We start from the raw sequence: 112,384 nt of genomic DNA on the forward strand, positions 1-112,384 counted from the left end.
GGTCCACCCTCGGCGAGGGCAGCAGCACCGGCACCGTCGCCGTGTCCTGGTCGGGCGGCACCGTGCTGGTGTCGGTCCAGGTCTCCGTCGACGAGCCGCCGGTGATCGGCCCGATCCAGGTCGGCGGCCCCGCCGACTGCACCGGCCGCACGCTCACCACGACGGTCACCGACACGACCCTGCAGTCGGTCCGGGTGGCCTGGAACGGCCCGAGCGGCAACGGTCAGCAGGCGATGACCGCCTCCGGGGGCGGCTGGATCGCCACCATCGGGCCGTTCCCGATCGGCGGCACCGTCACCGCGACGGTCACCGCCGTCGACCGGGCCGGACACACCACGACCCGCTCGACCAGCTTCGACGTCGACCCCTGCCCCGGCTGACCCAGGACCAGGACCCGGGGGTCAGCGGCGCTCGAACACGATCCCCGCCCGCTGCAGCCGCGTGAGCAGCGCATCGCCCATCGCGGTGGCGGTGGTGACCTGGCCGGCGATATTGGGGTTGTCGTCGAGCGCCAGGCACAGCGCCGACTCGGCCAGCATCTTCGCGGTCTCGGTGTAGCCCGGGTCGCCGCCGGAGACCCGGGTGCGGACCTGGTGCCCGTCGGTCTCGGCCACGAAGTCGACGGTGAACCACGACCTCTCCCGCCGGCTCGCCGACGGTCCCTCGCCCTGCGGGACCCGCTTGAGCAGGGCGTTGCGCAGCGGCGGCACCTGGGCGGCGAGGGTCAGGCCGGTGGCGCCGGCAGCGCCGCCGGCTGCGTACCGCAGAGTCTTGGTGCCGGCGAAGTGGGAGTAGCTGAACGCCGGCCCGTACGACGCCAGGTGGGCGCCGCTGCGGGCGACGACGAACGGGTCGATGGTGGGCAGCGGCAACAGCCAGTACCCGAGGTCGTGGTCGCGTCGCGGCCGCCCCGCCACCGCCCGCGAGCGGCGCCCCTCGGGACGCGGCTCCAGCCGGCGCCGCGCGGTCGCGGCCTCCTTCATCTGCCGGGGCCGGGAGAACGCGGTCAGCGCGGAGTGGAAGGTGCCGCCGGAGAAGCCGGCGCCGGCCCGCACCACGCCGCGCATGGTGACCGGCTCGGTGATCGCGCCGCCGAGTTCCTCGGCCAGCTGTTTGATCGCGAAGTAGGCGCCGAGGTCGTGCGGGACCGAGTCGAAGCCGCAGGAATGCACCAGCCGCGCGCCGGAGCCCTCGGCGGCGGCATTGTGCTCGACATAGGTCCGGTCGACGAACTCCGGCTCGCCGGTCAGGTCGACGTAGTCGGTGCCGGCGTTCGCGCACGCGGCGACCAGCGGCCCGCCGTACTGGACATAGGGACCGACCGTCGTCGCGACCACCTTGGTCGTGGCGACCACCTCGGCGAGCGCGTCGACGTCCGCGGCGTCGGCGACGAGCAGCGGCAGGTCGGCGAGCGTCGCGTCGATGGTCGTGAGGTGGTCGCGGACCCCCTCCAGCTTGCGCTCGTTGCGGCCGGCCAGCGCCCAGCGCAGCCCGGCGGGGGCGTGCTCGGCGAGGTAGTCGGCGGTGAGTCCCCCGGTGAAGCCGGTGGCTCCGAACAGGACGACGTCGTACGGGCGCGCGCTGTCTGCCATGCCCCCACTCTTCCATCGTCCCCTCCTGTGGTCGAGGAGGTTGCGCGACGATCGTCTCGAGCCCCGATGGAACCTCCCGGCCGCCGGGGCCCGGCGTACCGTGTACCCCATGTGCCGCAACATCCGCCCGCTCAACAACTTCGAGCCCCCGGCCACGCGGGACGAGGTGAGCGCGGCGGCGCTGCAGTTCGTCCGCAAGGTCAGCGGGACGACGAAGCCCAGCCAGGCCAACCAGGCGGCCTTCGACCAGGCGGTCGCGGAGATCGCCCACATCACCCAGCATCTCCTCGACGACCTGGTCACCACGGCGCCGCCGAAGAACCGGGAGGTCGAGGCCGAGAAGGCGCGCGAGCGGGCGCGGCTGCGCTACGGCTGAGCGGCGCCCCCTCGGCCCGCTGCGTACCCTGGACCGGTGACCCTCGTCGGCCAACGCGACCCCGCGCTCGATCGGTGCGCGGCCGGCCCACTGGTGGTCCTGACGGGCGCCGGGCTGTCCACCGACTCGGGCATCCCCGACTACCGCGGTCCCGGCGCGCCGGCACGGCTGCCGATGACCTACCAGGAGTTCGTGTCCGGGCCCGCGGCCCAGCAGCGCTACTGGGCGCGCAGCCACCTCGGCTGGTCCCGGATGCGGCGCGCCGAGCCCAACGCCGGACACCGCGCCGTCGCCGCGCTCGGCGCGGACCTGGTGATCACCCAGAACGTCGACGGCCTGCACGAGGCTGCCGGCACCCCGGCCCTGGTGGCCCTGCACGGCCGGATCGCCGACGTGGTCTGCCTCCGCTGCCGCCGTACGACGCCCCGGGCCGCGCTCCAGCGACGACTCGAGGACGCCAACCCCGGCTGGGCCGCCCGGCATGCCGCCGTGGCGGTCCGCCCCGACGGCGACGTCGACCTCGAGGAGACCACCGGCTTCGTGGTGCCGGCCTGCGCCGACTGCGGCGGCGCGCTGAAGCCGGACGTCGTGTTCTTCGGCGAGAACGTCCCCAAGCCGCGCGTCGAGCGCTGCTACGCCGCGGTCGAGGCGCTTGCCGACCCTGCCGGCACGCTGCTCGTGGCGGGCTCGAGCCTGACCGTGATGAGCGGACTGCGGTTCGTCCGCCGGGCCGCCCAGCGCGGCATCGACGTCGTCATCGTCAACCGCGGCGCCACCCGCGGCGACGCCCTGGCGTCGTACAAGGTCGAGGCGGGGACCAGCACCTGGCTCCCCGAGCTGGTCGCCGCACGGGGCGCGCGGAAGGTGTCATAGCGCCAGCCTGGACGAGAGAACCGGTGTTTCGCGGCTCAGAGCTTCTTGACGAAGATGTGGTCGGCTGCCTCGGGGAAGATCTCGGCCGTCTCACCGCCGGACCCGACGAGCACGCCGTCGGCGGTCGCCTGGATGGTGATCGTCTTGTCCGGCAGCGCGCCGACCCGGCGCATCGCGCTCATCAGCGCGTCGTCCTTCTGCATCTCCTCGGAGATGCGGCGGACCACGGCGCGCGCGGACTCGGGCCCGGCCGCCTTGGACAGCGGCTCGACGTCGGTCATGAAGCTCTCGCCGACGGCGTCCTGGCCGAGCTCGCCCAGGCCCGGGATGGGGTTGCCGTACGGCGACTCGGTGGGCTGGCCGAGCAGCTCGATGAGGCGGCGCTCCACGGTCTCCGACATGACGTGCTCCCAGCGGCACGCCTCCTCGTGGACCAGCTCCCAGTCGAGGCCGATCACGTCGGTGAGCAGGCGCTCGGCGAGGCGGTGCTTGCGCATCACGCGGGTGGCGAGGCGGTGGCCCTCCTCGGTGAGCTCGAGGTGGCGGTCGCCCTCGACGGTCAACAGCCCGTCGCGCTCCATCCGCGCCACCGTCTGCGACACCGTCGGCCCGCTCTGGTGCAGGCGCTCGGCGATGCGCGCCCGCAGGGGCACGATGCCCTCCTCCATCAGCTCGTAGATCGTGCGGAGGTACATCTCGGTGGTGTCGATGAGATCGCTCACCCCCCTATTCTGACCCATTAAGAGAAAGGCCGCACACCAGCGGCCTGCAATGCTGGGCGGGTGAGCATGCTGCCGCCCCTGATCGTCCCCCACCGCTTCAACGGCCCGCCGCGCTCGGGCAACGGCGGCTGGACCTGTGGCGCCCTCGCCGCCACCCTGCCCGCGCAGGGCATCGGCACTGCCGTGACCGTCACGCTGCGGCTGCCTCCGCCGCTCGACATGCCGATGCCGGTGCTCGCGACCGCGGCCGGCGCGACCCTCACCCACGACGGCCGGGCGGTCGCCGAGGCGGTCTACGCCGAGGCCCGGCCGGTCCCCGTCGCGCCGGTGTCGGCGCTGGTCGCCGCCGAGGCGGAGACGCGCTACCCGGGCCACCACGGGCACCCGTTCGCCACCTGCTTCACCTGCGGGACCGAGCGCCGGGTCGGCGACGGGCTGCGGATCTTCGCCGGTCGGGTGGCTCCGGGCGACGCCGACGACGTCCGGGTGGCGGCCACCTGGACGCCGTACGAGAGCGCGGTGCCGATCGCCTGGGCCGCCCTCGACTGCCCGGGCGGCTGGGCCAGCGACCTCCAGGCGCGGCCGTCGGTGCTGGGCCGGATGACCGCCGAGGTGCGCAGCGTGCCACGCACCTCGGAGCGGTACGTCGTCGTCGGCGAGCTGCGCCGCCTCGACGGCCGCAAGACCCTCACCGCCGCGACCGTCTACGGCCCCGACGACGAGGTGGTCGCCACCGCCGAGCACATCTGGCTCACCGTCGACCCGGAGACCTTCCGGTGAGCGGCCCACACCCGTGGTGGCACGACGCCGTCGTCTACCAGGTCTACGTCCGCAGCTTCGCCGACGACCTTCCGGCGGGCGAGGGCGACGGGATCGGCGACCTGCCCGGGATCACCTCGCGGCTGCCCTACCTGCGCGACCTCGGCGTCGACGCCCTGTGGATCACGCCGTTCTACACCTCGCCCCAGAAGGACCACGGCTACGACGTCGCCGACTACACCGACGTCGACCCGCTGTTCGGCACGCTCGCCGACGTCGACCGGCTGCTGGAGACCGCTCACGGCCTGGGCCTGCGGGTGATCGTCGACCTGGTCCCCAACCACACCTCCGACCAGCACGCCTGGTTCCGGGCCGCCCTCGCCGCGGCGCCCGGGTCGCCGGAACGGGCCCGCTACCTGTTCCGCCCCGGCCGCGGGAAGGACGGCGCCGAGCCGCCGAACAACTGGGACTCGATCTTCGGCGGCCCGGCGTGGACCCGGGTGCCCGACGGCGAGTGGTACCTCCACCTGTTCGACACCTCGCAGCCCGACCTCGACTGGCGCAACCCCGAGGTCGGCGACATTTTCGAGGGAGTGCTGCGGTTCTGGCTCGACCGCGGGGTCGACGGGTTCCGGGTCGACGTCGCCCACGGGCTCTACAAGGAGGCCACCCTGCGCGACCAGAAGCGCCCGAGAAGACCGAAGAAGGTGGCCGAGTCGATGGTCGAGCGGGTCCGGGCCGACGAGCCGATGTGGGACCAGCCGGAGGTCCACGAGGTCTACCGCCGCTGGCGCCGGGTGCTCGACTCCTACCCCGGCGACCGGATGGCCGTCGCCGAGGCCTGGACCCAGAGCGCCGCATCCATGGCGATGTTCATCCGCCCCGACGAGCTCCACCAGGCGTTCAACTTCGGCTGGCTCGGCACCCCGTGGTCCGCCGAGGCGTTCGCCGAGGTCGTCACCGACTCCATCGCCGCCGTCGCCACGGCCGCCGCCGCACCCACCTGGGTGCTGTCCAACCACGACGTCGAGCGCCACCCCACGCGGTACGGCGGCGGCCCGACCGGGCTCGCCCGGGGCCGTGCCGCGACGCTGGCCATGCTCGCGCTGCCCGGCTCGGCGTACCTCTACCAGGGCGAGGAGCTCGGCCTCGAGCAGGTCGACGTGCCGCCCGAGGCGCGCCAGGACCCGTCCTGGTTCCGTACCGGCCAGCCCGGTCGCGACGGCTGCCGGGTGCCGCTGCCGTGGTCGGGCGACGCGCCGCCGTACGGCTTCGGCGGTCCCGACGGCGTCCAGCCGTGGATCCCGCAGCCGGCCGGCTGGTCGACGCTGACCGTGGCGGCCCAAGAGGCCGACCCGGACTCGACCCTGGCCTTCTACCGCCGGGCGCTGGCCGCGCGGCGCGAGGTCTTCGCCGGTGCCGACGAGGAGACGGTCGCGAGCGTCGACGACGACGTGCTCGTCGTGTGCCGGGCGGGGGTGCGGGTCGTCCTCAACGCCGGGACCTACCCGGCCCCGCTGCCCGAGGGCGAGGTGCTGATCGCCAGCGGCCCGCTGCCCGGCGGCACCCTGCCTCCCGACACCGCGGCCTGGATCCGCTAGGCCAGGGGTCAGCGGTCCGCCGGGATCCCGAGGGCGTCGTTGTAGCGCCGCAGGGAGACCGCGAACTCCTGGAGCTCGGCGACGTTCCAGTCTCCGAGCCGCTCGGCGAGCTGCTCGCGCCGTTCCTCGGCGACCGCCTCGAGGCGGCGTACGCCCTCCTCGCTGACGCTGAGCAGGGTCGCCCGTCCGTCCTCCGGGTCGGGGGCCCGGTCGACGAGGCCGAGATCGATCAGGTGCTGCACCTGGCGGCTGATCGCGCCCTTGTCGATGTCGAACACCGCGCACATCGCCGAGGCCCGCAGCGGTCCGTTCTCCCGCACGTAGCTCAGCATCAGGTACGACGCCGGCAGCAGCTCCGGATGCACCGCCCGCGCGCGCTCGCCGATCACCCGGCGGACCCGCCGGATGAGTACGCCGACCTCGGCCTCGAGGTCCTTGAGCGCGTCGGCGCGGGTGAGCGTGGCGGTCATCGCCGCTCGCCCTCCCGGACACCGCCCTCGACGTCGTACGCCGGGTAGTCGACCGGCTCGCCGGCCGCCACCAGGGCGGCCTCGACCTCGGCCTCGGCGACCGTCGGGGCGTTGGAGGTGCGCAGCGGGACCTCCTTGATGAACAGGATGCACAAGAAGGCGACCACGGCGAACGGAGCCGCGACCAGGAACAGGTGCCCGACGGCGTCGCCGAACGAGGCCTCGTAGAGCGAGCGGATCGGAGCCGGGAGGTCGGCCAGCTTGGGGATGTCGCCGGTGGAGTGCTGCATCGCGGCGAGCTGCTCCTGGCTGATCTTGCCGGCCTGGACCAGGGCGCCGATGCCGTCCCGGACACCGCCGGTGACCTGGTGGGCGAGGACGGCGCCGAGCGCCGCGACGCCGGCGGAGCCACCGATCGAGCGGAACATCGAGACGACCGAGCTCGCCGCGCCGAGGTCCTCGACGCGGACGTTGTTCTGCACCGACAGCACCAGGTTCTGCATGGTCGCGCCGAGGCCGATGCCGACCAGCGCCATGTAGCCGCCGATCACCCACAGCGAGGTGGTGACGTCGATGGTGCCGAGCAGCCCGATGCCGGCGATGACGAACAGCATGCCGCCGACCAGCCACCGCTTCCACAGGCCCGTCTTCGTGATGATCCGGCCGCTGACGATGCTCGACACGAGCAGGCCGCCGACCATGCACACCGACATCAGGCCGGCTTCCGTGGGGCTCATGCCGCGGGCGAGCTGGAAGTACTGGCTCAGGTAGACGGTCGCGCCGAACATCGCGACGCCGATCATCACCGAGGCGGCGGTGGCCAGCGCGGTGGTGCGGTCGCGGAACAGCCGCAGCGGGATCACGGGCTCGCTGGCGACCTTGGCCTCGACCCACAGGGCGCCGCCGATGAGGGCCAGGCTGCCGACGACGAGCGCGGCCGACGTAGCGGAGATCCACTCGAAGTTGGTGCCGGCGAGGCTGACCCAGACCAGGATCAGGCTGATGCCGGCCATGATCAAGGTGGCGCCGGCGTAGTCGATCTTCACCTCGCGCTTGATGGTCGGCAGGTGCAGCGTCTTCTGCAGCACGACGAAGGCGATCGCGGCGATCGGGATGCCGACGATGAAGCAGCCGCGCCAGCCCATCGGGCTGTCCACGATCAGGCCGCCGAGCAGCGGGCCGCTGACGGTCGCCGTCGCGAAGACGGCGCCGATGTAGCCGCTGTAGCGTCCCCGCTCGCGCGGGGAGACCATCGAGGCGATGACGACCTGGACCAGAGCGGTCAGGCCGCCGACACCGAGGCCCTGGAACGCACGGGCGCCGATCAGCACCCCCATGTTGGGCGCCACCGCGGCGACGACCGAGCCGGCCGAGAAGATCACCAGGCCGAGCTGCACCAGCAGCTTCTTGCTGAACAGGTCGGCGAGCTTGCCCCAGATCGGGGTGGTCGCCGTCATCGTCAGGAGGGTCGCGACCACGACCCACGTGTAGCCGGTCTGGCTGCCGTGGAGGTCGGTCACGATCGCGGGGAGGGCGTTGCTCACCACGGTGCTGGAGAGCATGGCCACGAACATCGCGAGCAGCAGCCCGGTCAGGGCCTCCATGATCTCGCGGTGGGTCATCTGGCCCGGTTCGGCGGTAGCCGACGGAGCGTTGGTCATCGAGTCGTCATCTCTTCTCGTCATCACCCAAATGGTTGTCGTGGATCAACTATATGCCCGGATGGTTGACGCCGGCAACTTTCTGTGACGCGGGAGACACTCCAGCGGCCGAGAACGCAGCGACCCGCAGGTGCGGTCTCGGACCGAGCCGGGGGACGATCCCGGTTTCACCTGCGGGTCGGGTGGCTGCGTTGGTTTCGCGCGCAGCCCGTCGGAACTGCTTGGGCTGCTAGCGGGCAGCCACCTCACGCGTCCTGGAAGAACTCATTCTTCGGACCACCTCCTTTCCCGTGTGCGACAACGGTAGGTCGCCGATCCGGCGCGCACAACGGGATTTTGTGGCGGGGACCGGTGGACTCGCGCACCCGCAGCTGCGTGGGTACGACGACCGCCGTGCCCGACGCGGAGGGCGGGCGGAGCAGCAGCTCGATGGCGCAGGCGCCGGCGTCCTCGGCTACACCTTCGCCTTCGTCGCGATCGTCGACATGACCGCGATCGCGGGTGTCGTGGCGGGCGGCGGCCTGGGCTCCTTCGCCCAGCGCTTCGGCTTCCGCCAGTTCGACGACGTCGTGATGTGGGCCTCGATCCTGGTGCTGGTCGCCTTCGTGATGGTCATCCAGCTCGGCGGGAGCCTGCTGGCCCGCAAGGTGCTGCGCCGCTGAGCGCATGGCGGGCCGGTCGGGCGGGTACACGCCCGGGCATGGCCCGCCCGCTGATCGTCGCCGCCGCCCTGCTGCTCGCCCTCACCGGCTGCTCGTCCGACGACAGCGGCCCCGAGAGCACGCCCACCCGCTCGGCCGGCACCACCGCCACGCCGACACCCACCGCCGCACCGACCACCCCCGTGCCGAGCACCGCCCTCCCCGTCCTGGTCATCCGACCCGCCTCGATCGGCGACGCCCAGGTCGGCATGAACCGCGACGAGTGGTCGGCCACCGGGCTGTTCGCCGACGGCGCCGCGATCTGCGAGGGCGAGCTGATCCACTGGCGCGACGACCCCGACGGCACGGGGCTGCGGGTGCTCACCGACGAGGACGCGACGATCACCCAGCTGTGGGTGACCGCGCCCGGTCCGGTCACCGCGACCGGCGACCTCCAGGTCGGCTCGACGTACGGCGAGCTGAAGGCCGCCTTCCCGACGCTCACCGAGCCCGTCGACGACGGCTTCGACCAGTCGTCGGTGTACCCACCGGGCGAGGAGGACGGGCTCCCCTACTTCGGGTTCCTGCTCGACGCGCCCGCCGACCAGGTCGCCGACGACACCCCGATCGCCGCCATCGCGGTCACCGGCGGGGAGCCCGCCTCCTTCCAGTACGACTGCTGAGGTTCCCGGCGTAACGTCATTCGTTCCGTGGGCGATCGCCCACGGAACGAATGACGTTACGCCGGGAAATGCCTCACACGGCGGCCGCCGCGAACTGTGCCGCGTGCAGCCGCGCGAACGCCCCGTCGCGCTCGAGCAGCTCGGCGTGCGAGCCCTGCTCGACGATCCGGCCGTGCTCCATCACCAAGATCAGGTCGGCGTCGCGGATGGTCGAGAGGCGGTGCGCGATGACGAACGACGTCCGGTCGGTGCGCAGCGCGGCCATCGCCTGCTGCAGCAGCAGCTCCGTGCGGGTGTCGACCGACGAGGTGGCCTCGTCGAGGATGAGCAGCGCCGGCTGGGCCAGGAACGCCCGGGCGATGGTGATCAGCTGCCGCTCGCCGGCCGACAGGTTCGAGCCCTCGTCGTCGACCTTGGTGTCGTAGCCCTCGGGCAGGGAGTGGACGAACCGGTCGACGTACGTCGCCCGCGCGGCCGCGCGGATCTCCTCCTCCGTCGCGTCCGGGCGGCCGTACGCGATGTTGTCGCGGATCGTCCCCTCGAACAGCCAGGTGTCCTGGAGGACCATGCCGATCCGGCTGCGCAGCTCGGCGCGGTCCATCGCGGCGATGTCGCGGCCGTCGAGCAGGATCTGGCCACGCCTGAGCTCGTAGAACCTCATGATCAGGTTGACCAGCGTGGTCTTGCCGGCGCCGGTGGGGCCGACGATCGCGACCATCTGGCCGGGGTGCGCGACCAGGGAGAGGTCCTCGATCAACGGCTCCTCGGGGTCGTACGAGAAGGAGACGTGCTCGAAGCGCACCTCGCCGCGGGTCGTGGTGTCCCGCTCGGGCGACGCCGAGAGCGACGACGGCGCGACCTCCTCGTCGGCGTCGAGCAGCTCGAAGACCCGCTCGGCCGAGGCGACGCCGGACTGCAGCAGGTTGGCCATCGACGCGATCTGGGTGATCGGCTGGGTGAACATCCGGGAGTACTGGATGAACGCCTGCACCTCGCCGAGGCTCAGCGCGCCCGAGGTGACCCGCAGGCCGCCCACGACGGCGATCACGACGTAGTTGAGGTTGCCGACCAGCATCATCAGCGGCATCACCAGGCCGCTGATGAACTGCGCGCGGTACGACGACTGGTAGAGCTCCTCGTTGGCGGCGTCGAACTCGTCCTCGACGGCCTGCCGACGACCGAAGACGGTGACCAGCGCGTGCCCGGAGATGGACTCCTCCACCTGGGCGTTGAGCCGGCCGGTCTGGCGCCACTGGTTGATGAACTGGCTCTGCGAGCGCTTCATGATCCGCCCGGTCACGAACATCGCGATCGGCACCGACACCAGCGCGATGACCGCCAGCAGCGGCGAGACCCAGAACATCGCGCCGAGCACGCCGACGACCATCAGCAGCGAGGTGAGCAGCTGGCTCATCGTCTGCTGGAGGTTCTGCGCGACGTTGTCGATGTCGTTGGTGACCCGGCTGAGCAGCTCGCCGCGCGGCTGCTTGTCGAAGTAGGCCAGCGGCAGCCGGTGGATCTTCTCCTCCACGTCGGTGCGCATCTGCTTGACGGTCGCCTGGACCACGTCGTTGACGAGGTAGCCCTGCAGCCAGCCGAGCACCTGGCCGCCGACGTAGACCAGCAGCGTGATCAGCAGCAGGTGACCGACCTTGTCGAAGTCGACGCCCTGGCCGGGAACGACGTCCTTGAGCCCGCGCAGGAAGTCGGCGAGGCCGCTGTTGCCGCTGGCCTCGGCCTGAGCGACGGCATCGGCCTTCGTGGTGCCCTCGGGCATCCGGGCGCCGATGAAGCCGTTGAACACGGCGTCGGTCGCCTTGCCGAGCAGGTAGGGGCCGACGACGACCGAGGCGACGCTGCCGATGCCGAGCAGCAGGACGGCGACCGCCTTGCCGCGCGCGGGGCGCAGCTGGGCGAGCAGCCGGCGCGCGGAGGTGCCGAAGTCGTCGGCCTTCTGGCCGACCATGCCGCCCATCGGGCCGCGGCCGGGGCCGCCCTGCTGGACGATCCGCTCGGTCTGCTTCATGGTGCCGGTCTTCGCGGCGCCGTTCTTGGGGGTCTCGCTCACGCCATGACCTCCTCTCCCTTGATGCCCTGCGAGGCGGCGATCTCCTGGTACGTCGGGTTGTCGCGCATCAGCTCGTCGTGGGTGCCCTGGCCGACGACCTCGCCGTCCTCGAGCACGAGGATCACGTCGGCGTCGCGGATGGTGGCGATCCGCTGGGCGACGATCAGCACCGTCGCGTCGCGGGTCACCGGCCTCAACGCCGCCCGCAGCCGCGCGTCGGTGGCGACGTCCAGCGCCGAGAAGGCGTCGTCGAAGAGGTAGATCTCGGGTCGCCGGACCAGGGCCCGGGCGATGGCCAGGCGCTGGCGCTGGCCGCCGGAGACCGTCGTGCCGCCTTGCGCGACGGGGGTGTCGAGACCCTCGGGCATGGCCCGCACGAAGTCGGCGCCCTGCGCGATCTCCAGCGCCGCCCACAGCTCCTCGTCGGTGGCGTCCGGCCGGCCGTAGCGCAGGTTGGAGGCGACGGTGCCGGAGAACAGGAACGCCCGTTGGGGCACCAGCCCGATCCGGGACCAGAGCAGCTCGGGGTCGAGCTCGCGGACGTCGACGCCGTCGACCCGGACCACGCCCTCTCCTGCGTCGAGCAGGCGCGGCACCAGGTTGACCAGCGTGGTCTTGCCGGCGCCGGTGGAGCCGATGACCGCGATGGTCTGGCCCGGGCGGGCCGAGAACGTGACGTCGCGCAGCACCGGCGCCTCCGCGCCGGGGTAGGTGAGGCCGACACCCTTGAGGTCGAGGTGGCCGGCGACGGCGACCTCGGTGACCGGGTGGGTCGGCGGGACGACGCTGGTGCCGGTGTCGAGCACCTCGCCGATCCGGTCCGCGCTGACCGAGGCCCGCGGGATCATCATCAGCATGAAGGTGCCCATCATGACCGACATCAGGATCTGCATCAGGTAGGACAGGAACGCCGTCAACGCGCCGACCTCCATCTGGCCGCCGTCGACGCGGTGGCCGCCGAACCAGATCACGCCGACGCTGGCGACGTTCGAGATCCCCATGACCAGCGGGAACATGAGGGCCATCCAGCGGCCCGCGCGCAGCGAGACGACGGTGAGGTCCTGGTTGGACCGCTCGAAGCGGCGCGCCTCCTGCGGCTCGCGGACGAAGGCGCGCACCACGCGGATGCCGGTGATCTGCTCGCGCAGCACCCGGTTGACGTCGTCGAGCCGCTCCTGGACCTGCCGGAACGCCGGCACCATCTGCGAGACCACCAGGCCGATGCAGACGAAGAGCACCGGTACGACGGCGACGACCAGCCAGGACAGGCCGAAGTCCTCGCGCATCGCCATGATGATGCCGCCGATCATCATGATCGGGATGGTCACCGCCATCAGGCAGGTCATCATCGCCAGCATCTGCACCTGCTGGACGTCGTTGGTGGCGCGTGTGATCAGCGACGGCGCGCCGAAGGTGGAGACCTCGCGCGCCGAGAAGCTGCCGATCCGCCCGAACACCGCCTTGCGCAGGTCGCGGCCGAAGGCCATCGCGGCCTGGCCGCCGAACCACGCCGAGCTCATCGAGCAGGCGGCCTGGACGAGCGCAACGACGAGCATGATCGCGCCGAGCTCGACGACCTTGCCGGTGTCGCCGCGGGCCACGCCCTGGTCGATGATGTCGGCGTTGAGGCTGGGCAGGTAGAGCATCGCGGCGGTGCCGGTGAACTGGAGCACGACGATCGCCGAGAGCCAGCCCTTGTAGGGGCGCAGGTGGTCGCGCAGGAGCCGGATCAGCATCAGTGCGAGTCCTTCCTCAGCACACCGTCCAAGACGGTGTCGACGATCTCGACGGGGGTGAGCAGGTCGCCGTCGGCGATCTCCTCGTGGGACGCGGCGAAGGTCAGCAGCCGCCAGACGTGGAGCACCCGGTCCGGACCACGGTCGAAGCGATCGATGTCGGGTGCGATGAGCAGGTAGAGCCGGTCCTGCACCTGCGCGAGACCCTTCTTGATCTCGGGCCGCTCGGTGAGATGGTCCGGTGGGCCGACGAAGCCCATGGACCTCATCAGCCCGAAGATCGCCAGGAACCGCTGCTGCAGGATCGACGTCATCGCCACCATCCTGTCGCGCAGCGGCAACCCGGGGTCGATCTCGTCGAGCCGGCACAGCACGTCGCCCGGCTCGAAGGCGCGGGCGATGGTCGCGTCGATCAGGTCGTCCTTGGAGTCGAAGACCCGGAAGATGGTGCCCTCCGCGACACCGGCGGCCTCGGCGATCAGCCGGGTGGTCACTCGCCGGCCGTGCTCGTAGAGCAGCGGACGGGTGGCCCGGATGAGCATCTCTCGACGGTCGTCGGGCGACAGCGGGGCGGCACGGGGCGGCATGCCGGCCATCCTAGGATGAGTGAGCGCTCACTCACAACCCCTTTTGTGGTTGAGGCCGGGTCAGGGCGAAGCGGGTCCACCACCGTCGGATCACAATGGAGGCATGGCACGCGTCGCACTGGTCCTCGGCTCCGGCGGTGCTCGCGGGTACGCCCACCTCGGCGCGGTCCAGGAGCTGCGTGAGCGCGGGCACGAGATCGTCGCGGTCTCCGGTACGTCGATGGGCGCCGTCGTCGGCGGGCTGGTCGCCGCCGGCAAGGATGCCGAGTTCACCACCTGGGCCTCGACGCTCACCGGACGCCGGGTCGTGCTGCTGGCCGACCCGACCTGGGCCGGCGGCGGCGCGGCGAGCGCCGAGAAGCTGATGACCGCGCTCGACGAGATCGTCGGCGACGTCCTCATCGAGTCGCTGCCGATCCCGTTCACCGCCGTCGCCACCGACCTCGCCGCCCGCCGCGAGGTGTGGTTCCAGCGCGGCCCGCTCATCCCCGCGATGCGCGCGTCCTTCGCGATCCCCGGTCTGTTCACGCCCGCCGTGGTCGACGGCCGGGTGCTCGTGGACGGCGGCCTGCTCAACCCGCTCCCCCTCGAGCCGACCGCCGCCGCGACCGCCGACTTCACCGTCGCCGTCTCGCTGCAGGGCCCGCGCGAGCCGCACGAGCCCACCTCGCCCGCCCGGGGCTTCTCGGTGCGCCGCGCCGAGTGGGCGGCCGACCTGCGCCGCCGGTTCCGGCGCGGCGAGGACGCCGGCGAGGAGCTCGGCGAGGCCCCCGAGGCGCCCGCGGAGGCGCCGCCGGCCGAGGCGGTCGACGTACGCCCGGACATGCGGACCTCTGAGGTCGTCTCGCTGTCCTTCGACGCGATGCAGAGCCTGATCACCCGCTACCGGCTGGCGACGCTGCCGCCCGACGTGCTCGTCACCGTGCCCCTCAGCGCCGCGCGCACCATCGACTTCCACCGCGCCGGCGAGCTGGTCGACCTCGGCCGCACCCTCACCAAGGAGGCGCTCGACCGGGCAGGCCGATGAGTAGGCTCCTGGCCATGCCTGCTCTCGGCCCCCGCGCCCTGCGGATCCTCGGCACGGGCGCTGCGCTGCCCGACGAGGCCCTCACCAGCGCCGCGATGGACGAGCGCCTCGGGCTGGCGCCCGGCACCGTCGAGGAGCGGACCGGCGTCCGGGTGCGGTACGTCGAGCGGGGCTCCGCCGCGCAGCTCGGGGCCCGGGCGGCCCGCAAGGCCCTCGCGGCGGCGGGGCTGACCCTCGACGAGGTCGACGTGGTGATCGGCGCCAGCGCGACGCCCGACCAGCCGCTGCCCTGCAATGCGGCGCTGCTGCACGAGGAGCTCGCGCCCGAGCGGCCGATCGCGGCCTGGGACGTCAACGCGAGCTGCCTGAGCTTCCTGGTCGCCCTCGACCTCGCGGCCACGCTGGTCGACGCGGGCCGCCACCAGCGGATCCTCATCGTGTCCAGCGACCTGGCCTCGGTCGGTCTCGACTGGTCTTACCTCGGCGCCTCGGGGATCTTCGGCGACGGCGCCGCGGCGGCGGTCGTCGGGCCCGCCGGCGAGACCGGTTCGGCCGTCCTGGCCGCCGACTTCGCGACCCACAGCGAGGGCGCGCACACCTGCGAGATCCGCGGGGGCGGCTCGCGGTTCGCGCCGGACCGGGTCGAGGGCGCGTACGCCGACTGGGGCCGGTTCCGGATGGACGGCGGCGCGGTGTTCCGGCTCGCGGTCAAGCATCTGCCTCCGTTCGTCGAGCGGCTGCTGACCGCCGCCGGGACCCGGATGGCGGACCTGCCGGTCGTCGTACCGCACCAGGCCAGCCACCACGCGCTGGCCTGGCTCCAGCACCGCTTCGGGATCGAGGCGGGCCGGCTGGTGGACATCTACGCCGACCACGGCAACCAGGTCGCCGCCTCGCTGCCGTCGGCGCTGCACGCGGCGATCGAGTCCGGCCGGCTGCGGCGCGGCGACCACGCGCTGCTGCTCGGCACCGGCGCCGGGCTCAGCCTGGGCGGGGTCGTGCTGTGCTACTGAGCCCCGACCAGCCCGAGGTCACCTTCCACTGGCTGCGCGTCGGCCACTGCAAGGGGCCTGAGGCGATGGCCCGGCAGGGCGGGCGGCTGCGGATCATCGAGTTCCCGTCGTACGTCGGCGCGCTGCACCACCCGACGCACGGCTGGACGCTGTTCGACACCGGCTACTCCCAGCACTTCATGGACGCCACCAGCCGGCTGCCCGAGCTGCTCTACCGCACCACCCTGCCGGTGACCCTGCGCCCCGACGAGCACCTGTCGCGCCAGCTCGAGGCGCTCGACGTCGACCCGGGCGACGTGCGCCGGATCGTGGTCTCCCACTTCCACGGCGACCACGTCGGCGGCCTTCTCGACCACCCCCGGGCACGGATCATCGCCGGCGCGTCCGGCGCCGAGCACGCCCTGTCACTGCGGGGGATCAACGCGGTCCGGCACGCGATCCTGCCCGCCCTGCTGCCCGACGACCTGCGCGACCGGCTGGACCCGGTCGACGCCTTCCCTGCGGTCCAGGTGGGCGGGCTGCGCGCCTGGGACCTGCTCGGCGACCGCAGCCTGCTCGCCGTCGACCTGCCCGGCCACCTGCCCGGTCACCTCGGACTGCTGTTCACCTCCGGCGGTCGGCAGGTGCTGCTGGTCGGCGACGCGGCGTGGACGACCCGTTCCTTCAAGGAGCTCAAGCCGCCGTCCCGGCTCGCGAAGGGCGTCATGCACGACTGGGACGCGACGGTCCGCACGCTCGGTGTGCTCCACGTCCTCGACGCGACCTACGACGACCTGCTGATCCTCCCGGCGCACTGTCCCGAGGGCCACGCGGCCTGGTCCGCCGGGCGCTGATCTGCCGCCGCACCTGAGTCAGCGAAACAACCGCAGCAGGTACAGCGAATCAACCACATTGGTGCAGCGAAACAACCACGGATCGTCAGCGAAACAACCACGGACGGCTAGGATGAGGCCATGTCCCTGATCGCTCGGCACACCACCACGCGGGCGGAGGAGTGGCTCGACACCTTCCCGATCGTCATCGTCGAGGGCGCCCGGCAGGTGGGCAAGAGCACCTTCGCGGACATGCTGGCCGCCCAGCGGATGTCGCGGACCTACACCCTGGACGACCCCGCCGTACGACGGGCCGCGAACGCCGACCCCGTCGGCTTCGTCGATCAGCTGCCTGAAGGCCTGCTCGTCATCGATGAGATCCAGCGGTCCCCGGAGCTGGTCCTACCGATCAAGGCGTCGGTCGATCGCGACCGGCGACCGGGCCGCTTCCTGCTGACCGGATCCTCCGACCTGCTCCGCCTCGATCGCACACCCGACAGCCTGGCGGGGCGCGCGGTCACGCTGCCGCTGCGTGGGTTCAGCCAGGGCGAGCTGCGCGGCACGCACGACGACTTCGTGGCCCGGCTGCTTCGCGACGAGGTCGACCCGTGGTCGGTCACGAGTGAGGCGACCCGGGCCGACTACATCGACCTGCTCGAGGCCGGCGGCTATCCCGAGGCCCACCGCCTCTCCACACGCGCCCGTCGGACCTGGATCGACGGCTACCTGCGGCGGATCACCCAGCGCGACACCGACGACCTCGCGCAGGCTCTCGATCCGGCCAGGCTGTCGAGCATCCTGCGCCTCGTCGCCGCCAACCAGTCCGGCGAGCTGGTCAAGGCCCGCATCGCTCGCGACGCGAACCTTCCGGCGAGCACCGTGTCGCGCTATGTCGACGCGCTGGAGACCCTGTTCCTGGTGGAGTCCTTGCCGCCCTGGACGCCCAACCTCACCACGCGCGAGGTCGGCCGACGCAAGGCGTCCATCACCGACTCGGCGCTGGCGATGCGGCTGGCCCGGGTCGCCGGCCAGTCGCTGCTCCCCGTGGTCGGCAGCGAGTACCTCGGCCTGCTCCTCGAAGGGCTCGTGGTGTCCGAGCTGTCCAAGCAGGCGACCTGGAGCGAGGCCGACTTCACCATCTACCACTTCCGCGATCGCAACGCCGACGAGATCGACGTCGTCCTGGAGCTGGACGACGGACGGATCGTCGCGATCGAGGTGAAGGCGAGCCGCGATCCACGCGGCAGCCACTTCACCACGCTCACGAAGTTCCGGGACCGCCTGGGCGACAGGCTCGTCGCCGGCATCGTCCTCACCACCGGCGCGCACGGCACGTCCTTCGGGGACCGGCTGTGGAGTCTTCCCATCGCCACCCTGTGGGATGCGGGCGGCGAACGCCGATGACTGACGGTCAGGCCGCGGTGGCCGCCGCGTTCGCCCGCGAGCGCTGGCTGCTCCCCCGCCGGTACGACGTCGCGCGGGCCCGCGCGCTCGACCGGTTCCTGCGCGTGGAGCTGCCGAAGGCCCCGTTCTACGCGCCTTTCGCCGGTCGACCGCTGTCGGAGCTGCCGGTCGTGGACAAGCGGACGGTGCTCGCCGACTTCGCCGCGTTCAACCGGCACGGCATCTCACTGGACCGGGCGCTCGGGGTCGCCGAGGCGGCCGAGCGGTCCCGCTCGTTCGCCGACCGGCTGCCCGGCGGGGTGAGCGTCGGGCTGTCGTCGGGCACGTCCGGGACCCGCGGGGTCTTCCTGGTCTCGGAGGCGGAGAGCCGGCTGTGGGCGGGGATCTTGATGGGGCAGCTCATGTCCACCGCTTCCCTGCGGACGCTCGCGAGGCGGCCCTTGCGGGTCGCCCTCTTCCTGCGCGCCAACAGCAACCTCTACCAGACCCTGGACAGCCGCCGGGTCTCCTTCTCGTGGTACGACCTGACGCTGCCGCTGGCCGACCACCTGCCGTCGCTGGCCGGCACCGACGTGCTCGTGGCGCCGGCCAGCGTGCTCCGGCGGCTCGCCGAGACCAGGCCGGCCGGGCTGCGACCACTCCAGGTCGTCGCGGTCGCGGAGACCCTCGAGCCCGACGACGCGGCCGTCGTCCGCGCGGCCTTCGGGCGGCCCGTCGAGCAGATCTACCAGGCCACCGAGGGCCTGCTCGCGCTCAGCTGTCCCGCCGGCCGGCTGCACCTCAACGAGGCGCACGTCCACATCGAGCCCGAGTGGCTCGACCACCAACGCTTCCACCCGGTCGTCACGGACTTCACCCGCACCACCCAGTACGTCGTCCGACACCGGCTCGACGACGTCCTCCTCGCCGCGCCCGGGCCGTGCCCGTGCGGCCGGCCGGGACGGTCGATCCAGGCGGTGCTCGGCCGGGCCGACGACGTGCTGACGCTCGACGACGTGCCGGTCTACCCCGACGTACTGCGCCACGCGGTCGCGCTCGCCGGAGACCTCGGTGACTACCGGATCGAGCAGCACGGCGCGCAGTGGCGACTGGCGGTCACGACCGGCGGGCCGGACGCCGTCGGGCGGGTCGCCGCCGAGACCGCCCGCCTGGCCGGACGGTTGGGCGCGACTCCCCCCGAGGTGGTGCCGATGGCGTGGCCCGACGAGGCGCCCGACCAGAAGCGGCGACGGATCAGGAAGGTGACATGAGGATTCTCGTGACCGGAGCCTCGGGCTTCGTCGGCGGGCGGCTCGCCGAGCGGGCGCGCGAGGCGGGCCACGACGTGGTCGGCCTGGGCCGACGCTGGCTCGACCGGCCGGACTACCTGAGCGTCGACCTCGGCCGGACGTCGCCCGAGGAGCTGCCCGCGCTCCCCTGGCAGCCGGACGCGGTGATCCACTGCGCGGCCCGGGCGACGCCGTACGCGAAGCGGGCCGACTACGACCGCGACAACGTGATCGCCACCCGGACCGTGCTCGACTGGTGCATGGCGCTGGGAAGTCCGCGGCTCGTGCACGTGTCGTCGTCCTCGGTGCTCTACCGCGACGGCGACCAGCTCGACCTCACCGAGGAGACCCCGCTGCCGGGGAGGTTCGCCAACGACTACGCGCGCACCAAGGCCGACTCGGAGCGGATCGTCCGCACCTACGGCGGTTCCTGGGTGATCGCCCGCCCACGGGCGGTGTTCGGTCCGGGCGACACGGTGCTCTTCCCGCGGATCATCGCGGCAGCGAAGGCGGGCCGGGTGCCGCGTCTGACCGGCCGTGCCACGCCCGCCGTCGGCGACCTGATCTACGTCGACAACCTCGCCGACTACCTGCTCCAGCTGGCCGCGCGCCCCGAGCTCGGCGGCGTCTACCACCTGACCAACGTCGCGCCGGTCGAGATCCAGGCGCTGCTGCTCGACGTGATCGGGCGGCTCGGCTTCGACCCGCCGACCCGCGAGGTCAGCCTGACCACCGCGCTCCGGGCCGCGACGGTGCTGGAACGGACCTGGCGGGTGCTGCGCCTGCCGGGCGAGCCGCCGATCACGCCGTACGGCGTCGGGGTGCTGTCGTGGTCGAAGACCTTCGTGCCCGACAAGATGCTGCGCGACCTGGGCGAGCCGGCGGTGTCGGTGGCGCAGGGCGTCGAGGAGTTCGTGGCCTGGCAGCGGGAGCACCTGTGAGCCGCTGGCTGTGGGCCGGCGCGGCGGGCTATCTCGCCCTGCAGGGCGGCAAGACGGTGGCGGTCCTGCGGGCGGCCGACCGCGCGCCGGCCGCGGTCGAGCCGGACGACGGCGCGATCGCGAAGGTCGTCGTCGCACAGCCGATCCTGTCCGGGGACCCCGGCCTGGAGGACGCGCTGCGCGACAACCTGCTCTCCCTCGCCGGCGCCCGGTTCGTGTGGCTGGTCGACGAGGACGACGCCGAGGCGCAGCGGGTCGTGGCCCGGATCGGCGCCGCTCCCCGGCTGGAGGTACGGCTGTGTCCGCCCGCGCCCGACGGGGTGAACCCCAAGCTCGCCAAGCTCCAGCCCGCGCTGGACGACTGCGCGGACGACGAGGTGCTCCTCGTCCTCGACGACGACACCCGGCTGCCGCGCACCAGCCTCGGCGCACTGCTCGGCGGGCTCGACCGGGCGACGCTGGCGACCGGGCTGCCGGCGTACCTGCCGGGGCGCACGCCGTGGGCGCGCCTGGTCGAGCAGTTCGTCGACAACAACGCGGCGCTGACGTACCTGCCGATGGCCCCGGTGACGATCAACGGGATGTGCTGGGCGATGCGGGTCGCGGACCTGCGGGCGATCGGCGGGTTCACGCCGATCCTGCGCAACCTGACCGACGACCTGGCCGTCGCGGAGGCGGTACGGCGCGGCGGCGGGACGATCTGCCAGACCGCGTCGCCGCAGTGGATCACGACGACCGTCGAGTCCCCGGGCCACTACGTGCGGCTGCTGCACCGCTGGATGCTGTTCGCCAACCTGCTGCTGCGCCGCCAGCCGCTCGGCACCGTCGCCGCGATCAGCGCGCTGCACGGCACGCATCCGAACCTGCTCTGGGCGGTCCTCGTCGGCTCGGTCCGGTCCCGCCGGCCGGGCCCACTGGTCGCGCTGCTCGCAGGGCGTCGGCTGCTGCTGCGGGTCGTGCATCGCCGCGTCTACGGGCGTTCCCTGCACGCGCCGCTGCCCTCGCTGGTCTCCGAGCTGGTCCAGCCGGCGCACCTCGGGCACGGCGCGGTGCAGCGCACCATCCGCTGGCGCACCCGCACCTACCGGGTCCGCTCCGACACCGACTTCGCGCCGGTCCGATGAGGCTGCCATGACGCTGCAGGTGCTCCACCTGACCGGGCAGAGCGACCCGCGCTCGTGCGCGCTGTCCCCGATCCAGCACGCCTTCCTCGACCGGCTGCCGCTGCCGGAGTCCGCGAAGGTCCGGCTCAACTTCCCGTACGACGCCGGGCTGGCGCCTCCCCCTGGACCCGCATGGCGGCCGACGGCGCTGTGGCTCGGCAGCCTGCGCCACCTGGTGCTGTTCGGGCGGATCCGGCTGCTGCGCGGCCGGTGGGCCCGGCGGCACCGCCCGCTGGTCGAGGCACGGCTGCGCGCGACGGACCGGACCCTGGTGCTGGCCGGGTCGATCGGGCTGGACCTGCTGGGTCGCCTGGACCTGCCCGCCGATCTCCTCGACCGGCTGACCGTGGTCGCGTACGGCGCCGTCGCCACCCGGCCGCCCGCCTGCCGCACGATCCGGGTCGGCAGCCGCGGCGACCACCTGGCCCGCTGGTGGCCCCACGACGTCGAGGTCACGGTCGGGCACCTCGACTACCTGGCCGCGCCGGAGCTGGCCGCACTGTGCGCGACGCTGGTGACCGAGCTGAGCGGCGAGGTCGCGTGAAGCGGGTCGACCTTGTCGCGCCGCCCATGGCCGGCCACCTCCACCCGATCCTGGGCATCGCCGCCCGGCTGGCCGCCGAGCCCGGCCTCGACGTCCGGGTGATCAGCACCGCCGCCGCGCTCCCGGCGGTCGCCGCGTCGGGCGTGAGCGGGCTGGCGCTGCTGGCCGGCGCCGACGAGGTGATCGAGGCGGTGGTGAACCCGCCGTACCGGATCGGCAGCAGCCCGCGCCTGCTGTTCCGACAGTTCCGGGCGGCGGTCGCGCTGCAGGCCGACTTCCGGCGCGAGCTGCTGCTGGCGTGGGCCACGCAGCGACCGGACCTGGTGATCGCGGACTTCACCATGGGCGCCGTCGGCACCGCCGCCGACGAGATCGGCGTGCCCTGGTGGACCACGCACCCGTCGCCGTGCGCGATCGAGGGGCGGGCCGGGCCGCCGGCGTACCTCGGCGGATGGCGCCCTGGCCGCACTCCGGTGGGCCGGGCGCGCGACGCGGTCGGCCGGTCCTGGGTGCGCGGCTTCAAGCGGGTCGCGCCGCGGCTGGCCCGGGTCCGGCTGGCCGACGTCGGCGTCACCCGGCAGTACCGGCCGGACGGCTCGGAGACGATCTACTCCGCCGAGCGGGTGTTCGCGCTGACGCCCGAGGCGGTGGAGTACCCGCGGTCGCTGCCGCCCTCGGTGCGGTACGTCGGACCGGTGCTGCACACGCCGCCCTCGCCGGTCGCTGCGCCGGTGCTCGACCCCGCGCGGCGGGCGGTCCTGCTCACCGCCGGCACCCACCTGCCCTGGCACAAGGCCGCTCTCGTGTCCTGGGCTGCCGCGGCGGCTCGCGAGCTGCCGGAGGTCGAGCTGCACGTCAGCCTCGGCGGTGCGGGCACCGTGCCGGCGCCACCGGGCGTGGTCGTGCACGAGTATGTCGACTACGCCCGCGACCTGCCCCGCTTCGCCGCGGTCGTCCACCACGGCGGCGCCGGCGTCCTCGGCCACACCCTCGCCGCCGGCCTCCCGTCGGTCGTGTGGCCGGTCGACTACGACCAGTTCGACCACGCAGTGCGGTTGGTCGACGCCGGCGTCGCGGTCCGGGTCCGTCGCCCGGCCGAGCTGGCCACCGCCCTGCGCCGGGTACACGACGAGCCGTCGTACCGGCGCGCGGCGGAGCGGATCGCCGCCGGGATCGCGGATGAACCGGCCATCGAGACGATCGCCGCCGAGGTGCGTGCCCGCCTCCTGCCCCACTCCTCCCGGAGTAGGCCATGATGTCCCCGTGGCAGCCGACGACCGAGCCCAAGAGCAGGCCGAGTTCCGCTCGCTGCTCATCCCGTCCCCCGAGGTGCCGCGCTTCGACCCGCTGCCCGTGGACGAGGCCGGGGACGTGACCGGGCACCTGACCGGGCACGACGTTCCGCGCTTCGAGCCGCTGGAGGGCGTCGGCGGGGTGCCCGGTCTCGGCACCGAGGTGGTCCGCCGCCGCCGACGCAGCCGGCGGCGCCGCTCCTCGAGCCATCGCCCGCGGCCCGCTGCCGGTTCCGCTTCCGGCCGCACTTCCGGCCGCACCGCCGAGCCCACGACGGAGCCCGAGACGAAGCCCGAGCCAGCTGCCTCTCCTCAGACCGGCACCGGCCGCCGCGAGACGTTCATCGTGGTCGCGGTGCTGGCGGTGCTGATCGCGCTGGCGGCGATCTACGCAGCGGCAGAGAAGGCCGACCAGCCCTCCGACAGCGGCCTGCCTCAGGGCGCCAGCCGGGTCAGCTCCCAGCCGGTGGTCGCGCGGGCGTAGCGCAGCCGGTCGTGCATCCGGCCGGCCCGGCCCTGCCAGAACTCGAAGGACGCCGGCCGGACGAGGTAGCCGCCCCACGCCGGCGGCACCGGCACCTCGGCGTCGGCGAAGCGCTCCTCGGCCGCGGCGTACCTCCGGTCCAGCTCGGCCCGCCCGTCGACGACCTGCGACTGCGGTGAGGCCCAGGCGCCGACCTGGGCGCCGCGCGGGCGGGAGCCGAAGTACGCGGCGACCCGCTCCTCGCTCAGCGGCCGAGCCTCCCCCTCGACCCGGACCTGGCGTTCCAGCGGGTGCCACGGGAACAGCAGTGCGCAGCGCGGCTCGGCCGCCAGTCCGGCGCCCTTGCGGGAGGCGGTGTTGGTGAAGAACGCGAACCCGTCGTCGGGCCCGTGGGTCGCGACGCCCTTGAGCAGCACCATCCGCGCCGACGGTGAGCCGTCGGGGTCGACGGTCGCGAGCACCATCGCGTTCGGCTCGTGGACGCCGGCCGCCACGACGTCGTCGAGCCACTGCTGCCACAGGGTCCACGGGTCGGTCGGTACGTCGGCCTCGATGAGCCCCTGCTCGCCGTACTCCCTGCGCAGCGCGGCGAGGTCGGGTCGGGTGGTCATGGGGCCACCTTAGGGACCGGGCAGGGAGGGGCGTGGGGCAGAATGCCGGGTGGCCCGCGGAACGCCCGGCTCGGAGCGCCCGCACCGTCCCACGAAGGAGCACGCCGATGCCTGAGGTACACCACGGACTGGAGGGCGTCGTCGCCTTCGAGACCCAGATCGCGGAGCCTGACAAGGAGGGCTCGGCGCTGCGCTACCGCGGTGTCGACATCGAGGACCTGGTCGGCCGGGTCCCGTTCGAGAACGTCTGGGGCCTGCTCATCGACGGCTCCTTCACTCCCGGTCTGCCGCCCGCCGAGGCGTTCAGCCTCCCGGTCCACACCGGCGACGTGCGCGTCGACGTCCAGGCGGCGATCGCCATGCTCGCCCCGGCCTTCGGCTTCGGCCAGACCTACGACATCTCCGACGAGCAGGCGCGCGCGGACCTGGCCCGGGTGGCCGTCATGGTGCTGTCGTACGCCGGCCAGTCGGCGCGCGACATCCACCTGCCCGTCGTCCCGCAGAAGACGGTGGACGAGGGCCAGACCCTCGCCGAGAAGTTCCTCATCCGCTGGCGCGGCGAGGCCAACCCCAAGCACGCCCACGCGATCGACGCCTACTGGTCCTCGGCCGCCGAGCACGGCATGAACGCCTCCACCTTCACCGCCCGCGTCATCACCTCCACCGGTGCCGACGTCGCCGCCGCCTTCTCCGGTGCGATCGGCGCGATGAGCGGCCCGCTCCACGGCGGCGCCCCCTCCCGCGTCCTCGGCATGATCGAGGAGGTCGAGAGGTCCGGCGACGCCGAGGGCTACGTCAAGGGCCTGCTCGACTCCGGCGAGCGGCTGATGGGCTTCGGTCACCGCGTCTACCGCGCCGAGGACCCGCGGGCCCGGGTGCTGCGCCGTACCGCCCGCGAGCTCGACGCCCCCCGCTACGAGGTCGCCGAGGCCCTCGAGAAGGCCGCCCTCGCCGAGCTCCGCGCCCGCCGACCCGACCGGGTCCTGGAGACCAACGTCGAGTTCTGGGCCGCGATCGTCCTCGACTTCGCCGAGGTCCCCGCCACCATGTTCACCTCGATGTTCACCTGCGCCCGCACCGGCGGCTGGTCGGCCCACATCCTGGAGCAGAAGACGACCGGTCGCCTGATCCGCCCCTCGGCCATCTACACCGGCCCCTCCACCCGCCCCGCCAGCGACATCGAGGGCTGGAACCCCGCCTGGGCGGAGTGAGCGCGGATCGGGGGCTCCTGTCGTACGCGCCGCCCGGGGATCAGGTCACGACGTGGTCGAGCAGGTCCGCGCTGGCAGCCGCGGCGAGCGCCGGGTCGCCGGCGCGCACCGCGGCGAGCACCGCGTCGTGCTCGGCGGCGAGCAGGTCGGCGGTGCCGGGGTGCTCGAGGCTGGCGCGCAGGGTCTCGACCAGACCGTCGTACAGCTCGACCAGCAGCGGGTTGTGGGCCGCCGCGACGATCGCACAGTGGAAGGCGACGTCGGCGTCGATGAACGCCGCCCCGTCCTGGTCGCGCACCGCCTCGTGACGCCGCGCCACGATGGCGTCCAGCTCCGCGAGGTCGGCGTCGGTACGACGCGCCGCGGCCAGCGCGGCGGCCCGCACCTCGATCGCGTGGCGGACCTCCAGCAGGTGGCCGATGTCGACGCGGTCGAGCTGCTTGCGCATCAGCGCCTGCATCTCGGTCGTGGCCGCCACGTAGGTGCCGTCGCCGCGGCGGACCTGGAGCAGCCCGAGGTGGGCCAGAGCCTTGACGGCCTCGCGGACGGTGTTGCGGCTGACGCCGAGGGCCGCGGCGAGGGCCGGCTCGGGCGGGACCCGGGTACCGACCTCCCACTCGCCGCTCTCGAGCAGCGCACGCATCCCCGCGATGGCCTGGTCGACCAGCGAGGCGGGGGCGGTGGGGGCGAGCGGCATGGAGATCCTTTCGATATTCGTCCAATGATCGGATGTCTGCGTATCCTAGGCGGCATGCCCGCCGTGGTCCATGATGCCGCCGCCCCGCAGCCGATCGCGGGCACCGGCCCCCGCGGCCGCGGGAGCGTCGGCCTGGTGGTCGCCGTGCTCCTGGTGGCGTTCAACCTGAGGCTCGCCATCACCAGCCTCGGCGCGCTGCTCGACCGGCTCGGCGAGGCGGGCGTCTCACCCGCCACCCAGGGCGTCCTGACGTCGCTGCCGGTGCTGTGCTTCGCCGTCGTCGGCGCGACCGCGATGGCCCTCACCCGCCGGGTCGGCGTCGACCGCGGGCTCGAGGGCGCGCTCGGACTGCTCACCGTGGGCCTGCTGCTCCGCGTCATCGACGGTACGCCGGCGCTCATCGCCGGGACCGCCGTCGCCACGGCCGGCATCGCGCTCGCCAACGTGCTCATCCCGGCGATCGTCAAGGAGCACTTCCCCGGGAGGGTCGGCCTGATGACCGGCGCCTACACGGCGATCCTGTCGCTCGGCTCGGCCAGCGGCGCGGCCGCCACCGTCCCGGTCGCCGACGCCGCCGGCTCCTGGCGCGCCGGGCTCGGCGTCTGGGCGCTCTTCGCCGTCGCCGCCGCGGCCGCGTGGGCGCCGTACTGCCGCCGGCACGACCCGGCCCGCTCCGCCGCCCGCGGCGCCCCGATGTGGCGCAACCCCACGGCGTGGGCGGTCACGATCCTGTTCGGCACGCAGTCGCTGTACGCCTACGTGATGATGAGCTGGCTCCCGAGCCTGTACGCCGACGCCGGATTCAGCGGGGCCACGGCCGGTGTGCTGCTGGCGGTCAGCATCGTCATCGGCGTGCCCTTCTTCTTCCTCGCCCCCAGCATCGCCGGCAGACTGCGCCAGCAGGGCCACCTCGTCGGGCTGCTCACCGCGTGTACCGTCGCCGGCTGGGCCGGACTGTGGCTCGCTCCCCACGCCGGCGCCTGGGTCTGGGCGGCACTGCTCGGCGCCGGCGGTGCGGTCTTCCCGGTGACGCTGTCGTTCTTCGCGATGCGGACCACCTCCACCGCCGACACCGCGTCGCTCTCGACGATGGCGCAGAGCGTCGGCTACGCGCTCGCGGCCGGCGGCCCGCTGCTCATCGGCGTCCTGCACCACAGCTCCGGCGGCTGGGCACTCCCGTGCGTGCTGCTCATCGGGCTCGGCGTGGTCCAGGCGAGCGCGGGCTACCTGGCCGGGCGGCCGGTCAGGATCGGCGAGCCGGCGAGCTGAGCGCCGCCACCAGGACGGCGAGCCCCCGGTCGAGCTCCTCGTCGGTCGGCCCGCCGAACCCGACGACCAGGCCGCTGAGCCGGGCCGTGCGGCAGTAGTCGCGCAGCAGGTTGACCCGGAAGCCCGCGTCCTCCGCGGCGGCCCGCACCCGCACGGCACGGGCGTGGGGCAGCAGCCAGGTGGAGTACATGCCGGCGACCGGGCCCGCCAGGGTCGCATACGGCGACAGCGCCGCGACGACCCGCGGCGCCCGCTCGGCGTACACTCGGCGGGCCGAGCGGACCACCGCATCGACGTACCCGTCGCGCAGCAGAGTCACCAGTGCCCGCTGCACCGGCCAGGCCGGGGCGTCGTGGGTCAGCGACCGGTGGGCGTCGTAGGCGTCGAGCAGCCGGTCGGGCAGCACCGACCAGCCCAGCCGCAGCGACGGCAGGATCGCCTTCGAGGCGGTGCCGAGGTAGGCCACCCGGTCGCGGTCGAGCGAGGCGAGGGCAGGCACGGGCGCGACGTCGTAGCGGAACTCGGAGTCGTAGTCGTCCTCGACCACCAGCGCGCCGTCGCGCCGCGCGGTCGCGAGCAGGGTGAGCCGGTCGGCGGCGGGCATGACCCGGCCGAGGGGGTGCTGGTGGGCAGGGGTCACGTAGGCGGCGCCGCAGCCGCGCAGGTCGCCCACCGGCTCCAGCGCGGGCAGGTCGCGCACCTCGCGCCCAGACTCCTGCACCATCGCGACCGCGGCGCGGTAGCCGGGATCCTCGACCGCGACCGCGGCGCGCGGAAGCACGGCAAGCAGATGGCGCAGCCCCGCACCGGTGCCGCCGGTGACCCGGACCCGCTCGGTGTCGACGGCCAGCCCCCGGGTGCGGCCGAGTCGCTCGGCGAGCAGCGCGCGCAGCTCGGGCAGGCCGCGGGGATCGTCGTACCCACGCGGCGGGGTGGCCACCGACACCTCGCGCCAGGCCCGCCGCCACACGGCCTGGTGCCGCGGGTCGATCCACGGCGTGCCGGCATCGAGCATGACCAGCGCTCGCTCCGCCGCAGCGGCACGACGACGCCCCGGCGCTGCGCGACGCCCGGCCACACCTCCCGCGACCCAGGTCCCGGAGCCCTGCCGAGCCTCCAGCCAGCCCTCGGCGAGGAGCTGGTCGAAGGCCTGCTCCACCACGGAGCGCGAGACGCCGAGGTCGGCCGCGAGCCGCCGGGTGGGCGGCATCCGGTCCTCGCGAGCGAGCGCTCCACCGAGCACCAGCTCACGGACCTGGTCGGCGAGCTGGGTGCCGAGGGGGCGGGGGTCGGCGCGGTCGAGGCGTACGGGCAGCATCGGAATTGGCCTGTCATATCGGCAACGAACTGGCCCGTGAAAACAGGCCACTTCCGGGCCACGATAGACCCATGAGCGCTGTCCTGGAGCCCACCGACCGCACCCGGATCCGCCGCGGACGCAACCGTGCCGTCGCCGAGCGCACCGACCTGCTCGCGCTGCTCACCGACGGCCTCGTCGCCCACCTGGGCGTGAGCGTCGGCGACCACCCGGTGGTGCTGCCGACGGCGTACGCGGTCGACGCGGAAGGTCCCGACGAGGGCGGCACGCTCTACGTCCACGGCTCCGTGGCGGCCCGCTGGCTGCGGGAGTCGGCGGACAGCACGGTGTGCGTCACCGTCACCGAGCTCGACGGCCTGGTCGCCGCCCGCTCGGCGTTCCACCACTCGATGAACTACCGCTCCGCCGTCGTGATCGGCCGAGCGCGGGTCGTCGAGGACGACTCCGAGCGGCAGCACGCCCTCGACCTGATCGTCGACCACATGATCCCGGGCCGGTCCGCGACCCTGCGCCCCAGCACCCGCAAGGAGATGGCGGCGACCGCCGTGCTCGCCGTACCGCTGGCCGAGGCATCGATGAAGGCCCGCTCCGGCGATCCCGCCGACGAGCCGGAGGACGTGGCGGCCGGCGTCTGGGGCGGGCACATCCCCGTCCACCGGAGCATCGGTGCGCCGGTCCCGGCACGGGACAACCTGCCCGGGCTCAGTGTCCCCGACGACGTGCAGGCCATCGCGACCCGGCGCGAAGTAGCTCGTGAATCACGCCGACCCGGCGCGAAGTAGCCCGGACACCGGCCACCTTCTGCCGGGTCGGCGGAATCAGGACTGCCGCAGCCCGGACTCGATGGCGAAGACCACCAGCTGGGCCCGGTCGCGTGCCTGCAGCTTCACCATCGCCCGGCTGACGTGGGTCCGCACCGTGTCGGGGCTGACCACGAGCGCCTCCGCGATCTCACCGTTGGAGCGTCCCGTCGCCACCCAGCCCAGGATCTCGCGCTCCCGGTCGGTGAGGTCGCCGATGCGCGGGTGCGGTCGCTCGGCGCTGCGGGCGCCGAAGTGGTCGATGACGGTCCGGGTCACCGACGGCGCGAGCAGTGAGCCGCCGTCGGCGACCACCCGCACCGCGTCGAGGATCGCGGTCGGCTCGGCATCCTTGAGCAGGAAGCCGCTGGCGCCGCCCCGCAGCGCCTCGAAGACGTACTCGTCGAGCTCGAAGGTCGTCAGCATGACCACCTTCACGGCGGCCAGCGCCGGGTCGGCAGCGACCTCGGCGAGCATGCCGAGGCCGTCGAGGACGGGCATCCGGATGTCGCAGAGCACCACGTCGGGTGTCGTACGACGAAGCAGGGCGAGCCCCTCGCGCCCGTCGCCGGCCTCGCCGGCCAGCTCGAGGTCCGGCTCGGCGGCGACCAGGGTCGCCAGGCCCATCCGGACCAGTGGCTGGTCGTCGACGAGCGCGACCCGGATCGCGTCGGTCACCGGGGTCCCCGCGGAGTTGTGCGGCGGAGGAGCGAAGCGGGGGAGGCGCAGAACTTCGTGGGGTGGTTCATGCGGGCAGCACCGCGCTGACCTCGAAGCCGCCCTGCGGCACCGGCCCGGCGCGGAAGCTGCCGCCGAGTGCCTCCACGCGAGAGCGCATGCCGCTGATGCCCATGCCCTCATCCTGCACCGGGCCGCCGTGCCCGTCGTCGGAGACCCGCAGGGCGACGGTGTCGGCGCCCCGCTCCCACACGACGGTGGCGGTGCTCGCGGCGGCGTGCCGCAAGACGTTGGTCAGCGCCTCCTGGAGCACGGCGTACGCCGCCGCGCCGGTCGGCGGCGTCAGCTCACCGGGCTCGCCGATCACCTCGAGCCGCAGCCCTGCGGAGCGGACCCGGTCGACCAGGGCCGGGATCGCCTCGACCCCGGAGGCGGGCCGGCGGGGGGCCGGCTCGCCCGCGATCGTCGCGAGCTCGGTGCGCAGCGCGTCCAGCGCCTCGCGGCTGGTGGTGCGGATCGCCTCCAGGCTGTCGCGGGCGGCGGCCGGGTCACGGTCGAGGACGTGCAGCGCGACACCGGCCTGCATCGCGATCACGGCCAGGCCGTGGCCGACGCCGTCGTGGAGGTCCTGCGCCATCCGCAGCCGCTCCTCGGCGGCGGCGCGCGAGGTCCGGTCCACCCATGCGGAGCGGCCCTGCCGGAGCATGCTGCCGATCGCGGCGGCCGACGACACCAGCGCGCCGATGCCGATCGACTGCCACATCCCGACGGCGAGGTCGTCCCAGCGCAGGCCACGCACCAGCAGGCCGGCCCAGATCAGCACCGCGGCGACCAGCAGCCACGGGAACCAGGTGGAGAAGGGCCGGCGGGTCGCGAGCACGAAGGACGCCACGATCAGCGCGAAGAAGATCGGCCCGTTCTCGCCGCCGACCGCGAAGTAGCCGCCGCTCAGCGCGCCGGTGGCGACCAGCAGCAACGGGAACCGGTCGAGCAGCAGCAGCGAGCCCGCCGCGCCGGCCGCGAGCAGCACCGACAGCACCCGCCCGACGACCCCGGCCTCGATCTGCCCGACGTGCCCGAGGTTCACCGCGAACGAGCCGCCGGTGATGATCACCGCGACCGGGATCAGCCACCAGCGCTTCGCGAGCCACATGTTCGTGTTCATGCCTCGAACCTAGGCGAGCGCCGACCGGGTGTCGTACGACGACGGGACCCTCCGGCGTACGCAGTCCTGCGTACGCCGCGGCCGCCTTCCAGCGGACGCGCCCGCGGCTCCGACCGGCGAGCGTGGAGCCATGGACGCACAGGCAACGACGGTGGCCGCCACCGACAACCTCACCAAGACCTACGGCGACCGGATCGCCGTCGACAAGGTCACGATGACCGTGCGGCGCGGCGAGGTCTACGGCTTCCTCGGGCCCAACGGCGCCGGGAAGACCACGACCCTGCGGATGCTGCTCGGCCTGGTCCGGCCCACCTCGGGATCGTCGTACGCGTCGACCTCGGTGGGCGCGCTGATCGAGGGCCCGGGCTTCTACCCCTATCTCTCCGGGCGCGCCAACCTGCGCGTCCTGGCCCGGCACCGCGGCCTGCCCGACACCGAGGTCGAGCGGGTCCTGGAGCGGGTGGACCTCGCCGGCCGCGCGGATGACCGGTTCAAGGGCTACTCGCTCGGCATGAAGCAGCGCCTCGGCGTCGCGGCCGCGCTGATGGGCGACCCGGAGCTGATCGTCCTCGACGAGCCCACCAACGGCCTCGACCCGGCCGGCATGGCCGACATGCGGGCGCTGGTCGTCGACCTGGCCCGCGGCGGTCAGACCGTGCTGCTGTCGAGCCACCTGCTGGCCGAGGTGCAGGAGATCTGCCACCGGGTCGGGGTGATCAACGACGGCCGGTTGCTGCGCGAGTCCACGGTCGCCGAGCTGCGCGGCGGCGTCGCGCTGCGGGTCCGGGCCACTCCGGAGCCGGAGGCGCTCGCCGTCGCGATGCGCCTGGCCGGCGACGACGGCGTACGACGCGGCGCCGACGGCGACCTGCTGCTCACGCTCCCCGCCGACCGAGCCCCCGACGTCGCCCGCGCGCTGGTCGCAGCCGGCGTCGACGTCCACGAGATCACCGCTGCCGAGCGCAGCCTCGAAGAGGTCTTCTTCGAGATGACGCAGAAGGAGTCCGTCCGATGAGCACCCTGAGCGCCACCACCCGCAGCACCCGCGCCGAGCTGGTCCGGCTGCGCGCCTGGCCGGCCGTGTGGATCACGCTCGGCGCCTGGCTGGTGCTGAGCCTGCTGTTCGGCTACCTGTTCACCTACCTGTCGTACACCAGCGGCGACCCGGGCTTCGCCGACGAGGGCACCACCCAGGCCCAGCAGCTCGCGGAGATGATGCCGGACGCCGTACCCGACGTCTTCTTGCGGGGCATGCCGATGTTCGGCGGCGCGCTGATGATGGTGCTCGGCGCGCTGGTGGCCGGCAACGGCTACGGCTGGGGCACCTGGAAGACCCTGTTCTCGCAACGGGTACGCCGTACCCCCGCGCTGGTCGGCTCGGCCCTCTCCCTCACCGCCGTCGTCGTCGGCACCCTCGTGGTCACCTTCGCCCTCGACCTCGGCGTCTCGCTGCTCATCGCCACCACCGAGTCCCGGGACGTGGTGCTGCCGTCGGCCGGGTCGGTCGCCCAGGCCTTCGGCGCCGGCTTCCTGGTCTTGGAGATGTGGGCGCTGCTCGGCTTCCTGCTCGGCACCCTGGCCCGCGGCCCGGCGCTCTCGGTCGGCCTCGGCCTGGTCTGGGCACTCGTCGTCGAGAACCTGCTGCGCGGCGTCGGCCAGCTGCTCGGCTGGGTCGAGACCCTCACCGAGGTGCTCCCCGGCACCTGCGCCGGGTCGCTGATCGGCTCGATCGTCGGCGTCGGGGTCGGCGGCGGAACACCCGGCGTGGTCGACACCGTCCCCGGTCCCCGGGCGGCGATCACCGTGGCGGCGTACGTCGTGCTCGCGGTCGTGGGCAGCGTCGTGCTGGTCCGGCGGCGGGACGTGTCCTGACCGACCCGGCTCAAACTGACTCCAGCGAGGGCCCCGACCCGGCCGATAGTGACGCCTGAAAAGAGCCGAGAGTGGCTACCGGATTCGCTCGCTGCGGGATCGACGCGATTTCGACGTCACTTTGCGCCGGGTCGGCGGGCCTGCAGGAGTCGCTTCGCGCCGGGTCGACGGCTTGTGCGGGGGGCTGTCACAATAGGGCCATCTCTGACAGCGTCGTCAGCCTGCCCTCCGCTCACCCCGATGAGAAGGTTGACCACGTGACCGACATCCAGATCCCCGCCGAGCTCAAGCCCGCCGACGGCCGCTTCGGCGCCGGCCCCTCGAAGATCCAGCCCAGCCACCTCGACGCGCTGGCCGCGACCGGCGACACGCTGATGGGTACGTCGCACCGGCAGGCCCCCGTACGCAACGTGGTCGGCCGCGTGCTGCAGGGTCTCGGCGAGCTGTTCACGCTGCCCGAGGGCTACGAGGTCGTGGTCGGCAACGGCGGCGCGACCGCGTTCTGGGACATCGCGGCCTTCGGCCTGATCGAGAAGAGGTCGCAGCACCTGACCTTCGGCGAGTTCTCGAGCAAGTTCGCCTCCTCGGTCAAGGCCGCGCCGTGGCTGGACGCGCCGTCGGTGATCGCGGCCGACCCGGGCTCGCGCCCCGAGGCCGCCGCCGAGGCCGGCGTCGACGCCTACGCCTGGGCCCACAACGAGACCTCGACCGCCGTGATGGCGCCGGTCGTGCGACCCACCGGCGCCGACGACGGCGCGCTGGTGCTCATCGACGCCACCTCGGGCGCCGGCGGCCTGCCGGTCGACCTCGCCGAGACCGACGTCTACTACTTCGCCCCGCAGAAGTGCTTCGCCTCGGACGGCGGCCTGTGGTTCGGCATCTTCTCCCCCGCCGCGATCGAGCGCGCCGAGCGGATCGCCGCCACCGACCGCTACATCCCGCCGTTCTTCAACCTCAAGACGGCCATCGACAACAGCCGCCTCAACCAGACCTACAACACGCCGTCGGTCGCCACGCTGTTCTTGATGGCCGAGCAGCTGGACTGGATGAACGGCCAGGGCGGCCTCAAGGGCATGGTCGAGCGGACCACCGCGTCCTCGGACGCGCTCTACGGCTGGGCCGAGCGGACGTCGTACACCACGCCCTATGTCGCCGACCCGAGCCACCGCTCGCTGGTCATCGGCACCATCGACTTCGACGACGCGATCGACGCCGCCCAGATCGCGAAGGTGCTGCGCGCCAACGGCATCGTCGACACCGAGCCGTACCGCAAGCTCGGCCGCAACCAGCTGCGGATCGCGATGTACCCCGCGATCGACCCGGCCGACGTCGAGGCCCTGACGAAGTCGATCGACTACGTCGTCGAGGCGCTCTGACGGCCTAGCCTGCCCCGGGCGCGACGACCCAGCGCCCGGAGCAGGTCCCGGGTCGAGGCGCGGTCGAGCACCGCCTCGGGTCGGCGGGCCTGCTCGAGCCGCGCGATCCGCGCCTCCAGCCGTTGGATCCGCCGCCGCGTGCGCGCGGCGAGCTCGGCGACGGCCAGCCGGGCGACCATGTCGGTGAACCAGCCGGCGGACTGCAAGGTGACCTCGGTGGGGGCGGAGACCTCGGCCGGGTGCTCTCGCGGGTCCACCAGCAGGTTCGCCGGGTCGCCCACGACCGTGGCCGCCGAGGCTGCCAGCGCGGCGATGGAGGCCCGCGCCTGCTCGTTGCACCGCTCGGCCGCCCAACGCGGCACCCGGACCCGCTCCTGACCGACTCCGCTCGGCGGCGCGTCGCCCATCCGGCGGCCGACCTGGCGCATCACCCGGGTCCACAGCTCCGCGTCGTGGCCGCCCTGCTCGTAGGACAGGTTGAAGTGCCGCAGCATCTCGACCTCGGCGTACGGCGGCGACGCGTTGAGCACCGGCTGGAGCTCCAGCACGCCCTCGACCCCGAGCAGGCTCTCGAAGACACGGTGGTTGAACATCCGGTCCGTCTTGTCGCCACACACGAACACCAGCCGGTCCTCCCCGAACCGGCGGCCCCACTCGGCGAGGATGGTCTCCGGCGCATAGCGGCGCATCGACTCGTAGTAGGAGTGGCCGGGCTCCAGCACCCCCTCCAACCAGGTCTCCAGCGGCTCGGCGCCGCCGCGGCGCAGCGCCTGCTGCCAGCTGGACGGCAGGATCTCGGCCGTCGGGCGCAGGGTCACGACGACCGTCGTGTCGGGCCCGAGCTGCTCGGCGATGGCGTCGAGACGGTCCGGCGTGGCGCCGCTGAAGCCCTCGCTCGAGAGCAGCACACACCGCGCGGTGGAGGTCCGGAAGCCCTCGGCGAGCCGGTTCCACCGGCGCGCGACGCCCGGCCGGCGGTGTCCGGGCGTCCCGGCGGCGAACCTGGCGGCGGACAGCGGATTGGCGCCCCGGCTGACGTAGTCGACACCCGCCCGGGCCAGCTCGTCGCGGGCCGCGTGCATCGACGCCTGCAGCGCGGAGGTCCCGGTCTTGGGCAGGCCGATGTGGAGGATCCGGGACCCGGGCGGCAGCGGGCCGGGGAGCTGCTCAGCCACGGCGCACCGCCCGGCGTACCAGTGTGCCGACCACCTCTCGAGCGGGTACGGCGTCCGGGGCTGCCGGGACGTCCTGCACCAGCGCGGCCCTCGTCTCGAGCCCGCGGATCCGTCGCGCCGCGGGCCCGCCGAACTCGGCGACGGCGTGCCGCGCGACGACATGGGCGACCCGCCCGGCCACCGCGACGGAGACATGGGTGGGCACCGCTATCTCGGCGTCGTACCGCCGGGGGTCGGCGAGCAGGTGCTCCAGGTCGCCGACGACCAGCGCGTCGGACGCCGTCAGCGCCGCGATGGCCTGCCGGGTCCGCCCGTTCGACCGCTCCACCGCCCATCGGGGCAGCCGGACCCGCGCACCGCCGCTCACCGCGGGATGGTCCCCGAGCTCGCGTCCCGCCTTGCGCATCACCTTCTGCCAGGGACCGACGTCACTGCCCGGGCCGGCCGAGCCCCGAGAGAGGTTGGCGTGCCGGAGCACCTCGATCTCCGCGAAGGACGGGGAGGCGTTGCGCACCGGCTGGAGACTCAACGCACCGGGGACTCCCAGCAGGGCGCTGGTCGCGTCGAGGGGTGCGGTCCGGTCGCGGGGGTCGCCGCACAGGAAGATCACCCGGTCCTCGCCGACCGCACTCCCCCACACCGACAGCAGGTGGGCCGGGTCGAAGGCATCCATCATCGGGTGCCCGGGTCCGGCGTCGGACAGCACGTCCTCGAGCCAGGCGAGGTAGCCGTCGGTGCTGCCCTCGCGGGTGATCTGCTGCCAGATCGACGGCAGCAGGCCGGTCATCGGTCGCAGCGTGACGAGAACGCGGACGTCCGGGCCCAGCGCCGCCGCGATGTCCGCGGCGGTCTCGGCCGAGGCGGCGCAGAAGCCCTCGCTGGAGAGGACGGCGTGGCGGGCGGCGCTGGACCGGAACGCGCGGGAGACCTGGTCCCAGCGCCGCCGGTGCCTCGGGGGCGCCGACTCGAGCCGGCCCAGCGCGACGCAGCGAGCCAGCGCGAGAGGGTTGGCGCTGCGGCTCACGCAGTGGACGCCCTGGGCCTCGAGGCTCTCCCGCGCGGCGTGAAGGGCGGCCTGGAGAGCGGAGGTGCCCGTCTTGGGAGGACCGATGTGGAGGAGCTTCGCCCCGTCGGGCAGCGGTGTCGGACGGTCAACCCGGCGCACGCGGGCTCCTCACTACTCGACGCTCGGTGCCGGGGCACCCTTCCCCCCTCACAGCGTCGAAGGGTCCGGATCCGTTACAGGACAGGCCTGTCACCGCTCAGAACGTGTGTACGCAGTCACGTTCTCAGGCATAGGTGTCGACCCGGGCCGCACCGAGCGCGACGAGCAGCTCGGTGCGGGCCGGACCGCGTACGGCGCCCGGGGTGGCCAGGACCTCGGCGACGGCGCGCTCGAGCTCCCGGTGCTCCTGGAAGTGCCGCAGCGCGGCCGAGCGCCACTCCTCGATGTCCGGCCCCATGCCCGGCATCGAGGCGACCACCGCACCGCGCGAGCGGGCCAGCCAGCCCGCGCAGAGGAGGGCGAGGACCAGCAGCAGGGCTGCGGTGGTGAGCTCCATCGACATGGTCGTCGCCTCCTCGTCGGGTTCGGTGGACCGATGCCTGACCAACGACCGCCGGTACGACGGGTGACGACCCCGGCCCGAAGACGGGACCGGGTCCCAGGAGGCCGCCCGGACTACACCCGCCCCGCGATGAGCTCGTACGCCGTGCGCCCGAACGCCACCATGCGCGCGAGCGCCACCCCGGTCGGCGTACCGCGCAGCGTCTCGAGCGCCGCGTCGACAGCGTCCTCCTTGGGCCAGCCGTAGGCGCCCGCGCTGATCAGCGGGAAGGCGACGGAGCGAGCACCCACCTCGTCGGCGACCTCGAGCGCGCGGCGGTAGCAGGAGGTCAACAGGGTGCGGTCGGTCTCGCCGGCGTTGCGGTTGGGGCCGACCACGTGGATCACCCAGCGGGCCGGCATCAGGCCGGCGGTGGTCCAGCCCGCGTCGCCGGTGGCCAGGCCCTGGGGGAAGCGGCGACGGCAGTCCGCCAGCACCTCCGGTCCGCCGGCCCGGTGGATCGCGCCGTCCACGCCCGCTCCCCCGCGCATCGCCCGGTTGGCGGCGTTGACGACCGCGTCGACGTCCTGCGCGGTGATGTCGCCCTCGACGACCTCGATGTGCATCAGTCGACCGTACGGAGCCGGATCGTGCCGGGTCCAGCCCTCACCGACCCCCGACAAGGCGCAGCGTCGCCCGCTCGAGCTGCTCGCGGGTCGCGCCGGCGCGCACCCGGATCGTGCGGCCCTCCTGGTAGGCGTCGACCACCCGCGGGTCGACGTACGCCGACCTGGCCAGTGCCGGGGTGTTGCCCAGGAACTCCGCCACCTCCCGCATCGCGCCCGCGACCGCGCGCTTCCGCGCGGTCTTCGACGCCTCCGGCCCGGGCGCGTCCCCGAGCGCGGCGGCGGCCAGCACGGTGCCGTGCCAGGTGCGGAAGTCCTTCGCGGTCACCTCGAGCCCACTCACCTCGCGCAGGTACTCGTTCACGTCGGTCCCGGCGACGTCGAGCAGCCGCGGGTCCTTCCGGCGACGACGGCGCCGCCGGGCGAGCGCCCGCACCGCGACGGGATCGTCGATCTCCACGTGGTGCTCGATCCCGGACTTCCCGGTGAACTCGAAGACCAGCGTGTCGCCCGAGCGTCGTACGTGCTGCCGCTCGAGTGTGGTCAGGCCGAACGAGCCGTGCTCCTCGGCGTACACGTCGTTGCCGATCCGGAAGCAGCCCAGGTCGATCAGCCGCACGGCGAGCGCGCAGGTCGCGTCGCGTCCCAGGTCGTCGTCGGCGAGGTCGGCGTCCACCCGCTCCCGCAGCCGCGGCAGCCGCCGGCCGAGCCGCACCACCCGCTCGTGCTTCTCCGCGGCGCGCTGCTCGACCCAGTCCGGGTGGTAGAGGTACTGCCGCCGGCCCGCGGCGTCGGTGCCGACCGCCTGCAGGTGGCCGTTGGCCCGTGGACAGATCCACACATCGGTCCACGCCGGCGGGATGACCAGCGCCTTGCAGCGCGCTGTGTCCCCGGCCGGCAGCGGGCGCCCGTCGAGGCCGAGGTGGACGAAGCCACGGCCGGACCGTCGCCGGGTCCAGCCCGGCTCGTCGGGAGAGGTACGACGCAGCCGGGCCACGTCGGGGGAGGTAACCGGATTCGGCCGGCTCAGTCCCTCGGCCGCAGCGAGCGCAGCAGCACCGCCACGATCGCGACACCCGCCACGCCGCCGATCGCCCACGGCCACCAGGACCGCGGCTCCTCCACCTGGACCGGCGCCCGCTCGTCGTCCGCCTCCGGCACGGGCGTGGGGGTGGGCGTCGGCTCCGGCGCCGGCAGGTCGACCCGCAGCACCTCGGCCCCCGGCCCCTCCGAGCCGAGCAGGACCTCGCCCGACTCGCTGACCGCGATCCCCTCCCCCTGCGGCTGCCGGGGCAGGTCGACCTGCGCGACGCGCCGCAGCTCGGGCCAGGCGTAGACGGCCGCCTGCCCGTAGTTGCGCAGCACCAGGTGCTGGCCGTCGGGATAGAAGGTGCCGTCGGTGGCGATGCCGAGCACCTCCTCGACGAGGGTCAGCCGGTTGGGCCCGTCGGGATCGAGCCGCTCGGGCGCGGCGTAGAGGCGGCCGATGAACTCCTTGGCCACGACGTAGAGCCGACCGGTCGCCGGGTCGGCGAGCAGGGTCTCGGCGTCGTGGGCGCCGTCGGGATAGACCAGGCGGTACGTCGGCGCATGCACCGTCCGATTCCCCCGTCCGAACGGCACCCGGGCCACCTCGACGTGGTCCCGCGTGCCGGTGTTGTCGCCGATGTCGCCGACCCAGACCTCGCCGTCGCCGGCGGGCGCGAGCGCCTCGATGTCGGTGGCGTCGCCCTGCCAGCGGGTGACGCCGACGGTGTCGCCGCTGGCGGGGTCGACGGTGAAGATCCGGTTGCTGTCGCCGGAGTCGTTGACGGTCACGACCAGGCCGTCGCGGGCGACCAGGCCGCTGGACTCGGTGATCGCCGGGTCGGTCCACGCGAAGGCCGGGTCGGCCGGGGGTGGCTCGAGCGCGGCGCCCGGCGAGAGGAACCCGATCGCGAAGGGCACCAGCAGGACCAGGCCGAGCAGCTTCCTCACCCCTGCAGCCCGCTCACCCGAGCAGGTCCTGGAGGCGCGGGCGGATCCCCCACGCGGCGACCAGCGCGTCGTACTCGCCGTCGTCGGCGCCCGCACCGGTCCGCACCGCCCGCAGCAGGGTGTTGCGCGGGGTGTGCTGGCTGTCGACGAACTCCATCACCTCGACCCGGTAGCCGGCCCGCCGCAGCAGCAGTGCCCGCAGCGTGTCGGTGAGGGTGTCGGCGAACCGCTCGCGCAGGATGCCGTCACGCACGAGGCCGGCGTACGGCGCCGGCGGCTCCGCTCCGCGCAGCTGGGCGGCGATGTCGTGGTGACAGCAGGGCGCGGCGAGCACGAGCGGCGCCTGCCAGCCGACCGCGCGGGCGAGCGCCTCGTCGGTGGCGGTGTCGCAGGCGTGCAGGGCGAGTACGACGTCGGGCGCCTGCGCAAGCTCGGCGGACCCGATGGCACCGGCCAGGAAGGTGGCGTCGATGCCCAACGCCCGCGCCACCGACGCGTTGTGGTCGCGCGACTGCTCCTTGACGTCGACCCCGGTCAGCCGCACCGGCAGGCCGCGGCGCTCGCTGAGGAAGCGCTGCGCGGCGAACGTGAGGTACCCGTTGCCGCAGCCGAGGTCGACCACCCGCAGCGGGTCCTCGGGGGTCGGCCTGCGCAGCCGGCCCTTCGCGATCGCCTCGGTGACCGAGCGGTCCAGGATCCGCAGGAAGTCCTCGACCTGGCGGTACTTCGCCATCCGGCTCGGCTTGATCCGCCCCTGCGCGTCGGCCAGCCCGAGGGCCGCGAACACCGGGTCGTCCTCCGGCAGCAGCCGCTCCTTGGCCCGGTCATGACTCCGGTCGGCCGGCGGCTCGCCCGTGCGTGCCGCCGTATGCACCAGGGCGGCGCCCTTCTTGGTCACCCGCAGGCTCAGCTGCTGCTCGGCGGTCTCGACGGTCCAGTTGCCGAACGGCTCGGCCAGCAGCCCGTCGACGGCCTGCTCGGCCGCCTCCCCGCGCGGGTGGTTGGCCGTGTGGGCCTGGGTGGCGTCGTACCTGACGATCTGCAGGCTGCGCCCCGCCTTGAGGTCCACCCAGCGCAGCTCCACCCGTCGCCACGGAGGTACGGCTGCCCGCCGGCGCCCGGACGCCACCGCCCGGACCAGCCGGTCGTCGGCCAGCAGGCCCGCCCGGACCCGGGCCAGCGCCTCGTCGAGCGACTGGGTGCTCACTTGACCAGGGCCGCCACGAGGACGATCAACAGGAGCGCCACCAGCGCGGCCGGGATGATCAGACGGCGGTGGCGAGGGTTCACCCGTCGATGGTAGTCGCGCGGTGGTTCCGTTCCCGCGTCGCATCTGGCGAACGGGCTGCGAGACCGCCCGAATCACGGCCCATTCGTCAGATGCGACGCGAAGAGCCCGCTCACCAGTGCTCGAGGGAGGCCCCGATGATCCCGGCCAGGTCCTCGGCGACCACGTCCTTGGGCGCGGTGGCGAGCAGCCGCTGCTGCTGCAGCGCACCCTCGACCAGCGCGTCGACGTCGCCGGCGCCGTACCCGACCTCGGCCAGGCCGTTCGGGATCCCGATGTCGCGCATCAGCGACGCGATCACGCCGGGCAGCACCGAGGCGTCGTGGCCGGAGACCCCCGGCGCGAGCAGCTGGGCGGCGCGCAGGTGCCGCTCCGGCGCGGCGTCGAAGGTGAACCGGAAGGCCTCGGGCGCGGTCAGGGCGACGGCCATGCCGTGCGGCACCATCGCCTCGTCCTGCGGGTAGTCGGCGGGACGGAAGTCACGGACCCGGCCGGCGATCGGGTACGCGTTCGCGTGCGGGATGTGGACGCCGGCGTTGCCGAAGCCGAGTCCGGCGAAGGTGGCGGCGAGAGCCATCTGCTCGGCGGCCTCGCTGCCGCCGTCCCCCTCCCGCGCCGAGCGCACGGCGGCCCGGAACGCCCCTGACAGCAGCCCCATCGCGCGCTCCGACCAGAGGTCCGCAATCGGGTTGGCGCCGCAGTACGGCACCCGCTGCTGCGGCTCCTTGGCCGGGAGCTCGCCGTACCAGCGGGCGGTGTAGCTCTCCAGCGCGTGGCACAGGATGTCCATCCCGGCGGCCGCGATCACGCCCGCCGGCTGGGTCGCCGACAGCGCGGGGTCGACGACGGCGAGGCGGGGGCGCAGCGCCGGGTGGCTGATGCCGGTCTTCACCTGGAGCGCCAGCACGTCCATCACGCAGATGGTGGTGGACTCGGCGCCGGTCCCGGTCGTGGTGGGGACCGCGGCCAGCGGCAGCACCGGCTGCTGGGGCGCGCGGGCCTTGCCGATGGGCGCGTTCACGTAGTCCATCAGCTCGCCCGGGTTGGTGACGAGCAGCGCGACCGCCTTCGCGGTGTCGATCGAGGAGCCGCCGCCGACCGCGACCACCGCGTCGAACGCGCCTTCGCCGCGGGCGAAGGCCACCGCCTCCTCGAGCGAGGCATCGGTCGGCTCGACCCGGGCGCCGGCGTAGGTGACCACCTCGACGCCGTGGGCGCGCAGCGACGCCGCCACCGTCTCGGCGTGGCCGGCGGCCAGTACGCCGGGGTCGGTGACGAGCAGAGCCCGGTGGGCGCCCCAGCCGCGGACGTCGTACCCGACCTCGGCGGCGGCGCCCCGCCCGAACTTGAGGGCGGGCGCGGCATAGGTGAAGACGGTCTCTGTCACCCGGCGACAGTATCGCCGGCGACCTCGATCGCGGCGCGGACCGAGCCGTAGACCTTCAGCCGGCGCGCGGCGACGTCGGCCAGCGGCACCCAGGCCACCTCGTCGGTCGTGCCACCCTCCTCGACGACGTGCGGCTCTCCCGGCCCGACCTGCGCCCGGTAGATGATCCCGATCGCGTGGAAGTCCTCCTCGCGGCCGTTGGGGGCGGTGCCGGTGAAGTGGTGGTCCAGGACGGTCAGCAGGTCGCCCGCCTCCCCCTCGAGCCCGCACTCCTCCCACAGCTCGCGCCGGATCGTGTCGCTCGGCGACTCGCCGTGGTCGATCCCGCCGCCCGGCAGGTGCCAGGTCCCGGGGTCGGGCGCGAGGTCGGAGGTGCGGGTCAGCAGGATCGCGCCGTCGCGTACGACGTACGCGTAGGCGGCGGTGCGCTGTCGCCGGCGCACGGCGTACGACGCCAGCGCGTCACTCACCAGGCTGACCGTCGGCACGGTGCCGTCGAGCACGGCCGCGATCGGATGCCAGGCCGCCTCCGCGGTCGAGCCGTCGACCTCGGTGACGTGCGGCTCGGGCGCGTCGGCGGGCACCCAGCCCTCGTAGACGATCCGCACCGAGTGCGCGTCGACCCGGCGTCCGCGCCGCCACGAGTCGGCGACGTGGAGGGAGTGGACGTGGGCGGTCTCGCCGACCTGGGCGTGCAGCCCGGTCTCCTCGTAGACCTCGCGGACCACCGCGTCGCGCGGGTCCTCGCCGTGGTCGACCCCGCCGCCCGGCAGCGACCACAGCTCGCGCTTGGTCACCCGCTCGGCCAGCCGGGAGAGCAGGATCTCCTCGCCGCGGACGATGACGGCGTACGCCGCCAGCCGCTGCACCCGCTGCCCCATCGCCTGACCTCCTCCTCCGTCCACCCTAGGGTGTCGGCTCAGGAGAAGGGCGGGCGGTTGTCGCGGGCCAGGGAGTGGCGTCCGGCCCAGCGCCAGACCCGCGCGGAGCGGTCGCGGTCCTCGTCGGTGACCAGGTTGCCCATCCAGCGCAGCGCGAGGGTCATCAGCAGGTCGGAGCGCATGCCGACCGGGCCCAGTGCCGGCAGCAGCCGCGGCACGGTGACCAGTCCCGCGAGCCGGCGCGCGATGGAGAACGACTCGCCGTAGTGCTCGCGCAGCAGCTGCGGCCACACCGCCCCCAGGTCGGCGTCCGGCGACGCGGCGAGCAGCTCGGCCACGACCCGGCCGGTCTCCAGGCCGTAGTCGATGCCTTCGCCGTTGAGCGGGTTGACGCACGCGGCCGCGTCGCCGATCAGCGCCCAGTTGCGGCCGGCGACGTGCGACACGGCGCCGCCCATCGGCAGCAGCGCGGACGTCGGGGCACGCAGTTCCTCACCCAGTCCGAACTCCTCGCGGAGGCGGTCGGCGTACAGCTTCATGAGGGGCTTGATCGCCACGTCCGTGGGTCGCTTCGCGGTCGCCAGCGTGCCGGCGCCGAGATTGACCTCGCCGCTCTGCCTGCCGAGCGGGAAGATCCAGCCGTAGCCGGACAGGATCTCGTCCTGCTCGCCGCGCAGCTCCAGGTGGGAGCTGATCCACGGGTCGTCGGCACGCTCGGACTTCACGTAGCAGCGCCCCGCCACGCCGTACACCGTGTCGCGGTGCCACTCCCGCCCCAGCACCTTGCCCAGCGGCGAGCGCACCCCGTCGGCCACGATCAGTCGCTTGCAGGCGATCTCGCGGCCGTCCTTGAGCACGACCGCGGCGACCTTGGCTCCGTCCATCCGTACGTCGACCGCCCGGGCCCCGTCGAGCCCGGTCGCGCCCGCCTTGATCGCCGTCGTGCGCAGGTGGTCGTCGAGCTCGGTGCGCGCGATCGCGCTGCCCCAGTCGGGCAGGTTGCCCCCCGGCCACGGCAGGTGCAGCGTCTGCCCGAACCCGTGCGCCCGCAGCCCCTGGTTGACCGTGTGGGAGCGCACCCAGTCACGCAGCCCGAGCCGCTCCAGCTCACCGATCGCACGCGGCGTCAGCCCGTCGCCGCAGGTCTTGTCGCGCGGGAACAGCGCCGCGTCGGCGAGCACCACGTCGAGCCCGGCGCGGGCCGCCCAGGCCGCCGCCGCCGACCCCGCCGGCCCGGCGCCGACGACGAGGACGTCGGTGCTGAAGCTCAGGGAGGGGGCCGTCACACCGTCGATTGTGTCAGTCCGGGCCACCGTGCCGGTCAGTGGGACCGGCCGACGTGGGTGCAGACGCAGACCTTGTTGCCCTGCGCGTCGGCGAGCACGACGAACCGCGGGGCCTGGTCGTCCGCGACCAGGGTGCCGCCCGCGGCCAACCCGGCGGCGATCCGCTCCTGCGCCACCTCGGGCGGCACCCGGATGTCGAGGTGGAACCGCTGCCGCGGCTCTTCGTGGGGCCCGGTCTCCTGGAACCAGATCGTGGGGATGGTCCCGGTCGGGTCGACGATCTCGTCGTCCACGGCACCGTCGGTCATCGCGAGCACGGCCTTCCAGAACGGCTTGATCTCCGCGCGATCGGCGGTGTCGAGGCCGATCTCGACCCGCTGCACGACCGACGGCTCCGCGGCGACCCCGAGCTCGGCGGCGATGTCGCTGATCTCCCGGGCCAGGTCGACGTCCCGCTGGGTCTTGCCACCGGCGTCGTGGCTGGTCAGCACTACGTGCACGGCGGGGTAGGTGAGCGTCACGTCGGGGTGGTGGTCGGCCGCCTCGGCGACCGCGCCGATGCGATCGACGAGGGCGAGGCCCGTCGCGAAGTCGCCGGTGCGGAACCTGGCCTCGAGCGCGCCGTGCATCGAGCGCCAGTCCGGCAGCCCCATCGCGGCGATCTGGTCGCCGCTGAGCAGTGTGTGGGCAGCCATGGCCGTCAGTCGCCGCGCGGGGGCCCGAGCAGGGCCGACGGCACGATCGTGACGGAGAACGGAAGCTCCGCGGTCCACGGCTCGTCGCCCGTGGCGTCCACGACCTCGGTGTACGCCCCGTCGCGCAGCTCCCAGACGATCAGCCGGCCCGCCAGCGGGTCCAGCACCCAGTACGACGTGATACCTGCCCGCTCGTACCTCTTGAACTTCGTGTTGAGATCGTAGAGGGCGGTGCTCGGCGAGAGGATCTCGACCACGAGAACCGGAAGAGTCTCGATCGGATCCGTTCCGACCAGCGCGTCCGGATCCACGACCATCACATCGGGCTGGACCGCCGTGTCGGCCGACAGGACGTCGAACGGCGCGGCCAGTGTCGCCAACTCCGGTGGCTCGGCCGCGAACAACAGCTTCAGCAGCTCGCGCTGGGCCCACTGGTGCTCTGGCGACGGCGAGTTCATGACGGTCAGCACCCCGTCAATCAGCTCGAGGCGCCGATGAGGCTCCCACAGCTCCGCGACGTCGTACGCCGTCAGCACCTGCCCCTGCGGCAGGTCGGTGTCCACCGTCATGGCACCCATTGTGCCTCGCCTCCTCGACCCGAGTCATGGGTCGATCCTGCGTACCCGCCGACCGGCCCGCAAACGGCTCTCCACAGCCTCGGTCCCGGCCGACGTCCTGGGAAGTCGGGTCACCCGTCTCTGGAACCCGGGTCGGTCGGCCGACGAGGGTCGGGCTCATGCGACCACCCCGACCACCCCGACCCCTCCGACTCCTCGTCCTGACCATGCTCGCGCTCGTCGCCGGCGTTCTCGGCCTGCCCGGCGCCGGCACGCCGGCCGCCGTCGCGGCCCCGTCGAACGCCGGCACGATCGTCTACCTCAAGGGCCACGACATCTACGTCGCGCGCCCCGACGGCTCGGGCGAGCGGCGACTGACCACCGACGGATCGGCGGCGAGCCCGTGGCGCACGCCCAGCGGTGCGGACGACGGCACCGTCGTCGCCGCCCGCGGCACGATGATCGTGCGGATGGACCAGTGGGGAACGGTGCTCAACAGCTTCGACCCGCCCGACCTGTGGGACTCCGCGGGCCAGACCATCGGCGGCCAGATCGTGCACACGGTCGTGTCTCCGGACGGCACCAAGGTCGCCTACACCTACCAGCACTACACCTGCCCGCCGACCGGCGGCGCCTGCCGGACCCGGTGGACGACGGCCGTCAGCGCCGCGACGCACCTCACGTCGGCCCAGGAGCTCGGGTTCGCCTTCTACCCCGCCCCGTCGTGGGTCAGCGGCTCCCGCCTGATCCTGGGCGGCAACACCGACGACCTCAACGTGTTCGACCTGGCGACCAGCACCCGGCTGTGGTTCTACGACGCGCAGCCCAACGTGAGCGACCCTCACGACCTGTTCGAGCCGGCCGTCTCCCGCGACGGCACCGTCCTGGCGACCGTGCGAGGGGTGGGCGCCGAGCAGCACCTCATGGCCTGGACCGTCCAGGGCAACATCCGCAACGGTCCGTTGCCCGGCTGGCCGACCTGGACGTGCAAGCTCACCGGAGCCGAGAGCTTCGCCAGTCCGACCTTCGCACCCGACGACACCTCCCTCGCCTGGTCGGAGCCGGACGGGGTGTGGGCCGTGGAGGACCCACTGGCCTGCGCGCAGGATCCCACGCTCGTCATCCCCGGGGCGCACTCCCCGCACTGGACCGGTGCCGCCCTGCAGTCGGTCCGGCCGACCTACCCGAACCTGCCGGGCCAGCCCGGCAGCGGCTTCGCCCTCACCGGCGCCCCGAGCGTGCGGGCGAAGGGCGCGGTGCGGGCCGGGACGAGGCTCCGCGCCACCGCGGGCACCTGGCGGCCGGCACCCACCTCCGTGCGGTACCAGTGGCTGCGTGACGGCAAGGCGATCAAGAGAGCCACCAAGGCCTCGTACAAGGTGAAGAGGGCAGACCGGCGACACCGGGTGAGCGTCCGGGTCACCGTCAGCCGGGCCGGCTACGCGCCCGCGGTCGCGGTCAGCAAGAAGGTCAAGGTGCGCCGATGAAGTGCGCGGCACGGATCGTCGCCGGCCTGGTGGTGGCGCTGGTCGTGGGCGGCTGTGGTGACGACACGGCCGACCGGTCCGGCGACGCCACCTCCCCCGAGGTGGGTCAGGTCGACGGGGACGCGGTCGCCGACGTCCCGCAGGAGTGCCGCGACGCCTTCCCCCAGGCGCTCGGGCCGGCCGACCTCGACGAGATCGCGCTCCTGCCCGACGGGTTCCCGGCACCGCCGGTCGAGGCCACCTTGTGCATCACGGCCGAGACGGTCGGCGGTGGCCAGGAGACGGCGTCCTATGCCACGGACGCGACGGACGAGGAGATCCTGGCCGGCTACGAGGCCGCGCTCGCGTCGTACGACGCGACGCGTGACCAAGACGGCATCGGTCGGCCGATCGTGACGGCGACCGACGGGGACCTCGTCATCCAGGTGACGCCGCAGGACGGCGGCTTCGTCCTGGCTTTCGCCGGCTGAACCCGCCACCCCGAGCCGTCGGAGCGACCATGATGGGCGTCGTGCCCACGCCCGAGCCGCCGCCGCGCGACCGCGACGCCCGAAGCGCCGCGGGCCGCGTGGCGGCGGGACTCGGCGCGACGCAGGTGCTGCTCGCCGGGGTCACCCTCGCGATCCTCGTCTCGACGTCGCACGTCTCGGACCCTCCCTATGAGGTACGCCGGGGGCTGGCCCCTCTCGACCTGATCGTGAGCCTGATGTTCGGCCCGCTCGGAGCGCTGATCGTCGTGCGCAGTCGACATGCCGTCGGCTGGGCCTTCCTCGCCATCGGCTGGGGGTACGCCGTCACGGCGGCCGGCATCGCCTGGACCGTCCTGTGCGTGGCCCGTCCGGGACTGCCCGGCGAGTCGTGGGCGGCGCCGCTGCTGCCGACCGGCTGGACGACCGCCACTCTCCTCTCCCTCCTGGTGCTGCCGTTCCTGCTCACGCCGGAGCCGCCCACCGGCTGGGCGCGGCGCTTCGCCGTCGCCGGAGGCACGGTGGTGGCGCTGGCCACGACGATCCGCCTGCTCATCCAGACCCCCGACGCACCGCCCCACCCCCTCACCGACGGCGGCCGGCTCTCCGACCTCGCCTACGACGCCGATGCCACGCTCATCCCGATCTACTTCCTCCTCGGGCTGGCCGTCGCGGCCTGGCTGGTCCACCGGCTGCGCTCGGAGGAGGCCGAGCAGCGGCGCGGCCTGTCCTGGCTGCTCGTCGCCCTGGTGGTGGTGGCGGTCGCGTACATGACCTTCGAGATCGGCATCAGTCTCGAGGGCACCTGGTTCGTGGCCGGCATCGTGCTGCTCTCGATCGCCGAGGTCATGCTGCTCGCGGCGGTGTTCGTCCTCATCCGCCGCCAGCCCTCGTGGCGCATGGACCTCGCGATCTCCAGGACCCTGGTCGGCCTGTTGCTCACCGCGAGCCTGGTGGCGGTGTACGTTCTCGCGGTCTGGGCGCTCAGCATGGTCGTGCCGTGGGGTGCGGAGTCGACGGGCCTGGTCGCCGTCGCGGCGCTGGCACTGGCCGTGCTGCCGCTGCTGGACTGGTTGCAGCGGCAGGTCGAGCGGCTGGTCTTCGGGTCGGGAGCCGATCCGTCCGCGCTCCTCGAGCGCGTGGCGCAGGCACTCGAGTCGGGCGACCCCGACGGTCCCCAGCTCACCGGGCTGGTCGACGCACTGCGTCGCGCCCTGCGACTCGCCCGGGTCGAGGTGATCCTGCGCGGCACGCCCATCGTCTCGTCCGGGCGCCGCGACGACGACGATGCCGAGCGGTCCCTGCGCCTCGACCTGCGTCAGCGCGGACGGAACGTGGGAGTCCTGGTCGCCGTTCCCCCGCGCGGCGAGCGGCTCGACCCGCGGACAGTGCGACTCCTGCGTCAGATCTCGGGCCTGGTCGCCGTCGCCGCCCTCCTCGACGAGGCCAACCGCGCCGTCGAGGAGGCCCGCGCCCGGGTCGTCGAGGTGCGTCACGAGGAGCGCCGGCTGCTGCGCCGTGAGCTCCACGACGGCCTCGGTCCCGCGCTGTCGGGAACCGCCCTCGCGCTCGCCGCGGTCCCGGCGACGTCGCGGCTCAGTCCCGACGACGCCATCTTGCTGCGCCGCCTCGTGGACGAGCTCAGCCATCGCGCGGACGACGTCCGACAGATGGCGCGGGTGCTGCTGCCGCCGGTGCTGGACGAAGGCCGGCTCGGCGAGGCGCTCGCACTGCTCGCCGAGCGGTACACGATGCCGCACTTCGCCGTCACCATCGAGGCTCCGCACGCCGACCGGCTCGACGGCATCCACCAGATCGTCGTCTACCAGGTCGCCTCGGAGGCGATCCGCAACGCGGCCCGACATGCCGGCGCGCGGCATTGCCTCGTCCGGCTCACCCTCCCGGCGCAGGGCGGAATCCGCCTGGAGGTGTGCGACGACGGACGCGGGATCGACGAGAACTCCTCTCCTGGGGTGGGCATCGTGTCCATGCGCGAGCGGGCGGCCGAGCTCGGCGGCACGGTCCAGGCGCGCGCCCGCGAGGAGAAGGGGACCCGGGTGGTCATGATGCTGCCATGAACGACCTCGAGCCGATCCGGGTGCTGGTCGTCGACGACCACCCGGTGTTCCGGATCGGGATGGGCGCGCTGTTGCGCTCCCTGCCGGACGTGGAGGTGGTCGGCGAGGCCGCGGACCGGGCCGAGGCCCTGGCCGCCGTCCACGACCACGCTCCGGACGTCGTCCTCATGGACCTCGATCTCGGCGACGACTCGGGGGTCGAGACGACCCGCGAGCTGTGCCGCCGCGATCCGACGCTCGGCGTCCTGGTGATCACGATGCTCGGCGACGACGACTCGCTCTTCGCCTCGATCCGTGCCGGGGCGCGTGGATTCCTGCTCAAGGGCGCCTCGCCCGACGAGGTGGCCCGGGCGGTCCGCTCGGTGGCGAACGGCGACTTCCTCCTCGGCCCCCAGCTCGCCCAGCGCGGCGCGCTCTACCTCTCGGGCGCCCGGACCCGCGGCACGCTGCCGTTCCCCGAGCTGACCGACCGCGAGCGCGAGGTCGTGGACCTGGTGGCGCGGGGCTACGACAACGCCACGATCGCCCGGCGCCTGGTGCTCAGCAGCAAGACCGTGCGCAACTACGTGTACGGCGTGCTCGCCAAGCTCGACATACCCGACCGCGGGCAGCTGATCGTCCGGGCCCGCGAGGCCGGGCTGGGCGGCGAGGAGTCCGACGACGGGTCCCGCTGAGTGTCCCGCCGGATGTCCCGTCGCATGTCCCGGCCGACGGCCCAGGAGATCGTGACGGCTGGACCTGATGTCCGGGCCGTCGGTCCGCCCAGCCTGGAGGCATGAACGAAACCACTCCCCTGTCCCCGTCCGTGCCCGCATCGTCGGGCCCGGAGAGCCGCGGCGGCTTCACCGCGTGGCCCCTGCTGATCTCCCTGTGCGGCCTGCTCGGCGTGATCGCGCTCTTCCTCGAGGGCCGACCCGACGGCGACAGCGACTTCGACTACCCCGTGACCGCCGAGGACGTCCTCGGCCTCGACCACATCCCGTACCGGCTCTCCGGCGCGATCGGCTACCTCCTCGCCCTCCTGCTGATCGCGGCCGCCGTCATCTGGCGCCACCGCGTCGAGCGGCGCTTCCCCGGCTCGTCGGGCGCGACCGCCGTGTCGTACGGCGTCGTCGCCACCGCCGCCCTGGTCACGCTGACCTACGGCTGGCGCGGCGCGGTCGGCAACTATCTCCCGACCGGCGCCGAGGGCGACACCTACGACGCCGAGGGCCTCTACAACTACTACATCATGACCGACTTCAGCCCCTACATCGCGTTCATCCCGCTGCTCGCCTCGGCGTACGGACTGGCCTGGATGGCGTTCCGGGAGCGGCTGGTCTCGCGCGGCCTGGGGGCCCTGTCGGCCCTGTTCGCGACCGCGCTGCTGCTCGCCGTGTTCGTGACCGGTGTGCCCGGTCTGCCCTCGATGATCATCGTGGGTCTGGTCGTGGCCGGCATCTGGCTGGCCGCGGGCCGCAGCGCGATCACGGCGGCCCAGGCATGAGGTGCCGAGCCATCGCCGCGGGCGCCACCGGGGCGTCGTACAAGCTGCGCAAGGCGGACGCGAAGCGACTGATCACCGTCCAGGTGACCGCCACCACGCCTCACCGCCCGCAGGTCTTCTCGGTGTCCGCTCCGAAGGAGGTGCGCCGATGACGTCCCACCGGACCCGACGGTTCCTCGCCGTGCTCGCCCTGGCCGGTGTCGGCGCAGGCACGGCGGCCCCGGCTCGGGCCGACCTGCCTCCCGGCGGTGGCGACACCACGCCACCGAAGATCGTGGTCGACATCCCTCCCAGCCCCTGGGAGGGCTGGTACGCCGGCCCCGTCCAGGTCATCCTGTCGGCCACCGACGCCGCCGGGGTCGAGGGTATGTCCTACCGCCTCACCGGCGCCCAGACCGGCGAGGGCAGCACCGACATCGAGCCCATCGGCTTCACGATCAGCGAGCCGGGCGTCACCACGATCGCGATCACGGCGACCGACGTCAACGGCAACCGTGCGACGAGGACGTACGGCGTCGGCATCGACCTCACCGACCCGACGCTCACCGTCGGCGGAACCCTCACCGAGGACGCGGATCTGCACGCGGGTGAGGTCCGCACGGTGGAGTTCCACTGCGACGACGCCCCGACCGGTCTGGCGTCGTGCACCGCCGTGAACGACGGCAGGACCCTGGCCTCGGGGGACGCCGTCAACACGGCCGGGACGGGGCGCCACGAGGTCACGGTCACGGCGACCGACCGGGTCGGTCGGGCCCGGGAGCGGACGATCCGCTACTGGGTGGACTACCCGCCCCTGGCCGTCGTCAGCAACCCGGTCATCGAGGGAGATCCCGCCACGGCACACGTCGGTCAGGAGCTGCGTGTCGGAGGGGCGGCCTTCGCGCCCACCCCCGGATACGTCATCTACGAATGGCTGGTCGACGGCGTGTTCGTCGCCCACGGCCCCACCTACATGCCGCGGGACGCTCAGCTCGGCAAACGCATCTCGGTGCGTGCGTTCGGCTCCCTGGCCAGCGGCCACCGGGAGACCCACACGCCCGCCGTCGGCAACCTCCTCATCGAGCGCGGGCCGCTCCAGGTGACCCGGCAGCCGGCCATCGACGGGAACCCCACCGCCATCTGGCCCGGTGAGCAGCTCCGAGCCGACGGCGCCGCGTTCGAACCCGCCGCCAGCAGCGTGGCCTACCGCTGGTACGCCGGGGACGAGCTCGTCGGCACCGGCGCCACCTACACCGCCCGGCCGGCCGACGTCGGCAGGAGGATCGCGGTGCAGGCCGTCGGGACGCGAGCCGGTCACCCGGACACCACCAGCGGCAGGGTCGGCGCCGTGCTCGTGCTGAACCACGAGTTCGTCGTCGAGGGCGGGCCCACGGTGAGCGGTACGCCGCGCGTGGGCGAGGAGCTCGTGATCGCCGGCGCCCACGTCAGCCCGGACCCGCAGGTCGTCCGGAGCTTCTGGACCATCGGCACCACCGTCGTGGAGACCGACGTACCGCGGCTGCTGGTCACCCGGGAGCACGCCGGCCGCACGATCAGCTGCCACCAGGAGCTCTCCAAGCCCGGGTACGCCGACGTCCGGCTGCCATGCACGTTCGCGGGCGGCGTCGGCAGCGTGACCGTCCCCGAGGCGATCGAGCCGCCGTCCGGCGGTACCACGGACGCGGCCTGGAGCGTCCTGACACCCACCTCGATCCAGGGCAGGGCCCGAGCCGGCAGGAGGCTGCGCGCCGTGCTGCCCCAGCTCACCGCACCGGCCTCGGGTTGGCGCTATCGGTGGCTGCGCAACGGCAAGCCGATCAAGGGTGCGACCAAGGCGTCGTACCCGGTCCGCCGGGCCGATCGCGGCCGCAGGCTCACCGTCCGCGTCACCGCCTCCGCGCCCGGGCGCGCCGATCTCGTCTCGGTCTCACCGGCCAGGCGGATCCGGCGCTGAGCCCCCTCCCCGAGGGATCCACGAGGGGAAAGGACGAGGGCCCTCCCGAGCCGCGCTCGGGAGGGCCCTCGGTGACCGGCCTCAGCTCTGGTAGGAACCGAAGTCGAAGTCGTCCAGCGCCACGGCCTGGCCCTGGTTGCCGAACTCGTAGTCGTAGGACTCGTAGCCCGTGACGGCGTACGCCGCGGCGCGCGCCTCCTCGGTCGGCTCGACCCGGATGTTCCGGTACCGCTCCAGGCCGGTGCCGGCCGGGATCAGCTTGCCGATGATCACGTTCTCCTTCAGGCCGCGCAGGCTGTCGGAGCGGCCGTTGATCGCGGCGTCGGTGAGCACCCGGGTGGTCTCCTGGAAGGAGGCCGCCGAGAGCCACGACTCGGTCGCGAGCGAGGCCTTGGTGATGCCCATCAGCTCGGGGCGACCCGAGGCCGGCTTGCCACCCTCGGAGACCACGCGGCGGTTCTCCTCCTCGAACCGGACCCGGTCGACGAGGTCGGACGGCAGCAGGTTGGTCTCACCCGACTCGAGCACCGTGATCCGGCGCAGCATCTGCCGCACGATGATCTCGATGTGCTTGTCGTGGATCGACACGCCCTGCGACCGGTAGACCTCCTGGACCTGGTCGACGAGGTGCTGCTGCGTACGACGCACGCCGAGGATGCGCAGCACCTCCTTCGGGTCCTCGGTTCCGGCGGTGAACTTGTCGCCCACCTCGACCCGGCCGCCGTCCTCGACGAGCAGCCGCGAGCGGCGGGAGACGGGGTACTCCTTGACGTCGCTGCCGTCGTCGGGGGTGACGACGATGATGCGCGCCTTGTCGGTCTCCTCGATCTGCACCCGGCCGGCGGCCTCGGAGATCTGGGCGTGACCCTTGGGAGTACGGGCCTCGAAGAGCTCCACCACGCGGGGCAGACCCTGCGTGATGTCGTCGGCGGAGGCCACACCACCGGTGTGGAAGGTACGCATCGTCAGCTGCGTGCCGGGCTCACCGATCGACTGGGCCGCGATGATGCCGACGGCCTCGCCGATGTCGACCAGCTTGCCGGTGGCCAGCGAGCGGCCGTAGCACTTGGCGCAGGTGCCGGTGCGGGCGTCGCAGGTCAGGACCGAGCGGACCGTGACCTCCTCGATGCCGGCCTCGATCAGCTCGGCGATCTTGACGTCACCGAGGTCCTCACCGGCCACGGCGAGCACCTCGCCCGTGGTCGGGTGGGTGATCTCCTTGGCGGCCGAACGGGCGTACGCCGCGGTCTCGGCGTTCTCGTCCTTGACGACGACGCCGTTCTCGTCCTTGATGCCGATCACCTTGGGCAGGCCGCGCTCGGTGCCGCAGTCCTCCTCGCGGATGATGACGTCCTGCGACACGTCGACCAGACGACGGGTGAGGTAGCCCGAGTCGGCGGTCCGCAGCGCGGTGTCCGCCAGACCCTTGCGGGCGCCGTGGGTGGAGATGAAGTACTCCAGCACGGAGAGACCCTCGCGGAAGTTGGCCTTGATCGGCCGCGGGATGATCTCGCCCTTCGGGTTGGCCACCAGACCACGCATGGCGCCGACCTGGTTGATCTGGTTGAAGTTGCCCGAGGCGCCCGAGTGGACCTGCACGTAGATCGGGTTGGTCGGGTTGGCCTCGAAGGTGGCGCGCAGGGCCTTGCCGACCTCCTGGCTCGCCTTCGTCCAGATCTCGATGAGCTCCTGACGGCGCTCCTCGTCGGTGACCAGACCGCGCTCGTACTGCTTCTGGATCTTGGCCGCCGACTCCTCATGCACGGCCAGGATCTCGGCCTTGTTCGGGGGCGTGATGACATCGTCGATCGACACGGTCACACCGGAGCGGGTCGCCCAGTGGAAGCCGTTGTCCTTGAGCGCGTCCAGGGACGCCGCGACGACGACCTTGGGGTAGCGCTCGGCGAGGTCGTTGACGATCGCGCCGAGGCGCTTCTTGCCGACCTCCTCGTTGATGTAGGGGTAGTCGGCCGGCAGCGCGTCGTTGAAGATCGTGCGGCCCAGGGTCGTCTCGACGATGGCCGCCTCGCCCTCGGCCACGCCCTCGAGGGCGTAGTCGTGGAGGCGGATCCGGACCCGGTCCTGCAGCGAGATCTCGCCCCGGTCGTAGGCCATGATCGCCTCGGCCGGGGACGTGAAGGTGCGCAGGCGGGTCTCGCCCTCGATCTCGATCGTCGCCTCGCCACGCTCGGTGGTGAGGAAGAACAGGCCGATGATCATGTCCTGGGTCGGCATGGTCACCGGACGACCGTCCGACGGCTTGAGGATGTTGTTGGTCGACAGCATCAGGATCCGCGCCTCGGCCTGGGCCTCGGCGGACAGCGGCAGGTGGACGGCCATCTGGTCACCGTCGAAGTCCGCGTTGAACGCGGTGCACACGAGCGGGTGGAGCTGGATGGCCTTGCCCTCGATCAGCTGCGGCTCGAAGGCCTGGATGCCGAGACGGTGCAGGGTGGGCGCACGGTTGAGCAGCACGGGGTGCTCGGTGATGACCTCTTCGAGGACGTCCCACACGACCGGGCGCGCGCGCTCGACCATCCGCTTGGCGGACTTGATGTTCTGCGCGTGCGAGAGGTCGACGAGCCGCTTCATGACGAACGGCTTGAAGAGCTCGAGCGCCATCTGCTTGGGCAGACCGCACTGGTGCAGCTTGAGCTGCGGACCCGACACGATGACCGAGCGGCCCGAGTAGTCGACGCGCTTGCCGAGCAGGTTCTGGCGGAAGCGGCCCTGCTTGCCCTTGAGCATGTCGGACAGCGACTTCAGCGGCCGGTTGCCCGGGCCGGTGACGGGACGACCACGACGGCCGTTGTCGAACAGCGAGTCGACGGCCTCCTGGAGCATCCGCTTCTCGTTGTTGACGATGATCTCCGGCGCGCCCAGGTCCAGCAGCCGCTTGAGGCGGTTGTTGCGGTTGATGACGCGGCGGTACAGGTCGTTGAGGTCGGAGGTCGCGAACCGGCCACCGTCGAGCTGCACCATCGGGCGCAGGTCCGGCGGGATCACCGGGACGGCGTCGAGGACCATGCCCTCGGGCTTGTTGCCGGTCTTGCGGAAGGCCTCGACGACCTTGAGCCGCTTGAGGGCGCGGACCTTGCGCTGGCCCTTGCCGGTGGCGATGGTCTCGCGCAGGCTCTCGACCTCGGCGTCGAGGTCGAAGGACTGCAGGCGCTTCTGGATCGCCGTGGCGCCCATGTGGCCCTCGAAGTACTTGCCGAACCAGTTCTTCATCTCGCGGTAGAGCACCTCGTCACCCATGAGGTCCTGCACCTTGAGGCTCTTGAACGTGTCCCACACCTCGTCGAGGCGGTCCAGCTCGCGCTGGGCGCGGTCGCGCAGCTGCTTGAGCTCGCGCTCGGCGCCGTCACGGACCTTGCGGCGCTGGTCGGCCTTGGCGCCCTCGGCCTCGAGCGTGGCGAGGTCGTCCTCGAGCTTCTTGGTGCGGTCCTCGAGACCGGCGTCGCGGCGCTTCTCGATCGACTCGCGCTGCAGCTGGATCTTGCCCTCGAGGGAGGTCAGGTCGCGGTGGCGGGCGTCCTCGTCGACGGCGGTGATCATGTACGCCGCGAAGTAGATGACCTTCTCCAGGTCCTTCGGGGCGAGGTCGAGCAGGTAGCCGAGGCGGCTCGGGACACCCTTGAAGTACCAGATGTGGGTCACCGGAGCGGCGAGCTCGATGTGGCCCATCCGCTCGCGGCGGACCTTCGAGCGGGTCACCTCGACGCCGCAGCGCTCGCAGATGATGCCCTTGAAGCGGACCCTCTTGTACTTGCCGCAGTAGCACTCCCAGTCCCGGGTGGGACCGAAGATCTTCTCGCAGAAGAGGCCGTCACGCTCGGGCTTGAGCGTGCGGTAGTTGATGGTCTCCGGCTTCTTGACCTCGCCGTGGCTCCACGTCCGGATGTCGTCCGCGGTGGCCAGGCCGATCTGAAGCTGGTCGAAGAAGTTCACGTCGAGCACGATGGCTGCTGTCCTTCGTTAGTTCTGTGAAAGGTGAGGCTGGGGACTGAGGCCCGCCGGAGGCCGAGGAGGTTGCGCTGCAACCCCCACGAGACCTCCGGCGGAAACGCTCAGACTTCTTCGACGGAGGGGTTCTCGCGCCGGGACAGGTCGATGCCCAGCTCCTCCGCGGCGCGGAAGACGTCCTCGTCGGCGTCCTTCAACGCGATGGTGGAGCCGTCCTGGGACAGCACCTCCACGTTGAGGCACAGCGACTGCATCTCCTTGACGAGAACCTTGAACGACTCCGGGATGCCCGAGTCGGGGATGTTCTCGCCCTTGACGATCGCCTCGTAGACCTTGACGCGACCGGGCACGTCGTCGGACTTGATGGTCAGCAGCTCCTGCAGGGCGTAGGCGGCGCCGTACGCCTCCATCGCCCAGACCTCCATCTCGCCGAACCGCTGGCCACCGAACTGGGCCTTACCGCCCAGCGGCTGCTGCGTGATCATCGAGTAGGGGCCGGTCGAGCGCGCGTGGATCTTGTCGTCGACCAGGTGGTGGAGCTTGAGGATGTACATGTAGCCGACCGAGACCGGGCTCTTGAACGGCTCGCCGGAGCGGCCGTCGAAGAGGCTGGCCTTGCCGGTCTCCTTGACCATCCGGACACCGTCGCGGTTGGGCAGGGTCTGACCGAGCAGGCCGGTGATCTCGTCCTCACGGGCACCGTCGAAGACCGGCGTGGCCAGCTTCGTGTTCGGGTCGGCCTTGTCGGCGCCGATGGCGGTGAGGCGCTTGGCCCAGTCCTCGTCGGCGACGTCGGCACCCAGGTGCCAGCCCTGCTTGCCGAGCCAGCCGAGGTGCAGCTCGAGGATCTGGCCGATGTTCATCCGACGCGGCACACCCAGCGGGTTGAGCACGACGTCGACCGGCGTGCCGTCCTCCATGAACGGCATGTCCTCGATCGGCAGGATCTTCGCGATGACGCCCTTGTTGCCGTGACGGCCGGCGAGCTTGTCGCCCACGGAGATCTTGCGCTTCTGCGCGACGTAGACGCGAACCAGCTGGTTGACACCCGGCGGGAGCTCGTCGCCCTCCTCGCGGTCGAAGACCCGCACGCCGATGACCGTGCCGGACTCACCGTGCGGCACCTTCATCGAGGTGTCGCGGACCTCGCGCGCCTTCTCACCGAAGATCGCGCGGAGCAGGCGCTCCTCGGGCGTCAGCTCGGTCTCGCCCTTGGGCGTGACCTTGCCGACGAGGATGTCACCGGTCGACACCTCGGCGCCGATCCGGATGATGCCCCGCTCGTCGAGGTCGGCGAGCATCTCCTCGCTGACGTTCGGGATGTCGCGGGTGATCTCCTCCGGACCCAGCTTGGTGTCGCGGGCGTCGACCTCGTGCTCCTCGATGTGGATCGAGGTGAGGACGTCCTCCTGCACCAGGCGCTGGCTGAGGATGATGGCGTCCTCGTAGTTGTGGCCCTCCCACGGCATGAACGCCACCAGCAGGTTGGTGCCCAGCGCCATCTCGGCCATGTCGGTGCAGGGACCGTCGGCGATCGGCGAGCCCACCTCGACCCGGTCGCCGGCCTCGACCAGCGGGCGCTGGTTGATGCAGGTGCCCTGGTTGGAGCGCTTGAACTTCGCGAGGCGGTACGACGAGTAGGTGCCGTCGTCGTTCATGGTCTCGACGAGGTCGGCGGAGACCTCCTTGACCACACCGGCCTTGTCGGCCACGACCACGTCGCCGGCGTCGACGGCGGCCCGGTACTCGATGCCGGTGCCGACGACGGGTGAGTCGCTCTTGATGAGCGGCACGGCCTGACGCTGCATGTTGGCGCCCATGAGCGCGCGGTTGGCGTCGTCGTGCTCGAGGAACGGGATCAGGGCGGTCGCGACCGACACCATCTGACGCGGCGAGACGTCCATGTAGTCGACGTCGTCGCCCGGGATCTCGGAGACCTCGCCCTGGCGCAGTCGCACCAGCACCCGGTCCTCGACGAACCTGCCCTCGGCGTCGAGCACGGCATTGGCCTGCGCGATGACGTAGCGGTCCTCGTCGTCGGCGGTGAGGTAGTCGATCTGGTCGGTGACCCGGCCGTTCTCGACCTTGCGGTACGGCGTCTCGACGAACCCGAACGGGTTGATCCGGCCGTACGACGCGAGCGAGCCGATCAGGCCGATGTTCGGGCCTTCCGGCGTCTCGATCGGGCACATCCGGCCGTAGTGCGACGGGTGGACGTCACGGACCTCCATGCCGGCGCGGTCACGGGACAGACCACCCGGGCCGAGCGCGGACAGGCGGCGCTTGTGGGTCAGGCCCGCGATCGGGTTGGTCTGGTCCATGAACTGGGAGAGCTGCGAGGTGCCGAAGAACTCCTTCAGCGCCGCGACCACGGGCCGGATGTTGATCAGGGACTGCGGCGTGATCGCCTCGACGTCCTGGGTCGTCATCCGCTCGCGGACCACGCGCTCCATGCGGGCCAGACCCGTGCGGAGCTGGTTCTGGATCAGCTCGCCGACCGTGCGCATGCGGCGGTTGCCGAAGTGGTCGATGTCGTCGGCGGAGACCGGGAGGTCCTTGCCGTCGGCGTCGGTGCGGATCTCGCCGCCGATGGCGGTGACGTACTGGTCGTTGTTGTGGAGCTGGACGATGTACTTGATGGTCGCGACCATGTCGGCGATCGTCATCGTCTGCTGGTCGAAGGCCTCGCGCGAGCCGAGCTTCTTGTTGACCTTGTAGCGGCCGACCTTGGCCAGGTCGTAGCGCTTCGGGTTGAAGTAGTAGTTCTTCAGCAGCGTCAGCGCGGCCTCACGCGTCGGCGGCTCGCCCGGGCGCAGCTTGCGGTAGATGTCGAGCAGCGCGTCGTCCGGACCCTGGGTGTTGTCCTTCTCCTCGGTCAGCTGGATCGACTCGTACTGACGCAGGTCGGCCATGACGGCCTCGTAGTCGTACTCCTCGCCGGTGTCCTCGGCGATGGCCTGGAGGGCCTTGAGCAGGACCGTGACGTTCTGCTTGCGCTTGCGGTCGAGGCGGACGCCGACCATGTCGCGCTTGTCGATCTCGAACTCCAGCCACGCGCCGCGGCTCGGGATCAGCTTGGCGGTGAAGATGTCCTTGTCGGACGTCTTGTCGGCGGTGCGCTCGAAGTAGACGCCCGGCGAGCGGACCAGCTGGGAGACGACGACGCGCTCGGTGCCGTTGATGACGAAGGTGCCCTTGGGGGTCATGAGCGGGAAGTCGCCCATGAAGACCGTCTGGCCCTTGATCTCACCGGTCTCGTTGTTGGTGAACTCGGCGGAGACGTAGAGCGGCGCGGAGTAGGTGAGGTCCTTCTCCTTGCACTCGTCGACGGTGTACTTCGGGTCGTAGAAGACCGGGTTCTCGAACGAGAGCGACATGGTCTCGGAGAAGTCCTCGATCGGGGAGATCTCCTCGAAGATCTCCTCGAGACCGGACTTGTCGGAGGCGTCCTGGCCCTCGGCCCGACGGGCCTCGATCCGGGTCTTGTGGGCCTCGTTGCCGATCAGCCAGTCGAAGCTGTCGGTCTGGAGCGAGAGAAGCCTCGGGAGCGCCATCGGCTCCTGGATCTTCGCGAAAGAGATGCGGGACTTACCGGGGGTGGTGCGCGCGGCCAAGAGTTGTCCTTCGACGGGTTCGACTCTTCGAGAGCGCCCTGACCCACCACGTCATCGACCACCGGGCAGGCCGAAGCGCATCTGAGGGCAGGCGCAAGGAGCCACGATACACGAAATGTGTACGCTCCACAATGTCGACTGAGCAACACGCACGCAGTCGAGGAGCGGTCCCATCGGTGGCCGGTGGAATCCGGTCCGCCGATCATGCTCGGCAGCGGCGCGCAGGTCAAGACCGCCCGCGCGTGCGAAGGCGCGGTGAGCGGACGCAGGTCGAGGAGCACCGACGAGCTCGCGCCGCGAAGCAGGCGAGGCCGTGGCGCGTCACGAGACCCGGCGAGACGCTGCCGGAACCGTCCCTGGAGGATTGGGGAGAGCATGGCCGGAGGTCTCGAGACGGCCGCTGGGCGACCTCCTCGACCACCGGTGGGTCACTTCTCGCAGCGGTCGTCCGTACACAGGTCGTCGAGCAGCCAGCGGGACTGGCTGCCGGCGGCCTTGACCAGGATGAACGTGGCCCACATGCGCAGCACGAACGGCTCCTGACCGGCCTTGGTGACGTACTGGTCGATGAACACCACGACCGTCGCCCGCCTGCCGTTCGCGCTGACCCGGGTCAGGGCGGTGCCGGCCGACTTGGCCTCGACCGCGACCTTCTGGCTCTCGGCCTCCTTGGTCAGCTCGGGCCAGCCGGCGGCCTGCTTCTGGGCCATCTTGTCGCTCATGTAGCCGCGCAGCCGCTCGAGGTCGGCGGCCATCGTCTTGTGGTCGTACGACAGCACCGGCGCGACCATCTGCTCGGCCGCGGCCTCGGCGTCCAGCGCGGCACGCTCGACCCGGACGTTGCGCTCGGCGATCTGCTTGGCGGAGCGCTCGCCGCTCGCACCGGGCGTCAGCACCAGGCCCACCGCCAGGGCGACGGAGAGCACCGCCGCGACGGCAGCCGCGGCCAGGGCGACTCCGCCCGGGCCGTCCCGGCGCCCGCGCGAGGTGGGAGTCTCACCGGCCGGCCGGTGACGCTCCCGTTGGGACGAGGAAGGCTCTTCGTCCAGGCGCGGGTCTTGACGTCCAGCCTCCTCGGCCGCGTCCTCGGCGGCCGCGCGCTCGGCACTCAGCTCGGCGTCGTACGCCGTGCGCTTGGCGGCGTCGAGCAGCACGCCGGCGGCGTCGCTGTAGGCCCGGAACCGGCGCTCGGTCGGGTCGAGGTCCGCGATCGCGCCCTTCCACGCGGCGCGGATCTCGTCCTCGGTGGCGTCCTCGTCGACGTCGAGGAGGTCGTAGAGGTTGGTGCTCACCGCTCCTCCCCCGTGGACGCGGACGGCGTGCCCGACGGCTGCTCGGTCGGCTGCTCGGTCGGCTGCTCGGTCGGCTGGCCGGTGGACTCGCCGCCGGCGGCGCCGTCCTCGGGGATCGAGGCCTCACCGAAGGAGGGCAGCTCGTCGTCGAGGTCGTCGAGGTCGTCGACCAGCCAGGTGCCGTGCTGCTTGACCAGCGACACCTGGTAGCGGAACCGCAGCGGCTCGAGCTCGACCTGCTCGCTGCCGTCGGCCGGCGAGGGGTAGCCGAACTGGACGATGCCGGCGACCAGCAGCTCGGCGGAGTCGTCGTCGATGCTGGCCACGCCGACGGCGTACGGCGTGCCCTTGCGGTCGATCTGGGTCTGCTTGACCGTCTCCTCGGCATAGCCGACGTTCTTGTCGAAGACGGTGCGGAACTTGGCGGTCATCAGCTCGCCGACCGCGGCGTAGTCGGGCATCTTGCCGGAGCTGTCGAGCAGGTCGGGGCCATAGGTGTTGAACCGCTGGACGAAGGTCTTGCCCGCGGCCAGCACCTTCTCGCGGTCGACCGACTCGTCGCGCGGCGGGTCGAGCAGGGAGTCGAGCTTCCTGCCGGGGTTGCCGGCCTCCCCCTTGTCGGCGAGGGTCCACACGCTGACCCCGAGGGCGGCCACGACGACGCCGAGCAGCAGCCCGATCACGCTCCAGCGGAGCGTGGCACTGGTGCCCGTCACGCGAGGCGCCTCAACGGGTGGTCGGGTCGAGCAGCGGTTGGAGGTAGAGCCACTTCCACGAATCCTTCCCCAGCGACGGCGGCGCCACGTTACCGCGCGCGGCGGACCATTCCTGGTCCTGGGCCGTCACACCCCACTCCAGCTCGCCGGTGTCGGGGTCCACCCGGACACCCACGTCGTAGCCCTGGACGCCGGGCGCGACCCGCGGGAGGTTCTGCGGACCACGCGGGTTGCTCTGGGTGATCGGCTCGGTGCAGCCCACGTCGTCGGGCATCGGGACGTTGCCGCGGTCCGACTCGGGGTTGCGACGGGTCGTCAGATAGCCGGCGTAGCAGGGCGTCGCGAGCGGCGAGAGGATCAGGCCGAAGTGGGCGTCCCAGAAGCCGCTGCCCCCCTCCGCCTTGGACTTGCGGCCGACGACGACCTGCCCCGCGCCGACGGCGTAGGGGTAGACCACCAGCATCTGCTTGAGCGCGTCGAGGTGCTTGACCACGACCTCGCCGGTCGCGACCAGGTTGGCGAGCAGCTCGCTGAGCTCGACGCCGTTCTGCTCCAAGAAGGTGCGCAGCTGGGTCGCGGCCACCGAGCCGGAGTCGATCACCTTGCGCAGGGCCGGGTCGGCGCCGGCGAGCGCCGAGCTGAACAGCGAGAGCTGCTGGGCGAAGGTCCGCAGCGACGACTCCGAGGCCACCTGGCCCTGCAGGACGGTGTTGCTGTCGCGGATCAGCGCGGTGGTCAGGTCGAAGTTCGCGTCGGCGGTCTCGATGAAGGAGTTGCCGGTGTCGATGATCCGCTGGAGGTCCGGTCCGGTGCCGGCGAAGGCCTCGCCGAGCTCGTGGACGGTCGTGCTCAGCGCCTCCCGGTCGACGCTCGAGACGGTCGCGGACAGGTCGCCGAGCAGCTTCTCGGTCGCGATCGGCGTGGCGACCTCGGTGATCTGCGAGCCCTCCCGCAGGTACGGCCCGCCGTCGACCTGGGGCTGCAGCTCGACGTACTGCTCGCCGACGGCGGAGCGGTTGCCGACCAGCGCCCGGGTGTCGGCGGGGATCTTGTCCCACGACTTGTCGATGTCGAGCTTCACGTCGACCCCGTCGTCGGTGAGCACCAGGTCCCCCACGGTCCCGATCCCGACGCCACGATAGGTCACCTCGGCGCCGGTGAAGATGCCGCCGGACTGCGGGTAGTGGGCGGTGACGGTGTAGCTGCGGTCGATGACCACGCGGTCGAGCTTGGCGTAGCGGGCGCCGACGAACGAGACGCCGACGAGCGTGATGACCGCGAAGACGATGAGCTGGATGCGGGTACGACGGGTGATCACTGCGCCGACCTCCCCTTCTGGCGGCTCGCGACCAGCGGCGCGGCGTACAGACTCACCAGACTGGTGTCGTACGTCGCGTCGAAGTCGCGCCACATGGCGTCGGCCTGGCTTGACCCGCCCGGGGCCGCGCGGCCGAGTCCGCCGCCGGTGAGCACGTTCGAGAGCAGGTCGCCGAGCGGGTTGGCGGTCGCGCTCGGGGCGCTGGCGGTGGCACCGGACCGGGCGCCGCCGGTCAGGCCGCCGCAGAGCAGCTTGACCGCCTGGCAGACGTTGTCGACCAGAGCCCCCGGCAGCTTGAGGCAGGCCTGGAGGTCCGGCGGCGTCTTCAGGCAGCTCTGCAGGGTGGCCGTGGCCGCCGGACACAGCGTCTTGAGGTCGATCAGGACGTCGAGCGGCAGGTCGGGCAGGTCGTTGGTCGCGATGCACACCAAGTCGGGCAGCTTGAGGTTGCCGACGTCGAGCGCGAGATCGATCGACAGGTTGACGTAGTCGCCCATGTGCAGATTGCGGGCGACCTGCGGGTCGCGACCGACGGCCTCGTCGATGAACGGATAGGTCAAGAAGGTGCTGAAGCCCTTCGCGAAGTCGTCGCCGGCCTCGGCGATCTGGAAGAGCACCGGGTCGAGCATCTTGAGGGTGTCGATGGTGGCGGTCTTCGTGGTCTTGATGACCCGGACCCCGACGTCGCTGAGCTGGGTGAGCCCGTCGAGCATCGTGACCAGGTCGCCGCGCTGTCGGTCGAGCGACTCCAGGGCGCTCGGCAGCTCGTCGAGCGCCCGGTCGATGCTCGCCTGGTGCTGCTTGGCGGTGACCGCGAGCCGGTTGACCGACTCGATGGCCTCCACGATGTCCTGCTTGCGCTGGTCGAGCTGGCCCATCAGCGAGGAGACCTGGGTGAGCACCGACTTCGCCGAGTCCTCCCGGCCCTCGAGGGCCAGGTTGAGCTCGGTGGAGATGGTCTTGAGCTGGGCGATGCCGCCGCCGTTGAGGACCAGGCTCAGGGCACCCAGCACCTCCTCGACCTCCGGGTTGCGCCCGCCGTCCTCGATGACATCTCCGTCGGAGAGGTGGCCCTGGGCCCCGGTCGCCGGCGCGGCCAGGGAGACGAACTTCTCGCCGAGCAGGCTGGTCTGGCGGATCGAGGCGACCGGGTTGTCGGGCAGGTCGACGTCCTTGCGCAGCTCGAGGGTGACGACGGCCTGGTAGCCGTCGAGGCGGACCTCGCTCACCTGGCCGACCGCGACGTCGTTGACCTTCACCGAGGACTTCGGGACCAGGTCGAGGACGTCGTCGAAGCGGACGCTGATCGTGATCGGGTCCTTGCCGGTGTCGGCGCCACCGGGCAGCGGCAGCTCGTAGACGTCGAAGTCGCAGCCGGTGAGCAGCAGTGCGCCCGCGAGCAGCACAGCGCCGGCCCTCACCCGGTTGCGGAGGCTGGAGCGGCGGGTCATCGGTCCACCTCCACCAGGCCGTTGAGGGTCGGGTCGTAGGCCTGGCCGTACCAGGAGCCGGTGCCGAACGGGGCACTGCGCGGGAGCAGCTTCTCGACGAGGTCGCAGATGTCGCCGTTGGCGTCGGCACCGGACACCAGGGCGCACACCACCGCCGACGGGTTCGACGTCAGCTCGTGGAGGATGTTGCCGAGGTTGGCGTTGGTGTCGAGCGTGGCGTCCTTGGGGTTGTACGTGTGGTAGAGGTTCGTCAGCGCCAGCGGGCCGGCCTGGAGCAGCTCGTCGAGCGCGCCACGTTGGCGGACCAGGACCTTCGCCACCCGGTTGACGTCACGGATGTTGCGCCCCAGGACCGCGCGGTTGCGCTTCACGAACCGCGCGACCTGGTCGAGCGCCGTACCGAGGTTGGACAGGGCGGTCGTCAGCTCCTGGCGCTCGTCGGCCAGCAGCGAGGAGACGTCGCCGAGGGACTTGCTGAAGTCGCGCACCGTCGTGTCGTTGTCGGCCAACGTCTTGAGGAACGACTCGAGCTGCTTGGCCGAGTCGAAGAGGTCGTCCTTGTTGTTGTCGAGCGTCTCGCTCAGCCGGCCGAAGTCCTCGATCGTCTGGTGGAACTGGGCGCCCTGGCCGCCGAAGTTCTTGGCGGTCTGCTCGAGGAGGTCGCTGAGCGCGCCGTCCTTGTTGGCGCCGTCGGGGCCGAGCGCGACGGTCAGCTTGTCGATGCTGCCATAGATCTCGTCGAGCTCCAGCGGGATCGCGGTCTTGGTGGCGTCGATGACGGTGTTGTCGGCCATCACCTGGTCGCCGTCCTCGAAGGCCGGCGAGAGCTGGATGTAGCGGTCGCCGACGACCGACGGCGACACGATGACGGCGTCCGCGTCGGCCGGGACCGAGATGTCGGAGTCGTAGGCCATCACGACCTTGACCTTGGTGCCCTCGGGCACCACCTCGCGGACCCGGCCGACCGGGATGCCGAGGATCCGGACCTCGCTGCCCTCGTAGACCGACACGGCCCGCGGGAAGTACGCCGTGACGGTCTTGTCGTTGCCGCCGCCGCCGAACATCCAGACCAGGCCGGTGACGACCAGGAGCCCGATGACGGCCAGCGGCAGCCAGCGCCGCACCCCGTTCGCTGTCGTGGTCACTGTCCCACCGTCCCGGGCACCGGGGGCAGGTTGAAGATGTAGGTGTCGAACCACGGCCCGTTGCCGAGCGTGCTGGCGAACACCCGGTAGAACGGCGCCATCAGGTGGATCGAGTCCTCCAGGTTGTCCTCGTTCTTCTTCACGACCTGCAGCACCGAGTCGAGGTGGTCGAGCGCGGGCTTGAGGTCGGCCCGGCTGTCCTTGATCAGACCGGTGAGCTTGGTGCTCAGCGTGCTCGTCGACTCCAGCAGCCGATGGATCTGCGCCTTGCGCTGCAGCAGCGCGGTGAACAGCGAGTCGGCGTCCTTCATCAGCGCCACGATGTCCTCGTCGCGCGAGTCGAGCACGGTCGAGACCCGGTTGAGGTTCTTGAGCAGCGAGTTGATCTCGTCATCGCGCGAGGCCACCGTCTTGGCCAGGGCCGAGAGGCCGTCGAGCGCCGAGCGGAACTCCTCGGGCGTGTTGCGGGTCAGGTCGGCCAGCGTCGTGAGCGCGCCGGCGAGCTGGTCGGTGTCGATGTCGGCCGAGGTCTCGGCGAGGCCGGAGAACGCCTCGACGACGTCGTACGGCGAGCTGGTGCGCTCGACCGGGATCACCGAGCCCTCCGCGAGCTGGCCCTGACCGGACGGCTCGAGGGACAAGAACATGGAGCCGAGGATGGTCTTCACCTTGATGTCGGCACGGGTCTGGTCGCCGAACGGGGTGTCGGTCTTGAGCTTGAAGGCAACCTTGACCGAGTTGCCGTCGAGCTCCATCGAGGTCACCTGGCCGACCCGGACGCCGGCGATGCGGACCTCGTCCTTCGGCTTGAGCCCGCCGGCCTCCGAGAAGGAGGCGTAGTAGGTGTCGCCGCCGCCGATCAGCGGGAGGTCGTTGGCCCGGAAGGCGGCGACCAGGCCGAGCAGCAGCACGGCGATGCTCACCGCGCCGATCACCACGGGGTTGCGCTCGCGGAAGGGCTTCATGACCTCACTCCTCCCCTCATCCGAGCGTGCAGCGGTCGGCGGTCGCGCCGTAGGTGGCGCTGACCGGGTTGTTGAGGCCGGGGACCTTGATCGTGGCCTTGAAGTGGCACAGGTAGAAGTTGAACCAGGAGCCGTAGGTCGCCGTACGGCCGATCTTGGTGAGCTTGATCGGCAGGACCTGCAGCGCGCGGTCGATCTCCTGCCGGTTGTCGTCGAGGGTGCCCGCGACCTTGCGCAGCTCCTTGATGTCCTTGATGAACGGGTCCTTGATGTCGGTGACCAGGGCGGCGGTCTGCACCGACAGCTCCGAGATCGAGTCGAGCGAGCCGAGGATCGCCTCGCGGTCGTCGTTGAGGCCGCCCACCAGAGCGCGGAAGCTGTCGATCAGGTTGGTCAGCTGCTTGTCGCGGTCGGCGACGTGGTCGAGGACGTAGTCGAGGTTGCTCAGCAGCTCGCCGATCACCTGGTCGCGGTCCGCGAGCGTCTGGGTGACCGAGGCGGTGCTGGACAGCAGGCCCTCGACGGTGCCGCCCTCGCCCTGGAAGACCTGGACGACCTCGTAGGACAGCTTGTTGATGTCGTCGGGCGAGAGTGCCTGGAAGAGCGGCTTGAAGCCGTTGAAGAGCACGGTCAGGTCGAGCGCCGGCTTGGTCCGGTCGACCGGGATCGCGGCGTCCTCCTCGAGCTGCTGCCCGCTGTCGCCCTCCTGGGTCAGCGAGATGTAGCGCTGCCCGATCAGGTTGCGGTACTTGACGGTGGCGTGGGTCGCGTCGTCGAGCCGGGTGTCGGAGTCGACGGTGAAGGTGACCCGGGCGCGGTTGGCGTCGAGGATCGCGACCTTCTGGACGGTGCCGACCTTGACGCCCGCGATCCGGATGTCGTCGCCCTTGTTGACGCCGGTGGCGTCGACGAAGTCGGCGGCGTACTCCTTCGTGGAGCCGAAGGACAGGTTGCCGATGGTGATGATCAGCACGCTGGTCGCGAGCGCGGTGGTCACCATGAACACGACCAGGCGGATCAGGTCGCCGCTGGTCTTCTTGTCGAGGCCGCGCAGACTCATCGGGCCGCCTCCGCGAGGAGGGGGCCGGCCAGCAGCACGGTGAGGTCGGTGTCGGCGTCGTACTCCTGGGCGAGGGCGCCGCGCAGGGCGGTGACGTCGTCGGGGCTGCCGGTGTAGCCGGTCGGGGCCGGACGCAGGTTGCCCTTGCCGGTGTCACCGTTCATGCCGTCGTTGAGGTGCGGCAGCGGCGGGAACGGGTTGTCCTGGCTCCACTGGAAGTCCGGCAGCCCGTGGCAGTCGGGACCGCGGTCGTCGCCGAACTTCGGGCGGTCGGCCGGGGTGTACCTGCGCGGCTGGTCCTGCAGCGTCTCGAGCACGATGTGGAGCTCGAAGCCGCGGAACGCCTCGGCCAGGCGGCCCTGGGCCTTGACGATGCCGGCCGCCATGCACGGGATGGTCGGCGCGTAGCGGGCCACCGCCGCCAGGATCTGGGTGCTCAGCTCGCCGGCGCGCTTGAGCCGCTCGGCGTTGGCGTCGAGGAAGGAGCGCGCGGTGTCGGAGAAGCTGCGGATGTCGCGCAGGGTCGCGCTCAGCGCGGCCTCGCGCTCCTCGATGGTGCCGGTGGTCTTCACGGTGTCGTCGAGGATCTGGGCCACCTGCGGGAGGATGTCGGCGTACGTGTCGGACACGTCGGCGGTCAGCTTGAGGTCCTCGAGCAGCGCCGGGATCTGCGGGTTGAGCCGCTTGAGGTAGCCGTCGAGCGTCTCGAGGTTCTTGCCGAGCAGCTCGCCCCGTCCCTGCAGAGCGGTCGAGATCGCGGTCAGCGTCGCGTTGAGGTCGGCGGGCTGGACCGTGCGCAGCAGCGGGTAGAGGTCGGAGAGGACCTCCTCGAGCTCGGTCGAGACCTGGGTGCGGTCGATGGTCGCGCCGGCGCGCATCGTGCCGCTCGGGCCGGCGTCGGGCACGACCAGGGAGACGTACTTCTCACCGAACAGCGTCTTCGGCACGATCGAGCCGGTCACATTGGCCGGGATCACGCCGATCTTGTCGGGGTAGATGCCGAGGGTCAGCTCGGCGCCGCTGGTGCCGGTGCGGGCGTCGAGCACCTCGCCCACGATCACGCCGCGGACCTTGACGTCGGCGCGGGTGGGCAGCTGGAGACCGATCGACGACGTCTTGAGGGTGACCTCGTCGTAGTCGGTGAACTTCTTGGCGAAGGTGGCGTAGGTGAGCCACACGCCGAGCACCAGCAGCGCCACGAAGATGACGCCGAGCGCCTTGTGGGCCGACAGGATCCGGTCCATCAGCCGATCACCCCGCGAGCCTGACGGTCGTCGAGGCACCCCAGATGGCCATCGACAGGAACAGGTCGATCACGTTGATCGCCACGATGCTGGTCCGCACCGCCTTGCCGACCGCCACGCCCACGCCGGCGGGACCGCCCGAGGCGGTGTAGCCGTGGTAGCAGTGGATCAGGATCACGACCACCGCGAACACCAGCACCTTGCCGAAGGACCACAGCACGTCGCCCGGTGGCAGGAACTGGTTGAAGTAATGGTCGTAGGTGCCCGATGACTGGCCGTAGAACTGGGTCACCACGAGCCGGCTCGCGACGTACGACGAGAGCAGGCCGACGACGTACAGCGGGACGATCGCGATCAGCCCGCCGATGACCCGCGTGGTCACCAGGAACTGCATCGACGGGATCGCCATCACCTCGACGGCGTCGATCTCCTCGGAGATCCGCATGGCGCCGAGCTGGGCGGTGAAGCCGCATCCGACCGTGGCGGCGAGCGCGATACCGGCGACCAGCGGGGCGATCTCGCGGGTGTTGAAGTAGGCGGACACGAAGCCGGCGAAGGCGGCCGTGCCGAGCTGGTTGAGCGCGGCGTACCCGGACAGTCCGACCTGGGCGCCGGTGAAGAAGGTCATGCCGATGATGACGCCGACGGTGCCGCCGATGACCGCCAGGGCGCCCGAGCCGAGGGTGACCTCGGCCAGGATCCGCAGGATCTCGCGCGGGTAGCGCTTGACCGAGCGCGGCAGCGCCAGCAGCACCTTGAGGTAGAAGGACAGCTCGTGACCGAGGTTGTCCAGGCCCTTCATGGGCCGGTCGTAGATCGCCTTGATGCTCGCCACGGTCGTCAACCCGTCTTCGGGGGCACGACCTGCAGGTAGATCGTGCTCAGCGTGAAGTTGACGACGAACAGGAGCAGGAAGGTGATGACGACGGACTCGTTGACGGCGTCCCCGACGCCCTTCGGGCCGCCACCGGCGTTCATGCCCTTGTAGGAGGCCACGATCGCGGCGATCAGACCGAAGACCAGCGCCTTGATCATGCCGATCCACACGTCGGGCAGCTGGGCGAGCGCGGTGAAGCTGGCGAGATAGGCGCCGGGGGTGCCGTCCTGCAGGATCACGTTGAAGACGTAGCCGCCGGCGACGCCGACGACGCTGACCATGCCGTTGAGGAAGACCGCGACCAGCATGCAGGCGAGGACACGGGGGACGACGAGGCGCTGGATCGGGTCGATGCCCAGCACCATCATGGCGTCGAGCTCCTCGCGGATCTTGCGCGCGCCGAGGTCGGCCGCGATCGCCGAGCCCCCGGCGCCGGCGATGAGCAGCGCGGTCGCGATCGGTCCGGCCTGCTGGATGACGGCGAGGACCGAGGCGGAGCCGGTGAACGACTGGGCGCCGAACTGCTTGATCAGGCCGCCGACCTGCAGCGCGATGACCGCGCCGAACGGGATCGCGACGAGGGCGGTCGGGATGATCGTGACCGACGCGATGAACCAGGCCTGCTGGATGAACTCCCGGCCCTGGAACGGCCGCCGGAACAGCCCGCGCCCCACGTCCAACGCGAAGGCGAACAGCTTGCCCGCGGTCCCGAGTGGGGCGACCACGCGCGCAGCAGTGAGCGACACCTACCGCCCCTTTCCTCGTCCTTGTGTGTCGTTCCCCCGGGTCGTGCTGTTCGTCTCAGCCCTGCTGGCTGCCCGATGCGTGCTCGGCCTCGCGGGTGAACGACCCGGGAGGCGGCGTGATCCCGTTGGCTCGGCACCAGGCGCCCGGCGCGGCCTGCGCCCGACGCGGGATGCCGTTGGAGGGCTCCATCTGCAGCGGGATCGGCGGCAGCGGCGGCAGGTCCATGTCCTTCTCCGCCGCGAGCTGGTCGGCGTCCTTCTCCTCCGACATGCCGATCGGCCCGATCGTCTGCGCGTTGAGGAACTGGCGCACGACCGGCTCGTCGGAGGACAGGAGCATCTCGCGCGGGCCGTACATGGCGAGGTGCTTGTGATAGAGCAGGCCGATCTGGTCGGGGACCACGCGGACGCTGTGGATGTCGTGGGTCACGATCAGGAAGGTCGCGTCGATCTGGGCGTTGAGGTCGACGAAGAGCTGGTTGATGAACGACGTGCGCACCGGGTCCAGACCGGAGTCGGGCTCGTCGATCAGCAGGATCTCGGGGTCGAGCACGAGCGCGCGGGCCAGGCCGGCCCGCTTGCGCATGCCGCCGGAGATCTCACCCGGGAGCTTCATCTCCGCGCCCAGCAGACCGACCATGTCCATCTTCTCCATGACGATGTCACGGATCTGGGACTCGGACTTCTTGGTGTGCTCGCGCAGCGGGAAGGCGACGTTGTCGTAGAGGTTCATCGAGCCGAACATCGCGCCGTCCTGGAACAGCACGCCGAACAGCTTGCGGATCTCGTAGAGCTCCTTCTCGGAGCAGGAGGCGATGTCGGTGCCCTCGATGACGATCGAGCCCTCGTCGGGCTTGATCAGGCCGATGAGCGCCTTGAGGAAGACGGACTTGCCGGTGCCGGACGGACCCAGCATCACCGAGATCTCACCGGCGGGCAGGGTCAGCGTCACGCCCTTCCAGATCAGCTGCTTCCCGAACTGCTTGGTCAGGTTCGTGACCTGTACGTCGACGCCCATGTCTGCCCTCTCCCTACGTCCGCTCGCCGCCAGGCGGCTGCGAAGGTTCAACGCAACCGCGTGGCGCACGTTACGCGGCAACCGTGGCGCGCGTCACGCATACCCGACCATCACGACCCGGACCGTACTGGTGAGTAGCACCCGGCGTCCAACTCCCGAGTAGTGAGAGCGGCGGGCGCCCGGGTGCGACACGACGCAAAAGGCACGAGGCCGGCAGAGCGGGTGCTCTGCCGGCCTCGTGACCGAGAGTGAGTCGTCTCAGCGACGGGTCACTTGAGGGTGACGGTGGCGCCGGCGCCCTCGAGGGCCTCCTTGGCCTTGTCGGCGGCCTCCTTGTTGACCTTCTCGAGGATCGCCTTCGGGGCGCCCTCGACGAGGTCCTTGGCCTCCTTGAGACCGAGGGAGGTCAGCGCACGGACCTCCTTGATGACGTTGATCTTCTTGTCACCAGCGGCCTCGAGGATGACGTCGAACTCGTCCTGGGCGGCGGCGTCGTCGCCACCGGCCGCGGCACCGCCGGCGGCGGGGGCAGCGGCAACGGCAACGGGGGCAGCGGCGGTGACGCCGAAGGTCTCCTCGAACTGCTTCACGAACTCGGAGAGCTCGATGAGGGTCATCTCCTTGAACGCGTCGAGGAGCTCGTCGGTGGTGAGCTTCGCCATGGTGGCGGTTCCTTTCTCAGGTGGTCCGGCTGCTCACGTCGGCAGCCGCACCGGGGTTTCAGGTGGTGGTGACGCCGGGCCTCAGGCCTCGGCGGTGTCGCCCTCGTCAGAGGCGGCCGCGTCCGCGTCGTCCGCGGCGGGAGCCTCGTCAGCGGGGACTGCGACTTCGTCAGCAGAAGCCGGAGCCTCCTCGGCGGCAGTGTCATTTGCCGGCGCACCGGCACCACCTGCGAGGATCGAGGGGTCCTCCTGCGCCTTCGCCTCCAGGGCGCCGGCGAGCCGGGCAGCCTGGGCGAGCGGGGCGTTGAGGAGGTAGACGGCCTGGCTGAGCGAAGCGAGCATGGCGCCCGCCAGCTTGCCCAGGAGCACCTCGCGCGACTCGAGATCGGCCAGCTTGGCGATCTCCTTCGCGTCGAGGAGCGCGCCGTCGAGAACGCCACCCTTGATCACAAGGGCGGGGTTCGCCTTGGCAAAGTCACGCAGACCCTTCGCCGCCTCGACGACGTCGCCCTGGATGAAGGCGATCGCGGTCGGGCCGGTGAGCAGGTCGTCGAAGCCGTCGATGCCCGCCTCCTTGGCGGCGAGCTTGGCCAGCGTGTTCTTGACCACGGCGTAGTTGGCGTTCGCACCGAGGGAGCGGCGAAGGTCCTGCAGCTCCTTGACGGTGAGACCGCGGTACTCGGTCAGCACAGCGCCTGCGGACTCGCTGAAGGACTCAGCGATCTCCGCGACGGCGGCCTGCTTGTCTGCCCGCGCCATGGGTCTCCTTCCGGAATGGTTGACCCCCGCGAAGTCTCCGTCGAATGACGAACGCCCCGAGCGCAGGCGCTCAGGGCGTGGACCTCGCGCGTGACGCGCTCGGTGTGCTCTGATCCCCTGCGCAGGCCGTCCGCCTCTCGGCGGAACCTTCGGTCAGGGCTCGGAGCCCGGACGACCGGCGGTCTAAAGGTTTCGAGCAACAACAGTACGGCGCGTGCCCGGCCCGGGCCAAATCGCGGGCGGTCCCCGCCGTGCGGCACGATGGTCCTCATGCCCTCCTCCGCGACGCCGCTGTCCGCCCTGTCCGCCGACGAGCTCGCCGCCCGCCTGACGACGGTGCGCGCCGCCTACGACGACCTGTTGGCCCGCGGCCTCAAGCTCGACCTCACCCGGGGCAAGCCCGGCGCCGACCAGCTCGACCTGTCGAACGCGCTGCTGGGCCTGCCGTCGTCGTACCGCGACCGGTCCGGCACGGACGTGCGCAACTACGGCGGTCTCGAGGGGCTGCTCGAGCTGCGCGAGATCTTCGCCGACCTGCTGGGGGTCGACGTCGCCAGCGTGGTGTGCGGCGGCAACTCCAGCCTCACCCTCATGCACCAGGTGCTCACGGCGATGCTGCTCAAGGGCGGCCCCGACTCGCCGCGGCCGTGGTCCGCCGAGCCGGTCGTGAAGTTCATCTGCCCGGTGCCCGGCTACGACCGTCACTTCACGATGCTCGCCGAGCTCGGCATCGAGATGGTGACCGTCCCGATGAACGCCGACGGCCCCGACACCGCCGCGGTCCGCGCGCTGGTCGCCGACGACCCGAGCGTCAAGGGCCTGTGGATCGTGCCGACGTACGCCAACCCGACCGGCTCGGTCTGCTCCGCCGAGGTCGCCGCGGAGCTGATGGCGATGCCGACCGCGGCGCCGGACTTCCGGATCCTGTGGGACAACGCGTACGCCGTCCACCACCTGACCGACGACGAGTCCAAGGGCGCCGACGCACTGGGCCTGGCCGCCGCGTCCGGGCACCCGAACCGGCCGATCATGTTCGCCTCGACGTCGAAGATCACCTACGCCGGCGCCGGCGTGGCCGCGCTCGCGATGTCGGCGGAGAACAAGGCGTGGTACCTCGAGCGCCTCGGCTTCGCGGCGATCGGCCCCGACAAGGTCAACCACCTGCGCCACGTCGAGTTCTTCGGCGACGCCGACGGCGTACGCGCCCACATGCGCAGGCACCGCGACCTGATCGCGCCGAAGTTCGCGGCGGTCGAGGAGGCGCTGTCGTCCCGGCTGGCCGGGCTCGGCATCGCCGAGTGGACCGTCCCGACCGGCGGCTACTTCGTCAACCTCGACGTCCTCGACGGTACGGCGTCACGCGTGGTCCAGCTCGCCAAGGAGGCCGGCATCGCGCTGACCCCCGCCGGCTCGGCCTTCCCCCACGGCAACGACCCCCGCGACCGCAACATCCGGCTCGCGCCGACCTTCCCCGTCCTCGACGAGGTCCAGGCCGCGATGGCCGGGGTGGCGGTGTGCGTCGAGCTGGCTGCGCTGGAGAAGCTCACCGCCTGAGGACGCTCTGCAGGGATCCCCGCTGAAGCGGGGATTCCCGCGCTTCCTGCCCGTTGCAACGGTCAAGGAGCGCAAGTTCTCGCCAGGAAGTACCACGCGAACGGGGCCAGCAGGCGAGCCACCAATGCGCGACGCCCGCCGTCCCCGAGGGGCGCGGCGGGCGTCGTACGAGCAGGGTGCCTGGATCAGGCCTCGTCCTCGACGGCGACGTTCTTGACGCGGCCGGGGTCGACCTGGACGCCGGGGCCCATGGTCGTGGAGACGGTGACCTTCTTCAGGTAGCGGCCCTTGGAGCTGGCCGGCTTGAGCCGCAGCACCTCCTCGAGAGCCGCGGCGTAGTTCTCGGCGAGCTGCTGCTCGGAGAAGGACGCCTTGCCGACGATGAAGTGGAGGTTGGCGTGGCGGTCGACGCGGAACTCGATCTTGCCGCCCTTGATGTCGGTCACGGCCTTGGCCGGGTCCGGCGTGACGGTGCCGACCTTCGGGTTCGGCATGAGGCCACGGGGACCGAGCACGCGACCGAGGCGGCCGACCTTGCCCATCAGGTCCGGGGTGGCGACCACGGCGTCGAAGTCGGTCCAGCCGCCGGCGACCTTGTCGATCAGGTCGTCGCTGCCGACGAAGTCGGCGCCGGCCTCGCGGGCGGCGTCGGCCTTGTCACCGTTCGCGAACACGAGGACGCGGGCGGTCTTGCCGGTGCCGTGGGGCAGGTTGACGGTGCCGCGGACCATCTGGTCGGCCTTGCGCGGGTCGACGCCCAGACGCATGACGACGTCGACGGTCTCGTCGAACTTCTTCTTGCTGGCGGCCTTGGCGATCTTGATCGCGGCCAGCGGCGCGTAGAGCTCGTTCTTGTCGAACGTCTCAGCAGCCGCGCGGTAGGTCTTGCTGCGCTGCATGGTGATTCCTTAACTCGAAGCGGAGGTGTGGTCAAAAGGGCCAGCGCGGCCCTCCCACGGTCGACTAGTTGGTCGGACGAGCTCGCAAGCTCGCTCGTCAGTCGACGGTGACGCCCATGGAGCGCGCAGTGCCCTCCACGATCTTCATCGCGGCGTCGATGTCGTTGGCGTTGAGGTCGGGGAGCTTGGTCGTCGCGATCTCGCGCACCTGGTCCTTGGTCAGCTTGCCGACCTTCTCCTTGTGCGGGACGCCCGAGCCCTTCTGGAGGCCGGCGGCCTTCTTGATCAGCTCCGCGGCCGGCGGGGTCTTCGTGATGAAGTCGAAGGACCGGTCCTCGTAGATGGTGATCTCGACGGGGATGACGTTGCCGCGCATGGACTCCGTCTGGGCGTTGTACGCCTTGCAGAAGTCCATGATGTTGACGCCGTGCGGACCGAGCGCGGTACCGACCGGCGGAGCCGGGGTGGCCGAGCCGGCCTGCAGCTGCACCTTGACCAGTGCGGCGATCTTCTTCTTGGGAGGCATTCCTCTATCTCTTTCTTCTCGTGGTCATGACGAGGCGTACGTCGTGCGCCTCTGCCACCTGCGTCGCCGACCGGAGCCGGGCAGCCTTGACATTCTCCGCGCCGAGGCCCGGAGAGCGAAATTCAGACCCGCTGGATCTGGGAGAACGAGAGCTCGACCGGGGTCTCGCGGCCGAAGATCTCGACGAGCGCCTTGACCCGCTGGGCCTCGGCGTTGATCTCGGTGATCGTCGCGTGCAGCGTGGCGAACGCGCCGTCGACGATGAGGACGGAGTCGTTGACGTCGAAGTCGGCGACCTCGATCGGCCTCTTGGCCGGCGTGACGGCAGAGCCAGGGGTGCTGGCCGCGGCGGCCTCGGCCTCGGCGGCAGCGGCGGTGACGACGGCCGGGGCGAGCATCTTCTCGACCTCGTCCATGCTCAGCGGCACCGGCTGGTGGCTGTGGCCGACGAAGCCGGTGACCGACGGCGTGTGGCGTACGGCGGCCCAGGACTCGTCGGTGAGGTCCATGCGGACCAGGACGTAGCCGGGGAGAACGGTGCGCTTGACCATCTTGCGCTGGCCGTTCTTGATCTCGGCGACCTCCTCGGTGGGGACCACGATCTCGTGGATGTAGTCCTCCATGTTGAGGGAGTGGATCCGGTTCTCGAGGTTCTGCTTCACCCGGTTCTCCATGCCGGAGTAGGTGTGCACCACGAACCAGTCGCCGGGCTTGGCCCACAGCTCGCGGCGGAACGCCTCGAGCGGGTCCTCGTCGCCGGCCTCGGCGGGCTCCTCCACGGAGTCCTCGACGGCGTCGTCCTCGACGGCGTCGTCCTCGACGGCGTCGTCCTCGACGGCGGCGATCTCGTCGGCACCCTCGATGTCCACGGTCTCGTCGACCTCGACGGTCTCGTCCAGGTCGTTGTCCAGGTCGGCCTCGAAGGCCTCCTCGAGGGCGGTGTCCTCCGCCTCCTCGACGTCGGCGACGTCGTGCGCCGCCTCGGCGAGCGCCTCGTCAGCCTGGGCCGGGTCGTACTGCTCAGACACGTGCTGCTCCATCAGTTGTCGAAAACGAGGTCAGCCGACGCGGGTGCGCGTCAGCTCTCAGATGTCGTCGGCGCCGGTGAAGATCTCGAACGCGAGCTTTCCGAGCGCGAGGTCGAGAACCGACACCAGGGCGATCATCACGAGGACGAAGGCGATGACGACGACGAAGTAGGTGCCGAGCTGCTCCCGGGTCGGCCAGACGACCTTGCGGAGCTCGGCGACGACCTGGCGGTAGAAGGTCACCGGCCCGGTGCGGTTCTCGGACTGCTTGCCACCCGAGGAGTCCTTGCGGCCCCCACGGACTGCCGGAGCATCCGCCACGCTGCTCACCTTCTCCTTGTCAGCAGCCGACCGTCCGGCCGGCTGGTCGTCATGTCTTGCAGGGCACGAGGGACTTGAACCCCCAACCTTCGGTTTTGGAGACCGATGCTCTGCCAGTTGAGCTAGTGCCCTCCGCGGCCCCTGTCACCAGTGTGCCGATCGCCCCAAGGGCGCGACTCACCATGTGGCAGATCCACCAAGCGGGGAGTCTACGGGTTCGGCCCCAGCGGAGTCGAACCGGCGTCCACCGGGGCGCGACGACCTGTTGCCCCGGCGGGGGCCGGCCCGATCCGCGCGGGCGGCTCGCGACTCTCCGGATGGCATCACCGCGCGATCCGTCCGGGAGGCCCGACAATGGTGCGAATCATCATCGCCGTCAAGGAGCTTCGCATGAGCGCGACCGCAGGGCCACCGGCCGTCAGGACAGCCCGGAAGAACAAGCTCGCCAACAACGTGGCGCAATCGGTTCTCCAGGACATCCGGCGCCGCGGTCTCACGTCAGGTGACCAGCTGCCCAAGGAGGCGGACATGGTCACGGAGTACGGCGTCGGGCGCGGCACGATGCGTGAGGCCATGCGCGTCCTGGAGACCTGCGGGATGATCGCGCTCAAGCCGGGGCCTGGCGGCGGACCCGTCGTCCAGACGGTCGACGCCGAAGACTTCGGGCGGGTGATCTCCCTGTTCCTCCAGTTCGCCGAGGTCACCTACCGCGAGGTCAACGAGGCCCGGATGCTCCTCGAGCCGATGGCGGCCCGGCTGGCCGCGGAGCAGCAGAAGGGCACCGCCGCCGCGCGCGAGCTCGTCGCGTTGGCGAAGGCCGGCCCCGATGCCGCGGACAACGACGCCTACCTCCACGTCACGGGCAACTTCCACGAGTCGGTCATCGCGATGGGCGAGAGCACCCTGGTGAGCCTGGCGTGCCAGATCTCTGGCGGAGATCTTCCGCGACCGGATCCAGACGGTGCACTTCCCCAAGAGCAAGCAGGGCGACGTCCACGCCGCGCACCTCGAGATCGCCGAGGCGATCCTGGCCGGCGACAGCGTCCGGGCCGAGAGCGTCATGAGCAAGCACATGCAGCTCTACTTGAAGCACATCTCCAAGCAGAACCCGGCCCTGCTCGACGAGGTCGTGACCTGGCGCAACGGGGCCTGAGTGTCCGCCGCCGGCCTGAGGAGTCCCTTGACCGGGCCGGCCGACTCGGGCGGCGCCGGAGCGGGCGTGGCGGAGGCGGCCTGCTGGCGGCGAGCACCGGATCCGCGTCGACGACCCGGATCCGGCACGAGCGACCCGTCGACCTCGCAGATGGTGCGGGTGACGGTCACGAGGTAGCGCGGCCGCCGCCAGGCCTCCTCGGCTCCCGAACCGAGTCGAGCAGGCCCAGCACGTCGTCGACGACGCCGCGCAGAACCGGCAGCCGGCTCATCCGGACCAGCCGATCGACCAGCGGCACGACGCCCCCCACCAGGGTCCGCGAGCGCTGCTGGGCCTCGCTGCCGTCGTACACCCAGAACAGCACGACGCCCATCTGCAGCAGCCAGAGCAGCTCGGGCAGGCGGGCCTCGAGGCGGCGCGAGACCTTGGCGTCCGAGCCGGCGAGCAGCCGGTGCATGAGAGCGATGCTGCCGTCGCGGGCCGGCGTGGACTCGGGACTGAACGGCGACAGCGGGCTGGCCGGGTCGGCGGCATTGCGGAAGAACTGCGCCGCGAACGCGTGGTGCGGCTCCGCGATCTCCAGCCAGGCCTCGAGACTGCCCCGCAGCCGTGCGGCGAAGCCGGACTCGCGTGCCATGATCGCCTCGACGGCAATCTCGTGCTCGGCGAGCAGCTCGTCGTAGAACGCCTGGACGAGGTGCTCCTTGGAGGCGAAGTAGTAGTAGGCGCTGCCGAGCGAGACACCTGCCTCCTTGGCGACTGCCCGCATCGTCGTGCGGTCGTAGCCGTCCTCGCGGAACAGTCGCAGCGCCGTCGCGAGGATGCTCGCACGGGTCTGGGCCGCCTTGGGCGTCAGCGGGGAGTCCGGCACGGTGCCTACCCTAGAGACCCTCAGCGCGGGGCCATCGGGTACGCCGGACCGGCGTACGAGGGTCCGGCCGGCGCCGGCGTCGAGGCCTGGAGCTGCTCCATCCGGTGGCGGCGGCGCAGCCGGTTGAAGACGTAGACGTTGAAGAAGTGCAGCACGCCCAGGGTGAGCAGCACGACGCCGACCTTGACGCTGAGCACGTTGAAGACGTCCTCGGCGCTGCTCGACGCGCCACTGCGCAGGTAGAGCGAGACGAAGCCGAGGTTGAGCAGGTAGAAGCCGACCACGAGCAGCCGGTTCACGGCGTCGGCGAGGGACTCCTCACCGTCGAAGACGTCGGCCAGGAAGACCCGGCCGTTGTGGGCGAGCGTGGTGGCGACCCAGATGGTCAGCGGGACGGTGATGGCGAGGTAGCCGACGTAGCCGGCGATGGTCCAGCTCATGGCGGACCCCTTTCTTGAACACGTTCAAAACCTGACGCCACGCACTGTAGGCCACGTTTTGAACGCGTTCAAGTCTTGGTGGCGCACGGTCCGCTCCTAGGATGAGCGCGTGCGGGATCTCACGGCGTTGCCCAAGGCGCACCTCCACCTGCACTTCACCGGCTCGATGCGCCACACCACACTGCTGGAGCTGGCCGCGCGCGACCGGATCCACCTGCCCGACGCCCTGGTCGAGGACTGGCCTCCGCAGCTCACCGCGGCCGACGAGAAGGGCTGGTTCCGCTTCCAGCGGCTCTACGACGTCGCCCGGTCCGTGCTGCGCACCGAGGCCGACGTGTGCCGGCTGGTCCTCGAGGCTGCCGAGGACGACGTCGCCGACGGCGGCCAATGGCTGGAGATCCAGGTCGACCCGAGCGGGTACGCCGCCCGCTTCGGCGGCATCACCGCCTTCACCGACCTGGTCCTCGACGCGGTCCGCGACGCCTCCGCGCGGACCGGGCTGGGGATCGCGGTCGTGATCGCGGCCAACCGGACGCGCCACCCGCTCGACGCGCGTACCCTCGCCCGGCTGGCCGCGCAGTACGCCGACCGCGGCGTCGTCGGCTTCGGCCTGTCCAACGACGAGCGGCGCGGCCGGACCTCCGACTTCGCCGGCGCGTTCGCGATCGCCGAGCGCGCCGGCCTGCTGCTCGCGCCCCACGGCGGCGAGCTGCGCGGACCCGAGCACATCCGGGTGTGCCTGGACTCGCTGCATGCCGGGCGGCTCGGGCATGGCGTACGCGCGGCCGAGGACCCGGCCCTGCTCGCCCGGATCGTCGAGGCCGGCGTGGCGCTCGAGGTCTGCCCGGTCTCCAATGTCGCCCTCGGCGTCTACAGCGACCTCACCTCGGTCCCGCTGCCCACCCTGCTCGAGGCCGGCGCCACCGTGGCCCTCGGCGCCGACGACCCGCTGCTGTTCGGCTCGCGCCTGGCCGGGCAGTACGCCACGATGCGTGCCGCTCACGAGCTGACCGACGAGCAGCTCGCCGAGCTGGCGAGAATGTCCTTCCGCGCCAGCCGGGCGCCCAAGGACGTCGTCGACGCCGGGTTGACCGGGATCGACGCCTGGCTCGCCGGCGCCTGACGGACCCGGGATGCACCGCGGGCCCGGTCAACATCGACCAGGCCCGCGGCGTTCAGCTGAAGATCAGTTGCAGCCCAGGTACGACCTGGTCACCGAGACCTTCTTGCCGTTCTTCAGCTTGATGGTCGCGACCACCTCAGCGGCCGACGACGGAGCGGCGGGGAGCACGAGAGCACGCTTCTTGAGCTTCTTACCCTTGAACTTCGCGACCTTCGCGCCGTTGACCTTGATCAGCACCTGCTGGGCCTTCTTCTTCGCCTTCTTGGCGATCGCGGCGGCGACATTGCCCGTGGCGCAGTCTCGTGCACCGAACTGGACGTACCCGCTGCCCTTGCCCGTCACTGCCGAGCCATTGCCGAGCGGCTGGAACTCCATCGTGAGAGTGCCCGAAGCAGCGGACGACCGCGAGGTTTCGCTCCCGCCGTTGCCGTGCGCATTGGCGTAGACCTCGAACCACAGGTACGCCTCACCTGCCGGCAGCAGAGCCGTCACCGAGCCCGACGACCGCTTGCCCCCCGTGAGGGAAACGCTACCGTCGTTGGTCTCGATGCCACCGCTCACAGCTCCTTGGCCCGTCGCGTTGCTGTTCAGCGTGATCGTCACCCACATCGGAGCAGGCAACGTGAACTCGCCATTCACGCCATTCGAGGCCGATACGTGACCGTCGCAGATAGTCACCGCGCTGCGGGGGATCGAGCTCGCCGACGCACTTCCCGTGGCCTTGACCGTGGCGGGACCGGCGCCGATCGGGGTCGAGGAGACGGAGGCCGAGCTCACGGCGACGACATCGGTGATGTCACCACCGGACGTCACGGTGCCAGTCGAGCTGTCGCCATTCCCAGCAGAGACGCCGTTGTCCGTCCACGGCACGTTCGAAGGCCCGGGAGCGTCACCGGCCGTCACGCACGAGTCGTCGCCGTCATTGTGGAAGCCGGCGTCGGCGTAAACGTCGCCGTCGGTGACGAGGGCGTGCGCCGGTGCGGGCACGCTGGCAAGCCCGGTCGCGGCGAGCGCGCCCAGGGCGAGTCCGACGGCACCACGCCGGACGAGAAGTCGCTTCATCAATAGCTCCTCGGAAGGGTCGGCGGCGCCTCGGAGCGGCGTCGCCAGGGAGTCAACCTGCGACGGTAGTGACGACCATCATCGGGGGATGCCGGATCGCCCATTTCTTTACTCTTCCGCGGCACGGGAGGCGGCGGGCCCGGTCGCCTCAACCGGGCCCGCCGCCGGATCAGAGGTCAGGAGCAGGCGAGGTACGACCGGGTCACGGTCGCCTTCTTGCCGTTCTTCAGCCTGATCTCGATGCTCACCTCGGCGGCCGCGGCGCGGGCGGCCGGGACGGCCAGGGGGCGAGCCTTCAGCTTCTTGCCCTTGAGCTTGGCGACCTTCGCGCCGTTGACCTTGACGAGGACCTGCTTGGCCTTCTTCTTCGCCTTCTTGGTGAGGTCGACGGCGACGTTGCCGGTGGCGCAGTCGCGGGCGCCGAGCTGGACGACGCCCTTGCTCTTGCCGGACACCGCGGAGGCGGTGCCGAGGGGCTTGAGCTCGATGGTGAACGACGCGGAGTAGCTGCGGCTCTTGACCGCGTCGTCGGCCTCGACCCGGGCCTGTGCCTGCACCTGCAGGACGGCCGGCCCGGCGGGCAGCAGCATGGCCGCCGAGCCCGCCCCGCGGGTACCCACGACCACAGCGGCGGCACTGCCGTTGTAGTCGCCGATCAGCGCCTGGGCGAGACCGGTGCCGTCGCCGCTTCCCGTGATGGTCACCCACATCGGCTGGGGCAGCTCGAACTCGGCCTGCAGCCGGGGCGAGGACTCGGCCTCGCCGGAGCAGGCGCTGTCCGCCAGAGCCGGACTGGTGCTGGCGGAGGCGGTCAGGCTGGCGTTGACCGTGCTCGGCCCGGCCCCGATCGGCGACATCGACGCGGTGACCTGGCTGGAGGCCGACAAGGTGGTCACGTCGACCGGATCGCCGATGTGGGTTCCGGTGGCGGTCGCGCTCCACGACTGGGACACCGCAGCGCCGTTGTCGACGAGGTCGATGGGCGACGGGGCGGCGTAGGCCGTGAGCTGGCAGTCCGTACCCGAGTTCTCGAGATCGACGGTGGCCGCCACCTCGCCGTACTGGATCGCGGCCTGCGCGGGGGTCGGGAGGCTGCCGATTCCGGTGACGGCGAGGGCGCTGAGAGCCAGGCCGACCGCGGCACGGCGTACGAGGTGGTTCTTCACGGGGTGCTCCTCGAGCTAGGGGACACCCGTGCAACGGAAGCGGGCCCGGTCGGTTTCGACCAGGCCCGCTGAGACGCCGAATGTCGCCCGGCGAATCACCCGCTCACGTGCAGGGGAGGTACGACCTGGTCGCCTGCACCCGGCGGCCGTTCGTCAGCTTGATCTTCACCTTCACCTTGGTCACGCCGGTGGCCGAGGTCGGCACGACGATCGCCTTCGCCTTCGGCTTCTTGCCCTTCAGGCTCTTGCCCTTGAGGACCACGCCCTTGGCGCCGTTGACCCGCACGGCCACGCGCTTGGCCTTCTTCACGGTCTTCTTGCTGAGGTTGACCGGCACGTTGCCGTTCGCGCAGTCACGCTCGCCGAACTGGACCTTGGACGCGCCCTTGCCGGTGACGGGGGTGGCGGAGCCGACCGGCCTCAGGTCGATCTTGAAGTTGCCGGTGTACGACGCGCTGCCGCCGGTCATCTCGGACGCGGCGGGCCGCAGGGCTGCCGCCTTCCTCGTCGCCAGGATGTTCTCGTTGGTCGCGGCGTAGGCGATCGCTCCGAACGCGATGCCGTACTGGCCGGCCGGCAGCAGGGTGCTCGAGACCGCGGTGCCGCGGTTGCCGGCCGTGACGGTGAGGCCGTCACCGCCCAGGCCGAGCAGGCCTGCCCAGGAGCCGAAGAACGCGTCGACGCTGCCGATGCCGACCAGGCTGGTGCCGAAGCCCTGGCCCTGGCGCTGGCCCTGGCCGGCGGCGGTCACGGTGACCCACATCGGCTGGGTGAGCGTGAAGACGCCGGTGGCCAGTGCCGTCGACGAGACGTTGACGTCACAGTCGGTCTCGGAGCCGCTCGGGAGGGCGGAGGCCGTCGCGCTGGCGGTGCCGGCGATGGTGGCCGGGCCACTGCCCAGCGGCGCAGCGGTGATCGAGGCGTTGGTGGTCGACTTCGCGTCGACGGAGTCACCTCCGTCCCCGGTGAACGTCACCGAGGACGACGTGGCCTTGGCGACCGGCACGTTGTTGTCGGTCCACGGGACCGCGTCCTGGTCGTTCCAGTCGTCCTCGCCGTCGCAGTTGTAGGAGTAGAGGTTGTACTGACCGCCGATCTGCGCCTCGTCGACGGCGGCGTGGGCGGGCGAGGGAACGCTGACCAGGCCGACACCGGCCAATGCGCCCAGGGACAGACCGGCGACAGCGCGCCGGACAGAGAGATTCTTCATCCGAGAGACTCCTCGAGAGAACGACGGCATGCGGGGGGAGCGCCGTCTGGTAGATCGCAGGCTACGACCAACGACCCCCTTTTGGGGAAGGTTCGGGATTTTTCCTCTCAGAGGGCACAGCCGACGAGGACCGGCTCGTTGACCAGCTCGATCCCGAACCGCACCGCGACCCCACTGCGCACCTCGCGGGCGAGGTCCAGCAAGGCGGCCGTGGTGGCGCCGCCGCGATTGGTGAGCGCGAGGGTGTGCTTGGTCGACAGCGAGACCCGTGCGTCGGGCCGGTCGAGGCCGAACCCCTTGCCGAAGCCGGCGCGCTCGATCAGCCACGCGGCACTGGTCTTCACGCTGCCGTCTGCCTGCGGGTACGACGGCGCGCCGTCGGGCAGCCGCTCGGGGTCGACGAACGGGTTGGTGAAGAACGAGCCGGCGCTCCACGTGTCGTGGTCGGCGGCGTCGAGGACCATGCCCTTGCCACGGCGCAGTCCCAGCACGGCCTCGCGTACCTCGGACAGCGGAGCCCGCTCCCCCACGGCGACGCCGAGGGTGCGGGCGAGCTCGGCGTACCCGACGGGGGCGGACAGCTCGCCGCGCTCGAAGCCGAAGGTCACGTCGAGCACGAGATGGCGGGCGGGATCGGCCTTGAACCGCGAGTGGCGGTAGGCGAAGCGGCATTCCTCACCGGAGAAGGTCCGCTCGCCGCGAAGCATCCGGTCCCAGACGCGGACCGCGGTGATCGTCTGCGCGACCTCCTGACCGTAGGCGCCGACGTTCTGGATCGGGGTGGCGCCGGCGGTGCCGGGGATGCCGGACAGCGCCTCGACGCCGGCCCAGCCCTCGGCGACCGCCCGGGCGACGACGGCGTCCCACGGCTCGCCGGCCGCGACGGTCACGGCGACCCGCTCCCCCGTGTCGGCCACCTCGACACCCCCGCCGGTCAGATGGACGACGGTGCCGGCGAAGCCCTCGTCGGCGACGACCAGGTTGCTGCCGCCGCCCACGAAGAGCACGGGCTCGCCGGTCCGGTCGGCCTCGGTCACCGCGGCGATCAGTGCCTCGGCGTCGGGCGCGGCCACATAGTGCCGCGCCGGACCGCCGAGGCGGAGCGTGGTGAGATCCGCCAGGGCGGGACTAGCGGTCATCTCCGGCGATGACCGCTAGGCACGGACCAGGACCTTGGGCGCGCCCAGCACCTTGGTGTCGTCGACCGTGATCTGCAAGGCGAGAGCGAGCAGAGCGTCGTCGGTGCGCTCGCCGACGGTGCCGGCGATCGTGACCCGTGCCGCCCCGTCCGCGGGTACGACGACCGGCGCGACGAACTTCGCACCCAGCTCGACGACCTCCGCCTCGCCGGTCCAGGCCGCGACCGCGCGACCGACCAGCGCGAGGGTGTACATACCGTGGGCGATCACGCCGGGGAGACCGACCGCGAGCGCGATCTCCTCGTCCTGGTGGATCGGGTTGTGGTCGCCGCTGGCCTCGGCGTAGGCGACCAGGTCGGCCCGGGTGATCTCGAAGGTGAGCGGCTCCAGCGCGGCGCCCGGGGTCAGGGCGGTCATCAGGCACCTCCACGGTGGACGAGGGTGGCGGTCGCCGTACAGACCACGGCGCCGGTCGCGTCGACGATCTCGCTCGAGGTGCTGATGATGTCGTTGCCGCCGATGGAGCGGACGCCGGTGACGCTCAGCGTCGCGGTGAGGTCGTCGCCGACGACCACCGGGCGCTGGTAGCGGAAGCGCTGGTCGCCGTGGACGATCCGGGACAGCTCGACCCGTTCGGCGGCCAGGAAGTCCTGGAGGGCGGCGAAGGTGACCACGATCGGGTACGTCGGCGGGACCGGTCCGTCCTCCCGGCCACCGACGGAGGCGGCGAAGGCGGCCACGGACTCGGCGGTCACCGGCACGGGCGTGGTCGGCGGGAAGGCCCGCCCGACCAGGGTGGCGTCGATCGGCATGACGCAAACCCTACTGGCCGGAAAACCACAACAGCCCGCGGTCCCCATGGGGGACGGCGGGCGGTCGACGGCGCTGGGTCAGCGGGTCTCGCGGTGCGCGGTGTGCTTGCGGCAGCGCGGGCAGAACTTCGACAACTCGATGCGGTCGGGGTCGTTGCGCCGGTTCTTCTTGGTGATGTAGTTGCGCTCCTTGCAGTCCACGCACGCGAGCGTGATCTTGGGGCGAACGTCGCTGCTCTTGCTGGCCACAGGAAGTCCTTCAGTTGCTGGTGGTGGTGCCGGATACTCGGTAGCGGGAACGGGGATCGAACCCGTGACCTCACGATTATGAGTCGTGCGCTCTAACCGTCTGAGCTATCCCGCCACGTGAGGAGGGCGCCCTCCGCGTCTCCCGCGGGCGGCGCCCCATCTCCGAGCCCCTTTACGGAATCGAACCGTAGACCTTCTCCTTACCATGGAGACGCTCTGCCGACTGAGCTAAAGGGGCAACGACGCAGAACGATACACGCGCCGTCGCACCGCCCAAAAATCGGCGCCGCATTTCCGAAACTCAGCCTTGGATGCGGGCGAAAGGGCGGGCCTGCTCGAGCTCGTAGGCGAGCTCGATGAGGAGCGCCTCGTGGCCCGGCGCGGCCCCCAGCATCATCCCCTGCGGCAGGCCGGCGGCGGTGGTCGCGAGGGGCAGCGAGATCGCCGGCGCGCCGGTGACGTTCTGCCAGGGCGTGAAGGCCACCCAGTCGAGCAGCCGGTCGATGATCGTGGCGTAGTCCTGGGTCGGGTCGAGATGGCCGACCTTGGGGGTCGCGGTGGCGAGGGTGGGGGTGAGCGCGACGTCGTACCTGTCGTAGTAGAGCCCGGCCTGAGCGTTGGCGCGCTTGAGCCGGGTGATCGCGCCGGGCACCTTGTGCAGGTTGCGGCGGGCGTGACGGGCCAGGCCGAGGGTGAGGTGGTCGTGCTTGGAGGCGTCCCAGGTACGGCCGTGGAGCGCGCGGCCGGTGGTGAGCATCGCCTGGGCGAGCAGCGCCCAGTAGAGCAGGAAGTCGTCGACGAAGCTCGCAGCCACCGGCACGTCGGTCTCGGTGACGGTGTGCCCGAGGTCCTCCAGCAGGCTCGCCGTCCGCTCGGTGAGCGCCTGGGTCTCGGCGTCGGCGCTGCGGCCCACGCCGCTGGTGTTGAGCGCGATCCGCAGCCGGCGCTTGATCGGCCGGGTCAGGTCCCCGATGGGCGGCAGGTTCAGGTTGCGGTGGTGACGCTCGGCCTCGCGGTAGAACGCCGCCGTGTCGCGCACCGAGCGGGTGACGACGCCGTCGGAGATGATCCGGATCGGCATGTCGCGGAACAGCTTGTCCTGGGCCAGCCGGCCGCGGGTGGGCTTGAGGCCGACCAGGCCGTTGACCGCGGCGGGGATCCGGATCGAGCCGCCGCCGTCGTTCGCGTGCGCGATCGGCACGGCACCCGCCGCCACCAGCGCCGCCGAGCCGGAGCTGGACGCGCCGGCGGTCCGCTCGGTGTCCCACGGACAGCGCACCGCGCCCAGACGCGGGTGCTCGGCGGAGGCACTGAACCCGTACTCCGAGAGCTGGCTCTTGCCGAGCGGCACCAGGCCGGTGGCGAGGAACATGTCGGCGAAGTCGCCGTTGCGCTTCGCCGGCCGCGGCTCCCACGCGTCGGTGCCCGAGCGGGTCGGCATGCCGGCGACGTCGACGTTGTCCTTGACCAGGGTCGGTACGCCGGCCAGGAAGCCCGGTCGCGGGGTGCGGGCCTCGGCGCGGGCCCGGTCGAAGGCGGCGTACGCCATCGCGTTGAGCTGGCCGTTCACCGCCTCGACCCGAGCGATCGCGGCCTCGGTGGCCTCCGCGGCGGAGACCTTCCCGGCGGCGAGGTGCTCGGCGAGGCCGACCGCGTCGAGGTCGGCGAGGGCGTCATCGGTGAAGGCATGCACGCGCATGCAGGGAACCTAGCGCCCGCCGCGACGGTCCCCGCACACAAGCACCGTGTCACGCCGGTTTCCGGTGCTGGTGGGCAGGGACCGTCGCGGCGGGGATCAGAAGAGGACGAGCGCCAGCAGCGGGACGAGCAGACTGATCGCCAAGGCGGAGAGACCCATGCCGAGGCCCGCGAAGGCGCCCTCGGTCTCGTCCTCGCGCAGCATGCGGGAGGCGCCCACCCCGTGGGAGACCGCGCCGACGGCGAGGCCCCGAGCCCGGCGGTCATGGATGCGCAGCAGGTTGAGGACCGCGGGACCCATGACGGCACCGACGATTCCGATGCTGATCGTGAAGACCGCCACCAGCGGCGGGATCCCACCGAGGGCGTCGGTGACGGCGATCGCCACCGGCGTGGTCGCCGACTTCGGGGCCAGGGTCTTCTGCAGCGCCTCCTCGGCACCGAGCGCACGGGCGATCAGCACCGCGGTCACGATCGAGGTCGCCGCGCCGACGACGATCGCCACGAGCAGCGGTACGACGAACCCCTTGAGCCGGTCGACCTGCCGGTGCAGCGGGATCGCCAGCGCCACCGTCGCCGGCCCGAGCCAGAACGCGATCAGCTCGGTGGCGCTGCGATAGTCGGCGTAGTCGACGTCGAGGACCGTGATCGCCGCGCCGGCCACCGCGATCGCGACGAGCACCGGCTGGGCGAGCGCGTGCCCACCCGTACGGGCTTGCAGCCACCGGCCGGCCTGGTAGCCGACGAGGGTGACCAGCAGCAGCGCCAACGGGGAGCGGGCGAGGTCGAGCAGGTCGTCCCTCACCCCACGTCCTCCGGAGCCGGGGTCGCCAGGTCGTCGCGCGGCTTGCCGAGCAGCCGCTCGAGGCCGACCGCCGTCCACCCGACGACCGCCAGCGCGATCAGCCAAGAGCCGAGCAGGGCGGCCGCGATCGGCAGTGCGTGGTCACGCAGCACCGCGAGGTAGACGACGATGCCGACGCCTGCGGGGACGAAGAAGAGCTGCAGGTGACGCAGCAGCGCGCTGCCGGCGCGGACGATGGCGCCGTCGTCGCCGTACCGCCGCACGCGTAGGAAGACGAACAACAGCAGCATGCCCGCGACCGGTCCGGGCACGGTGACGTCGAGGACGCGCACGATCACCTCCCCGAGGACCTGGAAGGCGAGCAGCCAGGTGAGGCCTGCGATCACCGGCGCTCCTTGAGGCGGGCGTTCGGCAGCCCCGGCGCGGGGATCGGGCGCAGCGGCTGGTCGGGGACGACGCCGAAGCGGCCCGGCGCGACCTGCCGGCTGTCGGGGACGACGTCGCCGTCGGCTCCGGTGATCTGCTGCTGCCAGGCGGCGCGGTAGGCGACGACGTCCTCGTGGGTGCGGCCCACGAAGTTCCACCACATCACGATGGACTCGCCGAACGGCGGCCCGCCGAGCACCAGCAGCCGCGCGCCGTCGTCGCCCGCGACGAGGACCAGCTCGTCGCCGCCGGGCGGGACGAAGGCCAGGTCGGCCACCTTCGCGGCCACCCCGCCCACCGTCACCGCGCCGAGGTCGACCAGCACGCCGAGCTCGAAGACCGGGTCGACCGGCACGCACAACGTCGTCCCGGGGTCCAGGACCAGCTCGGCGCCGAGCAGCGGGGTGAAGGTCGCCACCGGCGAGCTGTCGCCGAGCAGCGAGCCGAGGAAGACGTGCGCTCGCCAGCCCTCACCGCCGACCTCGGCCGGCGCGTAGTGCTGGAAGCCGGGGTCGGTGTCACGGTCGGCGTCCGGGAGCGCCACCCACAGCTGGGCGCCGTGCAGCACCGTCGTCTCGGGCGTCGACACCTCGGAGTGGCTGATGCCGCGCCCGGCGGTCATCAGGTTCACCTCCTTCGGCCGCACCATCGCGACATTGCCCGCGCTGTCGCGGTGCTCGATCTCGCCGGTGAACAGCCAGCTCACCGTCTGCAGCCCGGTGTGCGGGTGCGGCGCGACCTCCATGCCGCCGCTCTCGCTGACCAGGTCCGGGCCGTAGTGGTCGAGGAAGCACCAGGCGCCGATCAGGGAACGGCGCCGCTGCGGCAGCGTGCGCCGTACCGGCATCGCCCGGGGACCGCCCAGCGGCACCTCGCGCGGCTCCATCAGCTCGACGCCCACGGCCTGCCGGCCCTCGCAGATCACCTCGTCGGGACGCGCCTCCGGGTTGCTCATGCCCCCCATCCTTTCGCGCCCGTCAACCGGCAGGTGGGCGCGGGTTCACCCGCTGCCGCGAGGGTGTGCCCGTGCGGATCGCCCAGCTGGCCAACTTCGTCGGCGCGACCTCGGGAGGCATGCGGACTGCGATCGAGCAGCTCGGCCAGGGGTACGTCGCCGCCGGGGTCGAGCGCCTCCTGGTCATCCCCGGGCCGGTCGACGCCGTCCGGTCGACCGCGCTGGGGGACGTGGTCCAGGTGCGGGCGCCGCGGGTGGGCGGCGGGTACCGGCTGATCGTCGAGCCGTGGCGGGTCACCGACGTCCTCGAGCGGTTCGCGCCGACCAGCGTGGAGTGGAGCGACAAGCTGACCCTGCTGCCGGTCGCCTGGTGGGCGCGCCGCAACGGCGTGCGCTCGGTGCTGCTGTCCCACGAGCGGATGGGCGAGATGTTCGCGATGCGGACGGGTCTCGAGACCACCTCGAAGGTCTCCATCGGGCTGCTCAACCGGCTGATCGTGCGCAGCTTCGACGAGGTGGTCGTGACCTCGGCGTACGCCGAGGGCGAGTTCCGTGCCGTCGCGGAGGCCGCCGGCTGCCCGGTGTCGCGGGTGCCGCTCGGCGTCGACCTCTCGACCTTCTGCCCGGCCGCGGGTCCCCGGCGGGCCGACGAGGAGCTGCGCCTGGTCCACGCCGGCCGGCTCTCGCGCGAGAAGTCCCCGCACCTCGCGGTCGCGACCGCCGTCGAGCTGCACCGCCGCGGGCTCGCGCTGCGCCTCGACGTGTACGGCGACGGCCCGCACCGCGACGAGCTCGAGGAGATCGCCGGCGACGCCCCCGTCCACTTCCACGGGTACGTCGACGGCCGGGCCGCCCTCCGCGACCGGCTCGCGGCGGCCGACGTCGCCCTGTCGGTGTGCCCCGGCGAGACCTTCGGCCTGGCCGTGCTCGAGGCGCTGGCCTGCGGCACCCCGGTCGTGACCGCCGACCGCGGCGGCGCCCGGGAGCTGGTCGACGCGTCCTGTGGCGCCTGGGCCGCGCCTGACGCCGGGGCGCTGGCGGACGCCGTGCTGCGGCTGCTCGCGCTGCCCGAGTCGCGCCGTCGTACCGCCGCGCGGTGGCGGGCCGAGCAGTACGGCTGGGACCGCACCGTCGCCCGGATGCTGGCGTTGCACGCCGGTGACCGGGTGGGCGCGCTCAGCGCCTGACCTCCGCGCTGGTGGCCGGCCCGTATCCTGGCCACGAGGTGAGCGCGATGCCCGAGAGCGAGGACTGGCCCCACGACCGGCCTGCCGTCGCGGGCGGGTCCGGCCGGTCGGAGCTCCCGTCCTCCGACCGGGCCGCGACGCGTGCCGCCGCCCGTGCCCGGATCGAGCAGCAGCAGACCTGGGTCGACCTGCAGGTGCGCCAGGCGATGGAGCGCGGCGAGTTCGACGACCTGCCGGGCGCCGGCAAGCCGATCCCCGACCTCGGCGCCGCCCACGACCCCGACTGGTGGGTGCGCCGTCTGGTCGAGCGCGAGCACATCACCGTGCTGCCGCCCGCCCTCCAGCTCCGCAAGGACGACGCCGAGCTCGACGCCGCCCTCGACCGGCTGGCCTCCGAGCGCGAGGCCCGCGACTTCGTCGAGGACTTCAACGCCCGGGTCCTGCGCGCCCGCTACACCCCCGTCGACGGACCGCCGCTGGTCACCATGCCTCGCGACGTCGAGGTGACCCTCGCCGCCTGGCACGAGCGCCGCGCCGCCCGCCGGACGACCACCGAGCCCGCCGTACCCCGGCGCGAGCGGCGCCGGTGGTGGCGTCGGCGGTAGCCGCGTCTCGCGAGACATCCGTCATACCGGGACGGCCCGGCGCACGGGTAGGTTCAGCACACGTGAGCCACAAGAGCGCCAAGGACTTCTTCCGACCGCTCGCCGTCGGGGCCCCGCTCCCCCTCCGCGAGATCCCCGCCCGGCCGAGCCGCGCGATCCACTTCTTCGATCCCAGCAACGAGAAGATGGCCGCCAAGATCCCCGCGATGGTCGGCACCGTCGACGTGCTGCTGGGCAACCTCGAGGACGCCATCAAGGCCGACAACAAGGTCGCCGCGCGCGAGGGCCTGGTCAGGATCGCCCAGGACACCGACTTCGGTCCGACCCAGCTGTGGACGCGGATCAACGCGCTCGACAGCCCCTGGGTGCTCGACGACCTCACCACCCTGGTGCCCGCCATCGGCGAGAAGCTCGACGTGATCATGGTGCCGAAGGTCCAGGGCGCGGAGGACATCCACTACGTCGACCGGATCCTGGCCCAGCTCGAGGCCAAGGCCGGCATCACCAAGCCGATCCTGATCCACGCGATCCTCGAGACCGCCCGCGGCGTGGCCAACGTCGAGGAGATCTGCGGCGCCTCCCCGCGCATGCAGGGCCTCTCCCTCGGCCCGGCCGACCTCGCGGCCGACCGCAAGATGAAGACCACCCGGGTCGGCGGCGGCCACCCCGGCTACCTCGTGCGCGAGGACGCCCCGCGCGATGCCGACGGCGCCTACCAGTACGACGCCGACCGGTTCCGCTTCCAGCAGGACCTGTGGCACTACACGATGGCCAAGATGGTCGACGCCTGCGCGACCCACGGGATCTACCCGTACTGGGGCCCGTTCGGCGACATCAAGGACACGGTCGCCTGCGAGGACCAGTTCCGCAACGCGTTCCTGCTCGGCTGCGTCGGCGCCTGGTCGCTGCACCCGGTCCAGATCGAGATCGCCAACCGGGTCTTCTCCCCCAGCGTCGAGGACATCGCCCACGCCCGCCGCGTGGTCGCCGCGATGGGCGACGGCACCGGCGCGGTCATGATCGACGGCAAGATGGAGGACGACGCCTCGCTCAAGCAGTGTCTCGTCCTCGTCGAGCTCGCCGAGGAGCTGGCCGCGATCGACCCCGCCCTGAAGGCGACGTACGACGCGATCGAGGTGAGCGCCTGATGTCCGAGTTCAAGCCGCTGCGCTCCGTCCTCTACATGCCCAGCTCCAACGAGCGGGCCTTGGAGAAGGCGAAGACCCTGCCCGCGGACGCGATCATCTTCGACCTCGAGGACGCGGTCGCCCCCGACGCCAAGCCGGCCGCCCGGCAGTCGGCCGCGGCCGCCGTCCGGTCCGGTGACTACGGCAGCCGCCACCTGGTCATCCGGGTCAACGGCATCGGCACCGAGTGGCACGACGACGACATCAAGGCGGCCGCCGCGGCCGGCCCCGACGTCGTCTTGGTCCCGAAGGTGAACTCCGCCGACGAGGTCCTCTCCCTCGTCGCCGCCCTCGAGGCCGCCGGCGCCCCCGCGAAGACCACCCTGTGGGCGATGGTCGAGACACCGATCGGGATGCTCAACGCGCTCGCGATCGCGCAGGCCTCGGACCGGCTGACCGGGTTCGTGATGGGCACCAACGACCTCGTCAAGGAGCTGTACGCCGAGCACGTCCCCGGCCGCCAGCCCGTCATCACCGGCCTCGGCCTCGCCCTGCTCGCGGCCCGCGCCGCCGGCATCGTGATCATCGACGGCGTCTACAACGACGTGAGGAACATCGAGGGCTTCCTCGCCGAGGTCGAGCAGGGCCGCCAGATGGGCTTCGACGGCAAGACCCTGATCCACCCCGGCCAGGTCGAGGGCGCCAACGCCGGCTTCGCTCCCAGCGAGCAGGCCGTCGAGGACGCCCGCGGGCTGATCCAGGCCTGGGAGGAAGCGCGCGAATCGAGCGGCAGCGGCGTGGCGACCTACAACGGCAAGATGGTGGAGAGCCTCCACGTCGAGTCTGCCGAGCGCACCCTCGCCATCCACGAGGCGATCCGAGCCCTGCAGGCCTGACCCGGCCCGAACTGACTGCACGAACACCGCCGACCCGGCGGAAAGCAACTCGTGAACGAGTTGCTTTCCGCCGGGTCGGCGCCATCTCCGGGTCTGTTTCAGCCGGGTCGGCGAGGTTCAGCCCAGCTCGGCAACCAACAGGTCGGTGACGACGGCCTGCTCCCGGGCGTACGGGTGGTACTCCAACGCGGCCTGGGTGGGGATCAACCCCGCGATCCACGGGTCGGTGGCGCAGATGTCGTGGCCGTCGGTGGCGGTCCACACGTCGAGGTAGGTCACGCCCGCCTGCTCGGCCGCGGCGGCCAGGGCGTCGTTGATCCGGCTGACGTACTCGCGGGCATAGGGATAGTCACCGCGGGCCAGGGGCAGCAGCGCGCAGGTCCCCTCGGCCGGGAACAGGGCCGGGTACCCGACCACGACGATCCTCGCCTCGGGTGCGCGCTGTCGGATCGCCTCGATCGCCTCTCCCGTCCGGGTGGGCAGCCTGCGGAGCTGGCGCTCCACCCTGGCGCGAAAGGGGGCGCCCCGCGCGGTGCAGGGCGCTCCGTCTCGGTCCTCGAGGGCCTTGCCGACACAGGTCGTCACCAGATCGCCGAAGACCTTGCCGTCGTTGCCGCCCATGCCGATCGTGACCAGATCGGTCGACGAGCTCAGCGCGTCGAGCTGAGGCGGCACCGGGCTGCCGTTCGGCGGGGTCTGGGACTCGCTCAGGTCGGCGCTGGTCGCACCACCGCAGGTGACGTCGGTGAGCTCGAGGTCGAGTCGTTCGGCGAGCAGGTGCGGGTAGTTCCCCGCCGTCTGCTCGCAGCCGACCGGTCCCGTGCTCGGCCCGAGCCGGGGCCCGGCCGAGTAGGAGTCCCCCAGGGCGACGTACGACGCCCCGCTCGGCACCACGTCCGAACGGTCGATCCTCGACGGCGGGTCGGAGCACCCGGCGAACAGCACGGCGACCACGGCCAGGGCAGCCGCAGCACGCCTCATCCGCTCGTCTCCTCTCCCAGAGCGATGGTCAGCGCGAGGACCGTATCGGGGTCCTCCAACCGGTCGCCGTACAGGTCGCGGACCTGGGTCATCCGGTACCTGATCGTCTGCGGGTGGACGAACAGCGCGGCGGCCACGTCGTCGCGCCGACCCTGGTGCAGCAGCCAGGCCCGCAGGGTCTCGCGCAGCTTGGCGGCGGCGGCGGGGCGCAGCTCGTCGAGCGGGGCGAGGACGACGGACCGCAGGTCGGCGAGGGCCTGGGGGTCGGCGGTCAGCACCAGTCGCGGCAGGTGCCGCTCGGTGTCGCCGGTCAGACCGAGGCTCCGGGCACGGACCACCCGGTCGTAGGACTCACGGACGTCGAGCCACGGCCGCGCCGGGCCCACCAGCGCGTCGCGGTCGAGCACCGCGCGCACCAGGGTCGCCCGACGCTTGCCGTGGGCGTCGGGCACCATCAGCAGCGCCGAGCCGTCGAGCTCGGGCAGGTCGGTCGTGAGCAGGGTGCCGCGCCGCAGCACCTGGAGCAGCGAGCCGGCCTGCGACTCCGCGACGAGGACGACGGTCAGCGTGGCCGGCGGCGTCCACTCGGCCCGCTCGGCCGAGGCGAGCACGGTCGCCTCCGGGGCCCCCGTCAGCAGGTGCCGCGCGAGCCGCTCGACCATCCGCTGGCGGGCCCGGCCCTCGCTGGCCGACTCGTCACGGTGGCCCGCAACGCTCGCGGCGGACAGCTCGTCGATGTAGGCGAAGACCAGCTCGGCGAAGGAGGCCATCGTCGCCGGGTCGATGCCCTGCTCCACGGCCTTGGCCGACAGGTGCCGCCAGGAGACCCGGGCCCCGATCCGGTACGCCGACAGCAGGGCGTCCGCCGTCCGCCCGCTGCGCACCTCGCCGCGCCCCAGCTGGTAGGCGCCGTCGACGGCCGAGGCACGCGGCGCCAGCGCGTCGGGCCCCCGCGAGTCACTGATGAGGGACAGGAAGCCGCCGAGCGCGACCTGGACCGCGCCGCGGATGGTCTCGCCCATCGGCCCGCTGAACGCGTCCTCGTAGGGCGGCACCTCGCGGATGATCTGGTCGACGACGTCGTCGGCGACCCCGGCCAGCTCTCCGCGCAGCGCGACGACGGTGCCGGGCGGCAGCAGCACACCGCCGCCGTCCCGGGTCCTGCGCAACACCCGACGGGACATGACCCGCTCCTTTGTCTCTCACGAACAAAACCACCGAGTAGATTCACCGGCTGCGGTCATGAGTTTAGCGTTCCCGGCTGGGACTCTTGAGTTGTGAGTACGACGACCGCCGCCCCCGACGCGGCCGCCCGGACCGGACGCCTGCGCACCGGCCTCCGCTCGCTCCTCGACGCCGCCGTCACACCGCTCAGCGTCGACGACCTGCTCGACCACTTCGCCCCGCTGCGCCCCGGCGCCGCCGCCGGCCTCCAGGGCCGGATCGTGTCGGTCCACAAGGAGACCGCCGACGCCGCGACCCTGGTCATCAGGCCCGGCCGGGACTGGGCGGGCCACATCCCGGGGCAGTACGTCCGCGTCGGCGTCGACGTCGACGGCATCCGCCTGTGGCGCACCTACTCCCTGACCCACGGCCCACGCCGCGACGGCCACATCTCGATCACCGTCAAGGCGATCCCCGACGGCGCCGTGTCGCAGCACCTGGTCCGCGACGCCCGCGCCGGCCAGATGCTCCAGCTCGCTCAGGCCGAGGGCGACTTCGTGCTGACGCCGCCGGAATCCGGCAGCCGCCACAAGCTGCTGCTGGTCACCGCCGGCTCCGGGATCACCCCCGTCATCGGCATGCTGCGCAACCTCTACTCCCGCAACGAGGCCGAGGCGCGCGCGACGTACGACGTCGTGCTGGTCCACTCCGCCATGAAGCGCGACGAGGTGATCTTCGGCGCCGAGCTGCGCGCCCACGCCGACGCCGGCCGGCTGCGCCTCATCGAGCGGCACACCGACACCGACGGCCTGCTGACCACCGCCGACCTCGAGGCCGAGGTGCCCGACCTGGCCGAGCGCACGGCGTACGCCTGCGGTCCCGCCGGCCTCCTCGACACCCTCGAGGCGTTCTACGACGAGCGGCGGCTCACGCTCCACACCGAGCGGTTCCGCCCGACGGTCATCGACCGCGCGGCCGAGGGCGGCACGCTCACCTTCGCCGGCGCCTCCGCGACGACCGTCGAGACCGACGGCACCGTCCCGATCCTCGACGCCGCCGAGTCGGCGGGCGTCCTCATGCCGAGCGGCTGCCGGATGGGCATCTGCATGGGCTGCGTGCTGCCCATGAGGTCCGGCGCCGTGCGCGACCTGCGCAACGGCGAGCTCACCGTCGCCGTCCCCGGGGAGACCCACCCCGACGGCGTGAAGATCCAGACCTGCATCAACGCCGCCGCCGGCGACTGCGTCATCGACCACTGATCGCCCCAGACCGATCCCCGGAGGAATCCCCATGACGACGATCACCAACAAGGCCGACAACCCCATCGCGCACCTGTCCCCCGAGCAGATCGAGGCGCTCGGCGCCGAGCTCGACGCCATCCGCGCCGAGGTGCTCGAGGCGCGCGGCGAGAAGGACGCGGCGTACATCCGCAAGATGGTCGACATCCAACGCAAGCTGGAGCTCGCCTCGCGCGCGACCCTGCTGGTCAGCATCTTCCCGCCGGCCTGGATCGCCGGCACCGTGGGCCTCTCCGTGGCCAAGATCCTGGAGAACATGGAGATCGGCCACAACGTCATGCACGGCCAGTGGGACTGGATGCGTGACCCGAAGATCCACTCGACCACCTGGGAGTGGGACAACGCGTCGACCGCGGAGGGCTGGAAGCACTCCCACAACGAGATCCACCACACCTACACGAACATCATCGGCAAGGACAACGACCTCGGCTACGGCATCATGCGCGTGGACGAGGAGCAGCGCTGGTACCCGCTCTACCTCGCCCAGCCGCTGTGGAACTTCATCAACGCGTGCTTCTTCGAGTACGGCATCGCCGCCTACGACCTCGAGCTCGGCCGCAACCTGCGGCTGCCGAAGGAGAAGCGCAGCGAGGAGTTCAAGCGCAGCCTGGCCAACACGCTGAAGAAGATCCGCAAGCAGGCCACCAAGGACTACGTCGTCAACCCGGCGCTCGCGCTGCCGACCGGCTCCTTCGTGCCGGCCCTGGCCGCGAACTTCACCGCCAACCTGGTGCGCAACCTGTGGTCGCACTCGGTGATCATGTGCGGCCACTTCCCCGAGGGCGTCGAGACCTTCGAGCTGAACTCGATCCCGGAGAAGGAGACCCGGGGTGAGTGGTACCTGCGCCAGATGCTCGGCTCGGCCAACATCTCCGGCTCCAAGCTGATGCACATCATGACCGGCAACCTCTCGCACCAGATCGAGCACCACCTGTTCCCCGACCTGCCGAGCAGCCGGTACGCCGAGGTGGCCCCGAAGGTGCGCGCGGTCTTCGACAAGTACGGTCTCAACTACCACTCGGCGCCGCTCCCCCAGCAGGTCTACAGCGCCTGGCACCGTTTCGTCCGGCTGTCGTTCCCGAACGGCTGGCTGGCCACGACCACCCCGAAGAACCTCCCCAGCCAGCTCAAGCTGCTCTATGCCATGACCACCGCCGACAAGCGCAAGCGCCGCGTGATGCAGCGCCTGTTGGAGAGCGCGGCCACGAAGAAGGAGATGGCCAAGGCGGCCTGACCCGTACCCCGGGCCGGGGGCGGCGGTTTCGGACAGCAGCGCGCGGGGCACCGTCCGGGACGCCCTGACGCCTCCCCGAAGGACCGACTCGGATGTCCTCCTACGACAACATCGACTCCCTCGTCGTCGATCTCAAGATCGCCCGGATCAGCGCCTGGATGAAGTCCGAGGGTTGGATCGGGCATGCCAGCTACGGCTGGTTCCGCCTCCGGGTCGCCGGGACCACCGGCTACCAGGAGGAGGTCACCGGCACCGACAGCAACGGCGAGGGCGGCGGCGAGTACAGCCTCTCGAACGTCGACCAGGACCACATCCACGACTACATCGACGCCTTCAACACCATCCGCGGCGCGGTCGACGAGCACGTCGGTCCCTGGCTCACGCTGCCCGACCCCGAGGCGATCCAGAAGTGGATCGACCCGATGCGCGAGGCGATCTCCGAGATCGCCATCTCGGCCGTCGACACCGACGGCAGCCCGACCGGCGGCGGTCAGATCGTCGGCGCGATCAACCAGGCGCTGACCTCCTCCAAGGAGTGGGCCGGCCACACCGCCGCCGCCTTCAAGCTCAACTTCCTCTCCCAGCTCCCCACCGCTGTCGGCGGCCAGTACGCGCTGTGCCTGTGCCTCGGCGGGCACCTCGAGGCCCAGAAGGGCCTGTGGACCGAGTCGCGCCAGGCCGTCGCCGACATCGTGGTCAACACCACCAAGGCGTACGACGCCGTCACCTACGACAGCGGCCTCGACTGGAGCCTGGTCTTCAAGGTGCTCGGCTGGGCCGCGGCCGGCGCGGCCATCTTCGCCACCGGCGGGGCCGTCATCCCCGTCGCTGTCGCCGGCCTCGGCGTCAAGGTCGCCTCGGACACCTACGAGGCGATCAAGACCGAGCCCGCCGCCCCGAGCGTCAGCTACGACTCCGTGCGCGACGCGATGCCGGGATACTTCACCTCGCTCAACGACGACATCGTCAAGGAGGAGAAGGCCATCCAGACCAACCTCAACCACAACCTGAACGTGATGCTGCGCAACCGCGGCAGCTTCGACCTGTCCCGGCCCGCGCTGCTCGACGTCGACGACGACAGCGACCTCAGCGGCGACAACATCTTCTACCGCGACCAGGAGGTGCGTGACATGTGCTCGACGTACCTGCCCGCCGTCGCGCGCCACCTGTTCAAGGCGAGCACGAAGGCGTCCGAGGCGTACGCCGGCAGCATCTTCACCGACTTCAACCGCGGGCCGGGGATCGGCATCGACTCCAGCGGGCCGATGGAGGAGTGGGCCAACATCTGGTACATCCTGCCGGGCCTGATGGACGATCTCGGCGACGAGGTCAAGGCCTCGGCGAAGACCCTGGACCTCGTGATGAGCGACATCGGGCAGCAGGACACCGGCGCGCAGGACGCCTTGGAGAAGCACGCCGCGGCGTCCAAGGACATCGGCAAGGGCGACCATTTCCCGGTCCTGTGGGACGACCACCAAGACCCCAGCGCATGACGGCGGCCACGAGGCGCTCGATGCTGCTCGCGGCCGCGGCCCTCGCCGTCCTCCTGGTCGCGGGCGTGGTGACCTTCGTCGTCCTCTCCGGGCGCGACGACGACTCCGCCGCCCGCAGTGCGGCGCAGCGCTACCTGCGGGTGCTCTCCGACGACGGCGAGGACCCCGGCGACCTGGCCGACCTGGTCGCCGTCGGGGACACCGAGGCGCTCGAGCGTGCCGATGCTCTGCTGGCGCAGGCGAGCGAGCGGATCGGCGAGGTCTCCCTCGGCGACTCCCGCGAGGTCTCGACGGCGCGGAGCGCCAGCGACGTGGTGTTCGACCGGTTCGAGCAGTTCGAGGTCCGCTACCGCCTCGCGGGGCAGCGTCACCGCGCGACGATCACGCTCGGCCTGCCGCGCTCCGGCGCGGACGGCGGCTGGCTGGTCGTGACGCCCCTGTCCGGCGAGGTCGACTGGAACGCCGCGACCTGGGGGACGGCGCACCTCGACGTCGTCGTCGGCGACATCGCGGTCACCGAGGCCGGGCGGACGACGTACGAGCCGGACGCCCAGCTCGTCCATCCGGCCGTCTACCCGGTCCGGGCGAGCGTGGGGCCGTACTTCACCTCTCCGGAGACCGACCTGGCCGTCGTCCCCGGCTCGACGCCGACGCCGCTGCCCGAGCTCGACGTGGCGGCCACCCCGGAGGGCACGGCCGCGATCACGAAGCAGACACTGGCCGCCTTCGAGCCCTGCGCGCGCGGGACCGCCTCGTGCCCCGCCGCCGAGCTGGTCTACCCGGCCGACGACTCCCCGCTGCCCGACGGCTGGTGGCGCGGGCTCACCACCGAGCCGACCGTCACCGTCGACGGCACGACGATCACACTCAGCGGCGGCGCCTTCGGCTACCGCACCTCCACGGGCGAGGCGACGATGAGGTTCAGCGGCACCGGCCGACTCACCATCGACCCGGCCACGGGCGAGCCGGGCGTCGCCACACCGCTGGAGCTCGAGCGCGCGCCGTAGTGCGGACTGGGCCTCGATGTTACCTGCGGGTAGCATCGAGGCATGAGCACTCGCGAGCGCCAGGTCAGCTGCACGATCACCGACGGGATCGCCCACGTCCGGCTGGACCGCCCCGACAAGCTCAACGCGCTGACGCTCGACATCCTCGACGACCTCGTCTCGACCGCGCACGCCCTGCGCCGCGACAAGTCACTGCGCGCCGTCGTGGTCAGCGGCGAGGGCGACGCGTTCTGCGCCGGCCTCGACTTCGCGTCCGTGCTGCGCGACCCGGCCGGCATCGCGAAGGCGTTCGTCCCCCGTCCGCTGCGCGGCACCAACACCTTCCAGGAGGCCCCGTGGGCCTTCCGGCGGATCCCCGTCCCCGTGATCGCCGCCGTCCACGGCCACTGCCTCGGCGGCGGCCTGCAGATCGCGCTCGCCGCCGACTTCCGGATCGCCACCCCCGACTCGCGCTGGTCGGTGCTCGAGGGCAAGTGGGGCCTGATTCCCGACATGTCCGGCATCCAGGCCCTCAAGGAGCTCGTCGGCATCGACCAGGCCAAGCTCCTCACCATGACCGCCGAGGTCTTCGACGGCTCCCGGGCCCACGACCTCGGCCTGGTGACCCACCTCGACAACGACCCGCTGGCCGCCGCCCTGCGCCTGGCCGAGGAGCTGTCCCAGCGGTCCCCCGACGCGATCGCCGCCGCCAAGCGGCTGTTCAACGACACGTGGAGCGCCTCGCCGCGTCGTACCTTCGCCCGGGAGCGGATCGAGCAGGCCTTCCTCCTCGCCGCCCGCAACACCAAGGCGGCCCGCGAGGCGGCGTTCACGAAGGCCGAGGCCGTCTACGGCCCACGCGGGCGCTGACCCCTTCCGGCCCGCGGTCATCGAGCGCACCGCGCCGCCCGGCACGGGTTCCGGCACGAGATCTCGGCCCACGGTGTCGTATCAGCGCACCCGGCTTCGTCGTACGGGCCTCAGGCCTCGGCGGAGCGGGTCACCTCGGCCAGCAGGGCGTCGACCTCGGCCGGCCTGTAGCCCTCGCGGAAGCGGGTGGTGGTGAAGGCAACGGCCGCGATGGTCGCCCGCACCGGCTGGCCGGCCTCGAGCGCCGCGACCAGCCCGTCGAGCAGCTCGTCGACCTCGCGCATATGTCGTAGCCGTTCGCGAACCTGACCGGCTTGAACCGTGCGGCGCGGATCGTCGCCGCCAAAGCGCTGCCGGCACCGCGGTTCGGGTAGTAGCGGTTCATCCCGTCGTCGGTCACGGGTACCTCAGATCCACGGTGGCCTCGCTGATCTCCCACAGCCGCCGCGCGTTGTCCTCGTTGCGGGCCAGCCGGCTGCGACCGACGGTGCGGGGGCGGCCGGAGAGCTGGCGGAAGCCGCCGGGGCCGACGAAGGTGTTGCCGGGCAGGTCGGCGGTTGCGGCCATGAGCGAGGGCCAGGCGCCGGCCTCGGCGGGCTGGGAGATGGCCTTCACGCCGGCGTCGAGGATGGAGGCGATGCCGCCGGAGGAGCGGCCGTACTGGCCGTTGGCGGCGAGATGGGTGCCCGCGAAGCCGGGGTGGGCGGCGAGGGCTCGCACCGGGAGGTCGCCCGCGCGCAGCCGGCGTTCGAGCTCGGCGGTGAAGTAGAGGTTGGCGAGCTTGGTCTGCCCGTAGACCCGCCAGGTGTGGTACCGCCCCGTCTGCTCGCGCGGCGGGCCGAGCGGCGCCTTGCCGGCGAAGGTGTGGAACAGCGAGGACACCGTGACCACGCGGCCGTCGTCGCTCTGCACGAGCTGCGGCAGCAGCAGCCCGGTCAGCAGGAACGGCCCGAAGTGGTTGGTGGCCATCTGCAGCTCGAGGCCGTCGGCGGTGCGGGAGTACTTGGTGCCCATCACGCCCGCGTTGTTGACGAGTACGTCGATCGGGCCCACCTGGGCGACCGCCGCGGCCGCGGTCCGCACGGAGCTGAGGCTGGCCAGGTCGAGGTGGAGCGCCTCGAGCTGGGCGCCGGGCACCTCGCCCCGGATGGCGGCGACGGTCTCCTCGACCTTCGCCGGGTTGCGCCCGGCCAGGATCACCCTGGCGCCGCGGCGCGTGAGCTCGAGGGCGGTGTGGTGGCCGAGCCCGCCGAGGGTCGGCCCGGTCACGACGACGGTGCGGCCGGTCTGGTCGGGCAGGTCGGCGACGTTCCAGTCAGACATCCCGCTCCTCAGGGGGTGGTGGCGAGGCTGGCGACGATCCGCTCGCCGAGCGCCTGGTCGCCCGAGACGGTCACGGCCCCCGGCGCGGCGGTGCGACGCCCGCCGGCCAGCACGACGAAGCTCTGCCGGTCCATGGCGAGCGACACGTCCGGCGCGTCGGGTACGGCGGTCAGCCGCTGGGCGCGGCCGTCCTCACCCACCTGCACCGCGACCGGCTCGCTGCCCTCGACGGTGAGCACGGCCGTCGTGCCGGCGGGCGGGGCGACCCGCTTGCCGACGACGAACCCGAACGCCTCGACGAGGTAGTCGGCGGTGTGCTGGGCGCCGGGGCTGTCGAGGCCGCCCGGCCGGCCGACGGCGCGGCGGATGTCCTGCTCGTGCATCCACACGTCGAGGGGCCGGTTGCGCAGCAGGGTGCCGGTGTTCCAGCCGATCAGGCCGAAGATCCCGTCGGCGGGCGCGGCGGCGTCCGCCGGCGGGGCGGCGGCGAGGCTCGCGCGTCGAGCCGCCGTCGACGTACGGATCTCCTCGACGATCGAGGCCGGATCGCGGTCGCGGCGGGTGACGACGCCGATCTCGGTGAACCGGCCCATCGGCCCGGTGACGTGGGCCGGCTCGCCGATGTCGGCAGTCTCGTCGGGGCCGCCGGCGAGGATCGACTCGAGGTGGGCGGTGTGGGAGGCGACCGCCTTCACGTCCCAGCCGGCGAGGTCGGTGGGCGTGGACCAGTCGTCGGGGCCGAGGTCCTCGAGCAGCGCGACGAGGTCGGTCACCGCGCTCCACCAGCTCTCGACGTAGCCGGCCAGCAGCTCGCGGTCGCTCATGGCGCCGACCCTACCGAGGAGACGGTCAGTACGGCGCAGGAACGCGCTGCGGCACGCCGCCGCGCGTCAGGTACTTGCGCACCGTCGGCACGCCGCCCGGGAAGGTCAGCCGCGCGGCGTACATCGCCCGGCGGCCGTACTTCTCCCCACCGTTCCAGGCCCAGTAGTTGGCGCCCTTCGGCTTCGAGGAGTGCAGCCGCACCCAGCCGTGGAAGTAGAGGGTCGTGCGTCCTCGATGCTTGAGGATGTCGCCGCCGGCCGGTCCGCACAGCCCCTGCGTGATGGTGCTGTCGAGCAGCACCGCCGGGGTGGCGAGCGACCAGTCGGTCAAGGACGCGGACTGGCGCCAGGTCTGCTGGTAGGAGCAGCGGGCGAAGTCGCCCTCGGAGGCGAACAGGTAGTAGGTGGCGGCGTGGCGGGTCAGCACCGGGTTCTCGATCACGCCCTCCGCGCGGACCAGCTCCACGCTCGGGTTGGCCGGGTCCTGCCCGGTCCGCACCCGGCGACCGCTCCTGCTCAGCGGCAGCAGCCGGATCGACGAGGGCCGGCCGTCGGTCTTGTAGAGCAGGTAGTTCTGCTTGCCCTCGCGGTACAGCGACGGGTCGATGATGCCGCGGCTGGGCAGGTCCGGCGTGAGGACGGGGTCCTGCGCGGTCGGCACCAGCGCCCGCGACGGGCACACCAGCGGCCGCTTGCCGACCGGCTTGAACGCGTCGAGCGCCCGCTTCGCCACGGCGACGCCGATGCAGCGCCCGAAGTCGCCGAGTCCGGCCACCGGGACGGCGTAGTAGAGCAGCCACCGGCGGCCGACCTTCGCGATCTCCGAGGCCCAGATGCCACCCTCCGCGACCGCCCACTTCGGACGATGGGTGAGCACCGGCTGCTGGTATCGCCAGGGCTGCCCGGGGTCCTTGTACGCCCGGTTGATCTGCGGCCCGGTCCCGACCACGACCATCCGCTTGCCGACCATGACGACACTCGGGTCGCCCACGTTGCCGTTAAAGTACGGCTCCGGGTACTGCCGGTCCTCGGCGCGGGCCGGCGTACCGATCAGCGCCACTACCAGCGCGGCGAGGACGGTGAGGCAGCAGGCGAGGCGAGGAGCGGTACGGGGCACCCGCAGACCATAGGCGACGGCCGCGACGTACGGCGAAGGCCGCCGTCCACGATGCATCGGGATCCGGCTCAATAGGCGTAGAACGGCCCCTGGAGATACGCCAGCACGGGCGTCCCGCCCTCACCCTTCTCCGGAAACTGGACAAGCCGGCTCGGCACCCCGAGTCGGATCACCGGACCGAATCTGCACTGATCGACCCACACCACGCTCGCCCGCAGCGCTCCTCGCTCGATCTCCGCCTTCAGCGCGGCCTGATCCGCGAGCGCCACCTCTCTACTGACGCTGGGCCCGTAGAGATAGGCGTGGTCGAGGAACCACAAGCATGCCTCCTCGGTGTCGTCGAACACCCAGTTCCCCGGTATGACCGTCGGTTCGGCGACGGCCTCTGTCCCGGCCTGCTCGTCGGCCCCACCGTCGTCGCAGCCGGCGGCCGCGAGAGTGAGCAGCAATCCGACCAGGAGGACGACCGGTGACGCTCGCCTACGCGCTCGGCTCGTCACGATCCGCCTCCGCCAGACGACGCAGCAACAGGCGGGCCCGCCCCGAGGTCCAAGCCAGCTTCGAAGAACGCCGTCAGCTGGGCCATCCGCCACCCGCCGATCGCCGGACTCATCGCCTCGACCACCGAGGACCACTCCTGCCGGAAACGACGTCCCCGATCGTCGTAGAGAGCTCCGACGCCCCACGCGCATCGGAGCCCGGCGGCGTCGGTCTCGGAAGCGTCCAGCCCCAGACGACTCCTCTTTCCTACCTGGAGCCTTCCCTCGTCGCCATACGCGTAGGCACGACCGAGCAACCTCCCGACGCTCACGAACATGTCGACATCGACGAGATCGCGAACAGAGAGGACCGCCGCCGTGGTCGCGGGAAGCTCGAAACCCAGCTCATAGAGGCGGAGAGCGCTGGGCGCGCCGTCGATACGGTGCCGCTGTCGACATCGGACAGCCGACTCCATCCAGGCCAGGAACACATCGAACACGTCGGGACCAGCCTGCGCGGCAAGCCGGAGTGCTCGGCACGCAAGGACGTCATGAGCCGCCACGCTCGCGACCTCCGCCCAGTTCCGGTTGTGGTCTCCTGCGCCCACGGCCTCCGGTGTGTCGGTCACCGCCGCAGCCAGGAGACCGACCGATGCTGCCAGCAAGTCGACGGCGGCGCCGGCTACAGCGGTCCGCGGTCTGTCGATCTCTGCGCCGGCACACGCGAGCAGCACGTCCGAGAGCCTGATGTCCGGCATGGCCGGCACCCGTACGAGCGAGGGCACCGCAGCCAGCCACAGCCTTCCGGCCTCACGCGCGGTGACGACCTGGATACGGGCGCGAGCCCGCTGGAGGGCGATCGAAGCACCGGCGGCATCCATCGCCTCACCGCCTACTGACTCAGCGTCCGTCTGGTCGAGCACCAGCCCCACCAACCGCCGCCTCGCAGCGCTCGGCTCGGCCAAAGCGCCGCCGAGCGCCCTCAGCACCAGCCGGTGCCGCCGCGCCGCCCGGGCGTCGCCCTGGTCGCCGTTGCCGAAGTGCGCGCCGAGTAGGCGCGGATACTCCAGGCGTACGTCACGGCCCGCCGACGAAGCCTCTCCCGCCAGCCGTCCGCTGATCAGCGCGTAACTGATGCCTTCGCCAGTGAACCTGTTGGCCAGGCCCGCGGCACCACCCACGAGGAGGACTCGGCCTCGCATGCAGCGATCCCGGACGTAGCGGATCGGCAGGTCGCCGTGGGACGTCCGCTTCCACCCGTCGGCTAGCACCGATGCGTCCGAGATCTTCAAGCCGTCGAGACGCAGCACGCCGCGGTACTCGTGCTCTCCCAACTGGATCGTCCACGCGCCATCCCGCCCCACGGACTCCCGGACCTCTCGGTCGACGGGTAGGGCGATCCGCAGCCCCCGAACAGGTTCCTCCGCATTCCGCTCGTACACCACGACCTCACCGCCTACAGCGGCGCCCTCGGCCCAGGGAGACGAGCCGGCGGCCCAGACGATCACGCCGCCCACCAGCCGCCGCGTATCCCCACTCCCGTCGGCCACTTCCAGGACGCCAGCCTCCGCATTCGCCAGGGTGGCCTCTCCAGCGATCACGGGGTGTCCACATGACCTGATCGTCGCCGCCAAATACCGGTCCCACGACGATCGCTCTACGCCGAGCGGCCTCCCGCTGAACGCGAGAGATCCCGACTGTTCGCCTCCGAACACGGTGGAGCCGTCGAGCAGATGGCCTCGGGGGAGCGGGAGCCCCAGGTCCAGCAGCTCCTGTTGCGCACGAGGTGTCAGGTAGCGCGGCGCTCCATCCCTTGTCGATCCGCAGCAGACCACGACCACATCGAGGCATCGCCTCCGCATCGCCGCCGCGGCACCGAGCGCTGCCGGCCCCTCTCCGACGATCACCACGTCCGCGACCCTCATACTGATCCCGCCAGCCTGCGCCGAACCGTCGCGAACACGCCATAGGGCAGGGGCGGTCGTCGGAAAGAGTCACTCCACGCCGCCGCCGCTGCATCCAGGTGACGCAGGCCGACCGGCCTCAGCAGGGCCGCCGTCGCCGGTCTGCCGTCGGCTGCCACCACGCTCCGGATTCCGACTCCGTTGCGCTCGTCCAGCCCGGCAGGCTTTCCGTCCGTCCGTCCGCCTTCGTCGTCCAGGTCGTCGGCGATCTGGAATGCGACTCCCAGATCCTCGCCGAGACCGGACATCGCCCGTACCTCGGCGGCGGTCAGCGGCATAGCGGCTGCCGCGCCCGCGAGGACGGCGAACGCCATCAGACTGCCGGTCTTCCGTCGTTGTAGTTCGACGTACTCTTCAACGCGCAACGGGCCAGCAAAGGACCGCTGTGCATCGGCAAGCTGGCCGTCTGCGAGCCTGGCCGCGCCGTCGATCCACGCCCGGGCGAAACCGTAGCCCAGGTCACGCGACAGCTTGACTGACTCCACAGCCGCCGCGGTTCCGAGCAACAGGGTCGCCTCGCTGCCGAGCGCGCCTCTCGGAGTCGGGACATCACGTCGAAAGCGCGACCGATCCGCGTAGTCGTCGTGGACAAGCGAGGCGATGTGCAACAGTTCCACACTAGCCGCCAGTTGAAGGATCCGTCCGGCCTCAGCCTCGTCCGACCGGGCCAGCGCAGCCTCCCGCAGCAGGCAGGGCCGGAAGCCGTGTCCGCCATGCGCCACCAGCTGCTCCAGATAGCCGGCGGCCTCGGGTTCAAGACCGGCCGCCACGGTACGCAGGATTCCTCGCAGATCCGTGAGAAAAGACTGGGTTCGGCTCTCCTCGCAGGTGCCGCCCCAGCCCTCAACCGGCGTCATAGGTCGTGTCCCAACCCGGCACCGACTCGAGGATCGCATGCACCCGGTCGAGCGTGGCCCCCTCGTTCATGTGGTCGATACCTTCACGAACCGTGAAGCCCTTGACATCCTCCAGCAGGTCCAGCAACTCCTGACATGCCTCGTACTCCTCGGCGGACATGAACCGCGACAATCCATAGACGGCGGCCCGCACGTCATCGAGCACCTCGTCGGTGACGGGTACGTGGTTCATCGCGACGTCATCGATCTCGTCACGCACGATCTGCACATACCGGTCGTACAGCAACCTGGCGTAGTCGAGTTCGGCTTCGCTCGGTGTGACGGACGTCAGGCGCGCTCGGAACTGGTCCTCGTTCTTGTAGAAGAGCTGGACCAGCATCGATCCGGTCGCCGTCGGGATCAGGTAGTCGTCGCGGATGGCGTCAGCCAAGGCCACGTCCCGGGTGAACGGGATGTCGTAGACACGTTCCAGATCTGAGGCGATCATGCACCCGGTGCATCGGGCACCGACCTCGTTGCCTGCCCAGGCATAGACGACGGCACCGGCGTCCTCGTCCTGAGCCACACCGGCGGAGATGCGGAAGGCGTTCGACACCAGGCCGAGCGCCGGGCCGTCGGGGTGGGCATAGCGGACCTCCACCTCGTCCTGACCAGTGTCCACGATCCGGCCGGGGCGAGTACCACCGCCGGCACCGATGAAGGTGACCAACCGTCCGGTGACCGGCGCGGTCACCGATCCAGCACTCAACGGGCTCGCCCCCAGCGCGTCCAGTACGTCCTGCATCGGCAAGGCGATGTAGGAGAATTCGCCGTCGAGACTGATCGCCGTGCCCACGATCAGACCGACCATCGGGTGGAGACGACTGCCAGCAGGCACCGTCGCATCGAGAGTCGCGTCGGTCACCAGACTCGGGTCGGCAGGTCGGACGAGGGCGGCATCGGTGACCGGGACTATCTCGGTCAGCGGAGGATAGAGTGCGCGCCGGGTCGAGAGCTCCACTGCTCGGGTGACCGTCCCTATCGCATTGGTCCACGGGCCGACACCTACGGGCGCCGGTTGGTAGACAGTCGTCCCGACGCCGGTGGTGCCGCCGTGTGTGACCACACCAGCCGTCGTGAGGATCTGCACGGAGCCATCGCCATCTCGGACGAGACAGCCCAAGGTCCCCGGCTGCCCACCGGCGACACCGATGGAGGCTCCTGCGGGTGCCGGGCGAACCCGGCTGCGGACCGGCTCAGGCACGGTACTCGGCGCCCGCCCTCCCGTCACACTCATGCCTCCCCCTTGACGATGACCGAGCCTGAGTCACCCGCATGTCCGAAGGCCGGGATGAGGAACAGCTGCTCGAATGCGGCGACGCGGTCGTGAAATTGAATCTTCGACTCGGCCGAGATGTCAGTGATCCGGTTTACCGTCCAGCCGGTCGTCCGTCCGACCTTCTCGACGATCATCTCCGGCGCCGGCTCAGCGACGCCGCCGGGAAAGCTGACGTCCAGCGCGGTCGCGACATGGGACGCCCGGCAGCCCAGGATGTTGCCCGAGCAGTCGCCGGCGAACAAGAGGCCGACGGCTGGATGCTCGGCATCGAGCGGACCAACGGTCCCTCCCGCGCCTGTATTGATGAACAAGGCCGCGTCGACGGGAGTCGCGATGGCCGCATCGACGTGGTTGGCGGCGGTCCAGCTCAGCGGCACGAATCGCTTCAGATGGGCCACCACGTCGGAGGGGCTCTCGCCGCCGTCGGCCGCGCCAGGCTGCAGGACCTCGTCGCCGGGACTGCCCGCATTGACGTTGGCGAGGACGTGATTGTTCGACAGCACCTGCAGGGATCCGTCGGTATTGTCCGTCACCACGCATCCCACCGTCCCGGCGGTGATCGCGTGGTGGCCGACGCTCGCGCCGAACGGTACCGGGCGGTATCGGTCGGCGAACATTCCATCCACCGCGCTCACCGCCCGCGACCGCCGCGTCTGGTCAGCGAGCGACAGGAGCGCCAGCGGATAGAACGGGCCTGCCTGCACGACGTCGATGGGCACGGAACGCCCACGCGAGCGAACAGTCTTCGGGAGCACTGTGCGAGCCGGCAGATAGGGCTCGGGCCGCTTCCGGGTGACGAAGACCCGA

108 protein-coding genes, 3 tRNA genes and 2 pseudogenes (2 of these 113 cut by a window edge) are annotated in these 112,384 nt (G+C 71.8%); 43 read left to right on the top strand and 70 right to left on the bottom strand.

The genetic code is table 11. From position 1 onward, the window contains the following. Positions 1 to 380, top strand: the final stretch of a protein-coding gene (locus ACUP6Y_RS20155) for a sigma-70 family RNA polymerase sigma factor (protein WP_462552659.1). 1,309 nt of this gene lie to the left of the window's left edge; the window shows 380 of its 1,689 coding nt (coding positions 1,310–1,689); its start codon lies off the left edge, out of view; it ends in the stop codon at positions 378 to 380. A gap of 21 nt (positions 381 to 401) precedes the next feature. Here ACUP6Y_RS20155 and ACUP6Y_RS20160 read toward each other — a convergent pair whose 3' ends face one another. After that, on the bottom strand, positions 402 to 1,592 hold the full coding sequence (locus tag ACUP6Y_RS20160; RefSeq protein ID WP_462552660.1) for a saccharopine dehydrogenase family protein: 1,191 nt from the start codon (positions 1,590 to 1,592) through the stop codon (positions 402 to 404). 109 nt (positions 1,593 to 1,701) lie between these two features. Here ACUP6Y_RS20160 and ACUP6Y_RS20165 point away from each other — a divergent pair, with 109 nt between their 5' ends. After that, positions 1,702 to 1,968 (top strand): DUF2277 domain-containing protein, encoded by a 267-nt coding sequence (locus tag ACUP6Y_RS20165; protein ID WP_462552661.1) that lies wholly within the window; start codon positions 1,702 to 1,704, stop codon positions 1,966 to 1,968. A gap of 36 nt (positions 1,969 to 2,004) precedes the next feature. Beyond that, a complete protein-coding gene (locus ACUP6Y_RS20170) occupies positions 2,005 to 2,841 on the top strand; it encodes a Sir2 family NAD-dependent protein deacetylase (protein ID WP_462552662.1) in 837 nt (278 codons plus the stop codon). Between the two features lie 35 nt (positions 2,842 to 2,876). Here ACUP6Y_RS20170 and ACUP6Y_RS20175 read toward each other — a convergent pair whose 3' ends face one another. After that, the gene (locus tag ACUP6Y_RS20175; protein ID WP_462552663.1) at positions 2,877 to 3,563 is read right to left on the bottom strand and encodes a metal-dependent transcriptional regulator; all 687 of its coding nucleotides are present in this window, start codon (positions 3,561 to 3,563) and stop codon (positions 2,877 to 2,879) included. Positions 3,564 to 3,623: 60 nt separating this feature from the next. Here ACUP6Y_RS20175 and ACUP6Y_RS20180 point away from each other — a divergent pair, with 60 nt between their 5' ends. Next, positions 3,624 to 4,343 (top strand): hypothetical protein, encoded by a 720-nt coding sequence (locus ACUP6Y_RS20180; protein WP_462552664.1) that lies wholly within the window; start codon positions 3,624 to 3,626, stop codon positions 4,341 to 4,343. Next, positions 4,340 to 5,923, top strand: coding sequence for a glycoside hydrolase family 13 protein (locus tag ACUP6Y_RS20185; RefSeq protein ID WP_462552665.1), 1,584 nt, complete (start codon positions 4,340 to 4,342; stop codon positions 5,921 to 5,923). The genes ACUP6Y_RS20180 and ACUP6Y_RS20185 overlap by 4 nt, the downstream gene beginning before the upstream one ends. Before the next feature lie 8 nt (positions 5,924 to 5,931). Here the strand turns inward: ACUP6Y_RS20185 and ACUP6Y_RS20190 are convergent, their stop codons facing one another. Together ACUP6Y_RS20190 and ACUP6Y_RS20195 are read right to left on the bottom strand one after the other, a co-directional pair. Next, on the bottom strand, positions 5,932 to 6,393 hold the full coding sequence (locus tag ACUP6Y_RS20190; protein ID WP_462552666.1) for a MarR family winged helix-turn-helix transcriptional regulator: 462 nt from the start codon (positions 6,391 to 6,393) through the stop codon (positions 5,932 to 5,934). Continuing rightward, entirely contained in the window at positions 6,390 to 8,054 is a 1,665-nt protein-coding gene (locus ACUP6Y_RS20195) for an MDR family MFS transporter (RefSeq protein WP_462552667.1), read from the bottom strand. Before ACUP6Y_RS20195 ends, ACUP6Y_RS20190 begins: the two co-directional genes overlap by 4 nt. A 443-nt stretch (positions 8,055 to 8,497) precedes the next feature. Between ACUP6Y_RS20195 and ACUP6Y_RS20200 the strand changes: the two are divergent. Together ACUP6Y_RS20200 and ACUP6Y_RS20205 are read left to right on the top strand one after the other, a co-directional pair. After that, a pseudogene (locus ACUP6Y_RS20200) lies at positions 8,498 to 8,716 on the top strand (ABC transporter permease); the annotation flags it as partial. A gap of 38 nt (positions 8,717 to 8,754) precedes the next feature. After that, positions 8,755 to 9,378 carry a hypothetical protein gene (locus ACUP6Y_RS20205; RefSeq protein WP_462552669.1) on the top strand — a complete coding sequence of 208 codons (624 nt, stop codon included), beginning with the start codon at positions 8,755 to 8,757 and terminating at the stop codon, positions 9,376 to 9,378. Positions 9,379 to 9,451: 73 nt separating this feature from the next. On the opposite strand, the gene ACUP6Y_RS20210 is transcribed toward ACUP6Y_RS20205, so the two are convergent. From ACUP6Y_RS20210 to ACUP6Y_RS20220, 3 genes are read right to left on the bottom strand one after another with little or no spacing between them, the layout of a single operon-like run. After that, complete coding sequence (locus ACUP6Y_RS20210) at positions 9,452 to 11,404, bottom strand: ABC transporter ATP-binding protein (protein ID WP_462556782.1); 1,953 nt, start codon at positions 11,402 to 11,404, stop codon at positions 9,452 to 9,454. Between the two features lie 38 nt (positions 11,405 to 11,442). After that, positions 11,443 to 13,182, bottom strand: a complete 1,740-nt coding sequence (locus ACUP6Y_RS20215; protein ID WP_462552671.1) for an ABC transporter ATP-binding protein — start codon at positions 13,180 to 13,182, stop codon at positions 11,443 to 11,445. After that, positions 13,182 to 13,769 (bottom strand): TetR/AcrR family transcriptional regulator, encoded by a 588-nt coding sequence (locus ACUP6Y_RS20220; RefSeq protein ID WP_462552673.1) that lies wholly within the window; start codon positions 13,767 to 13,769, stop codon positions 13,182 to 13,184. Before ACUP6Y_RS20220 ends, ACUP6Y_RS20215 begins: the two co-directional genes overlap by 1 nt. A gap of 103 nt (positions 13,770 to 13,872) precedes the next feature. Here ACUP6Y_RS20220 and ACUP6Y_RS20225 point away from each other — a divergent pair, with 103 nt between their 5' ends. From ACUP6Y_RS20225 to ACUP6Y_RS20270, 10 genes are all read left to right on the top strand, one after another. Then, a complete protein-coding gene (locus ACUP6Y_RS20225) occupies positions 13,873 to 14,796 on the top strand; it encodes a patatin-like phospholipase family protein (protein ID WP_462552675.1) in 924 nt (307 codons plus the stop codon). A gap of 14 nt (positions 14,797 to 14,810) precedes the next feature. Next, positions 14,811 to 15,809: a 3-oxoacyl-[acyl-carrier-protein] synthase III C-terminal domain-containing protein gene (locus ACUP6Y_RS20230; protein WP_462552677.1), complete on the top strand. Its 999-nt coding sequence runs from the start codon at positions 14,811 to 14,813 to the stop codon at positions 15,807 to 15,809. Next, positions 15,800 to 16,642, top strand: coding sequence for an MBL fold metallo-hydrolase (locus ACUP6Y_RS20235; RefSeq protein ID WP_462552678.1), 843 nt, complete (start codon positions 15,800 to 15,802; stop codon positions 16,640 to 16,642). The genes ACUP6Y_RS20230 and ACUP6Y_RS20235 overlap by 10 nt, the downstream gene beginning before the upstream one ends. 120 nt (positions 16,643 to 16,762) lie before the next feature. After that, positions 16,763 to 18,025 (top strand): ATP-binding protein, encoded by a 1,263-nt coding sequence (locus ACUP6Y_RS20240; RefSeq protein WP_462552679.1) that lies wholly within the window; start codon positions 16,763 to 16,765, stop codon positions 18,023 to 18,025. Then, the gene (locus ACUP6Y_RS20245) at positions 18,022 to 19,275 is read left to right on the top strand and encodes a F390 synthetase-related protein (protein WP_462552680.1); all 1,254 of its coding nucleotides are present in this window, start codon (positions 18,022 to 18,024) and stop codon (positions 19,273 to 19,275) included. Before ACUP6Y_RS20240 ends, ACUP6Y_RS20245 begins: the two co-directional genes overlap by 4 nt. Next, positions 19,272 to 20,234 carry an NAD-dependent epimerase/dehydratase family protein gene (locus ACUP6Y_RS20250; protein ID WP_462552681.1) on the top strand — a complete coding sequence of 321 codons (963 nt, stop codon included), beginning with the start codon at positions 19,272 to 19,274 and terminating at the stop codon, positions 20,232 to 20,234. Before ACUP6Y_RS20245 ends, ACUP6Y_RS20250 begins: the two co-directional genes overlap by 4 nt. Beyond that, positions 20,231 to 21,358 carry a glycosyltransferase gene (locus tag ACUP6Y_RS20255; protein WP_462552682.1) on the top strand — a complete coding sequence of 376 codons (1,128 nt, stop codon included), beginning with the start codon at positions 20,231 to 20,233 and terminating at the stop codon, positions 21,356 to 21,358. Before ACUP6Y_RS20250 ends, ACUP6Y_RS20255 begins: the two co-directional genes overlap by 4 nt. 7 nt (positions 21,359 to 21,365) lie before the next feature. Continuing rightward, positions 21,366 to 21,941 carry a hypothetical protein gene (locus ACUP6Y_RS20260; protein WP_462552684.1) on the top strand — a complete coding sequence of 192 codons (576 nt, stop codon included), beginning with the start codon at positions 21,366 to 21,368 and terminating at the stop codon, positions 21,939 to 21,941. Continuing rightward, positions 21,938 to 23,197 carry a nucleotide disphospho-sugar-binding domain-containing protein gene (locus tag ACUP6Y_RS20265; RefSeq protein ID WP_462552685.1) on the top strand — a complete coding sequence of 420 codons (1,260 nt, stop codon included), beginning with the start codon at positions 21,938 to 21,940 and terminating at the stop codon, positions 23,195 to 23,197. Before ACUP6Y_RS20260 ends, ACUP6Y_RS20265 begins: the two co-directional genes overlap by 4 nt. A 7-nt stretch (positions 23,198 to 23,204) precedes the next feature. Beyond that, on the top strand, positions 23,205 to 23,717 hold the full coding sequence (locus ACUP6Y_RS20270) for a hypothetical protein (protein WP_462552686.1): 513 nt from the start codon (positions 23,205 to 23,207) through the stop codon (positions 23,715 to 23,717). Here the strand turns inward: ACUP6Y_RS20270 and pdxH are convergent. Beyond that, positions 23,669 to 24,328, bottom strand: coding sequence for a pyridoxamine 5'-phosphate oxidase (gene pdxH, locus ACUP6Y_RS20275; RefSeq protein WP_462552688.1), 660 nt, complete (start codon positions 24,326 to 24,328; stop codon positions 23,669 to 23,671). The two genes, ACUP6Y_RS20270 and pdxH, sit on opposite strands and share 49 nt — an antisense overlap. A gap of 107 nt (positions 24,329 to 24,435) precedes the next feature. On the opposite strand from pdxH, the gene ACUP6Y_RS20280 reads away from it, so the two are divergent. Then, positions 24,436 to 25,539, top strand: a complete 1,104-nt coding sequence (locus ACUP6Y_RS20280) for a citrate synthase 2 (RefSeq protein WP_462552690.1) — start codon at positions 24,436 to 24,438, stop codon at positions 25,537 to 25,539. Between the two features lie 40 nt (positions 25,540 to 25,579). On the opposite strand, the gene ACUP6Y_RS20285 is transcribed toward ACUP6Y_RS20280, so the two are convergent. After that, entirely contained in the window at positions 25,580 to 26,236 is a 657-nt protein-coding gene (locus ACUP6Y_RS20285; protein ID WP_462552691.1) for a FadR/GntR family transcriptional regulator, read from the bottom strand. Positions 26,237 to 26,290: 54 nt separating this feature from the next. Between ACUP6Y_RS20285 and ACUP6Y_RS20290 the strand changes: the two genes are divergently transcribed. Next, positions 26,291 to 27,505, top strand: a complete 1,215-nt coding sequence (locus ACUP6Y_RS20290) for a CynX/NimT family MFS transporter (RefSeq protein WP_462552692.1) — start codon at positions 26,291 to 26,293, stop codon at positions 27,503 to 27,505. Here ACUP6Y_RS20290 and ACUP6Y_RS20295 read toward each other — a convergent pair. Further along, positions 27,480 to 28,823: an aminotransferase-like domain-containing protein gene (locus ACUP6Y_RS20295; RefSeq protein ID WP_462552694.1), complete on the bottom strand. Its 1,344-nt coding sequence runs from the start codon at positions 28,821 to 28,823 to the stop codon at positions 27,480 to 27,482. The genes ACUP6Y_RS20290 and ACUP6Y_RS20295 overlap by 26 nt on opposite strands. A 71-nt stretch (positions 28,824 to 28,894) precedes the next feature. Between ACUP6Y_RS20295 and ACUP6Y_RS20300 the strand changes: the two genes are divergently transcribed. After that, positions 28,895 to 29,605, top strand: coding sequence for a pyridoxamine 5'-phosphate oxidase family protein (locus ACUP6Y_RS20300; RefSeq protein ID WP_462552696.1), 711 nt, complete (start codon positions 28,895 to 28,897; stop codon positions 29,603 to 29,605). Positions 29,606 to 29,641: 36 nt separating this feature from the next. Here the strand turns inward: ACUP6Y_RS20300 and ACUP6Y_RS20305 are convergent, their stop codons facing one another. Further along, a complete protein-coding gene (locus tag ACUP6Y_RS20305) occupies positions 29,642 to 30,301 on the bottom strand; it encodes a response regulator (RefSeq protein WP_462552698.1) in 660 nt (219 codons plus the stop codon). Positions 30,302 to 30,368: 67 nt separating this feature from the next. Then, entirely contained in the window at positions 30,369 to 31,466 is a 1,098-nt protein-coding gene (locus tag ACUP6Y_RS20310; RefSeq protein ID WP_462552699.1) for a sensor histidine kinase, read from the bottom strand. A 130-nt stretch (positions 31,467 to 31,596) separates the two neighbouring features. Here ACUP6Y_RS20310 and ACUP6Y_RS20315 point away from each other — a divergent pair, with 130 nt between their 5' ends. The 3 genes from ACUP6Y_RS20315 to serC all read left to right on the top strand — a co-directional run bounded on the left by ACUP6Y_RS20315 (position 31,597) and on the right by serC (position 34,714). Further along, on the top strand, positions 31,597 to 32,481 hold the full coding sequence (locus tag ACUP6Y_RS20315) for an ABC transporter ATP-binding protein (protein WP_462552700.1): 885 nt from the start codon (positions 31,597 to 31,599) through the stop codon (positions 32,479 to 32,481). Beyond that, complete coding sequence (locus tag ACUP6Y_RS20320; protein WP_462552701.1) at positions 32,478 to 33,338, top strand: ABC transporter permease; 861 nt, start codon at positions 32,478 to 32,480, stop codon at positions 33,336 to 33,338. The genes ACUP6Y_RS20315 and ACUP6Y_RS20320 overlap by 4 nt, the downstream gene beginning before the upstream one ends. Before the next feature lie 257 nt (positions 33,339 to 33,595). Then, the gene (gene serC, locus ACUP6Y_RS20325) at positions 33,596 to 34,714 is read left to right on the top strand and encodes a phosphoserine transaminase (protein WP_462552702.1); all 1,119 of its coding nucleotides are present in this window, start codon (positions 33,596 to 33,598) and stop codon (positions 34,712 to 34,714) included. On the opposite strand, the gene ACUP6Y_RS20330 is transcribed toward serC, so the two are convergent. The 12 genes from ACUP6Y_RS20330 to ACUP6Y_RS20385 form a co-directional block, all read right to left on the bottom strand. Then, a complete protein-coding gene (locus ACUP6Y_RS20330) occupies positions 34,693 to 35,889 on the bottom strand; it encodes a coiled-coil domain-containing protein (RefSeq protein WP_462552703.1) in 1,197 nt (398 codons plus the stop codon). The two genes, serC and ACUP6Y_RS20330, sit on opposite strands and share 22 nt — an antisense overlap. Continuing rightward, positions 35,882 to 37,054, bottom strand: a complete 1,173-nt coding sequence (locus ACUP6Y_RS20335; RefSeq protein ID WP_462552705.1) for a hypothetical protein — start codon at positions 37,052 to 37,054, stop codon at positions 35,882 to 35,884. Before ACUP6Y_RS20335 ends, ACUP6Y_RS20330 begins: the two co-directional genes overlap by 8 nt. A 124-nt stretch (positions 37,055 to 37,178) precedes the next feature. Beyond that, positions 37,179 to 37,457 carry a hypothetical protein gene (locus ACUP6Y_RS20340; RefSeq protein WP_462552706.1) on the bottom strand — a complete coding sequence of 93 codons (279 nt, stop codon included), beginning with the start codon at positions 37,455 to 37,457 and terminating at the stop codon, positions 37,179 to 37,181. Positions 37,458 to 37,570: 113 nt separating this feature from the next. Then, positions 37,571 to 38,065 carry an O-acetyl-ADP-ribose deacetylase gene (locus tag ACUP6Y_RS20345; RefSeq protein ID WP_462556784.1) on the bottom strand — a complete coding sequence of 165 codons (495 nt, stop codon included), beginning with the start codon at positions 38,063 to 38,065 and terminating at the stop codon, positions 37,571 to 37,573. 37 nt (positions 38,066 to 38,102) lie between these two features. Next, positions 38,103 to 39,059, bottom strand: a complete 957-nt coding sequence (locus tag ACUP6Y_RS20350) for a DNA topoisomerase IB (protein WP_462552708.1) — start codon at positions 39,057 to 39,059, stop codon at positions 38,103 to 38,105. Between the two features lie 29 nt (positions 39,060 to 39,088). Beyond that, positions 39,089 to 40,039 carry a hypothetical protein gene (locus tag ACUP6Y_RS20355; protein WP_462552709.1) on the bottom strand — a complete coding sequence of 317 codons (951 nt, stop codon included), beginning with the start codon at positions 40,037 to 40,039 and terminating at the stop codon, positions 39,089 to 39,091. Positions 40,040 to 40,052: 13 nt separating this feature from the next. Then, positions 40,053 to 41,246 carry a class I SAM-dependent methyltransferase gene (locus tag ACUP6Y_RS20360; protein ID WP_462552711.1) on the bottom strand — a complete coding sequence of 398 codons (1,194 nt, stop codon included), beginning with the start codon at positions 41,244 to 41,246 and terminating at the stop codon, positions 40,053 to 40,055. Positions 41,247 to 41,439: 193 nt separating this feature from the next. Then, positions 41,440 to 42,714 (bottom strand): hydroxyacid-oxoacid transhydrogenase, encoded by a 1,275-nt coding sequence (locus ACUP6Y_RS20365; protein ID WP_462552712.1) that lies wholly within the window; start codon positions 42,712 to 42,714, stop codon positions 41,440 to 41,442. Further along, positions 42,711 to 43,595, bottom strand: coding sequence for an NUDIX domain-containing protein (locus ACUP6Y_RS20370; RefSeq protein ID WP_462552713.1), 885 nt, complete (start codon positions 43,593 to 43,595; stop codon positions 42,711 to 42,713). Before ACUP6Y_RS20370 ends, ACUP6Y_RS20365 begins: the two co-directional genes overlap by 4 nt. Positions 43,596 to 43,633: 38 nt before the next feature. Then, on the bottom strand, positions 43,634 to 44,881 hold the full coding sequence (locus ACUP6Y_RS20375; protein ID WP_462552715.1) for a geranylgeranyl reductase family protein: 1,248 nt from the start codon (positions 44,879 to 44,881) through the stop codon (positions 43,634 to 43,636). Between the two features lie 35 nt (positions 44,882 to 44,916). Continuing rightward, on the bottom strand, positions 44,917 to 45,576 hold the full coding sequence (locus ACUP6Y_RS20380) for a 4a-hydroxytetrahydrobiopterin dehydratase (protein ID WP_462552716.1): 660 nt from the start codon (positions 45,574 to 45,576) through the stop codon (positions 44,917 to 44,919). A gap of 5 nt (positions 45,577 to 45,581) precedes the next feature. After that, a complete protein-coding gene (locus ACUP6Y_RS20385) occupies positions 45,582 to 46,145 on the bottom strand; it encodes a Uma2 family endonuclease (RefSeq protein WP_462552717.1) in 564 nt (187 codons plus the stop codon). A gap of 215 nt (positions 46,146 to 46,360) precedes the next feature. Between ACUP6Y_RS20385 and ACUP6Y_RS20390 the strand changes: the two genes are divergently transcribed. The 7 genes from ACUP6Y_RS20390 to ACUP6Y_RS20420 all read left to right on the top strand — a co-directional run bounded on the left by ACUP6Y_RS20390 (position 46,361) and on the right by ACUP6Y_RS20420 (position 53,584). Further along, positions 46,361 to 47,620, top strand: a complete 1,260-nt coding sequence (locus ACUP6Y_RS20390; RefSeq protein WP_462552719.1) for a hypothetical protein — start codon at positions 46,361 to 46,363, stop codon at positions 47,618 to 47,620. Continuing rightward, entirely contained in the window at positions 47,617 to 48,090 is a 474-nt protein-coding gene (locus tag ACUP6Y_RS20395; RefSeq protein ID WP_462552721.1) for a hypothetical protein, read from the top strand. Before ACUP6Y_RS20390 ends, ACUP6Y_RS20395 begins: the two co-directional genes overlap by 4 nt. A gap of 41 nt (positions 48,091 to 48,131) precedes the next feature. Next, positions 48,132 to 50,165 (top strand): sensor histidine kinase, encoded by a 2,034-nt coding sequence (locus tag ACUP6Y_RS20400; RefSeq protein WP_462552722.1) that lies wholly within the window; start codon positions 48,132 to 48,134, stop codon positions 50,163 to 50,165. Continuing rightward, positions 50,162 to 50,839, top strand: coding sequence for a response regulator transcription factor (locus ACUP6Y_RS20405; RefSeq protein ID WP_462552723.1), 678 nt, complete (start codon positions 50,162 to 50,164; stop codon positions 50,837 to 50,839). The genes ACUP6Y_RS20400 and ACUP6Y_RS20405 overlap by 4 nt, the downstream gene beginning before the upstream one ends. Before the next feature lie 101 nt (positions 50,840 to 50,940). Continuing rightward, a complete protein-coding gene (locus tag ACUP6Y_RS20410) occupies positions 50,941 to 51,651 on the top strand; it encodes a hypothetical protein (protein WP_462552724.1) in 711 nt (236 codons plus the stop codon). Beyond that, positions 51,648 to 51,803 (top strand): hypothetical protein, encoded by a 156-nt coding sequence (locus ACUP6Y_RS20415; protein ID WP_462552725.1) that lies wholly within the window; start codon positions 51,648 to 51,650, stop codon positions 51,801 to 51,803. The genes ACUP6Y_RS20410 and ACUP6Y_RS20415 overlap by 4 nt, the downstream gene beginning before the upstream one ends. After that, a complete protein-coding gene (locus tag ACUP6Y_RS20420; protein ID WP_462552726.1) occupies positions 51,800 to 53,584 on the top strand; it encodes a hypothetical protein in 1,785 nt (594 codons plus the stop codon). The genes ACUP6Y_RS20415 and ACUP6Y_RS20420 overlap by 4 nt, the downstream gene beginning before the upstream one ends. A gap of 81 nt (positions 53,585 to 53,665) precedes the next feature. Here the strand turns inward: ACUP6Y_RS20420 and ACUP6Y_RS20425 are convergent, their stop codons facing one another. The 15 genes from ACUP6Y_RS20425 to rplJ all read right to left on the bottom strand — a co-directional run bounded on the left by ACUP6Y_RS20425 (position 53,666) and on the right by rplJ (position 74,417). Further along, positions 53,666 to 57,544: a DNA-directed RNA polymerase subunit beta' gene (locus ACUP6Y_RS20425; protein ID WP_462552727.1), complete on the bottom strand. Its 3,879-nt coding sequence runs from the start codon at positions 57,542 to 57,544 to the stop codon at positions 53,666 to 53,668. Positions 57,545 to 57,654: 110 nt separating this feature from the next. Beyond that, the gene (rpoB, locus tag ACUP6Y_RS20430; RefSeq protein ID WP_462552728.1) at positions 57,655 to 61,104 is read right to left on the bottom strand and encodes a DNA-directed RNA polymerase subunit beta; all 3,450 of its coding nucleotides are present in this window, start codon (positions 61,102 to 61,104) and stop codon (positions 57,655 to 57,657) included. Positions 61,105 to 61,592: 488 nt separating this feature from the next. After that, the gene (locus tag ACUP6Y_RS20435) at positions 61,593 to 62,456 is read right to left on the bottom strand and encodes a J domain-containing protein (RefSeq protein WP_462552729.1); all 864 of its coding nucleotides are present in this window, start codon (positions 62,454 to 62,456) and stop codon (positions 61,593 to 61,595) included. Beyond that, complete coding sequence (locus tag ACUP6Y_RS20440; protein WP_462552730.1) at positions 62,453 to 63,172, bottom strand: PT domain-containing protein; 720 nt, start codon at positions 63,170 to 63,172, stop codon at positions 62,453 to 62,455. Before ACUP6Y_RS20440 ends, ACUP6Y_RS20435 begins: the two co-directional genes overlap by 4 nt. Before the next feature lie 10 nt (positions 63,173 to 63,182). Further along, positions 63,183 to 64,490: an MCE family protein gene (locus tag ACUP6Y_RS20445; RefSeq protein WP_462552731.1), complete on the bottom strand. Its 1,308-nt coding sequence runs from the start codon at positions 64,488 to 64,490 to the stop codon at positions 63,183 to 63,185. Continuing rightward, positions 64,487 to 65,941, bottom strand: a complete 1,455-nt coding sequence (locus tag ACUP6Y_RS20450; protein ID WP_462552732.1) for an MCE family protein — start codon at positions 65,939 to 65,941, stop codon at positions 64,487 to 64,489. Before ACUP6Y_RS20450 ends, ACUP6Y_RS20445 begins: the two co-directional genes overlap by 4 nt. Then, positions 65,938 to 67,086 carry an MCE family protein gene (locus ACUP6Y_RS20455; RefSeq protein ID WP_462552733.1) on the bottom strand — a complete coding sequence of 383 codons (1,149 nt, stop codon included), beginning with the start codon at positions 67,084 to 67,086 and terminating at the stop codon, positions 65,938 to 65,940. The genes ACUP6Y_RS20450 and ACUP6Y_RS20455 overlap by 4 nt, the downstream gene beginning before the upstream one ends. Next, positions 67,083 to 68,051 (bottom strand): MCE family protein, encoded by a 969-nt coding sequence (locus ACUP6Y_RS20460; RefSeq protein ID WP_462552734.1) that lies wholly within the window; start codon positions 68,049 to 68,051, stop codon positions 67,083 to 67,085. The genes ACUP6Y_RS20455 and ACUP6Y_RS20460 overlap by 4 nt, the downstream gene beginning before the upstream one ends. Before the next feature lie 16 nt (positions 68,052 to 68,067). After that, the gene (locus tag ACUP6Y_RS20465; RefSeq protein WP_462552735.1) at positions 68,068 to 69,111 is read right to left on the bottom strand and encodes an MCE family protein; all 1,044 of its coding nucleotides are present in this window, start codon (positions 69,109 to 69,111) and stop codon (positions 68,068 to 68,070) included. Beyond that, complete coding sequence (locus tag ACUP6Y_RS20470; protein ID WP_462552736.1) at positions 69,108 to 70,355, bottom strand: MCE family protein; 1,248 nt, start codon at positions 70,353 to 70,355, stop codon at positions 69,108 to 69,110. The genes ACUP6Y_RS20465 and ACUP6Y_RS20470 overlap by 4 nt, the downstream gene beginning before the upstream one ends. Positions 70,356 to 70,362: 7 nt before the next feature. Next, on the bottom strand, positions 70,363 to 71,190 hold the full coding sequence (locus ACUP6Y_RS20475; RefSeq protein ID WP_204837999.1) for an MlaE family ABC transporter permease: 828 nt from the start codon (positions 71,188 to 71,190) through the stop codon (positions 70,363 to 70,365). 5 nt (positions 71,191 to 71,195) lie between these two features. Beyond that, a complete protein-coding gene (locus ACUP6Y_RS20480; protein ID WP_462552737.1) occupies positions 71,196 to 71,978 on the bottom strand; it encodes an MlaE family ABC transporter permease in 783 nt (260 codons plus the stop codon). A gap of 55 nt (positions 71,979 to 72,033) precedes the next feature. Beyond that, on the bottom strand, positions 72,034 to 72,996 hold the full coding sequence (locus tag ACUP6Y_RS20485; RefSeq protein ID WP_462552738.1) for an ABC transporter ATP-binding protein: 963 nt from the start codon (positions 72,994 to 72,996) through the stop codon (positions 72,034 to 72,036). A 269-nt stretch (positions 72,997 to 73,265) separates the two neighbouring features. After that, entirely contained in the window at positions 73,266 to 73,658 is a 393-nt protein-coding gene (gene rplL, locus ACUP6Y_RS20490) for a 50S ribosomal protein L7/L12 (protein ID WP_462552740.1), read from the bottom strand. A gap of 81 nt (positions 73,659 to 73,739) precedes the next feature. Beyond that, the gene (gene rplJ, locus ACUP6Y_RS20495) at positions 73,740 to 74,417 is read right to left on the bottom strand and encodes a 50S ribosomal protein L10 (RefSeq protein ID WP_462552742.1); all 678 of its coding nucleotides are present in this window, start codon (positions 74,415 to 74,417) and stop codon (positions 73,740 to 73,742) included. A gap of 270 nt (positions 74,418 to 74,687) precedes the next feature. Between rplJ and ACUP6Y_RS20500 the strand changes: the two genes are divergently transcribed. Beyond that, the gene (locus ACUP6Y_RS20500; protein ID WP_462552744.1) at positions 74,688 to 75,971 is read left to right on the top strand and encodes an aminotransferase class I/II-fold pyridoxal phosphate-dependent enzyme; all 1,284 of its coding nucleotides are present in this window, start codon (positions 74,688 to 74,690) and stop codon (positions 75,969 to 75,971) included. Between the two features lie 185 nt (positions 75,972 to 76,156). Here the strand turns inward: ACUP6Y_RS20500 and rplA are convergent, their stop codons facing one another. From rplA to ACUP6Y_RS20525, 5 genes are all read right to left on the bottom strand, one after another. Beyond that, the gene (rplA, locus tag ACUP6Y_RS20505) at positions 76,157 to 76,870 is read right to left on the bottom strand and encodes a 50S ribosomal protein L1 (RefSeq protein WP_462552746.1); all 714 of its coding nucleotides are present in this window, start codon (positions 76,868 to 76,870) and stop codon (positions 76,157 to 76,159) included. A 97-nt stretch (positions 76,871 to 76,967) separates the two neighbouring features. Beyond that, on the bottom strand, positions 76,968 to 77,396 hold the full coding sequence (rplK, locus tag ACUP6Y_RS20510; protein ID WP_462552748.1) for a 50S ribosomal protein L11: 429 nt from the start codon (positions 77,394 to 77,396) through the stop codon (positions 76,968 to 76,970). A gap of 122 nt (positions 77,397 to 77,518) precedes the next feature. Further along, complete coding sequence (gene nusG, locus ACUP6Y_RS20515) at positions 77,519 to 78,436, bottom strand: transcription termination/antitermination protein NusG (RefSeq protein WP_462552750.1); 918 nt, start codon at positions 78,434 to 78,436, stop codon at positions 77,519 to 77,521. A 45-nt stretch (positions 78,437 to 78,481) separates the two neighbouring features. Then, on the bottom strand, positions 78,482 to 78,745 hold the full coding sequence (gene secE / locus ACUP6Y_RS20520; protein WP_204837991.1) for a preprotein translocase subunit SecE: 264 nt from the start codon (positions 78,743 to 78,745) through the stop codon (positions 78,482 to 78,484). A gap of 59 nt (positions 78,746 to 78,804) precedes the next feature. Next, a tRNA-Trp gene (locus ACUP6Y_RS20525) sits at positions 78,805 to 78,877 on the bottom strand. A gap of 258 nt (positions 78,878 to 79,135) precedes the next feature. Here ACUP6Y_RS20525 and ACUP6Y_RS20530 point away from each other — a divergent pair. Next, a pseudogene (locus ACUP6Y_RS20530) lies at positions 79,136 to 79,597 on the top strand (FadR/GntR family transcriptional regulator); the annotation flags it as partial. Positions 79,598 to 79,706: 109 nt separating this feature from the next. After that, a complete protein-coding gene (locus ACUP6Y_RS20535; protein ID WP_462552753.1) occupies positions 79,707 to 79,898 on the top strand; it encodes a hypothetical protein in 192 nt (63 codons plus the stop codon). A 166-nt stretch (positions 79,899 to 80,064) separates the two neighbouring features. Here the strand turns inward: ACUP6Y_RS20535 and ACUP6Y_RS20540 are convergent, their stop codons facing one another. Further along, entirely contained in the window at positions 80,065 to 80,769 is a 705-nt protein-coding gene (locus ACUP6Y_RS20540) for a TetR family transcriptional regulator (protein ID WP_462552755.1), read from the bottom strand. A gap of 20 nt (positions 80,770 to 80,789) precedes the next feature. Then, complete coding sequence (locus ACUP6Y_RS20545) at positions 80,790 to 81,209, bottom strand: hypothetical protein (RefSeq protein WP_462552757.1); 420 nt, start codon at positions 81,207 to 81,209, stop codon at positions 80,790 to 80,792. 109 nt (positions 81,210 to 81,318) lie between these two features. On the opposite strand from ACUP6Y_RS20545, the gene ACUP6Y_RS20550 reads away from it, so the two are divergent. Beyond that, entirely contained in the window at positions 81,319 to 82,332 is a 1,014-nt protein-coding gene (locus ACUP6Y_RS20550) for an adenosine deaminase (RefSeq protein ID WP_462552759.1), read from the top strand. A gap of 63 nt (positions 82,333 to 82,395) precedes the next feature. Here the strand turns inward: ACUP6Y_RS20550 and ACUP6Y_RS20555 are convergent, their stop codons facing one another. The 13 genes from ACUP6Y_RS20555 to ACUP6Y_RS20615 all read right to left on the bottom strand — a co-directional run bounded on the left by ACUP6Y_RS20555 (position 82,396) and on the right by ACUP6Y_RS20615 (position 91,854). Beyond that, positions 82,396 to 83,394, bottom strand: coding sequence for a hypothetical protein (locus ACUP6Y_RS20555; RefSeq protein WP_462552760.1), 999 nt, complete (start codon positions 83,392 to 83,394; stop codon positions 82,396 to 82,398). Between the two features lie 176 nt (positions 83,395 to 83,570). After that, a complete protein-coding gene (locus ACUP6Y_RS20560) occupies positions 83,571 to 84,560 on the bottom strand; it encodes a hypothetical protein (RefSeq protein WP_462552761.1) in 990 nt (329 codons plus the stop codon). A gap of 103 nt (positions 84,561 to 84,663) precedes the next feature. Beyond that, the gene (locus ACUP6Y_RS20565; protein ID WP_462552762.1) at positions 84,664 to 85,770 is read right to left on the bottom strand and encodes a hypothetical protein; all 1,107 of its coding nucleotides are present in this window, start codon (positions 85,768 to 85,770) and stop codon (positions 84,664 to 84,666) included. Positions 85,771 to 85,877: 107 nt separating this feature from the next. Then, positions 85,878 to 86,909, bottom strand: coding sequence for a UDP-N-acetylmuramate dehydrogenase (locus ACUP6Y_RS20570; protein ID WP_462552763.1), 1,032 nt, complete (start codon positions 86,907 to 86,909; stop codon positions 85,878 to 85,880). A gap of 15 nt (positions 86,910 to 86,924) precedes the next feature. Next, on the bottom strand, positions 86,925 to 87,326 hold the full coding sequence (locus ACUP6Y_RS20575) for a MaoC/PaaZ C-terminal domain-containing protein (protein WP_462552765.1): 402 nt from the start codon (positions 87,324 to 87,326) through the stop codon (positions 86,925 to 86,927). Continuing rightward, entirely contained in the window at positions 87,326 to 87,721 is a 396-nt protein-coding gene (locus ACUP6Y_RS20580) for an FAS1-like dehydratase domain-containing protein (protein ID WP_462552767.1), read from the bottom strand. Before ACUP6Y_RS20580 ends, ACUP6Y_RS20575 begins: the two co-directional genes overlap by 1 nt. Before the next feature lie 78 nt (positions 87,722 to 87,799). Next, a complete protein-coding gene (rpmG, locus tag ACUP6Y_RS20585; RefSeq protein ID WP_028654832.1) occupies positions 87,800 to 87,970 on the bottom strand; it encodes a 50S ribosomal protein L33 in 171 nt (56 codons plus the stop codon). A 41-nt stretch (positions 87,971 to 88,011) separates the two neighbouring features. After that, positions 88,012 to 88,085 (bottom strand) — tRNA-Met (locus ACUP6Y_RS20590). Positions 88,086 to 88,135: 50 nt separating this feature from the next. Next, a tRNA-Thr gene (locus tag ACUP6Y_RS20595) sits at positions 88,136 to 88,208 on the bottom strand. A 63-nt stretch (positions 88,209 to 88,271) separates the two neighbouring features. After that, the gene (locus ACUP6Y_RS20600) at positions 88,272 to 89,669 is read right to left on the bottom strand and encodes an amidase (protein WP_462552768.1); all 1,398 of its coding nucleotides are present in this window, start codon (positions 89,667 to 89,669) and stop codon (positions 88,272 to 88,274) included. 96 nt (positions 89,670 to 89,765) lie between these two features. Continuing rightward, a complete protein-coding gene (locus tag ACUP6Y_RS20605; protein WP_462552769.1) occupies positions 89,766 to 90,473 on the bottom strand; it encodes an LrgB family protein in 708 nt (235 codons plus the stop codon). Beyond that, positions 90,470 to 90,859, bottom strand: coding sequence for a CidA/LrgA family protein (locus ACUP6Y_RS20610; protein ID WP_462552771.1), 390 nt, complete (start codon positions 90,857 to 90,859; stop codon positions 90,470 to 90,472). The genes ACUP6Y_RS20605 and ACUP6Y_RS20610 overlap by 4 nt, the downstream gene beginning before the upstream one ends. Further along, complete coding sequence (locus tag ACUP6Y_RS20615; protein ID WP_462552772.1) at positions 90,856 to 91,854, bottom strand: pirin family protein; 999 nt, start codon at positions 91,852 to 91,854, stop codon at positions 90,856 to 90,858. The genes ACUP6Y_RS20610 and ACUP6Y_RS20615 overlap by 4 nt, the downstream gene beginning before the upstream one ends. A 71-nt stretch (positions 91,855 to 91,925) precedes the next feature. Here ACUP6Y_RS20615 and ACUP6Y_RS20620 point away from each other — a divergent pair, with 71 nt between their 5' ends. The 4 genes from ACUP6Y_RS20620 (at position 91,926) to ACUP6Y_RS20635 (ending at position 95,669) form a co-directional block, all read left to right on the top strand. After that, the gene (locus ACUP6Y_RS20620; RefSeq protein WP_462552774.1) at positions 91,926 to 93,041 is read left to right on the top strand and encodes a glycosyltransferase; all 1,116 of its coding nucleotides are present in this window, start codon (positions 91,926 to 91,928) and stop codon (positions 93,039 to 93,041) included. 47 nt (positions 93,042 to 93,088) lie between these two features. Continuing rightward, positions 93,089 to 93,646: a DnaJ family domain-containing protein gene (locus ACUP6Y_RS20625; protein ID WP_462552775.1), complete on the top strand. Its 558-nt coding sequence runs from the start codon at positions 93,089 to 93,091 to the stop codon at positions 93,644 to 93,646. 62 nt (positions 93,647 to 93,708) lie between these two features. Next, positions 93,709 to 94,794, top strand: coding sequence for an HpcH/HpaI aldolase/citrate lyase family protein (locus ACUP6Y_RS20630; RefSeq protein WP_462552776.1), 1,086 nt, complete (start codon positions 93,709 to 93,711; stop codon positions 94,792 to 94,794). Next, a complete protein-coding gene (locus tag ACUP6Y_RS20635) occupies positions 94,794 to 95,669 on the top strand; it encodes an HpcH/HpaI aldolase/citrate lyase family protein (RefSeq protein WP_462552778.1) in 876 nt (291 codons plus the stop codon). The genes ACUP6Y_RS20630 and ACUP6Y_RS20635 overlap by 1 nt, the downstream gene beginning before the upstream one ends. A gap of 117 nt (positions 95,670 to 95,786) precedes the next feature. Here ACUP6Y_RS20635 and ACUP6Y_RS20640 read toward each other — a convergent pair whose 3' ends face one another. Together ACUP6Y_RS20640 and ACUP6Y_RS20645 are read right to left on the bottom strand one after the other, a co-directional pair. Next, positions 95,787 to 96,650: an SGNH/GDSL hydrolase family protein gene (locus tag ACUP6Y_RS20640; RefSeq protein WP_462552780.1), complete on the bottom strand. Its 864-nt coding sequence runs from the start codon at positions 96,648 to 96,650 to the stop codon at positions 95,787 to 95,789. Next, complete coding sequence (locus tag ACUP6Y_RS20645; protein ID WP_462552781.1) at positions 96,647 to 97,834, bottom strand: PucR family transcriptional regulator; 1,188 nt, start codon at positions 97,832 to 97,834, stop codon at positions 96,647 to 96,649. Before ACUP6Y_RS20645 ends, ACUP6Y_RS20640 begins: the two co-directional genes overlap by 4 nt. A gap of 93 nt (positions 97,835 to 97,927) precedes the next feature. Here ACUP6Y_RS20645 and ACUP6Y_RS20650 point away from each other — a divergent pair, with 93 nt between their 5' ends. The 5 genes from ACUP6Y_RS20650 to ACUP6Y_RS20670 all read left to right on the top strand — a co-directional run bounded on the left by ACUP6Y_RS20650 (position 97,928) and on the right by ACUP6Y_RS20670 (position 103,695). Beyond that, positions 97,928 to 99,073 carry a ferredoxin reductase gene (locus ACUP6Y_RS20650; protein ID WP_462552782.1) on the top strand — a complete coding sequence of 382 codons (1,146 nt, stop codon included), beginning with the start codon at positions 97,928 to 97,930 and terminating at the stop codon, positions 99,071 to 99,073. Positions 99,074 to 99,104: 31 nt separating this feature from the next. Continuing rightward, complete coding sequence (locus ACUP6Y_RS20655) at positions 99,105 to 100,346, top strand: fatty acid desaturase family protein (protein WP_462552783.1); 1,242 nt, start codon at positions 99,105 to 99,107, stop codon at positions 100,344 to 100,346. 92 nt (positions 100,347 to 100,438) lie between these two features. Continuing rightward, positions 100,439 to 101,839: a hypothetical protein gene (locus ACUP6Y_RS20660; RefSeq protein WP_462552784.1), complete on the top strand. Its 1,401-nt coding sequence runs from the start codon at positions 100,439 to 100,441 to the stop codon at positions 101,837 to 101,839. Beyond that, positions 101,836 to 102,846: a hypothetical protein gene (locus ACUP6Y_RS20665; RefSeq protein WP_462552785.1), complete on the top strand. Its 1,011-nt coding sequence runs from the start codon at positions 101,836 to 101,838 to the stop codon at positions 102,844 to 102,846. Before ACUP6Y_RS20660 ends, ACUP6Y_RS20665 begins: the two co-directional genes overlap by 4 nt. Before the next feature lie 42 nt (positions 102,847 to 102,888). Further along, complete coding sequence (locus tag ACUP6Y_RS20670; RefSeq protein WP_462552786.1) at positions 102,889 to 103,695, top strand: crotonase/enoyl-CoA hydratase family protein; 807 nt, start codon at positions 102,889 to 102,891, stop codon at positions 103,693 to 103,695. A gap of 110 nt (positions 103,696 to 103,805) precedes the next feature. Here the strand turns inward: ACUP6Y_RS20670 and ACUP6Y_RS20675 are convergent, their stop codons facing one another. The 9 genes from ACUP6Y_RS20675 to ACUP6Y_RS20715 form a co-directional block, all read right to left on the bottom strand. Next, on the bottom strand, positions 103,806 to 103,979 hold the full coding sequence (locus ACUP6Y_RS20675) for a DivIVA domain-containing protein (protein ID WP_462552788.1): 174 nt from the start codon (positions 103,977 to 103,979) through the stop codon (positions 103,806 to 103,808). Between the two features lie 112 nt (positions 103,980 to 104,091). Next, positions 104,092 to 105,018 (bottom strand): oxidoreductase, encoded by a 927-nt coding sequence (locus ACUP6Y_RS20680; RefSeq protein ID WP_462552789.1) that lies wholly within the window; start codon positions 105,016 to 105,018, stop codon positions 104,092 to 104,094. A gap of 8 nt (positions 105,019 to 105,026) precedes the next feature. Next, a complete protein-coding gene (locus ACUP6Y_RS20685) occupies positions 105,027 to 105,842 on the bottom strand; it encodes a maleylpyruvate isomerase family mycothiol-dependent enzyme (RefSeq protein WP_462552790.1) in 816 nt (271 codons plus the stop codon). A 25-nt stretch (positions 105,843 to 105,867) separates the two neighbouring features. Then, entirely contained in the window at positions 105,868 to 107,016 is a 1,149-nt protein-coding gene (locus tag ACUP6Y_RS20690; RefSeq protein ID WP_462552792.1) for a family 43 glycosylhydrolase, read from the bottom strand. Positions 107,017 to 107,027: 11 nt separating this feature from the next. Beyond that, a complete protein-coding gene (locus ACUP6Y_RS20695; protein ID WP_462552794.1) occupies positions 107,028 to 107,408 on the bottom strand; it encodes a hypothetical protein in 381 nt (126 codons plus the stop codon). A gap of 47 nt (positions 107,409 to 107,455) precedes the next feature. Then, positions 107,456 to 109,363, bottom strand: a complete 1,908-nt coding sequence (locus tag ACUP6Y_RS20700; protein ID WP_462552796.1) for an NAD(P)/FAD-dependent oxidoreductase — start codon at positions 109,361 to 109,363, stop codon at positions 107,456 to 107,458. Next, positions 109,360 to 110,259: a polyprenyl synthetase family protein gene (locus tag ACUP6Y_RS20705; RefSeq protein ID WP_462552797.1), complete on the bottom strand. Its 900-nt coding sequence runs from the start codon at positions 110,257 to 110,259 to the stop codon at positions 109,360 to 109,362. Before ACUP6Y_RS20705 ends, ACUP6Y_RS20700 begins: the two co-directional genes overlap by 4 nt. Beyond that, positions 110,246 to 111,388, bottom strand: a complete 1,143-nt coding sequence (locus tag ACUP6Y_RS20710; protein WP_462552798.1) for a hypothetical protein — start codon at positions 111,386 to 111,388, stop codon at positions 110,246 to 110,248. Before ACUP6Y_RS20710 ends, ACUP6Y_RS20705 begins: the two co-directional genes overlap by 14 nt. A 143-nt stretch (positions 111,389 to 111,531) precedes the next feature. Beyond that, positions 111,532 to 112,384, bottom strand: partial view of a hypothetical protein gene (locus tag ACUP6Y_RS20715; protein ID WP_462552799.1) — the 3' portion only. The gene runs 134 nt beyond the window's last position; the window shows 853 of its 987 coding nt (coding positions 135–987); its start codon lies off the right edge, out of view; it ends in the stop codon at positions 111,532 to 111,534.

Source organism: Nocardioides sp. S5-5, assembly GCF_054954065.1.

Coding starts and splice junctions, on each gene's coding strand:
- ACUP6Y_RS20195 (WP_462552667.1), bottom strand. CDS start 8,054: ATGACCAACGCTCCGTCGGCTACCGCCGAACCGGGCCAGATGACCCAC.
- ACUP6Y_RS20670 (WP_462552786.1), top strand. CDS start 102,889: ATGAGCACTCGCGAGCGCCAGGTCAGCTGCACGATCACCGACGGGATC.
- ACUP6Y_RS20685 (WP_462552790.1), bottom strand. CDS start 105,842: ATGAGCGACCGCGAGCTGCTGGCCGGCTACGTCGAGAGCTGGTGGAGC.
- ACUP6Y_RS20250 (WP_462552681.1), top strand. CDS start 19,272: ATGAGGATTCTCGTGACCGGAGCCTCGGGCTTCGTCGGCGGGCGGCTC.
- pdxH (WP_462552688.1), bottom strand. CDS start 24,328: ATGACCACCCGACCCGACCTCGCCGCGCTGCGCAGGGAGTACGGCGAG.
- ACUP6Y_RS20190 (WP_462552666.1), bottom strand. CDS start 6,393: ATGACCGCCACGCTCACCCGCGCCGACGCGCTCAAGGACCTCGAGGCC.
- ACUP6Y_RS20600 (WP_462552768.1), bottom strand. CDS start 89,669: ATGCGCGTGCATGCCTTCACCGATGACGCCCTCGCCGACCTCGACGCG.
- ACUP6Y_RS20635 (WP_462552778.1), top strand. CDS start 94,794: ATGTCCGAGTTCAAGCCGCTGCGCTCCGTCCTCTACATGCCCAGCTCC.
- ACUP6Y_RS20640 (WP_462552780.1), bottom strand. CDS start 96,650: ATGAGGCGTGCTGCGGCTGCCCTGGCCGTGGTCGCCGTGCTGTTCGCC.
- ACUP6Y_RS20675 (WP_462552788.1), bottom strand. CDS start 103,979: ATGCGCGAGGTCGACGAGCTGCTCGACGGGCTGGTCGCGGCGCTCGAG.
- ACUP6Y_RS20705 (WP_462552797.1), bottom strand. CDS start 110,259: ATGACGCCGGTTGAGGGCTGGGGCGGCACCTGCGAGGAGAGCCGAACC.
- ACUP6Y_RS20165 (WP_462552661.1), top strand. CDS start 1,702: ATGTGCCGCAACATCCGCCCGCTCAACAACTTCGAGCCCCCGGCCACG.
- rplL (WP_462552740.1), bottom strand. CDS start 73,658: ATGGCGAAGCTCACCACCGACGAGCTCCTCGACGCGTTCAAGGAGATG.
- ACUP6Y_RS20615 (WP_462552772.1), bottom strand. CDS start 91,854: ATGAGCAACCCGGAGGCGCGTCCCGACGAGGTGATCTGCGAGGGCCGG.
- ACUP6Y_RS20405 (WP_462552723.1), top strand. CDS start 50,162: ATGAACGACCTCGAGCCGATCCGGGTGCTGGTCGTCGACGACCACCCG.
- ACUP6Y_RS20315 (WP_462552700.1), top strand. CDS start 31,597: ATGGACGCACAGGCAACGACGGTGGCCGCCACCGACAACCTCACCAAG.
- ACUP6Y_RS20575 (WP_462552765.1), bottom strand. CDS start 87,326: ATGACCGCCCTGACCCCGGGCGCCGCGCTGGAGCCGCTCACCTTCGAG.
- nusG (WP_462552750.1), bottom strand. CDS start 78,436: ATGGAGCAGCACGTGTCTGAGCAGTACGACCCGGCCCAGGCTGACGAG.
- ACUP6Y_RS20310 (WP_462552699.1), bottom strand. CDS start 31,466: ATGAACACGAACATGTGGCTCGCGAAGCGCTGGTGGCTGATCCCGGTC.
- ACUP6Y_RS20205 (WP_462552669.1), top strand. CDS start 8,755: ATGGCCCGCCCGCTGATCGTCGCCGCCGCCCTGCTGCTCGCCCTCACC.
- ACUP6Y_RS20570 (WP_462552763.1), bottom strand. CDS start 86,909: ATGACCGCTAGTCCCGCCCTGGCGGATCTCACCACGCTCCGCCTCGGC.
- ACUP6Y_RS20465 (WP_462552735.1), bottom strand. CDS start 69,111: ATGAGTCTGCGCGGCCTCGACAAGAAGACCAGCGGCGACCTGATCCGC.
- ACUP6Y_RS20690 (WP_462552792.1), bottom strand. CDS start 107,016: ATGCATCGTGGACGGCGGCCTTCGCCGTACGTCGCGGCCGTCGCCTAT.
- ACUP6Y_RS20500 (WP_462552744.1), top strand. CDS start 74,688: ATGCCCTCCTCCGCGACGCCGCTGTCCGCCCTGTCCGCCGACGAGCTC.
- ACUP6Y_RS20655 (WP_462552783.1), top strand. CDS start 99,105: ATGACGACGATCACCAACAAGGCCGACAACCCCATCGCGCACCTGTCC.
- ACUP6Y_RS20160 (WP_462552660.1), bottom strand. CDS start 1,592: ATGGCAGACAGCGCGCGCCCGTACGACGTCGTCCTGTTCGGAGCCACC.
- ACUP6Y_RS20300 (WP_462552696.1), top strand. CDS start 28,895: ATGAGCGCTGTCCTGGAGCCCACCGACCGCACCCGGATCCGCCGCGGA.
- rplA (WP_462552746.1), bottom strand. CDS start 76,870: ATGCAGCGCAGCAAGACCTACCGCGCGGCTGCTGAGACGTTCGACAAG.
- ACUP6Y_RS20680 (WP_462552789.1), bottom strand. CDS start 105,018: ATGTCTGACTGGAACGTCGCCGACCTGCCCGACCAGACCGGCCGCACC.
- ACUP6Y_RS20340 (WP_462552706.1), bottom strand. CDS start 37,457: ATGTCGATGGAGCTCACCACCGCAGCCCTGCTGCTGGTCCTCGCCCTC.
- ACUP6Y_RS20220 (WP_462552673.1), bottom strand. CDS start 13,769: ATGCCGCCCCGTGCCGCCCCGCTGTCGCCCGACGACCGTCGAGAGATG.
- ACUP6Y_RS20240 (WP_462552679.1), top strand. CDS start 16,763: ATGTCCCTGATCGCTCGGCACACCACCACGCGGGCGGAGGAGTGGCTC.
- ACUP6Y_RS20420 (WP_462552726.1), top strand. CDS start 51,800: ATGACGTCCCACCGGACCCGACGGTTCCTCGCCGTGCTCGCCCTGGCC.
- ACUP6Y_RS20415 (WP_462552725.1), top strand. CDS start 51,648: ATGAGGTGCCGAGCCATCGCCGCGGGCGCCACCGGGGCGTCGTACAAG.
- ACUP6Y_RS20285 (WP_462552691.1), bottom strand. CDS start 26,236: ATGCCGCTCGCCCCCACCGCCCCCGCCTCGCTGGTCGACCAGGCCATC.
- ACUP6Y_RS20580 (WP_462552767.1), bottom strand. CDS start 87,721: ATGCCGATCGACGCCACCCTGGTCGGGCGGGCCTTCCCGCCGACCACG.
- ACUP6Y_RS20450 (WP_462552732.1), bottom strand. CDS start 65,941: ATGACCCGCCGCTCCAGCCTCCGCAACCGGGTGAGGGCCGGCGCTGTG.
- ACUP6Y_RS20215 (WP_462552671.1), bottom strand. CDS start 13,182: ATGCTGATCCGGCTCCTGCGCGACCACCTGCGCCCCTACAAGGGCTGG.
- ACUP6Y_RS20390 (WP_462552719.1), top strand. CDS start 46,361: ATGCTCGCGCTCGTCGCCGGCGTTCTCGGCCTGCCCGGCGCCGGCACG.
- ACUP6Y_RS20460 (WP_462552734.1), bottom strand. CDS start 68,051: ATGAAGCCCTTCCGCGAGCGCAACCCCGTGGTGATCGGCGCGGTGAGC.
- rplJ (WP_462552742.1), bottom strand. CDS start 74,417: ATGGCGCGGGCAGACAAGCAGGCCGCCGTCGCGGAGATCGCTGAGTCC.
- ACUP6Y_RS20565 (WP_462552762.1), bottom strand. CDS start 85,770: ATGAAGAATCTCTCTGTCCGGCGCGCTGTCGCCGGTCTGTCCCTGGGC.
- ACUP6Y_RS20245 (WP_462552680.1), top strand. CDS start 18,022: ATGACTGACGGTCAGGCCGCGGTGGCCGCCGCGTTCGCCCGCGAGCGC.
- rplK (WP_462552748.1), bottom strand. CDS start 77,396: ATGCCTCCCAAGAAGAAGATCGCCGCACTGGTCAAGGTGCAGCTGCAG.
- ACUP6Y_RS20665 (WP_462552785.1), top strand. CDS start 101,836: ATGACGGCGGCCACGAGGCGCTCGATGCTGCTCGCGGCCGCGGCCCTC.
- ACUP6Y_RS20230 (WP_462552677.1), top strand. CDS start 14,811: ATGCCTGCTCTCGGCCCCCGCGCCCTGCGGATCCTCGGCACGGGCGCT.
- ACUP6Y_RS20545 (WP_462552757.1), bottom strand. CDS start 81,209: ATGAGCTGGACCATCGCCGGCTACGTCGGCTACCTCGCCATCACCGTC.
- ACUP6Y_RS20370 (WP_462552713.1), bottom strand. CDS start 43,595: ATGGGGCAGCGGGTGCAGCGGCTGGCGGCGTACGCCGTCATCGTCCGC.
- ACUP6Y_RS20385 (WP_462552717.1), bottom strand. CDS start 46,145: ATGACGGTGGACACCGACCTGCCGCAGGGGCAGGTGCTGACGGCGTAC.
- ACUP6Y_RS20290 (WP_462552692.1), top strand. CDS start 26,291: ATGCCCGCCGTGGTCCATGATGCCGCCGCCCCGCAGCCGATCGCGGGC.
- rpoB (WP_462552728.1), bottom strand. CDS start 61,104: ATGGCGCTCCCGAGGCTTCTCTCGCTCCAGACCGACAGCTTCGACTGG.
- ACUP6Y_RS20555 (WP_462552760.1), bottom strand. CDS start 83,394: ATGAAGCGACTTCTCGTCCGGCGTGGTGCCGTCGGACTCGCCCTGGGC.
- ACUP6Y_RS20485 (WP_462552738.1), bottom strand. CDS start 72,996: ATGGGCGTCGACGTACAGGTCACGAACCTGACCAAGCAGTTCGGGAAG.
- ACUP6Y_RS20260 (WP_462552684.1), top strand. CDS start 21,366: ATGACGCTGCAGGTGCTCCACCTGACCGGGCAGAGCGACCCGCGCTCG.
- ACUP6Y_RS20395 (WP_462552721.1), top strand. CDS start 47,617: ATGAAGTGCGCGGCACGGATCGTCGCCGGCCTGGTGGTGGCGCTGGTC.
- ACUP6Y_RS20320 (WP_462552701.1), top strand. CDS start 32,478: ATGAGCACCCTGAGCGCCACCACCCGCAGCACCCGCGCCGAGCTGGTC.
- ACUP6Y_RS20380 (WP_462552716.1), bottom strand. CDS start 45,576: ATGGCTGCCCACACACTGCTCAGCGGCGACCAGATCGCCGCGATGGGG.
- ACUP6Y_RS20225 (WP_462552675.1), top strand. CDS start 13,873: ATGGCACGCGTCGCACTGGTCCTCGGCTCCGGCGGTGCTCGCGGGTAC.
- ACUP6Y_RS20660 (WP_462552784.1), top strand. CDS start 100,439: ATGTCCTCCTACGACAACATCGACTCCCTCGTCGTCGATCTCAAGATC.
- ACUP6Y_RS20700 (WP_462552796.1), bottom strand. CDS start 109,363: ATGAGGGTCGCGGACGTGGTGATCGTCGGAGAGGGGCCGGCAGCGCTC.
- ACUP6Y_RS20625 (WP_462552775.1), top strand. CDS start 93,089: ATGCCCGAGAGCGAGGACTGGCCCCACGACCGGCCTGCCGTCGCGGGC.
- ACUP6Y_RS20280 (WP_462552690.1), top strand. CDS start 24,436: ATGCCTGAGGTACACCACGGACTGGAGGGCGTCGTCGCCTTCGAGACC.
- ACUP6Y_RS20410 (WP_462552724.1), top strand. CDS start 50,941: ATGAACGAAACCACTCCCCTGTCCCCGTCCGTGCCCGCATCGTCGGGC.
- ACUP6Y_RS20210 (WP_462556782.1), bottom strand. CDS start 11,404: ATGAAGCAGACCGAGCGGATCGTCCAGCAGGGCGGCCCCGGCCGCGGC.
- ACUP6Y_RS20295 (WP_462552694.1), bottom strand. CDS start 28,823: ATGCTGCCCGTACGCCTCGACCGCGCCGACCCCCGCCCCCTCGGCACC.
- ACUP6Y_RS20470 (WP_462552736.1), bottom strand. CDS start 70,355: ATGGACCGGATCCTGTCGGCCCACAAGGCGCTCGGCGTCATCTTCGTG.
- ACUP6Y_RS20645 (WP_462552781.1), bottom strand. CDS start 97,834: ATGTCCCGTCGGGTGTTGCGCAGGACCCGGGACGGCGGCGGTGTGCTG.